Consider the following 115,343-nt stretch of genomic DNA (forward strand, 5'->3'; position numbering starts at 1 on the left):
CTGCTGTTTGCGGCTGGGTATCCGCCTCTGCAGTTGGAACGGCCTCCGATTGCGGTGCTTCAGCTGGAGCGATGCCAGTTTTTGAAGAATCACTTTCCGAAGAACCACTATCCATAGTAGAACTATTCGACGTTACAGCGGAGCTTTGCAGCTCATCCTCCGCCTGAACCGCCGCTGGGGCGGCAAACGCTGAAAGAGTTACCAAACAAACCAACAAGACACTTTTTTTCATCCAAACATTCCTTTCTGAATTTCCTTAAAATAAGATAACGTTTTTTCATTGTACCGATTCTTATATTGTACGTGCTGGCTCTAGTTAAGTCTTCTATTTAGCTTGTTCAGCGATCTATAAAAAAACTCGTTAAGTATTCGCAGAAGTTCACGAACACTTAACGAGCAATGCTTCTTCAATTATTTACTGATCGATACTCGTGTCGGGCTGACCCATGTTCCTGTGCCGAAGCCTAAAATCGTTTTGACTGCTGGAACAAATGTCGTGGCGATCGTCAGAGCATTCATCATCCAATAGATCAGCATGTAAAACGGCGCAAAAATCAGGTATTTGAATTTTCGACCGTCATCGTCAATGATCAAAGCCGCCACCACCTGCAGAAAGCCGGCCAGCATCTCAAAGTTTATGAAGATGAAGGAGAGCGCCAGCATGTGAAAAATGCGTTGGTAGTCCCCAATGAAAACTGATTGGAGCAGCATTCCCACAAAAAAGGCTAAGAACACCCAATAGTACAAACTCCACAAAATACTGAAGGTCTGATCAGCAAACAGCAGCAATTGTTCAAAATACTTGATTGGATGAACCAGTACATTTTTCATGTTCGTCAACCAAACTTCAGTGCCGCCTTTGGCCCAGCGTTTTCGTTGGAGATACAGCATCTTTAACGTATTAGGAACTGCCATAAAGAACATGATGTCCGGTGCAAACGTCGGAATCCAGCCATTTAATTGCTGATCCCATGCGATACTGATGTCTTCAGTCGCACGGTCTTGCCGGAACAAGCCGACATCGATCAACGCATCTTTTCTATACATCGTATTCGCACCGCTGTAGGCGTACATCGTGCCTAACGTCCCCAATTGGCCTCGTTTGATCACACCGACGATACTGGAAAATTCCACAGTTTGCGCCTTCTCAATGATTTTCGAACGATTTTGAACGTCCATATTGCCAGTGACCGCCGCTGTATTCTGATCGGCCTCGGTCATAAAATAGTTCATATATTTCCAAAGAGCATCTGCTTCTGGAATCGTATCCGCATCGTTGCTTAATATGTATTCACCTTTAGCAAACCCAATACCGATATTAAACGCGTGAGCCTTGCCTTTATTTTTTTCAATCCGCAAAACACGTAAGCGCGGATATTTTTCTTGCAGGCGGGTCAAAATTTCTGGTGTTTGATCCGTTGAGCCGTCGTCTGTAACTAGCACCTCGTAATTATGATAGTTCAATTCATTAAGCAGATACTCTAAGGTGTCTTCGATCACGACTTCTTCATTATGAGCAGGCACCATGATCGTTACAAAAGGCTCCTCAGCCTCGGAAATCTTCTCGAAGCTGAGCTTCTTATTATTAAACAAGAAGCGGTAAAACAGCACTTCAATCAACCAAACAAAAGCACCCAAAATGGGGTAGCTAACCAATATAAATAGCAAAACATTCACTACCGCACTTAAAATGGGATAGCCTGTATCAATCGTCATGTTGTTCTGTCTCCTTGTAAAGTTCGCGAATCGTGGCATCATCAAAATTTTTATTTTCCGGCACAGAGTAATAGCGTGTGGCATGGCGCGTTTCTTTTGGCCCAAAACGTTCTGTATAAAATTCGTTCAACGCTGTTTTTCTCGCTTGCAGCCCTTCGCCATCATAAAGTTGCTTTACCTTTTCGTGATGATTGATCCGGTAGTTGTTATGCAGCGTCAAAAAAAGGATACCAACTGAAATAATCGCCAAAGAGACAAGAAACAAAAAACCGGTGTGATAATAGATCGCCTCGCCCGTGCGATCACTCCAAACATGGTAAAACTTTGAATCATTTTTTAACAGCGTGGAAGAAACTGTCCAATAGATCGGGATAAATACGGCAATCCAGCCTACGATCGTCAATAAACCAATATAAAACTTGTTCCACCAATGGCCTTTTTCAAAAAAATGATCACTAACAAAACGCTTCTCTTCTTCATGGCGATTCTCTTGGTCTTTCACAGGTACCCCTTCTTTCCTCCACCATTATGACTCCGTTTTCTGAAAACACAACATTTTTGCTTTCATAAATTAAGCGCCCTTTATTTTTACGGATGCGTAACTAAAGGTAACCATTTCCGTCGCAAATAGTTGGTTCTCATTTTTATTTAAGTACGCTAAAGTGTAATCAAGGAGGATGAAAAGTATGAATAATCAGAATAATCCGATCGCAAACAATTTGCGGTCATTAAGAAATCGAAATAATTGGTCGCTAGAGTATGTGGCAGAACGATTGGAGGTATCACGTCAAGCAGTCGCTAAATGGGAGAATGGGGATTCTCTGCCGGATGTCTTAAAATGTGACGCTTTAGCTAGTCTCTACGATGTTACTTTGACCGATTTGATCCATCACAATCAAGAAGACAACGGCCTGCCCATTGGACCGGCCGGCAAACATATCTTTGGGACCGTTCCAGTCGGAGCCCGCGGGCAAATTGTTTTACCAAAAAAAGCACGGGATACGCTCAATATCCAACCTGGAGATACATTGGTCGTCTTAGGCGATACGAATCCAGCCACAGCCGGTCTGGCTTTGGTGGATAGTGAAAATTTCATGCGGATCACCGGACATATGATGGATCAAATTTTTGAACCAAAGGAGGAATCCGAATGAATCTGCTGGAGGTAAAAGAACTCTCAAAAAACTACCCGACATTTACTTTGAAAAATGTCAGCTTTCAAGTACCTGAAGGGAAAATTATCGGTTTGATCGGCGTTAACGGCGCCGGTAAGACTACTATATTGAAAGCGCTATTAAACTTAATTCCGATTGATCAGGGCAGTGTACTTATGTTTGAAAAGATATTTTTGGAAAATGAACTGTCTTGCAAACAAAAGACGGGTGTCGTTTTAGGCGGGATCGATTTCTATAAAGAAAAGAAAGTCAAAGACATCACCAAAGTTACCAAACGATTCTATGCGGATTGGGATGAAGCAGCTTATCAAAATTTTTTGAAGCTGTTCTCGCTAGACCCTAATAAAAAAATCAAGGAACTTTCGGCTGGGATGCGAGTGAAATATTTGATTGCTTTAGCACTTTCCCATCAGGCCAAATTATTCATTTTTGATGAACCAACCAGCGGGCTTGATCCGGTTTCCCGCGATGAACTGATCGAGATTTTCTTGCAGATCGTTAAAAATGGCGACAAAAGTATTTTATTCTCGACGCACATTACCTCTGATTTAGAAAAGTGTGCAGATTCGATCATTTATATCAAAGAGGGGGAACTGATCAAAGATGCTCCCAAGGACGTTTTTATTGAAGATTTTCAAAGATTGAAACGACCGGATGAAACGGGATCACTTAGTTTAGAAGACATCATGGTCCGAATGGAGGGGAAACAGTATGATTTCTAATTTACTTTACAAAGAGCTTCGCTTAGCCGCACATCCCAATCTGTTTGTTTTTACTTTGATGGGGCCACTAGTTTTGATTCCCGGCTACCCTTATACGATGGTCTTTATCTTTGGACTGATCGGAAACTTTATTAATCTGATGTACACCCGGGAAACGAACGACATTTATTATTCGACCCTGCTGCCGTTAAAAAGATCCGAAGTCGTTTTAAGTAAATGGCTGGTCTTGCTTGTCTCCCAAATGATGACGATCTTGATTTCGATTCCTTTTGCTTTTCTGCGGCTGCACCTTTCTTCTCGACCTAATCCCGTTGGCATCGAAGCCAACGTTGCCTTTTACGGCTTTGGCTTGATCATCTTTGCCTGCTTTAATTTTATCTTTCTAACGACTTATTTTCAGACTGCTTATAAGGTCGGGAGCTCTTTTTTAAAGGCGCTCGTTCCGGCAACTATTGTAGCGATGTTAGTCGAAGTCCTCGTGCATTTTCCGACACTAGCCTGGTTAGACAGTGTTGTCTTTGATCAGCAGATGCAGCAACTTCCTATTTTAGGAGCGGGGCTGCTGATCTATATTATTGCAATGTGGGCTACGTATAAGATCTCTGCCCGTAATTTTAGTCAGGTCAATCTATAATTGCATCAAAAAAAACGTTTTGATCTTCGCGATCAAAACGTTTTTACTTCTCGAAATAACCGGTCCAAGTCAGACCATCCTCATTTGCCTTTGCCCCAACAAATTCTTTCTGAGTAGATTTTCTAACCAATTTACCCTCACCAGTCAGATCATCTGTCAGTTCTTTGTGGCGCGAATATGTCACCTGCTCTAGCTCGTTCAGATCGCGATTCGTAAAAAAATCTTCACGATGTTCGACCTGCTCTGTTTGTGAAAAATCAGGTGTCGCCTTATCCTCGACTGCCACGTCATCTTTTTGATTGAACCAAAAAAATAGAAACGCCGCTCCCAATACCGCCACCAGTGCCACTACTTTTTTCATTGCATCCTCCCCTGAAACATCCTCTTACTTTTCAGTATGCCACAGTTGAAAACGTTTTTGAATGAAAAACTTAATGGTTTATAAAATAATTGTATGCATTTCGGTTATTTTCTAGTTAATGATAAGGACAAAGTTGATAGTAGTCTTAATCGAATTCTTCATACTCGTTTGGATCTTGCCCCTCAATCCGGCCATCCGCTTTTTCCAGCAGATTAATTCGTTCAATTTCTGTTTGGGACAATTCAAAATCAAAGATCGCTAAGTTTTCCCGCTGATGCTGCAAATTGCGTGACTTAGGAATCGGCACAACTCCACGCTGTACATGCCAGCGCAAAATGATTTGAGCAGGATTTTTGCCGTATTTTTCGGCTAATTCAGTAATCACTGATTCCTTCAGTGCATCGCTGCCACGCCCTAAAGGACTCCACGCCTCAGAAATGATTCCGCGTTCTTGATTGGCTTTGACCATCCGCTCTTGAACCCAATAAGGATGCAGTTCAATTTGATTGACGGCTGGTGTCACTCCAGTCGCTTCAATGATTTTATCTAAATGTTCCGGTTCAAAGTTAGAAACACCGATGGAACGGATCAATCCTAATTTTTTAGCTGTGACTAGCGCTTGCCATGCTTCAACGTATAGTTTACGTTTCGGCAGCGGCCAATGAATCAAATACAAATCAAAGTACTCCAAGCCCATGCGGAATAACGATTCCTGAATCATCATCAACGCATCCTCATAATGATGGTATTTGCCCGGTAGCTTCGTCGTCACAAAAAATTCCGAACGAGGAATTCCTGAACGGCGAATCGCTTCACCGACGATCCCTTCACTATCATAATTGGTAGAGGTATCTAACAGACGGTAGCCATCTTGGATCGCCGTCAAAACCTGATCAAGTCCTTCTCCTCCGCGAATCTGATACGTACCTAGGCCTACTGCCGGCAAATGATGACCGTCATTCAATGTAATCAATGGTGCTTTCATCTTCAAATTCCTCCTTATTTTGAGCCTCTCGCTAAGTCGCAAGAACAGCTATTACTTTTCAGCTTAACATCAAAAACTCTCGGCTGTTAAATCCTCTGCTCAGTTCAACAGAAAAAAATTTGAGAATAGGCAGAAAAAAGACAAGGAAAGAGGTATACTACAGATTGAACACGTGAGAAGGAGAAGATTACAATGGATTCGATTATTTGTATAGTTCTGGGCATGCTATTTGCGAATGGGGTCCCCCATTTTGTTAAGGGAATCACCGCCGAAAGATGGGATGTTCCTTGGAAAAAGCCGGCTTCCGCCTCCACGAATGTTTTATGGGGGATAGCGAATTGGCTGATCGTTGTGATCATTTACGCGCTCTTCAAACCAGACATTAATAGTTTCGATGCCGCCTGCTTTATAATTGGTATGGGCATTACTGGCTACTACCTCGCCCTGCATTGGTCGGAGAAAAAAAATGAAAATGACGCTGCATAATCGCAGCGTCATTTTTTTATTCTTCAATTGCAGCTTTTAGTTTCTTTGTTAACTTCTGATACACCAATTGGTAGGAGGTTTCGATCAATTGCTTGATGGCCTCATCCGACAGTTCCTCACTGGCCAGCTTGATCGAATTCCAATGATTTTTATTCGTATAGTAGCCTGGTATCACCGTTCCCGCATAGATTTCCCGCAGCTCCTCGTTTTTCTCCGGCAGATTTTTCAATGTAATGATAGCATCCTCGCTAGCCTGATCACTCATCATCCCAAACATCTTGCCCTGCAAATCAAAATAGAGCACTTCCCAATCTTCGCGAAAATAGACTTTCGCGCCTTTTAACGTTTCACCGAACGCCTTAAACGTTTCGATACGTTTTTGCATTACTGAATTTTCCATAACTCCTCCTTTAATAGTCAAAATGTTGGATTGCTGGCTTGACCACCGACCTCACCAAAACCCGCAATTCTTTTTTTGTAACATCCGCACTTTCAATAATGACCTTGCATCGAATGATCTGAAATAGTGCAAGCTTAGTTTCTTCAGGCGGAAATTTAGTCAGCTCGCCTCGTCTTCGCGCATTTTTTAATACGTGTTCCATTACCGAAATATTGTAGATCCTCGCTTCTTGCATGATTTGTTTGATTCGTTTCGGTTGATTTTGAATCTCTAGCAACATCATCTGATTAAAAGAAGTCGGAACACTGGTCAGCCACGTCAAAAAATTATCACCCACATAGTAAAGATCCTCCTCTAAACTTCCCTGATCAAAGTCCAGATCATGCATATCAAATTCCACTGAACGATTACGATCATGAACTGCCTCAAACACTAAATCAAACGGCGTATCCCAATGACGATATAAGACTGAGCGGCTCGTTTCTGCTTCACGAGCGATTCGTGCAAAAGTCACCGCCTGATAGCCTTCGTTTTCTAACAATTGATATGTCACACGAAAAATCTCCGCATCCAGGCGGTCACCTCGTCTGCGTTGAAGCTTTTTTTTCTCCATTATGTTCGCCTCTATTCCTTTAGAGTCATTATAGGTTAAAACGTGCCTTAAAAAAAGTAAGATACACGTTGTTTTTTATTGAATATTTAAGAGACGAGATGTATGATATTTTCAGTTTAAGATACGCAATGTACTTAAAATCAATTCGATACATTCAAAGAATGAAGGCATCAAATTGAAAAAGGAGAATGTATGATGAAAGTTATCGTTATCGGCGCCTCACATGGCGGTTTAGAAGCAGTCGCGGCTTTAACAGAAAGAACCGATGTTACAGAAATAGTATGGATTGACCAAAGAGATATTCCAGCCTTAGTCGGATCAGAGCTTAAAAACATCCCTGTTGAAAGAATCAAGCTCTTCAGCCATAGTAAAGTAACCAATGTCGACCCGAAAAAACACATGATCGAAGTGCAAGCTGGAGGCAAGAGCTTACAAGAAAGCTATGACAAGTTGATTCTTGGCGTTGGAGCAATGGCTGCGAAATTACCTGTTCCCGGTAATCAATTAGCGAAGATCAAAACATTGCGCAACCGCCAAGATATGAACGGTTTGCGCCAAGCTGCACTTGACCCAGAAATCAACCACGTCGTTGTAATCGGAGCAGGCTACATTGGGATTGGAGCGGTCGAGATTTTTGCCGCTGCTGGGAAGAAAGTCACTGTGATCGATGTTTTCGATCACCCTTTAGCAACCTACTTAGATTCAGAACTGACTGCTGTTTTAGCAAAAGAAATGACTGAGCACGGTGTCACTCTCGCTCTCGGCCAGCGGGTTGAAAAATTTGTCGGTGAAGGAACTGTTAAAGAAGTCGTAACCGACCAAGCAACTTTTTCCGCAGAGCTTGTCGTATTATCGGCAGGGGCTCGTCCTAATACTGCTTGGCTAAAAGATGCAATTACATTGCTACCAAACGGAATGATTAAAACCGACGACTATATGCAAACGAGTGAACCAGATATTTTTGCGATTGGCGATGCCACAACGGTTTATTCCAACGCTGCCAAACAAGAACTGACGATTCAATTAGCGACTAATGCCGTTCGTCAAGGGCGCTTTGCTGTGCGCAATCTAACGGAAAAGCTACATCCCTTTGAAGGGGTACAAGGATCGTCCGGCTTGAAATTATTCGATTACATGTTTGCTTCGACTGGGCTGAACACGCCGGCTAGTGAGCGATTCGGTACCGAGGTAGGATCCGTTTTCCTTAAGCAAAAGATTTTGGACAATCATCTCTCTGCACCAGTCAATGCAGAGGTGCTGTTCAAATTATTTTACGATCCAAAAACATTGAAAATTTTAGGTGCACAGATTCTCTCGAAAAAAGACTTGACCGCCTATATCAATACGGTCTCTTTAGCGATCCAAGCAGGTTTTACCATTGAACAGCTGGCCTACACAGACTTCTTCTTCCAACCGCTGTTCAATACCCCTTGGAATCTGTTGAATCAAGCAGGTCAGCAGGCAATGAAACAAGCAGGAATAGTTTAACTAAAAAAGAGACGTCAAAATTTATTGGCGTCTCTTGCTATTTTGATGTCGAAAACCAATATTACAGATCCTGTTTCTTAAACAACCAATAAGCCGCCACGAAACCAATGATCCCCGTCAAAAAGATACTTCCTAAGGTTAATAGATCCTCTTTGAAGGGCAATTCGACCAAGCTTTGAACGACCACCGCCGACCATGGAATAACTCGGGCAAATTTGAAGGGCATGTTCATCGCGAACATTTCGATCCCAGTAAAGGCCAATGCCACCATGATTGTGGGATAGAATAATTTTCGCTGCATCACACTCACTGTTAATAGCGGCAGCGCAGCCACAAATCCCAACAGACAATACTTAAGCATGGTAACTACTAGGCTTTTCATTCCGGCAAAGCCGAAGGTATCAGGATAGATCAGCCAGCCGCCGATTGCATAAATGATGACGACACCGACTAAGGTTCCGAGATACCAGATAAACCAGATCGCTAATTTTCCTAAAAGAAATCTAATTCGCGAGGTCGGAGCAGTCAAAACATTATTGATTGTGCGGTCTTCATATTCCCGCTGCATCAAAAAAGTAATGATAAAACCGCTCATGATCGAGAGAAGCGCACCGACAATTATGTAAATACTCATCAGCCAAGTCTGATAATTCTCTGGCGGATTCTCTACGATAACTAAATCTTTAAATACTATGAAAGCCGAGGCAAACAGCGTCAGCAACGAGCAGACTGCAAAAATCCGGTTGCGTTTGAGTTTCATCCACTCAGCAGAAATTACATTAAGCAATGCCAACACCTCCTGTAATCGTCCGAAAGTGTTCTTCCAAATTGCCAGAACCGATAAACAGACTGGAAACTTCGATCCCTTTTTGTCCCAATAAATGATTGATCGTTTGCGGCTCAAAGGTAAAATCAAAAATCTTGATCGTGTTCCCTTCGTCTACCGTATAGTTCGTCAGCTTCAGCTCTTCTTCCAGCAAGCGCGTGGCTTGATGCACGTCTGATACAGTGATACTGATATAGCGCTGATTGTGCTGCGCGATCTTTTCCAGATCACATTCCTCCAGCAGCTCGCCATCATGTAAAATGCCAATAATATCCGCGATTTGCTCGATTTCTGACAACTGATGGCTGGAAATCAAAATTGTTTTTCCATGAACCTCCGCCAGCTCTTTTAACAGTTTACGGATTTCGACAATCCCGATCGGGTCCAATCCATTGGTCGGCTCATCTAAGATCAACAATTCCGGATCGTTCATTAAGGCGTTGGCGATCCCTAGCCGCTGTTTCATTCCCAATGAATAATTCGCAAACCGTTTATGCTCAGCATGTGTCAGATCAACCAGTTTCAACGCCTTCTCCACACTATTTCTTTGGGTTTGACCTTTTAATTTAGAGAACACTTTGAGGTTTTCCGGTCCCGATAAATACGGATAAAAACTCGGTGTCTCAATAATATTGCCGATTCGCGAGTATACTGACGGATTCTTTTTAGGCGCTTGACCAAATAATACGATCTCGCCGGAACTGGCTTCCGCTAAGCCTAAAAGCATTTTCATGATCGTCGTTTTTCCCGCACCGTTCCGTCCCAACAGCCCATAAATTTTTCCTTTGGGAATTGTCATTGAAACGTCTTTTACTACAATCTGATCATTGTAGTGCTTCGACAAGGCTGCGGTTTTAATAATCAATTTTTCCATAGCGACCATCCTTTCTATACTTATAGCTTAGCAGTGCCACCTTGCCCTAACCTTGCCGAATCCTTGTTTTTCTCTGGTTTATTTGGGCAGTGTTAGGAAAAATCTAGTCCCCTCGCCAAGTTCGCTGCGAACAGTGATTTCTCCGTGATGGGCCGCTGCTAATTCCTGAACAATCGCTAAACCTAATCCGTTGCCCTTTGTCCCCCGAGCTTCACCTGCTTTATAGAGCCGTTCGAATATATGCGGCAAATTTTGTTCCGCGATTCCTTGACCATTATCCGCGATTTCAAGCTGAAGATGCTCATCTTGTTCCGTCAGTTTGATCGTAATTTTATCGCCATTACTATGTTTCAAACTGTTTTCCAATAAGTTATCAATGATCCTGCGAAATGCCGCTGCATCTGCTTTATAAAAGAGCTCTTTTTCAGGAATCTCAATTTCATAACTAAACTGCGGTTCCATTCGCGGGATCCAGTCGCTAACGCCGGCTCGCAGCAATTCGCAAACATCGATCCTTTCAAAATGATAGCGCCGTTCCCCCGATTCAAGTTTGACCCACTCAAAAAGAGTATCGATATATTTTTCTAATTCGAACGCTTTTTCCTGAGCTGCCTGCAAATAATGCTGCTGCTCATCTTCGGTTACTAACCCATCGTTAATTGCCTCTAAATAACCTATCAATGAAGCTAGCGGCGTACGAACATCATGCGACAAACTCGTAATCAGTTTGCGATATTCATTCTCCGACACCTGCAAGCCACTAAGCTGCTGCTTGATTTCCGCTACGATCGTATTGAGTCTAAAACAAAGCGCCGCAACATCCGAAGTTTCATCCGCGATAATTTTCCGATCAAGATTGCCTTGACCGACATCCTCTATAACAACCAACGCTTGGGCCAGCTGCTGTTTATTTTTGCGAAGTTTTCCAAAAAGGTAGAGACAGATCAAACCCAAAAGCACACAAATACTACTCAACCCGATCATTTCTTACCCCCTAGGATTAAAACGATAGCCGACACCACGGATTGTTTGAATAAAGAAAGGAGCGGGCAACGCTTTCGGCTCGATCTTCTTCCGCAGCTTGCTGATGAACGACATGATATTGTTGTCATCGTAGGCATAGGCTTCACCCCAGACCTGTTGATAGATTTGCCGCTTCGTAAAAATCTGGCCTTTATGAGAAGCTAGAAAATATAAAAGATCAAACTCTTTTACTGTTAATTCTAGGTATATACCATGTAACAAGACTAATCGGTTCTGCACATCAATCGATAAGTGATTTAACGTTAATGTTTTTGCCAAACGATCCGCTTGATTGAACTGGGTATAGCGCCGAACCAAGGAATCGATTCGCGCCATCAGCTCCGCCATACTAAACGGTTTGGTCAAATAATCATCCGCCCCCAATTGCAGTCCGCGAATCTTGTCCGCCTCTTCATTCTTAGCCGTCAGCATCAAGACCGGCACCACACTCTCCTTGCGAATCTCGGTCAAAATACTCAGTCCATCAATCTGCGGCAGCATGATATCCAACACGATCAAATGATAATCGCCTGTCAGCGCCAACTTCAGTCCACCCGCACCCGTATGGGCAAACTCGGCAGCATAATCAGCATTTTTCAAATACTTGTCAATAATCGAACAAAGCTCCTGATCATCATCAATGATCAATACCTTGATTTTCTCTTGCATCGTCCTTCTCCTCGTAAAAAATAATTATTCTCTTCTTAATTCTAGCAAAGTTCACCCCACTTTCGGACGAAACTTCCTTGGTTTAGGAATAAATAAAGACAAAAGAAAAACACCCTCCAGTAAAGGAACGTGCTCTGAAGTGATTGTATTCAACTGTTCATTTCGATTGATTTACTGTTCCGCCACTGTTTTAAAGCGGCCTGCGCATTTGAAAAACAGCGACTTCTCGACGCAAGCCATCCAAAACTTTATCAGAGAAAATATTCGAGGGTACCATAATATGTTTAGCAATTTTATCCATATTTAGCACCTTTCTAAATTGCTCAGGTACTAAATAGATAGTCTCGTCTTCAAATTTTTTTATATTATCCACGAAATCCGACTTCACTAAATAAGGGTCCCCAAAACAAGCCTGCATTCTTTTGACAGGCTCACGGTAATGAGACAAAACATACATCCGGCTCATAGGAGAACTCACTGCCGTTGTCGGTAAAAGATAGACCACTTTTTGCTTTTCAAGATTCTGTTCTTCGCCCATTATTTTCTCCTTTTTAAATCAACAATCCACATATCATATTGTACTCTAGTTTCCTTGTTAATATACCCGTTAAAATGAACCTCAATGATTGTTTCCACCGGCGAAATTACCTAATTGAAAGCCAAATAACCATACACTCACTTTTAAAGAAATGTATGGTCTCTCAACTATTCAAAAATATTCTACCCACAACAAATAAACTCAACTGTCGATGCGGCTTTAACTACTTGTCATACCAAAGAAACTTCTCAACTTATCCTAAATTCGCCCTTACTTTTTCTTCCTTTTTCGTGATCGTGAATCACTTTTGCCCTTCTTGGTTTTTTTCCACAGGCCATCTTCGTATTCCCGCTGCTTTTGCTTCTTACTTTTCGGTTTTTTATAATCTGCATAGGGACTTTTCTCTGTTGCGGAAAGTGCCATCGGTTTCTGTGCAGCGGGTTTCTTGGTTTCGGCTTTTGGCGGTTCTTTGAGAGCGGATGCGGTTGAACCAATGATTGGTTCAGCTTTTTGAGCTGTAGCAGCGATCGACTTTTCTGGTGAATTAATGTCCGAATCATTTACCGATTCTTCTTTTTTGAGTTCTTCCATACGAGTATCGGTCAGAACAATGCCCTCAGGTAGAAGTAATTTTACTATTTCCAGCTTTTCTTCCTCCGTTAAATCATCCAAATCAGCTTCTGGTGATAGTCCCACTTCTGCTTGAAGTTCCTCGACTGGATTCGTGTCCTCCACAATTTTCCCTTTTCTGATCTTGATATCGCGGGTACAGTTGTCGATTTCGGAGTTTTCCAATTTAACGAAACGTCGAACGTCATCCTTTTCGAAAATAGTCAAAGAGGACATCAATTCTAAGACAGAATCGATTTTGGTTGCCGAAGAATTCGGATCGGCATCTCGCAAACTCCACGTATGCACCTTGCCCATCGCATCTTCAAAGGTCGAGAGAATTTTATATTGTTGACCTTCTAATGCTTCAATAGGTGTCGTTTTTTCAAGTAAGTATCTTTTGCTGTCGCCTAAACGGTTGTTGTACCGGTGGATTTGTTTTGAATTTTTGTAGAAACGTTTGAGGACTTGGTCCCATTCCTTTTCGTTTTCAAAAGCATAGCGAAACAGCGGACAAAATTTGCGCAGCACTTCTGTCGGCTCCGCAAATAGAAAGATTTCTCTGATTAAGTCGTTGCAGATTCCTGCAAAGTCACTTACGCACAAACATTGACGAATCAGCACAGCCACAAGGTATTGAATGGTGGTATCTGCATCCGGCGATTCTGTGTGCGCTTTCAAAATACGTTTCTCAAGATTCGTTTTTCCCATGGTAAAAAGTGTGATTTGCGACAATGTTTTTGGCATAAGAGTGCTCTCCTTCTATTTTAAAGTTATTATTTTTTTTGATCTTTGTTTTTAAATCCACTTTTATGATACATCAGAATAAACTAAAAATAGCCTTAGAAATACTCTATCTTTTAATCATAATGAATAAATCTGAGTATATACCGTCTTATCCACCCCATTGAGTCTATAAAAAAACAACCTCAAAAATTTGAGGTCGTTCTCAGCAGTAGTTAGTTTGACATTTTTATTGTTCTTGCATCGCTGGCAATTCGTTCTTATTCAATTTATTCAAATACGGAACCATCATAATTGCGCCAGCCACAAATGCGATTCCTTCTGTAATCGTCATGGACCAGATCAGACCGTTCAGGCCATAGAAATGGTGCAATAACAGCACGACTGGAATAAAGAATGTCCCTTGAATCGTTGACATAACGCCGGTTTGAGCACCGAAACCAGAGGCCTGGAAGATTCCGGTGAAGAGTCCAGAAAATCCGTTAAAGACTGAAGATACTAATTGTGCAGCCAGAATCGTCAATCCCACTTGTATCACGCGCGGATCGCTCGTAAACAGACCCAATACAGGTACGCGGAATAGATAAACAGCGAGCGCAAAGAGAATGGAGATACCGCCGATCCATAAAGAGACTTCTTTCAACGCTTCTTTTAAGCGTTTCGTGTTATGTGCAGAAAAGCTGTAAGCGAATAACGGCATTGCCCCTAAAAACAGCCCCATCGTCAAAAATTCTGGCAATTGTGTGATCCGAACCGCGATCCCAAAGCTGGCAACGACATTGTCGCCGTATTGAACAGAAAAGTTGTTCAATAATAACGTTGTCACGATCATAAAGGCAGATTTAAACAATTCAGAAACACCAATTTTGTAGACTTCTAATTGATCTTTGATGGAAAGTTTGAAGTGTTTTAAAAAGCCTTTTAGCGATTCGCTTTTATTTTCTAAAAACCAAACATAATACGCGGTAGCAGCCAAGTTCGCTACTACCGTCGAAATACCGGCACCAATCACATGCATATTGAAAACTAAGATCAATAGCGCATCCAGCGCGATACTCACTGCGACACTGATGAACATTCCGTACATCGATTCCTTTGAGGCACCTTCTGAACGAACCAGTTGTTCTAACGCAAAGTTCAAGACAAAGGCGAAGCCGCCGGCAAACAAAATCGTCGAATATTGTTTCGTGTAAAGCAGTGTCTGACCATCCGCACCAAGTAAATGTACAAATGGATTCATGAAGATGATCGCTGCGATTCCGATAATCAAACCAAGAATAATGCTAGTATAAAAGGAATAACCAGCGACCTGCTTGCCTTTGTTAGTATCGCCGCTGCCTAACAGACGGGTAATAAATGTTCCGCCGCCGACACCAAACATATTTCCAACCGCCATTAAAATGATCGTGATCGGCATCGCCAAAGTAATAGCGGACATCATATTCGTATCATGGATCAAGCCGATAAAGTAGGCGTTGATCAAATTGTAGATTGTTGTAGCCGAAATCCCCACCATCATGGGAATCGATAGATGGGCAATCGCTTTGCGGATCGGGCTTTCTTTTAAGTAGTAAATATTTGATTCATTGACTTCAAGTTCTTCCATGATAATTCCTTCTTCTATTAGATTTATAAATGTTAGAATTCTAACTATTTAGCTGCAAGCAGGCAATCGCTGCTTGTCGTTTTAGAGGCTGTGATCAATTTTTCTGAGCAGCTCTGTCAATTGTTGGACTTCCTCTTCGCTCAAGGCGTGGACTAATTCCTTCTCCGCCGCATAAAAGGCTTCGTTGGTCTCAGCAACCAAGGCCTTCCCTTTGGGTAATGCGTAAATATTCTTTTGCCGCTCATTGTTCTCTGGGATTCGCCGTTCGATGTAGCCTTTTTTCTCTAAACCTTGTAGCATACTTGTGATGCTGGCTCCGCGACGTTGAAACACTTCCGCCAGATCTTTTTGGATCAAACCTTTATCTTCGTTTTGCGCGATATATGAGATCATCCGTCCTTGCTGCGGGCTGACATCCATATCCTTAACACGCTGCTCCATCGATTCACGAGACTTATTCATGATCGAACGCAATAAATTTGAAACGACCATTCTATCCAAAAGAATTCCCTCCTCGCTAATAATTAGATATCTAACTGTTCGAAAAGAATATACACGTCGCGAAAAAGAATGTCAATCAAAAACATTCGCTACCTAACAATTAGTTATCTAATAGTTTGAGTTTTGAAAAAAATAGCCTACATGAATACGAATTAGACGGTTTTGCGGATGGAACAACCACATCAGTCTTCAGAATTTATTTTCAAATTGGCTTCTTGTCGCTATAAATGTTTAGTAAAGTTACTTTCTTTGTTTATAATCACTTTTTTCGCAAAATATAGTATTATTTAAGTACACACATATTCTTTAATAATTATTTTTTTATAATGGATTGAAAGAAGGAGAGTAAAAAATGAAAAGGAAACTTGGGGTTCAGCTTGGGGTCACGTTCGCGGTATTGGTCAGTTTCTTATTCGCTGCACCGACGCAAAGTTATCAAGTCGAAGCCGCAAAGACGAAAACGGAGAAGAAAGCTACCATCAAACGAACGGCCAACAAAAAAATCACTGTTAAAGTGAAAAAGTATATTGATGGGGATACGACGCGCTTCAAATTGAAAAACGGCAAGAACGTCACCGCACAGTATTTATTGATCGAAACGCCTGAAATAAAAAAAGATTATCCTTACGCACAAGAGGCTAAGGATCGTTCGAGAGAACTGCTTAAAAATGCGAAAAAAATCCAGATCGAGTACGACAAAGGAAGCAAACGCGACAAGCAAAAAAGAGAGCTGGTTTATGTTTGGGCCGATGGCAAGCTAGTTCAAGAAACACTCGCTAATGAAGGGTTGGCAGTAGCCCGAGACACGAAGGGGAAAAATAAAAAGTACCTTGATCAAATTCAAACTGCGGAGAAAAAAGCCAAAGAACAAAAGCAAAATATTTGGAGTATCGAGAATTACGCGCAGGCTGGTAAAGGCTACAGTCAAGCCGTCGTTGATGCTCATAAAAAAGCGCTAAAAGAAGCAGAGGCCGCTAAAAAAGCGGAAGCAGAGCGGCTGAAAAAAGAGCAAGAAGCCAAAGCTGCAGAAGAAAAACGCGCTGCGGAACAGGCCGAGGCTGACAGAAAAGCCGAAGAAAAGCGGGCCGCGGAACAAGCAGAAGCGGCTAGAAAGGCCGAAGAAGCTCGAATCGCCCAAGAAGCTGCCGCTCAGCAAGCAGCTGCAGCACAGGCACAAGCTGAGGCCGAAGCACAGCAGCAAGCAGCCGCCGAGCCTGCTCAAGGGCAGACGGTTTATGTCACACCCACTGGCAGCAAGTACCATACCCACAAATGCGGGAACGGTACGTACACACCAGCTACACTAGAAGAAGCACAAGGGCGCGGATTAGAGCCGTGTTCGAAATGTTTTTAATTTAAAAGAGGAATGCCAAAATTGGCATTCCTCTCTTTTTATTCTTTAACCGGCTCAAAATTCTCGGCTCCGCCAAGATTATCGATCTGGAATTTATCCTCGTCTTCGTTGTAGCGCAGCGTGGCTTTCTTGTAACGAAAGACTTCATTCACACCGTCCGTGTCATCCGAATAGGCCGTGTTGTAATCAATCAAGTATTGAACGGTATAAACATCCTTGCCCGTCATGGTCACTGATTCCACTTCGGCTTTAGCATCAACCCCTGATCTTTTATCACTTGTTCGAAGTTCATTGATAAATTTCTCGAAGTCTTGCTCATCCGGATTTTTCATGCCGTCAACAAAGTACTTCGCCAAATCGTTTCTTCCCCTCGTACCAAAGTCGCTGAATTTACTAGTATAGCTGGATAGGCTTCTGTACAAACTGTCTAAAAAACTTTGAACATCAGCCTTTGATTGAACATTCATAAAATTCAAATGGATCACTGAATCATAACTATCCGATTCATATTCGTCAGCCATAAATTGCGTAGCCGCAATTTGATACGTGTCGCTAGTCAACTGATCGGCCGCTGTTTTATAAGTTAGCTGCACCTTCATCCCTTGGTGCCAGATCACATCTTTGATCTCTGCTTCCTCATTTTTGATCGTTCCAACTTCCTTGTCATTCAGCAAAACTTTCGCGCCGTCGATATTCGACATGACTTTGAAGGAAATCTTATGCAGGTTGATCGTGATGTGACTGTTGGTCTCAAATTCAGGATTATGGTAGCGAACCAAGTCTTGTGTAAATGAAGATACTTCATTGTCTAATTTTCCCGCGACTTGATAGCTGCCCGGTGTCATTGGTCCCCAAGTCGTTTCGTAATTACTGCCTTTAGAGGTCGCTAGTTTTTTATCATCTAAGGTCAGCTGCATGTCTGACTGATCCGTCGTGACTGTCACATAGACCGGCTGAATCACTAATCGGTAACGTGGGAATAAGCCTAAGTATTTTCCTTTTTCATGAATTGAAAAGTCGACTAATTGACTCGGGTTGTGTTTTAAATCCCTTAAAAAGTCAGCGTAGTCCTTTTTATGTCCGTCCGCTTGATAATAGCTGATGAATTTTTTCAGATTCGCGGCGGAAACTTCATAATTAGGATCTTCCGAGATGACGACCTCCGCCATTTTTTCAGGGTCCTGCGTTTTAAACGTCTGTTCCAACCGGCTCAACTGTTGCGGATAACTATAATAGTAACGGCCAAACAGCAGTCCACCTACTAGTAATACCACGATCGCCAAACCTGCTCCGATGCCAATTTTTTGGTTCTTTGATAATGATTTTTTTGGAGGAACTGCCGGTCTCACCGCTGCTTTTAACGGCTGACCGCAATTAGGACAAAATTCGGCATCTGCCGGAAGCACTTCGCCGCAATTGGGACAGAAATGCTGCTCTTTCAGCTCCTTTTTCTTTTCTTCCTCTGCTAAAATTTCTAGTTCTACAGGAATGTCCACTGCGAATGGCTGACCGCATTCTTCGCAAAAATGAGCCTCCGCCAAATTTTCATGACCGCAATTAGGGCAATTTTTCATTGATATCCTCCCGATTCATTCGTTTGATTCTACCTATTGATTGTAGCAAATATAACAATCAAAGAGGCTATTATTTTTTACAAATCAAAAAGGCACTCTCTCCTATTGAGAAAGTGCCTCTGTATATTTGTTTAGACGATCGACATTCCGCCATCAACCACGATGAACTGGCCATTTGTATAGCTTGAAGCATCGCTTGAGAAGTAAAGAATCGTCCCATTCAATTCCCCATGCTTGCCTGGACGGCTCATTGGATTCAGACCTTGATATAGGTTCAAGAAATCATCTGATTTAAACAATGTATCTTCCGTCATCTCAGATTCAAACAGACCTGGTCCGATTGCATTGGTGGTAATATTGTATTTTCCGTAGCTAGCTGCCATACCTTTAGTCAATCCTAAGACTGCTGCTTTGCTGGCATTGTACGAATGGCGGATAAAGACGTCTTCTTTGTCGGCCATGATCGCGTTGATCGATGCCACATTGACGATTCTTCCGTAGTTGTTATCCATCATATGCTTCACAACGTATTTGCTAACTAAGAAGATCCCCTTCACATTCACATCCATTGATTTATCAAAGTCTTCCACAGTCAACGAATCCACGCCGCCGCGCACCGCGATACCTGCATTGTTCAATAGAATATCCAGATGACCAAAATGATCATACGCTGTTTGGATACCGGCCTTGACGTTTTCTTCATCTGTCACGTCCATTTTGATCGCTAAAACATCACGATCCATTTTCTTGATCTCTTCTGCGACTTCTTCTAAACGTTCCAAACGTCTAGCCAACAAGACCACATCTGCTCCGGCTTCCGCATATGCAATCGCCGCATCTCGGCCTAAACCGCTGCTCGCACCTGTTACCACTGCTACTTTTCCATTTAAATCAAACATAGAATCCAACTCCTCCTTTATTGTTAGCGTATTCACTCTTACACTATTAACGGTACCTAAGATGGTAGGGGAATGTCAATAGCTTGTGAAAAAAAGAGTTGCCCTCAGTCGTTTAAGCCTGATTTCTCGTCTCAAAAACCTCTTTAGCGATTGTGATCGCATTTAAGACTTTGGGAAAACCCACATATGGGATACAGTGGGTAAACACTTCAATGATCTCCCGTTCCGTGAGTCCGACATTTAATGACCCGTTGATATGAACAATTAATTGGTTCTTGGTATCGCCCTGCGTCAGCAAGCTGGTGATCGTGACGATTTCCCGCTCTCTAAAGGATAAGACATCATTCTCATAAATATCTCCAAAAGCAAATTCCAAAATATAACGCCCGACATCAGGAGCAATGTCTTGCAGTGCTTGGATCACCCGTTCACCGGCCTCCCCATCAATCATTTGTAAATTCTTACTTCCCTGTTCGAATCTTTTTTCGCTCATAGCAGTTCCTGCCTTCTTTATGGTACAGTACTATAAACTATCAAGTAGACTTTATAGCAAGACAGAAATTTTTAGTGTCTGATATTCATAAACTAATTGAAAAATATTTTGTTAAGGAGAAATGGGATGTATAAAATCAGTGAAGTTGCCGAGTTGATCGGCTTCAGCGTTCCGACATTGCGGTATTATGAAGAATTAGGAATTATTACTCCTGCGAAAGATAAAAACGGCTATCGCGAATATAACGAAGCAGATATCGAGTGGCTGCGTTTCATCCATCGCTTAAAGCAAACGGATATGGACCTAAAGACAATCCAAAAGTATTCCCGACTGAGAAGCCAAGGTGATCAAACAATCGAAAAACGAATGAAGCTATTGGCTACACAAAGAAATCGTTTGTTAGCGGAAAAAAGAAAAATTGACGATCATTTAGCCTTTCTGGAAAGTAAACAGGCGACCTATAAAAAACTGCTCGCCGACAGAGACCGCTGATTCTTCAGAAACTATAGTTTCCAATCCATCAAAAAAATCGAGTAATCTCTGCGCTCGCCGCGATTTGCGAAACAATCATTTCAGTTTGCTCCTTCTCCTGCTGGAACAGCTTATAATCATAGAAAAGGAGGAGTTAATAATGTGGGTTTACAATAGCGAGGTTTTAGAGACATCCGTGAAATGGTTTAAGGATAGCGCCAGTGTGGAGGATATGGAGCGGTTAGATGACTTGATCAACAGTCGTGCGGCCGAGGGTTGGGAATTTGTGACACATTCCTATATGGCTAATGTCATCGCAACGAAAAGCGCGATTCTAGTCACCTTTAGAAAAGAAAAATAAAGCTGTATTCGCTAAAGACTGGGGAAAAATACCCAGTCTTTTTTTGTGGTTTTGATTTCTTCAATTCTTCACAAGTATTTACAATAGCTTCTGTTGCCTGCCTCATTGATATAAACCCTATGAGATTAAGTTAATTGGCTGGTCATCACTTTTATTATTGTCATTTTTAATTAAAAAATTGTTTAAAAATAACTTGCATTTGTTTTGTTTTTCACCTAAACTTTATATTTAGAGAGAATGAGAATCATTATCATTTATTAAGGGGTGAGTCATTGAAAAGAAAAGGACTTTTTCTTGTTTTGCTTTTATTAAGCGCTCTCTCTATTTTTATCGGAGTAAAAGATTTGATGGTGCAAGCTCTGCTCCACGGCGATTCGCAGCAATGGCTGATCGTGGCGACCACTCGTCTTCCGCGAACAATCAGCTTGATCTTAGCTGGTGCGACGATGAGCATTTGTGGACTGATTATGCAGCATCTCACTCAAAATAAATTTGTTTCGCCAACAACTGCCGGGACAATGGATAGTGCTCGTCTGGGTATTTTGCTGGTCATGCTTTTCTTGCCTAACGCCTCCACCGCAGCTCGAACGCTTGCGGCGTTTATTTTTGCCTTTTTCGGGACGATGGTTTTCCTAGGCTTAAGCCGCCTGCTTCCAACGAAGGACCCGATCTTTCTGCCGCTGTTAGGCGTAATGTTCGGCAATATCGTGGGTTCTGTGGCTACCTTTTTTGCCTATCAATTTCAATTGATTCAAAACATGTCTTCTTGGCTGCAGGGAAATTTTTCCTTGGTCGCAAAAGGCAGCTATGAGCTGCTCTATCTGACGATCCCGCTATTTTTTATTATTTATTTTTTTGCCTATTTTTTCACAATCGTTGGTTTAGGCGAAGATGTCGCTGTCAACTTGGGTGTCAATTATCGCCTGACTCAAACATTAGGCATCGGTTTAGTGGCTGCGGCTAGCGGATTAGTCCTAATTATGGTGGGAACGGTTCCCTTTTTAGGCGTGATCGTACCGAATATCGTTTCCCTGATCTATGGCGATCACGTAAAACAAAATCTATGGATTACCGCGCTGTGCGGCAGTCTATTTTTAATGGCCTGTGATATTATCTCGCGGATCGTCATCGCGCCGTATGAGGTGCCGGTCAGCTTGACGGTCGGTATTTTAGGCAGTCTGATCTTTATCTATTTATTGGTTAGGAGGAACCGCGCATGAAGTTCTCTCTGCCAAAAAAAGAGCTACTGCTGATTAGTCTTACGATCCTGGCACTGCTCCTATGCGGACTTTATCTGACTTACAACACCTACGGCAACATCCAATTTGCGTTGATGCTGCGAGGGAAAAAAGTAGCTGCCTTCGTGCTGGTCGCCTTGGCAACGGGGATGGCGACAGTCAGTTTCCAATCCATGACCCAAAACCAATTTTTGACGCCAAACATTCTCGGCTTAGACTCCATGTATGTGCTGATTCAAACGATCTTATTTTTTGTCGTTGGCGGAGTCAACATGCTGTCGCAGGAACAGACTTCGATCTTTTTGCTCAGCATTCTATTGATGGCCTTATCAAGTTTGCTATTAGCCAAGGTTTTACTAAAAAGGCGGCAAAATGATCTATTTATTCTGCTGATGCTGGGAATGATCTTCGGGACCCTATTCAGCAGCACCAGCAACTTTTTGCAAGTCATGATGGACCCGAATGAATATGATTTGCTGCAGGGGCGGCTTTTTGCCAGCTTCAGCAATATCAACACTACCCATTTAGGATTGGCTGCCGGAATTATTTTACTAGGCTCCTTCATTTTATTCGCGGTCAATCGCTATTTAGATGTTTTGCATCTAGGTGGGGATCAAGCGACGAACTTAGGTATTTCGCTGAATACGTTCCAGATCCTTCTGCTTTTTTTAGTCAGTCTGCTGACCGGAACAGCGACCGCACTAGTCGGTCCGATCACCTTCTTAGGATTTATCGTTGCGAATATCAGTTACCAGCTGATGCCGACCTATCGCCACAGCTATTTATTTCCAACCGCGATCTTGCTGGGCATTATCTTTTTAGTCGGCAGTCAATTTTTAGTCGAACAAGTTTTCCATTTAAAGACTACGGTCAGCGTCGTTACTCAGTTTTTCGGTGGTCTGTACTTTATCGGGAAAATTATTTATGAAAGGAGGCGGCAAAGATGATCGATCTCAAAGAGGTCTCAAAAAATTACGGTGCAAAGAAGGTCGTTTCCGAAGTCTGTTTGCCAATCAAGGAGGAGCAGCTGACCGCGTTTATCGGACCAAACGGCGCAGGAAAAAGTACCCTGTTGTCGATGATCAGCCGCTTGATCACAATCGACGCGGGACAGATTTATCTCGATCACAACGAGGTCAAGGCTTGGCGTTCTAATGAACTAGCCAAAAAATTATCGATCTTAAAGCAAAGCAACGGCGTGAATCTGCGAATTACGGTTCGTGAGCTGGTCAGCTTTGGACGTTTTCCATATTCGAAAGGCCGTTTGACCAGCATGGATCAAGACTTGATCGACTATGCGCTAGAGAAGCTTGGATTAGTGGAAATGGCGGAAGATCAAATCGATACCTTATCTGGCGGTCAATTGCAGCGGGCATATATCGCGATGATCTTAGCGCAGGACACCGACTATATCCTATTGGATGAACCGCTGAATAATTTGGATATGAATCATTCGGTACAGCTGATGCAGACTCTGCGCCGCTTGGTCGAAGAAGAACATAAAACGATTCTTCTAGTCATTCACGATATCAATTTCGCGGCAAGCTACGCGGACGAGATCGTTGCGATGAAAGCCGGACAGATTTTCGCTCACGGAACAACGAATGAGATGATCCAGCCGCAGATATTGAACGCGCTATACGAAATGGATATCAAAATTTGCGAACTAGACGGCAAACGATTTTGTATGTATTTCAATTAAAAACAGGTATTTAGCCTCAAAATGAAGGCTTTAATTATAAATTAGGGGGAATTAGGAATGAAAAAATATATAGTAGGCTTATCGCTGGTTTTACTTGGTTTAGGATTGGCCGGCTGCGGTTCAACGACGAATGAAAGCAGCAGTGATTCATCCGGCAAAGCGGCAACAAGCAGCACCGTTAAGGATGAAACACTCGAAGTGAAGGACTCCAACGGCAAGGTGACCGTACCAAAGAATCCGAAGAAGGTCGTCGTTTTCGATAATGGCTCTTTGGATACCTTGGATGCTTTAGGGGTTGGTGATACAATCGTCGGCGCAGCAACGGATAACTTGCCCGCTTATCTAAAAGAATACAAAAAAGTAGACTCCGCTGGCGGAATCAAAGAACCGGATCTAGAAAAGATCAATCAAATGAAACCAGATTTGATCATTATTTCCGGTCGTCAAAGCGATTTTCTAGATCAATTAAAAGAGATCGCACCAACGATGTACCTAGCAGTAGATACTTCAAATACATGGAACTCAATCAAACAAAATGTTGAAACACTAGGCCAAATCTTCGGCAAAGAAAAAGCAGCTAAAAAGCAATTAGCCGAATTAGAGACCAGCATCAAAGAAACCAAAGCAAAAGCGGAAGAAAGCAAAGACAAAGCTTTGACTGTCTTGGTCAATGAGGGACAATTGTCTACGTATGGCAAGGATTCACGCTTCGGAATCGTTTATGATACCTTTGGTTTTGCGGAAGCCGATGATGCCATCAAGGCCTCTACCCATGGTCAAAGTGTTTCTTATGAATATGTTTTAGATAAAAATCCGGATGTTCTCTTCGTCGTCGATCGGACGAAGGCAATCGGCGGAGACGACAGCAACAACAATGTTGCCGACAATGAGTTAGTCGCTCAAACGACCGCCGGCAAAAACAAAAAGGTCATCTCGCTGCAGCCAGATGTTTGGTACCTAAGCGGCGGCGGATTAGAATCCGTTAAAATGATGCTGGATGACGTCAACAAAGCCTTTGAATAATAGAAAAAAGCCTTGATCTCAAATTGATCAAGGCTTTTTCTTTCGTTCGACTAATTTAACGCAAAATACAAAGGCGCAAGTTCTTCCAACGTCTGTCGTATGACTTGTTCCGTATTTGGTATGCTGGTTTCTTTGAAAAATAATTTCCCCAATTGAAAACTGCGACCCTGCATCGCCTTCATCAGCTTTTCTGGCTGTGCACCATCTGCCAGAAATTCAGCCAGCGGAAGATGGTCCGCTAATTCATGTTCGACCTGCGGCCAGATATAGTAATCCTTGATATCTATACCCTTACGCCACTCATTTAGCATGGCCAACAGGGTATTATACTCCGTTAAACTTCCTGCTCGTTCTTCGCTTTTATAATGCTGAAACATCAAATACACTTGAAGCTGCTTCTTGTTCAGCAGCACCGCCAGACAGGCATTTTGATTCTCATGCTGCGGATCACGATAGGCACTCCAAAAATGATTGCGCAAATTCCAGCCGTTGGTCCAGCTTTCAATCTTTGGTTTTTCCATCCGATATTCTTTCGGCAGCGACTTTGCGACCGCTTGCTGCAACGCTTTCCACTTTTGCCAGTGCGCTTGATAGTCGTGCTTAATCTGTTCGATTTCTTCACTGGAATACTGTTCCTTTAATTGCTTAAAGGCAAATGACTTCCGATCAAACAATTGGAAATCATCGCTTGCTACTTCCATAACCTCGCCTCTTCTCATTCACTCGTTCTTATTGTAATCAGCTATTATGATTTATTCAAACGAAGTCCCTCTACAAAAAGACACCTTCTCGTTGGAAGAAGGTGTCTCGAAATCAATTAAATTTCCTATTCGTTGATGGCCTCGATTCCTTGCTGCTTCATCTTTTCGAGATGCTCCAGCATCGTTTGCACCTGTTCCAACGAATGTCCCTTCCAGTTCGGTACTTCACCGACTATTTTCAGTGGCTGCCGCGTTCGATACGACCGCGTAGGATTCCCAGGAAATTTTTTATCCGTCAAGTTAGGATCATTTTCGAAGATTCCTGTCGGTTCGACTTGATAGATTCGCTGCGGCTTGTCTCCCAATGCTAATTCTGCGCCCCAGATCGCTGCCTCCAATGTCGCCGAAAAATAAACAAAATTCGCTTTGGCTTGTTTGCCATAATTGGAATTTTTGCCCGCTTCAAGCAAATCCCCTGCGTTCAACTCAGCTTTTGTCCCATGGTAGAACGGACCCTCATCCAATACTTCCTTCATCGAATCACTCCATTACCGTTTTTCTGTAACTGAGTAGTTTAACAGCAACCATGCTGCATGTAAAATTATTCGGTCGGCTTCACTTCCGACAGCTGCTCCGCAAACTGCCACGTCTCACCATTATCGGAAGAACGATACAGGCAGGCGAACATCTTGCCCTGATCAATGCCAGCAATTTTCACTAGATAGAATTTCGCTTCTAGTTGGCCTGTACCAATCTGAGTAACTTCATTAGGCGATTGGAAAATATCTAACCCCCCAGTTTGATATTCTTTCGGAATTGTTACAACTGCAACTTTCAACGTCTTTCCACCATTATTTGTATAATAAATCTTCTCTCGTGTCGAAACAAAACCCAACATTGGGTCGATGAAGCTAATGTTTTGGACAGGTTGATATACACCAGCACGATTACCGGGATACCAAGTTTTTCCGTAGTCCATAGTCTGATAAACTTCTACTCCTTCAGCAGAATTGACACTTCCTATATTTGAATATACTAAAACCCCACTACCATTAGCAAAAAATTGTGCTTTACGATAACGTATTCCACGAACATTTTCTGATACGAGCGATTTTTGCCACGTTTTTCCATTGTCATGAGAAGCCAAAAAATACAGCTTTACATCATCTTCAGAATAAATGAACCAAGAGAAATCCGGCGAAACATTGTACGTTTTATCCATCCAGTAACCCATCGGTATTTCACCGCTAGTTAATAAATATCTACCTGTACGCATCCATTCAGGCTTCAGCGGGACGAATGACCATGATCCACCACCATCAGTCGTCATATAAAGTTCATGGGTTTCATTATTGAAGTCCAATTGATTGACTTGGTTTATCTGCCTATTCGGTGCTGTCCCCTGCTGAATCAGTAAATCGTCACTAGACAGCATTGTTTCACTGGAGGAGGTCGAAACCGTTCTTCCTGGTGAATCACCATCAAGAAGATGGTGTTGGTTCCTTCTGCTCTGAGCGATGGTTCCTGCTACTCCAGCAAAAAACAAGCAAATGATTAGAACAACCCATTTACGATTGATTTTTGAGTTTTTCGAAGAAGGTAACGTTATTGATATTGGTTCATCAACCAGAACAAATAATTGCAAAGAAGAAAAACCAAAAAATATTTTCTGATTTCCCAAATAAATCTTCTCTTCATCCATTGTAATCAGCAGTTCAACACAGTTTTCCTTCAATAACCGAATCTTCAGCTTTTCTGATTGTTCCGCTAAATAATAAGAATCATCATCTTGATAAATAATTGGATATCTTTCTGTTTTCTGAACACATCGTACTAAAAAGCGTTGGAACGATCTCCGCAGAACAATTCCCTGAATCAAATTAATGCTAAATAAAAACACTGCCAATACTGCGATTAGAATTCCCAAAACCGCTGAACCATGCAACCAATAATTGCTATCGGTCGTTCCGCCCTGCCCATGTAGATGTTGATAAGCAAAACTTCCAATCACAAAAAAAACTACACAGACGGCAACTATGTATAGAAAAGCAGAAATCAGATTTTGGTGACGATTTTTTTGTGCTTGCCGATATATCGGCTCTGCCGCCGAAAGCAATTCGATGATTAATAACTCCTGATCCATAATTTCTCCTGTCAAATAGCCCATTTCACTCATTATCTGCCATAACACAACCAATGAACAGGAATTTTTTGCTAAAAAATTTATAAAAAATGAATAACAAAATCGCATCAATATTAAAGTTTTGTACAAAAGTTAGGTAATTTTCCCCGAAAAAAAAAGCCTAGAGAATTTCTCTAAGACTTTTTCAAATTACCTGAAAATTCGTGCATCCCTTTACGGATATAAGTGAAGCCTGAATAAAGAACCACTGCGATCACGACCCAAGTCAATACGTTCATGTTTAAGCCAGTAACGAAGCGGGTTGCAACGATCACTCCAAGAATCCCGCCGACTGTAATCGCCAAGCTGACTTTCCGAGAATAATCGCCAGATTTAATGAAGTTTGTTCCAGCAACCGGCATCAGACCGGCACATGAAGCCATCATGATGGGAAAAGCGACCAAAGGACTCAGACCTAACATGTAAACCATCGCCATACAAGGTGCATACAGCCCAACACCGATCGTCATCAAAGCACCCAAAATAAAGTTGCCGACGATACCGATGATCAATTTTATTCCAGTCAAACTAGTTAAATGATTGCCCGTTCCCAATAGATCAAGTAAGCCCAATTGTTTCAATGCCATCAGTGCCGCAGTGATGATCAATGCGATCCCCATGTAAAATTGCACTTTTTTCTCAGGCAGTTTGCTGACCGTTTTTGATCCGATGTATGAACCCACGATCGCTGCGAGTACTAATGAGAATAGTGTTAACGGTGCTACTTTTACTACTGTGATAAAAATAAATGCTTCAATAATTACCGGAACCGTGTGTGAAACATTCAACGTTCCTGGCAATTGACGGTCGTTGTCCAATTGTTTAGTCGTTTCTAACAACATCGTCGTCGGCGCAAAGCTCCCGATCCCCAACGTATCCATCGCATCTGTAATAAAACCAATCACACCAGAAATAAGAAAGTTCCCGCCGCCCCAGTTTCCGCGTTCTGCGATCAAATCGCGAACAAAATAAAAAAGATAATAAACCAATAGAACCGCTAGCAGTCCCAACAAAATTTGTACCATACTTTTTCTCCTCTAAATAAATTAATCAATGAAAGCTCTTTTTCCTTTTAAGATAATACAACAATTCACAAGTATTTTGACTTAAATCCACTAACAGTTTGATGATAGCCGTCCAATAATCATTAGAGGATTCTATGAGTTTTCTCCAAAAGCAAAAAAATAACCTTCAATTACTTGAAGGTCATTCACTCAAAACAAAATAATTATTTTCGGGATCCGCGAAATTAAACAGCCGTTTCCCGCCTTGCTCCATAATCGGATTGACTTTAGGACTAAGCTTTTGCAGCTGCCCATGATATTGCTCTAAGTCCGAAACCTTCAATAATAGTGAAGGGAAATTATCCACCACTTCTGGAGAAACACGTTTAATAAAATTACGATCAAACAAAACCATCTGCACTGAATCAAATAACTCAACTGTGACTTGCAGCGATTCATCCGGCATCGTTTGCTGAGAGACGATCTTTCCGCCTAATCCTTCTTGCCAAAAGGCCGCTGAACCGGCGACATCATCGACATACAGCATGATCTCAATCCCTTTAAGCATTTTTCTCCACCACCTCTTTCAGACGAAAACGAACCATCTCTTTGATCAAGTCGACCGGTAGTTCTTTCTTATAAGGAATCTGCAAGGCGCCTTTTGAGGTTTTATACTCTTTCAATTGTTCATGGAAAGCAGTCATCGCACTCGGAGTTGGATAAAAACCTAAATGTTTCTTCATCGCGCCAAAGTGAACTAGATTCTCCGTTAAATAAAATGTCGGCATTCCGTATGAAAGTTTTTCCGTTGTTTCTACCGGGACCATTTCTTTGATGACTTGATAAATTTCTTTCAACATTGGCTGCTGGTCTTTTTCAGCCTCGTTGATATATTGTTCTATCGGTGACATCGCTTCACACCCTTTTTTCTTTTTAGTCTAGCGGAAATCGCTGAAAAGGTATACAAACTTGCTCTACTCATCCTTCAGCATATCGCCTAAAGAAAAACCATCGAAGGTCTCACCATCATAATACTTCAGCAGCTGATCGGCCGTTAATAATGAAGAGGTCATCTCTTCTTCCTTATCTTCCACCTGGTTCAACGCGGCATATTCTTGATACTGCTCCGCCAATTGGCGGTACATCGCTTTTTTCGAGGCCCCTTCTCCGACAAGAAAAGGCAGTTCCTTAATGTGTCCACGATAGAGCGGCAAATCATTCACCCATTCAATTGGCTGTTCCACGACGGTTAGCTGAACCTCGGCAAAAATATCTTCATACATTAGTTTTCTTCCTCTCGCATTTTTCGGTACTGACGCGGCGTAACGCCTTCGATCTGTTTGAACCGCTTATAAAAAAAGGCTTTATCTTTATAGCCTAAGCGCTCCACGATCGCCTGAGCAGTCAGATCCGTCTGTTCCAAATATTGTTTACAACGTTCAATTTTGCGTAATAAGACGATTTCTGTGAAGGAGTGCCCCGTCTTTTCCTTCAACAAACTCGATAAATAATTCGGGTGAAAATGGAATTTCCGCGCAACCTCCTCCAACGTCACCTGCTCCAAACGCGCATCGATATACGCCAACAGCTCTTCTGTCAGTTGTCCATTCGATACAAAATTATCTTTGGCAATCAAGCGTTCCGGCTCCGCCTGACTGATCTCGACAATTAAAAGTACAAACGCCGATTTGGTGACCTTATTGTTAAAGTACGCCATCTTGACAACTTGTTTTAACAGCAGCAGCGTATAAAAATGAACATCCGTCACCGCCGCAAAATCATAAATCAAATAGCGGCTGATTCCCCTGAACTCCTCACTCAACGCCTCCACAAAGAAACGATACAGCTGCGGCTCTTCGAAGAATTGACCCAGCAGCGACTCCGTGAAATAGCCCGGCTTGAAATAGAATGCGATCACTTCAGCTTCGGCATCGCCGTTATAAGAAAGCTTCGTAGCCGCATTCGTTAAAATCAGCCCACCCGCACTCAAACAACTTTCCGAGCCATCGATCGCAACTCTGACAGACCCCTTCATAATATACAGCATTCGAATAAAATCGGACGGGACCTCAATCAGGTCCGTCGTTTCTCTAGTCACAAAAGCGGCGATCTCCCGGCGTGGGTTCTCGGAAAAATGCTGAACCTCGCCAATCATTTGCCCATCATCGCCTAGATAACAATCCAGCGTTTTTAAAAATTGATAGAAGCTGGCATATTGTACTGCTGTAACATCCATTTTCTCACCACCTTAGAATCGAACACTTTATTCTTTATCTACACTATTTTAAATAAGTCTCTATCAGCATATAATTTCTTTATTGATTGTATCACCTTTTGAAAATTAATACATTTGATTCAAACACTTATAAGGAGGATTTACTATGAAAATTGGTTTTATCGGTGCTGGAAATATGGCATCCGCAATCGTTGAAGGAATTGTTCAGAAAGGATTCAGCAACCCGGAGGACATCTATTTATATGATATTTCAACAGAGAAGGTTCAAGCCTTCGCTGAAAAAGTTGGGGCTCACGCGTTGAATGATCCCCAAGAGGTCATCAAAACAGTCGATACATTGATCTTGGCAGTCAAACCAAATGTCATCAAGGGAGTATTGCTGGAAGCCAAAGACGCCATCTTGCAAAATGATCCATTGATCGTCTCGATCGCTGCTGGAACCAGTACAGAAGCCATCTATGACGTCTTTGAAACCGATCAGCCAATTCGAATCGTCCGCGTAATGCCGAACATGAACGCAATGGTCGGCGAAGGTGCTGCCGCCGTATGCGGAAATGTCAGCGCAACGAAGGAAGATCTCGCAACGATCATCGATCTATTTAATGCAGTCGGCAAAGCTTGGCCATTAGAAGAAAAATATTTCTCGATCTTCACAGCGATCGCTGGGAGCTCGCCTGCTTATACATTCTTATTTATCGATTCCATCGCTCGAGCTGCGGTGAAGAACGGCTTACCAAAAGACATCGCTCTGGAAATGGCGACCCAAGCTGTTCTAGGCAGTGCAGAAACATTAGCTCACAGTAAAGAAAATCCGTGGACCTTAATCGATCGTGTAAGTTCACCGGGTGGAACGACCGTCGCCGGAATCGTGGAATTAGAAGACAACGCCTTTATCTCAACCGTGATCAAAGGTATTGATGCAACGATCCGAAAAGACGAAGAGTTAGGAAAGAAATAGCAAAAGAAGGTTATGCCTGATAATCGGCATAACCTTCTTTTTTTACATATGAATCGGCATTCCCAACCCGACTTCACAGGCATCCATCACCATTTCAGATAGTGTTGGATGACCATGGATCGTCAGAGAAATATCTTCCAGCGTCAGATAGGATTCGATCGCCAAAGTGATCTCAGCCACTAAATCACTTGCGTTGACTCCGACAATCTGAGCACCTAAGATTAATTCCGTTTCCGCTTCAAAGACTAAACGAACAAAGCCTTCCGTTGCATTCAAGGATAAGGCACGTCCATTGGCTTGCATCGGGAAATTCGCTGTCTTAGCCTTGATCCCCGCCGCTTTCGCCTCCGCCAACGTATATCCGACTGTCGCCACTTCTGGATCGGTGAAGCAAATTGCTGGAATCGCACGATAATCTTTCGCAACATTCTTGCCGCCGATCACTTCTGCCGCTACTTTCGCTTCATAGCTGGCTTTATGAGCCAATGCTAGACCGGGAACGATATCGCCGATAGCAAAAATAGTTTTCTGTGATGTGCGGTATTGCTCATCCACTTGAATCAAGCCGCGTTCTGCCAGCTTGACGCCCGCTTTTTCCAATCCTAAGTTTTCGGTATTCGGTCTGCGGCCGACTGTTACCATCACGTAATCCGCTTCGATCGTTTGCGTCTTCCCTTTGACTTCAAACTCTACCGCTACCCCATTCGCTGTCTCGGTCGCTTTTTTAGCTTTCGCACTGGTAAAGATCTCTACCCCGTTTTGCTTGAACTTTTTCGCAACCAATTGTTGAATGTCGCTTTCAAAATTCGGAACGATGTTTTCCGCTCCTTCAATGATCGTTACTTCTGATCCTAGATTGCGATACGCGCCGCCCAGCTCAGAGCCAACGATTCCGCCGCCGATAATAATCAGCTTCTTCGGAATTTCCTTCAAATTCAAACCGCCAGTAGAATCTACTACACGGCCGCCAAAGGCAAAACCGGGAATCTCGATTGGACGACTGCCGGTAGCGATAATCGCATGCTTAAACTGCAATTTCTCTTCGCCTTTGCTAGTGGTGATCGTTAGATTTTGCGGACCCGTAAATTGCGCCCGTCCCATAATCACCTCAGCGCCATTCCTCTTCAACAGCATTGCGACACCTGAAGTCAGCGTTTTAACGACCTTTTGATCTTTCCATTGCTGAGTCTTCGTAAAATCCAACTGAGCATCTTTGACACTTAATCCAAGGAAGTCAGAATGCTGCGCCTCTTGGTAACGATGTCCAGCCGTGATCAACGCTTTTGAAGGAATGCAGCCAACATTTAAGCACACTCCGCCGATATGTTCAGCTTCTACTACGGTCACCTTTTGTCCTAATTGTGCGGCACGGATCGCCGCTACATAGCCGCCCGGTCCTGCACCAATTACGACTGTATCTGTCTTTTTCGTCATACTCAGCCTCCTCTACAGCAACAAGCTCATTGGATTTTCTAACAAGTCAACGATCATACTTAAGAATGCCGCCGCTGGAGCGCCGTCAGCAACCCGATGATCAAAAGAAAGACATAGATTCAATGCGGTGATTGTTGTGACTTGTGAGCCTTCCGGTGTATCTGCAACAACCAATTTATCATAGCTTCCGCCGACGCCTAGAATCGCAACTTCCGGTAAGTTGATGATTGGATTGAAGGTTTGAACTTTACTGCGGCCTAACGAACTAATTGTAAAAGTGCCGCCGCTCATTTCGGCTGGCATCAATTGACCATCCCGCGCTTTTTTCGTCACTGCTTTTACAGCTGCGGTCAAATCACTTAAGCCTTTTTGATCTGCTTGCTCTACGACCGGTACGACTAATCCATCAGAAACCGCGACTGCCACACCAAGGTTTACATGATCAAAACGTTTGATTCCTTCAGCATAGGCATTAGCATTGAATTCTGGATAAGCCTTTAGGGCTACCATTGCTGCTTTTGCGATTATTTCCAAGAAGGATAGCCGTTCGTCCGTGCGTTCTTCTACCATCGGCAGCAATTGTTTACGCAGCTCGATTACTTTGGTTAGATCGACTTCGGCATTCATCGTGACATGCGGGATCGTGTGCTTGCTTTCCGACATCTTGTCTGCGATAGCTTTGCGCATACCGCTCCAAGGAATTAGCTCGCCTTCCGCTGCTTTTGGTGCCGCAGCTACTGTCGGCTCTTGATATTCCTTCACGTCCAGTGCTTGAATCCGGCCTTTCGGTCCAGAACCTTGTACTTTCTGCAAATTGATCCCTTTTTCGCGGGCAATGCGGCGAGCCGCTGGTGTTGCGCGAACTTTTGTCGTTGTTACAGTTGTTTCTTCGTTGGATTCTGTTGGTTCCGCGACTTCTGCTACTTCTTCAGCTTCCGTTTCCTCCGCTGCTTCTGCTTCAGCACCCGGCATCTCCGCAGGAACGTCTTCCCCGGCCTCACCAATATAGGCAATCACGGAATTCACCGGTGCACTATCTCCGTCGCCGATATATTTTTTGAGTAAAATTCCTTCATCATAGGCTTCCGCTTCGATCGCGATTTTGTCGGTCATGACTTCAAAAATCGCTTCTCCGACCTCGACGGAATCGCCTTCATTTTTTAGCCAAGTTGTGATCGTTCCGACATCCATCGTCGAACTTAACTTTGGCATCAATACTTCATTCGCCATCTCTATCCCCCCTTATGCCATTAATCCGCGACAAGCGTCAACGATATCCTCTACCTGAGGAACTGCTTTTTTCTCAAGCTCTGGGTGATACGGCATCGGGATTTCTTTACCTGCTAAACGGATGATCGGTGCATCTAAGAAATCAAAGCATTCTTCTTCTGCAATCACACTGGCTAATTCAGCGCTGAAGCCGCTGCGTTTCACTGCTTCCGTCACCACGACTGCTTTCCCCGTTTTAACAACCGAATCAATGATTGTCTGCTTATCCAGTGGTACCAATGTGCGTGGATCGACAACTTCGATTTGAATGCCTTCTTCTGCCAAAATATCGGCGGCTTCCAACGCTTTGTGCACCATGATTCCAGTCGCTACGACAGAAATATCCGAGCCATCTCGTTTGATGTCTGCCACACCAATCGGAATCGTGTATTTTCCTTCCGGCACATCAGAGCTCGTCCGGTAGCAAAGCTTGTGCTCATAAAACATGACAGGATTATTGTCTTCAATCGCCGCATGCAGCAAACCTTTTGCATCATAGGCGGTCGCCGGTTGAATGACTTTCAAGCCAGGTACGTGTGCCGTCCAGTTTTCTAAACTCTGCGAGTGCTGTGCCGCTGCACCGGTTCCCGAACCTCCCGGCGTGCGCATCACCAATGGAATCTTCGCCTTCCCGCCGTACATGTATCTGATTTTTGCTGCTTGGTTAACGATCTGATCCAACGCGATCGTCACAAAATCCGAGAACTGAATCTCAAAAATCGGACGCATCCCTGTCATTGCTGAACCGACAGCCGCTCCAGCGATCACTGATTCAGAGATCGGCGTGGAACGAACCCGTTCTTCACCAAATTCTTCTACCATGCCGCGACTCACACCGAAAGCGCCACCATAAACGCCGATGTCTTCGCCTAACATGAAAATATCTTCATCTTCTCGCATCGCTTCAGACATTGCTTCTCTGACCGCTTCTGCGTATGTGATTTCTCTCATTTTTTTCGCTCCTCCTATTTCGTACTCAAGTATTTATTTTTCAAAAGAAAAATAAGTTCGCCTCTCACCACGCGTACTATCCGCTGACTTGCTCAAGCAGACAGTAAAGCTGGCGGCTATTAATCCGAATAAACATCTTCGTACATACTTTCGGTCGCCGGCATCGGACTTTCTTCCGCAAAAGTAACCGCATCTTCAATCGCTTGTTTAGCAGCTATGCGAAGCTCTTCTGCTTCCTCTTCGGTAAAAATCCCCGCCGCCACAAATTTTTCACGCGCCAATTTGATCGGGTCGCGGTTCTTGCGCCAATCTTCTTCCTCTTCCTTCGTACGGTATTTCTTCGCGTCAGATTTTGAATGACCTTTCCAACGATAAGTCATCGCTTCGATCAATGTCGGACCTTCACCGCGCCGTGCTTTTTCGACGGCATCATAGGTTGTATTGATAACTTCAATAATGTCATTTCCTTCGATTGTAATGCCTTCGATTCCATACGCTTTCGCCCGTTCAGATAAACGTTCAACATTCATCATTGTTTTAAACGGTCCGCTCATCCCGTATTGATTGTTTTCAATAAAGAAGACTACCGGCAAGTCCCAAATAGAAGCCAAATTCAATGATTCATGGAAACTTCCCTCATTTGTAGAACCATCGCCTGCATACGCCAACGCCACTGTATCATTTTTCTTCAATTTTGAAGTCAACGCCGCGCCTGTTGCGATTGGAAATCCGCCGCCGACAATCCCGTTAGCGCCAAGGTTTCCTGTATCTAAATCGGCGATATGCATCGATCCGCCTTTACCATTGTTGGTTCCCGTCGTCCGGCCAAATAATTCCGCCATCATTTCGTTGATATTCGTTCCTTTAGCGATCGTTTGCCCATGCCCGCGGTGCGTCGCAGTGATCCAGTCCGTTTTTCTTAAGACCGCGCCGCTGCCTGCCGCCGTAGACTCTTGTCCTACTGCCAAGTGAGTCGTTCCGTGGATCAGACCCTTTGCAAATAATTGGTCGACTTTTTCATCAAAGTAACGAATTTCCCACATTCTGCGGTAAAGCTCTACCAAGTTTTCATCCGTCAAACCTGCTCGATTTGGAATCGAGATGTTTTTCGTTGCTGCCATCATTTATGCGCCTCCATTTTATTTATCTTCATCTAGTAACGTCTTCGCTGTCTCTTCATCAGTGATCAAAACATTGACTAATTTCCCATTTAACGCTGCCCGTATGCCACTGACTTTTTCTTTGCCGCCAGATACACCGATCCTTTTTGGGATCTGCTTCAACTCTTTCAAACTGATCGCCAAAACTCGATCATTCCATGTACAATCTGTTAGCTCGCCCTCCTCATCAATAAAGTTGTAACAAATATCTCCCGATACATTACCAGCAGATAATTCCTTTCTTAGTGGTACTTCTTCATTTGGCAAATATGCTTTTGTCATGGTGGAATAGGCTGGCAGCCCTCCGATCCCGACTAATGCGATATCTGCTTTTTTCCCTTTATCAAAAACGTTTTTAATAAACGACTGTGCCATAAAAACTTTTTTTGCCTCCGCAGAATCCACTGTAATCGGCGCGTGTAGTTCTAATACTGAGCCGCCGCTCTTGCGGGCAAAAATTTCACAGACCACGTTGGCTTGCAACGCTGTATGTTCTTGACCTAAACCGCCAACCAATGGAATAAATCGGATATTTTCCATTTGATTTTTCGGTAAAAAATTCTGAGCAGCCTCGTGAACTACCATCCCGGCGGAGACACCGATTGTTTCATCGCCTTTTAAAATCCGCGATAAGTATTTTCCAGCAGCGATACCGATACGTTTGTTCAACATTTCGGCTGCCGCAGGTGCGATACAGATCACCTCTGTCAACCCAAATTTCTCGATCAGCTTTTCCTCCAGCAAACGATAAGGATGAACTAAATCATCATGAATAATAATTTCTACTAACCCTAGAGAACGTGCCTTCGCCAAATATTTAGAGACCAGCGAGCGACTGATATTAAACTTTTTTGCGACTTCTGATTGTTTGGCTCCCTCTTCGTAATACATTGAAGCGATTTCTGTCAGTAATCGTGCGTCGTCGGAATAACTCATTTTTATTCCCTCCTAGTTTCTGCGAATGAACTTATTTAGTTCGCTGTTACCATATGTTCCTTTATTTAACATATGTCACACTGTCATCATAAGAGGCATCGCCCTAAGTGTCAACGCTTTCAGCAAATGATTTCATTCACAAGCCCATCTTTACAGAATGTTCCAACCACGCGATTCCCGTAACAAATGTTACGCCGTTTCACATACTCTAAAATATCTCTTTGATTTACCCGCGAAAAAAATATCATAGTAAAAATCATTTATTATTGGGATCTTACTAACAGACCAATAAGGAGGATTTTCACTATGACGTTTCCAAGTTCTATACAATTTCTGTTAGAAGCCGGAGTATATCCAAATTTTATTTTGCGGCAATACTCTTTTTTCTCTACTCTTTAGTAGGACTTATCCTTGTAGAAACTCACAGTCTCTCCCTATTTCTTATACCCATCATAAGCAATTCAAGCCCCTGTTTAAAGGCATCCTTTTTTCATCATTAATCATGAAAGAACGAATCGAGCGATGCCGTTTTTTATATAGAGGATAAAATTTTGAGCAAGCATAAGGCCATTGATTTTTTCCCTCTGCACGAAGCAAAAGCATTCAATCAGTGGCTCTTATGCATTCTTAGATTTTCTCCATTAGCCGTTGGCAGCATGCATCCATGTTGAATTTCGTAATGAAGGGTGTCCCATCGATAATCGGCCGCTCCGTAGTAAATTGGGGCTGCCCAATGGCGACGATCGCTGAGATATCCTCAGCTACTTCCGTTACGTCATAGATACTTTCACCAACCACCGCGACCTCCACGTCATTGTCTCGCATAAAGGTTTCAATATAATTCACCGCAAACTTCCGCTTGTTGTCTGAAGTTCCGGTAACGACTAAAATTTTCTTCATAGCTTCTCCTTTAATAAGTTCGTCCGCCATCCGCTAAAATAATCTGTCCATGAATATAAGAGCTATCCGGTCCTGCTAAAAACAATGCGAGATTCGCTATGTCTTCTGGTTGACCGATTCGCCGCAGCGGAATTTTTTTCAATAATTCCTCACGACTCGCCTCATCTGGGTAAAGGGTATCTAATATATCGGTTTGAATGACCCGTGGAGCAATCGCATTGACATTGATACCCCGCGGTCCAAATTCTTTCGAAGCCGCTCGCATCAATCCGTGCTGCCCAGCTTTCGAAGAAGCATAATGCATACCGCCCCCCGTTCCAGTAATCGCTGAACCGGAAGTAATAAAGATGACCTTTCCTGCATTATCGGCAAAATGATCACAAAAAGCCTTTAACGTATAAAAGGAACCATCCAGGTTGATATGCAATACGCGCTGCCATTCCTCAATCGAAATCTCATCGATAGAATGCAAATAGCTGATTCCCGCGTTGATCACCAGAATATCCACTCGTTGAAACTTTTCTAAAACTTGTTCGCTTGCCCGCTTTAATGACTCCGGATCTGAAACATCTGTTTTGATGAAGACTGATTCTGAGAAATCAGCGGAAAGCTCCGCGGCCGTTTGTTTCCCACTTTTTTCGTCGAAATCTAAAATTACTGTATGAGCTCCTGCGATTGCAAATTTCTTCGCAATCGCTTTGCCGATCCCTTTAGCCGCACCAGTAACTACTGCAACTTTTCCTTTCATGGGTCCGCTCCTTTAACTCAAAATATCAACAATCTTTTGCACATCTTCTTCAATCCCAATTCCCGTCAAAAAAGATAGTGCGCGAATCACGGGAATATCATCACTTTCATACGCCGTTGTGGTCACAACCAAATCGGCACCATGAATTTTTGATGGCAGCTCGGCCACCTTGCACTGTTCCACTGTTGCTGGAATATTATTTTTTTCCAGTTCTTCTTTTACTCGCATGCAAACGACCGTTGATGTCGCCACACCTGTTCCGCAAGCAATCAAAATATGTTTTTTATTCATTCATCTCAGCTCCCTTGATTGTGTTGTCGGAATCACCTTTCCCGGTAGGCAATCCATATTGCTTTTTAATGTCATTCCGCGTCCAGAACCACAATGCGCCGTACATAACTAAAGCAATAGCTCCTGCCATAAAGGCCGGTAGATTCGATGGATCAATCAGTTTGAGCATAATCCATAACGTAATGTGGCTGCTCATGTCGATTCCTGAAATCATCGTTGCCCCTTCAGGAAAGGCGAAACCTACTGCATGAGCCATTGTTGTTGTCAGCGCCCCCAAATTCGTTGCGATGAAGAAAACAATACAAACGGATACAATCGAATTCAGCAAGCCTCTAAAAATATTGCCCTTCGATGCCGCTACTGACCAAATAACTGTAAACGGCAATACGGCTAAATCGGCAAATGGCAACAGACGGTTAAATGGTAGAATTGCTGCCAATAAAATCGTGATTGGTACCATCAGCAACGCTACCGTGATAATCGCTGGATGTGCCGTTACGACCGCCGCATCTAAACCAATGTACACCTCTTTTCCTGGGAAACGTTTTTGGATAAATGCTTTAGCGCCTTCGGCAATCGGAGATAACCCTTCCATCAATAACGCAACCATTCTCGGCATCAAGATCATGACCGCTGAGGTTTGAACCCCTAATTGAATAATTGCCTGAGAATCATAACCGGCCAGCAAGCCCATTCCGACCCCTAATACCAGCCCGATCATCATTGGCTCGCCAAAAATTCCCAATCGTTCCTTTAAATTCTTCGCATTAATATCGATTTTGTTGATACCTGGAACTTTATCCCAGACACGATTCAGCGCATAGGTCAGCGGCGCGAAGTTTACCGTCTCTCCATGCGGCAGCGAAATGCCCGGCAATCCAAAGAAGTGTTCTACTGCTGGCGCTGTCCAATCTGCCAGTTTGAAAATGACGAAGGTGTTGATCAAAGAACAAATGATGGCGATCCAAATCGAATTTGTCGCATAATAGATCATCGCTCCTGGAAAAATCAGATGCCAATAATTCCACAGATCCACGTCCATCGTTTTCGTTAAGTTAAATCGCAGCAAGATCATATTAAAAATAAAAATGACTGGAATCAAAATAACTGCGATCGGTGTTGCGAACGTAATTGCCGCTCCAATCGGCCAACCCACGTCTAAAATATCTAATTGCAAACCTAAGCGTTCAATCATTGCCTGAGAGGATGCCCCAATCGAATCCGAAAGCAAGCCAATCACTAGATTCAAACCAGTAAAACCGATCCCGACAGTTAAACCAGCTCGAAAAGATTTACTTAACTTTTGCCCTAAAACTAAACCAAAGACGGTCAAAATAATTGGCAGCATTGCCGCCGCACCTAGATCCAAGATATAATTTACCCCTGCTTTAAGTATATCTAACATAGTTTTTTCTCCTTTTTTTGTATGAATGAATTTCCCCAAAACGAGAAAATTCTCTTATGTCCATCTGTCTGACCTTCCTTTATGATCCCTAACATTTTTATTGCTGTCTCTCACGTTTTTCTGATCCTAATTTTTGGAACAAGAGGAACCGCCAACCTTTAATGTATGGTTTTCAGCAGCGCCTCCACCTCAACAACCTTCTCTTTTGATTTTAGTAACTGTAAATTTTTTTCATCCTGACACAAGAGCATCAATTTCTGCAGCATGACCAATTGATCCTCCGGCCGTTTAATTGCCAACATAAAAATAAGTTCGACATCAAGGAAAACATCCTTACTGGCCATCATCTCAAACGCAATCGGCCGTTCTAACACCCCCACTAAAAACCCTTCTTTTTTTACATGGATCGAATCCGTATGCGGGATCGCTACATGAATCCCTTGGGTCGGCAATCCCGTCGGAAAGACTCGTTCCCGCTCAATCACCGCATTTTTGTAGCTTTCGTGAACAAAACCCGCTTCAATCAGCACTTCGCTCATCTTAGCCAGCAGTGTTTCTTGCTCCTGTTCATCAAATGCATAATACAGAAATTTTTGATTTTCATTACTCAGTAGTTTATTCATAAGGAAACCCCATCACTTTATCTTCTAATTTTCTTAACTGAACCATTACCGCTTGTTCGGAACGACACTGATCCATTATTTCTAAAAAATTCTCCGTTGCTAAGATTTCAGTAAAATAATATAGACAGGTCCCGATCGAAACACCCTCCGGCAAAGAGAAAGCGATTACATATTTTACTGGATCATTTTTCTGATGATTGAAATTTATCGGCTGGGCTAAACGAACAAAACTAGCCCCGATCTTTTTTGCACCATGCGAAAATTCCGCATGTGGAATCGCCACTCCTGGTGAAATAACGATATACGAATCATTTTCGACGACCATTTGGATCATTCCTTGGATATATTCAGCTGTAATCAAATCATCCATCAGCAATAATTGTCCCGCCTCTTCAATTGCTGCTTGCCAATTCTCACAAGGCTGGTCCAATTTAATTCGTTCGACAGTCAAGATCGACGTCAAACGACTCACTTCTTGTGCCTCGACTGTTAAGCGCTCATTCAAGCGATTAAACGATTCGATATCGCTTAAAAAATTTTGATATTCGCCTTCATCGATATATTTCTGAATGATCGGCAAGAAATTTTCAATCATCGATTCTTCTTTAGTGATCAAGTATTCCTGATCAATGAAGTGGCGCGGCTTGATCTTGTACAACGCTTTTTGAATTCGCACAATATCTTGCTCTGTTAAGATCGGATTTACTAAAACCACCGGCGACTGATCAAACTTCAAAGGAACCGTGCTGACGATTAAATCTTGATCAGCTGGCCGCACCTTTTGCAGCGCGTGAGAGGAGTCAACAGAAATCACCGAGATCTGAGGAAACGCCGATAGTAGTTTCACTTTGATCAGTTGAGCGGTCCCGCTGCCTGAATTGCAAACAATTCGCAAGCGGACCTGACCTTTTGACTGGGTATTGCTTCTGTTTTCCAGAATGGCCATCGCGTACATGACGATAAAGGATAGCTCATTCGGTTGAATCTCAAGTCCCAAGCAGGCTTCGATCTCCCGCAAATTTCGTTTTACTATTTCAAACATTTCCGGATACGACTGATAAATTTCATCAAACAAAACATTGACGACACTGTCGTTTAAAGAAAGACGATAAATCAACAATTTCAAATGATTTTCCAACAGATCAAATAAATCGCTGTTCAAGTAATATTTGATATCCATCTCTTTCGCCAAGTTAAAAATAAACTCATTGATCAAGATTTGAATTTCGATGGAATCGATTTTGCGTCCATTATTTTTGATGTAGCTTTTTCTGCGTAAAATCGAGGTCAAGTAGCCTAATTCTCCTTCGGCGGCCTCAATAGAATAAGCTTCTTCAATTTTTTTGATGATCGTTTTAGCAAAGCTCGATTTTGAACTCTCCAGCATTTTATTTAAACTTTCAGAGAATTCAATATAGTGATTAAATTTGATTCGTTCGATCAAAATGATCAAGTAGCAGATCATCTCTTGATAAGAGAAATCAGATAATTGCAGGTTCTCTTCCTTTTCCGCCTCCATCAGCAGCTGGCTGACCATTTGATAACGATTGTCTGAATCAATAATGTCCAATAAGAGATTTTGAAAAATATTGTTTTCCCAGCCTAGAGCATAATCATAGCCGTAATCAAACAGCCCATTGAAAATGATTAGTTTCGTCATGGCCTTTCGAATCTTTATTTCATCGCCAGCGACTTTGTAGCCTTTTCCAATGTGGGACAACAGAATCAAATCATTTTTGGCAAACCATTTTTTTAATTCCTCGATATCACTGACTAGCGTATTGCGGCTAACTAAGAGGTATTCAGAGAGATAGTACGTTGTCACATAATCATGACTGGTGATCAGAAGCAAAGCTAGTATGGTTCGCCGTTCATCGAGAGTTAAATGATAGTGTTGAAATGATGCGTAGGTTTTGAATAACTCCTTTAAATCAACCTCCTCCGGTATTTGTAAACACCCATCTTCTAAATAGATTCCTCTATTGCCATTACTGCTTTCCAATTGAAAGTTGATTTCTTTGACGTCATTGCGAATCGTTTGTTCGGAGACCTTAAATAATTTTGCATAATTGGCCAATGAATCTTCTTTCTCATGCAAAATATCCAATAAAATTTTATTGATCCTTCTGTTCATCACTATCACCTCTACACATTTAATTGTATCTTGCCCCTATTATTTCACAAGACCAATCCTTTTTGTTCACTTCTCAAAAGAATTGTGCTAGTTAGCGAATAAGCTTCTATGCTACGCTTGGCATACTATAAAAGGTTCATTTTTAATAACACTTACATATATAACATTTGAGGAGGTCATTGCATTGGAAGCATTAAGAAAGATAGCAAGCGGTTTTGGTAACATGGAATTATGTGACATAAACAAGCCATTTCCTAAAAATGATGAAATAATAATTAAAGTAGTCTTCAGCGGGATTTGTGGATCAGACATTCATGCCTTAAAAGGAGAATATAACAAAAAAATACCCTTAACGCTTGGGCATGAGTTCATTGGTATAGTTTATGAGATAGGGGATAAAGTAACAAACTTCACGATCGGAGAGAGGGTTGTCAGTGAGACAACTTATGAAGTTTGTGAAAAATGCGTTCACTGTTTGGCACAAGAATTTAATTTATGCAGTCAGCGAAAAGGACTGGGTACGCAGGTAGATGGAAGCTTTGCGACTTTCGTTGCCGCTAAAGCTGCTCGCTGTCATAAACTACCAGACTCCATATCAAATGAGGTCGCCGCTTTAATCGAACCTCTCGCATGCTGTATTCATGCCGCGATGGAAAAAACTCATATTCAGCCTGATGAGAAAATCGCCGTATTCGGTCCTGGTCCTATCGGTGTCTTACTGGCGTTAGTCGCAAAATCATTAAAGGCAGATGTCACACTTATCGGCATCACTAAAGACGCTCATCGCTTGACCAAAGCAAAGGAACTGGGTATCTCTCAAGTTATTGATAGTCAAACAACTGATTGGTCCGCATTTCTCAGCGAGGCAACCAATCAATTAGGCTTTGATCAAGTCTTTGAATGCTCCGGCAGTCCGCAAGCTTTGCAGCAAGCGCTAGAGATCGTTAGGAAAAAAGGAACAGTCATTCAAGAAGGACTGTTCGCAAAAAATCCTGTGCCCGTCGACATGAGTTTGCTCCTAAACAAAGAGATCCAACTCATCGGCTCGCGAACCCAAAAAACAAGTTCTTGGCTTAAAACAATTGACTGGCTGCAGACCTCCACGATCGATTTAGCTCCCGTGGTTACAAAAATTCTCCCTTTAGCTCAATGGGAGGAAGCCTTCAACTTGGCGATGAACGGCGACGAACTGAAAGTATTGCTGAAACCTGAATAAACACAAAGACCGCCTGCCAAAACTAGCAGACGGTCTTTGTGTAGTACTTCTAGTATTTAAATAAACAACTTACTGTTTAACCTGACCATAATCCTTAAATACTTCAACAGCTGTCCGGATCTGTTCGTCATTTAGTTTAGCGATATCGCCTCCATAGGAATGTGCGACATAAAGTGTTTTAGCGGCTTCTTCTAAATAGACAGCTGCATACAACGCCTCTTTTAAATTTTTGCCTATCGTCACAACCCCATGATTTTTCAACACGACCGCTAACTGATCACCAATATGGTCGACCACTGCATAGCCCATGTCGATACTAGCCGCCGAACTATACGGTGCTACATTGACCGGTCCTTTAGCTGTATTAGCAAGCGTAGTAACATCGCAATCGATCCGATCAACCACTAAGCCAATCCCCGTAGCATAGGGTTGATGCGTATGAATGACTGCATTAACTTCAGGCATCTGCTGAAAAATATAACGTATCGCGATCGTATCAACACTCGGACGACGCGCACCTTCGATGACCTTTCCATCACTATTCATTACGAGAACATCTGCTGGAACCATCTCTTCATACATCATGCCGCTAGGGGTAACCAATAATGTTTCCTGATCCACCCGCACACTGACATTTCCGCCGGATAAGGAAATCAATCCATAACGATCCAATTTGATTCCTGCGGCGATAATCTCTGTCTTTTCTTTTTCTAACATCAGCTGGCCTCTTTTTTCTTTTTGGCACGAGCGTTATACTCGGTATTCACTCTTCTAGCACGAGCCTTCAGTGACTCTGGATGCTTTTCATATTCCATATCCAGCAGTAAGCGAAACAGCTCGTGACCATCATTATAATTTTTCGTGTTCAACCAATAACGTCCTTTAAGCACTCCGCCGCCATTCATACGCAAAAACATTTTTCCTGCACTCGGGAACTCACGAATTTTAAAACTTTTCAGCTGCGTTAGGCTGTAAGCATCTCTACGGTTAAATGAACGTAAAGTCAGTGTGTCCCCATCCACATCGATTTCTTTCGGTGTGACTTTCGCTACAAGCGCGTTCCAAAAGCTGTAAAAAGCGACGATCCCAACAAGAAACATCAACGCTGGTATTCGATTGGTAATAATTGAGACAAGCGCTATGAGGAAAACAATCAATGAGACTACTCCTGTAACAGGGACATCTATAAAATACAATGTTTTATCGTACTCAAACCGTTTCATTTGTTCTTCCCCCTTTTCATACGAAAGAATTAAGCTGCTTCTCCTCCATCATGCAGCTGAGACGCTTCTTTTTTGATTCGATTACGGTTCCAGATCGCCATTGCCGCAGCAACAAACGCACCAACTCCAGTACCAATATATCCGAGGCCATTTAAGCGAACCAATGCCCAAGTCAGCGGGTTCGCACCGTCACAAATAGAAGAAATTTGCGATGCCCCCTCCGGCATTTGGAAATTCACGTTGTTCGCGGCCGTCGTGATCATCGGCGCTAAGTCTGTCGCGATCCATAGTCCGAAAACAAGAACGATCAATCCTACGATCAGGCCTCTAAAGCCATTCTCTTTTACGATTGGCGTGATCAGAACGAACATCCACGGAATAACAGCCAAATCAGCAAATGGCATCACTGTATTTCCCGGCAAGACAACCGCCAAGAAAATCAATAATGGAACTAAAATGAATGAGATTGCTAATGTTACTGGATGTCCAACCCCTACCGCAGAATCTAGGCCAATATATATTTTTCCGCGATTTTGGAATCTTCCTTGAATAAACTCGCTGGCAGCGTCACTAATCGGAATCAACCCTTCCATCAGCAAAGCAGCCATTTTAGGAATTAAGACTAAAACTGCTCCCAGTGAAATCCCTAGAGTCAATACTTCTGTCACGTCATACCCTGCGATAATCCCAATAATTATTCCCAAGAACGTTCCTACTAGAATCGGTTCGCCAAAAACACCAAAACGTCTTTGAACCGTATCCATATTAATATTGATATCTCTTACCCCTGGGATCATATCGATTAATTTATTAATCACCATCGCGATCGGCGCATAAGCTGTTGTAAACCCGTGGGGGAGTGAGACCCCCGGCAGATCCAGTGATTTTTCTACCTCTGGAGCGGTAACGTCTCCCAGAACCATAATGATGACCATGTTAACGACCGCCGCAATAATTCCCAACCATAGAGTATCGGTGATGATAGCTACCAAAGCTCCGGTAAAAGCAAAGTGCCAGTAATCCCAAATATCTACGTCCACTGTTTGCGTCGTATTCGTCAGCAGCATCACGATATTTACCAATAATCCTAACGGAATGATGATCAATCCAACCGTCGAACCCATCGCAATTGCTGCAGAAGCCGGCCATCCCACATCAATCGTTGATAAACTCAATCCATAGCGATCAACCATCGCTTGTACCGCTGGCGAGAGACTGGTTCCCAATAACGAGTTAATGACCAAGTTCAAGCCGATAAAACCGACCCCTACTGTTAACCCTGCTCGAAGACTTTTCCCGACACCTGTTCTGAAGGCACAACCAATGATAAAGATAACAATTGGCATTACAACGGAAACACCTAAACCCTGAATAAATTGAAACACTTTGATAATAGCATCCATGATTATTCCCCCTCATTCCTCGTACTATTTACAGCAGGCTACTTTTCCATCAGCTCTAAAATTCGATCGATCGTAGGCTTCGTGTTAACTCCTGTTAAGAAACATACGCCCGAAACAGACTCGCAATCTAAATCCTTAGGTATCACCGTCGTAGAAATCAAAAAGTCATAGTTCGATGCTTTGTTTGGTGTTTCTGAAATCTTGCATTGCGTAATTTTGTACTTCCCTTTATAACCGTTATCATCTAAAACCTTAGAGATTTTTCCGTTAACCGCCGTTGATGTTGCAATTCCTGAACCACATGCCAATAAAATATTTTTCATTTTTTCCACGTCCCTAGTTTAAATTCTGTTTCATTTTTTGCACGGCCTCCGTTGCCGTTTTCGCTTGAATAATTGCTAAGACCTTTTCGTCTTTTTGAAACATATCGATTAATGCCTGTAGAAAATCCAATTGTTTCTTAGGTTCTTTGATCGCCAGCATAAACATGATTTTTACCGGAACTAAAACTTCCGGCGAGCCCATCATTTCAAACATCACTGGATTCTTTAGAATACCGATCGCCATCGATTGCTTGAAAACGTACTCTGAATCTGTGTGGGGGATCGCAACCCCGATGTGCTCTAGCGGTAAGCCTGTCGCAAATTCTTTTTCTCGTTCTTGAATCGCTTGACTAAACTCTCCATTCACACATTTGTTTTTCTCAAGACAACCGGCTAATGCCGCCAATGCCGAAAAATTGTCCGGTTCATCCATTTCTAAATCTACTAAAAATTCATCTAAATACATATCGTCCCAAAAGTCAGCCACTTAGATTGCACTCCTTTCCCCCATCACTAATTCTAATAGCGTCTGTTTATCCGTTACTTGAATCAACTGCTCAACATTCTCCTCCCTCTCGATAAATTCAAGTAATCCCGTGATCTTACTCTTCGCAGCATCAATGTCCGTATCTGAAATGGCAAAAAATAGAATGACATTCACATTATTGATTCCCCAATTTATCTTCTTATCTAAGGTCATGATCCCGATCGAGGTTTGATTGACCTCGCTGGGATCCGCATGGGGAATAGCAACACTCACAGAAAAACTAGTATCCCCTAACTTTTCACGAACCCAAACTGACTCGCCAAAATTTTCTTTAGCGATCCCCAACGCCTGATATTTTTTGATCATGAAATTCAAACACTCTTGTTTGTTCTCCACATGCTGCTGAAGGAAAATAAGATCTGGATTGATCCATTGGTGTTCAACTTATGATTTTTCTTTTGCTGTTGCGTAATACCGTTTGTAGTAGGTATGGACGATCCGGCTGATTTCTTCATCCTTGATCATCGGAGAAATATAAACGACATTCCGCGCCTTTAAATGCGGATCGGTAGTAACAACAACATCCCGAGAATTTAACGTTACCTGCTCAAATTCTTTGGTCGTTAACTGAATGACCTTATCTGTATGAGGGATGATTCGCCGAATTTTTGTATAGATCAAGTCGCTGGTGATCAACCCTCGAGACAGCACAACATAAATATTGCGGAAACTTACTCCATACTTGCGTTCTAATGAAACTTGGAAATAAATCACTAAAAAAGAAATCTCATCACCAGTAATTTCGATCGAAAAACGCTGCGCTAAACTACTCGTGGCATAACACATCATAGAATATAATAATAAATAGCGGTTTTTGATTTCTTCCATAAATGGATTCTTGATCAAGATATTGCGACGCAGACGATAAATCATCGGCACGATATGGCTCATTAACGAGTCATGTAATTCTTGGTCCCTCGAAAAATCGATATTCAACAGATTCCCTAAGTCAGCCATCAATTCTTCTACTGCCTCTTGATAGCAGCCGCTGTAGCTTTTAGTTGATTTATAATATGGTTTTACATTCATGGCATACAACGTTTCCGATAGATGATAAATGTCAGGATACCAAAGTTCGATCGTACTATTAGCCGAAATAAAGGCACAAATTTCATATGTTTGAGTGTAGAGCGCCAGGTCTTCTAACTCACTTTTCTTCTTTTCTTTGATCGTCATATGACAGCCGTTTTCCGCTCGAGTAAGCAAACATAAAAAGGTAAGAAAAATTGCTGAAAAATATTTATTAGAAATATCGCTGTAAAACATATCCGAAAACCTCTCTAACGTCTCTTTGACTAACTGAATCAGCTTCTTCGGAAAGTAATTACTCAATTGGATAAGCAGCTCTTCATTATTGACGAACAAGGCTTCCGGAAACTTCGTTATCAAAAAATTTTGATAGGACTGCTGCACATCGACTTCGGTTCCTTTAAGAACGACATTTCGCTTGTTCTGACAAATCTTGACATCAAAATGACGGAGATAACGTTGCAGATAATCCAGATCCTTTTTTAGAGTCGAGTCCGAAATAAAAAATTCCTTTTCAAGTTCCTCTTGTAATTGGCCTGCTGGAGACATAAATAATTTACGAAACAACGCTTCTCTTCTGCCTAACACATCATAGGCATCTCCATCGCTCTCCAACGAAAGTTCACCGATTCTGCTAACGTTTTTTTCAGTTCCTACTAGCTTAATGCCATGACGCGGTACTTTGACAATCTCTATCTCTTTTTTGGTCAGTTCCTTATTTAAAAAATTGACGTCATTCAAAATTGTTCTTGTAGAGACCTCTAACTTCTCACTAAAATAATCCGTCGCTTTGTAATCGCTTTCAGAAAGAAGTAGGGACAATAGCTGGTTTCGCCGCCGCATACTTTTTTCCATCTTCACACCTCCTTTTTCAATTCAACATTATGAAGCTAGCTCACAAATGAATGATAGAATTTTTCTAACATAAAAGTTCCAATGATTTTCGTACGCATACCCTTCTACTACTCTTGCTAAAGTAAGATTAGTAGAACTGACAAAGTTGAACTGGCAACTTCACTATCTCTTATACTCATCATAGTAAATTTTCCTGATTGTTTAAAGGCATCCTTTTTTCATCATTAATCATGAAACTACTAATTAATAGTAACTATTCTTTTTTGAAAGTATTTATGAAATTATTCTATCTCAATAAACAAGCCTCCAATACATAAAAAAATTGCTGGTCAATAATGACCAGCAATTTTTCTTATATTCTATTTTTTCCACTGATCAACTTCTTTTTGATGATCTTTGATCCAATCTTTAGCTGCTTGAGAAGGATCGGTACCTTCATTAATAGCCAGCATGACACTTTCCATATCTTTTTGGTTCCAATTAAAGTTATCCAATACTTTGTATGCTTCCGGCTGATCTTTTTTCAACCCTTTGCGTGCCATCGTATGGATAGCTTCCTCTGTTCCCATGGCACCCTTTGGATCTTCCAAATATTTCAATCCATATTTAGCAAACATCCAATGCGGTGACCAACCGGTAATAACGATCGGCTCTTTCTTTTTGATTGCTTGACCAAGTGCTACTGTCATTGCTCCAGAAGATGACGTTGAAACTTTCCAATCTGCTAAGTTCGGATAAGCCTTCAAGGTATTTTCAGCAGCATTGACTACACCGGCACCAGGTTCGATCCCTGTGATCGTTTTGTTGGCTTGATCGGTTAGATCTTCGATGGAATTTACATCCATATAGTCCGGTACGACGATCCCAACTTTTGCGCCTTTCAAATTGACCCCAAGATCATCTACTTGATCTTTGTACTGAGCAAATTGCGACTTATGCGTATTCGGCAGCCAAGCAGCTACCATCGCATCAGACTCGCCTTTTGCAACAGATTCCCACATGATGGCATTGTCTAACGGCGTCATATTGACGTTGTAGCCCATCTCTTTTAGAATTTCACCGACTACGTGTGTTGAAGCGACTTCGGTATCCCATTCCACATAGGAAAGATTGATCGTTCCTTTGTTCTCTTCAGAGCTGCCGCCAAAACCAAATGAAGCGAGTAAAACCACTGCGGCGACAACACCGGCAGCAATCCCGATTTTTTTCTTTTTCGACTTCGGCATTTTTTCAGCCGCTTGTTGTTTCGGCTTGTTAATGTTTTGTGTAAAGCGGTCAATGATGATTGCTAAGATAACGAGCGCCAACCCGTTCACAAAACCATTCCCGACTTGTGCCCGCTGCAAGGCTGACAACACACCACGACCAAGACCAGGTGCACCAATCATTGATGCGATTACGACCATTGATAAGGCCAGCATCGTTGTTTGGTTAATCCCTGCTAAGATCGTACTTTTCGCTAACGGCAATTCCAGTTTAAAGAGTTTTTGCCGACCTGTTCCGCCAAATGAATCAGAGGCTTCCACCAACTCTTTTGGTATTTGGCGAATTCCAAGATTCGTAAAACGAACCGTTGGCGGCAACGCAAAAATTACTGATGCGAAAACACCCGGTACCATCCCGATACCAAAGAAGGCAACCGCAGGAATCAGGTACACGAAACCTGGCATCGTCTGCATAAAGTCCAAGATTGGTGTAATAATTTTCTTTGCTGTCTCGCTTTTTGCCATTAAAATACCTAATGGTACTCCAATGATGATCGAAAGGACACTAGATAAAATTACTAGCGTAACAGTGCTCATTAGATCGAGCCACAATCCTTGATTGTAAATAAACAGTAACCCAATCAAGGTAAAGCTCGTCAATCCCCATTTTTTATTAGAAATGAAAAATGCGGCAACAGTTAAGACAAGAATGAATAATAATGGCGGAATCGATGCCATGAGATTAGTCATCCCATCCATCAAAAATTGGCCGCTGTGCTGCAAGACTGAGAATAATCCTGCAAAGGTTCCGGTCAGCCAATCAGTAAATCCTTCAACCCAATCTGCTACGGGTAATGCTTGCTGTAAAATATTAGACATGTGCTTTCACCTCTTCTGCTTCTGTATCTGCCAACGCCTCTAATACACTGCCGCGAATGACGACGCCGACTAAACGGTCGCCTTCTACTACAGCCAGCGGAGCAGGTGAATCAAAAATCAGATTGAAAATATCGGTGACCAGCATATCTTTAGGAATGCGGCGGACATTTTTATCAATGACTTCTTTCAGTGTTAAATTATTTTTACGAGCCTCTAACGCTTTATCCGCAGTCAGACTCCCTTTCAATTTACGTTTGCGGTCAACAGCTAAAAGCATGCTGACTTCTTCTTTACGCATCCGGTTCAAGGCCACACTCGGGCCATCAACTTCAATATTCGTAGTCAACGCTGGGACCATAATATTTTGTGCGGTCAAGACTTTCGAACGGTCAACGTCTTCGACAAAGTCTCGAACATATTGATTGGCTGGGTGCGTTAGAATCTCTTCACCTGTACCGATCTGCATGATTTGACCATCCTTCATCAAAGCAATCCGATCACCGATCCGCAAGGCTTCATTCAAATCATGAGTGATGAAGATAATCGTTTTTTGTACATTGGACTGCAAATCCAACAGTTCATCTTGCATCTCGCGGCGAATCAATGGATCTAATGCTGAGAATGCCTCATCCATCAATAATATTTCTGGATCATTGGCCAGTGCACGCGCCAAACCGACCCGCTGCTGCATCCCACCGGATAGTTGATTCGGATATTGATCCTTAAAGGTCAGTAATCCTGAGTTGTCTAATGCTTGTTCTGCTTTGGCTTGACGTTCCGCTTTCGGTACACCGCGCACTTCAAGACCATATTCTGTATTCTCTAAAATCGTACGATGAGGAAATAGTCCAAAGTTTTGGAAAACCATATTGATTTTATGGCGGCGCACTTCCCGCAGTGCTTCTTTATCCATTTGGGCAATATTTTCTCCATCAATATAAATCTCACCAGATGTTGGATCAATCAATCGATTTAATAAACGAATCATTGTAGATTTTCCGCTGCCGGAAAGTCCCATGATAACAAAAATTTCTCCTTCATTGACTTCAAAACTTGCATCATATACACCAACAGTTGCACCTGTTTGCTCTACAATTTCATTCTTGTCGCGATTCTCTTGAATCATCGCAAGGGCCTGTTGCTGTTTCTTACCAAATATTTTAGTCAGATGTTCTACCTTAACTTTACTCAAAAAATATCCTCCTCTTAAAAAAAGTGACCATACAACCTTAACATCATGTGGTCACTTTTGTCAAAAAAGATGCTGAAAATTTTTAGTAAACAAAAAAAGAAAAGCCGCAGCTTCTCTTTTTTCGACATTTATTTATCTGGGTAAAACAAATGCTGCATTCGTTGTAATACTAGCTCGTTTCCGACGAAAAACAGAGTATCACCAGCACAAATTTTGGCATACGGTCCAGGAGACAGCAGCAATTCATTTTTTTGTTGAATAGCCACGATCGTTGCACCCGTCTCATGCCAAATATTCAAGTCATTGACCGTACTCTCTAAATGAACCGCCTCTTCGGTCAGCGTCAATTCATAAGGTACAAAAGGCGCAACGTTATGAACACGCTTCGTTTGAGCTAATAGCTGATTCAGCAGTACACTGACATTGTCCAATTCCTGCTTTTGTTTTTCAACACTGGCCTGAATCTCATTTTTGATTTCTTGAACAGTTTGCACATCTTGATATTTTTCAAAATAGACCTGCGCTTTTTCTCGCGAAAGTACATATGCTCCGCTGCCGTGCCGAACCTCCATAATACCTAGATCGACCAAAACATTGATCGCTTTACGGGCCGTCTCAGGGGAAACATTGAAGTTACTCGCTAAAGTAGAGCGTGCATGGATTTTTTCTCCTACCTGATAACGTTTGTCGGCAATTCGTTCAGCAATCTCTACCGCAACTTGCTGATAACGCGGAAGTAAGATCCGCTTCTTGTTTTCCCCTTCCATTTCGATCCCTCTTTTTCTGCAGAATTCTTTTCAAGCATAGCATATTTTTTTTAGAAAAGCTGTAATCATTGCAAGTCGCCGAAAATGAATTTGTTAGTGTTTTCGTGTTTAGAATTTGTTCATAGAGGAAATATTTTAATGGTTATTCTTCGCAAATCCTCCCAAAAAAAGCTACGCTAATTCAGATTATTTTTAAACGGTCATTTCCTTGACTCTGCTTTATCCAATTGTTTATTCACGCACGTTTTTAGGAATGATCGGCTTGATGAAAATCAAAATCAACAATATATAAATTAGGAGTGATTTTTTGCATTTTGTGATAGGTATTATTGGGTTGATAATTGTCTTAGTTTTAGGTTTCTTGATCAGCAGCGACCGGAAACACATTCGGTATTCTCCGATTGTGATCATGCTAGTATTGCAATTTCTATTGGGTTTCATTTTATTGCGTACAACGGTAGGCACAACCATCGTTGGCGGTTTGGCTGGCGTGTTCGACGCATTGTTGCGCTTTGCCGGTTCGGGTGTGGACTTTGTTTTTGGCGGTATTGCTAACAAAGAGAGCTTCCCATTTTTTCTGAACGTCTTGATGCCGATCGTCTTTATTTCCGCGATCATCGGAATCTTGCGTTACGTTAAAATTTTGCCGCTCTTCATGAAAGGTGTTGGTCTAGCTCTTAGCAAGATCAACGGGATGGGCAAGCTGGAGTCTTATAATGGGATTGCTTCAGCGATTCTGGGACAATCAGAAGTATTCATCTCCATTAAAAAGGAGCTGCCTACTTTGTCGGAACAACGTTTGACTTCCATGAGTATTTCAGCAATGTCCACCGTTTCCATGTCGATCGTTGGTTCCTATATGGCTTTGATCCAACCGCGATATGTAATTACTGCACTTGTACTGAACTTATTCGGCGGCTTCATCATTGCCTCAATCGTTAATCCTTACCACTTGGAAAATGATAACTTAGTGATCGAGGAAGATAAAGACCAGACCTTCTTCCAAATGTTGGGAGAGTATATCTTGGACGGGTTCCATGTTGCGGTCACTGTAGCCGCAATGCTGATCGGGTTTGTAGCATTGATTGCCATGATCAATTTTATTTTTGCTAAAATCACCGGTCTGACCTTCCAAGAAATTTTAGGTTATGTTTTCGCACCATTAGCCTTCATCACCGGTATTCCTTGGAAAGAGGCTGTTGATGCTGGAAGCTTGATGGCTACCAAACTAGTAACCAACGAATTTGTTGCTATGACTGAATTGGCTAAAGGCGGCTGGGATTTCTCAGCTCGAACAACAGCGATTCTCTCTGTTTTCTTAGTTTCTTTTGCAAACTTCTCTTCCATTGGAATTATCTCTGGTGCAATGAAAGGTCTAAACGAAGAAAAAGGCAATCTAGTTGCCAAACATGGCTTAAAAATCTTATTAAGCGCGAGTCTAGTCAGCTTTCTAAGTGCAATCATCACAGGTTTGATTTTTTAACATAAAAGGACCGCACAACTGTGCGATCCTTTTTAAATTGATTTCAATCGAATAAAATACCCTTCATTAGACTCATGCACCTGCTCAATTTGATGATAATGAGGGACAAAATCTTGTTCTGATACTTCTAATAGGGTGACTTCTTTTCCATAGCCTGGGACGCCGACAACTAAATTTTTGGTATTTAGATGCAGCTGCATAACTTTGTGCAGCTGTCCCGAAATCTCCAGCAATGTTCGGCTGTCCTTATTTTGATGCCAAGAATGTTCTTGAAACAAACGTAAGCCATTCCGCAAAATAGTATTTTGAACAGTCGTTTGTCGAATAACTTTTTTCCACATAAACTCTATGCGGCCTTTTCATCCACAGTAACAGTGACTCTGACACCTAAAGTACGACCTTCTTCGATCAGCTGTTCAGCGATTTCTGATGAACAATTCAAATAGAACACCAAAGCCGTATAATCTTTTGCGAAATTTTTTAAGAATTGCCGACCTTCTTCTAGCACGGCATCTTCAGTCAGACTTTCATAAAAAATAACCTGCTTGTTGCGTAAAAAAGTTTGCGGAAGCTGCTTTTCCACACCAACAACTGCTATTTTCTCTCCTTGATAATTTCGTTTCATATGTTCCCAAACCCTCTGTGTTGTATTCGCTTTCTTTTCAAGAATAAACAATTTATTATCTTCCTTTCAAATTTAAATTGTCATATGCAGGAAATAGCCCTGCGGCTGGCAAATCATACAAGACCATCACCTCCCATTCTTTCAAAAAAATAACAAATAGTAGAACATCCATCATAACAGCTTACCTATTTTAAAGCAAATAGAAAAAGACTTTCAAGTTTTTAATAACTTGAAAGTCCCTTAGCGCTATAGTTGTTCATCTTCCACAACTTCATATTCATATGGTGAACCTTCATAAAAAAATTGAGTTGAAACGGTCGCCTCATTGTCCATTGCGATCAACTCTTTACGAAACGGGAATCTGACTGCATGCCCTTTAATCGTATCTCCACCGGGTAAAATGTACGATAGTTTATCATCCGGTGTTGGTTTATTCAATTGCTCCATTACTTCATCGATCACTTGCTGCTGATCGATCGTTGCTGCCTTTGCGACTTTTTTATAATCTTCTAAAAATGCTGACTGTCCTTCAAAATAAATCATATCCATTTTCTTCACCCTTTCAACTTAACTGTACCATCTACAGCCATTTTCCAAAAACAACTCGCTTATTCTGTCAGATCCAAGTGTCCAGCTTCTGTTTGAAATACTGGCCAACTCCCAGTGAGTTCTACACGAATCAAAGTCAACTCAGGATATTCTTGAATCGCCATAATTAAAGAATCGAGTAATTTGTTTTGCAGAGCTAAATGCTCCTGCGGCGATAAGATCTTGTCTTGATCCAGTATTTCACGATAGGCTCGATTTTCTTGAACGATTTTGTGAAATGCCGATTTGAAGGCTCGTTCAACTTTTCGTGCGAATTTCATCTCATTATTTGTTGTATAAGCCACTTGTCCTTTTTCTACTGAAAAAGTCGCATAAATCAGCGGCACAGTAGAGACCGGCTTAACTGGCGACACATAATAAAAGGCCTCTTCTAAAATATCCAATGAGATTGTTAGTTTCATTATTTTGCCTTCTTCCTACTAATGAATATATTTTCTCAAAAGTCGAAAACTCCTTCTATGGTTCAATCAGAATTCTCTTTCCATGTTTGATTATAGCATTGACCGACAAAATTTTACTTTGGTTTATCTCAAACAAAAAAAGCTGTCAAAAATCGACAGCTTTAGATCATCACCGTCATCGCAGCCGCTGCTAGAATCAGCAACAAACCAACGATCGTAATGGTCATTTCTTTTTTAGTTTTCTTTTGACCTAAGAACCAGATACCCGTTAAGGTTGCCAAAACTACTGAAGTTTGAGACAGGATAAAACCAGTGGCTAAACCGTTCATATCCGGTTGTGCAGAGATCAAGTAAGTCAACGCAGCAAAAGCGAAAAAGAAACCAGAAAAAATATGTTTATAAGAAACAGGTTCTGCAAGAGCCGATTTCTCTTTATCTTTCACACTTAAAATTACTGAATAAACCAGCGCAACTATAAGCATGCCAATCGCTTGAGGCAGAAATGCGTGCATTCCATCAATGCTGGTTGCCTGCGGTGCAGCTGAATACGCCCAATAACCGATCTCACCAACAGCTAGTAAAAGCACCGCTTTTTTTAGGATACTTGCTTTTTCTTTGGTTTTTTCTTCTGTCCAAACCGTCATCCATGCTCCTAAAATAATTAATACTAAGGCTAAACCACCCAATAATTTGGCATTCATCCCCGGCCAATCACCTAGCGCAAAAACACCCCATAACGAGGCACCCAGCAATTGGAACGCCGTCGTTATCGGCATTGCTCGAGATGAACCAATCAATGTGAATGATTGAAAGGTAATGATTTGAGCAATCGCCCAGCCTACTCCAGAAAGAATCGAAAAGACTAAATCCATTCCTGTTGGAAGACCCATTCCGTTGAACACGGCAAAAACTAATGCAAAGATCAAGGTGCCTAAAGTCGAGCCTAAGATTTGATTTACTGGACGGCCGCCAATTTTTGATGCGATGGTTGGGTATAGTCCCCAACCAAGTAACGGTCCTAATCCAATCAAGATCGCTGTTGTATTCATATTATTTCCTCCTCGTAAAAATGCTTAAAATACGACGCCGCTCTCCAATAAAATATTGGCATAAGGGGTCATTTCGCCTGTCCGGATGAATGCTCGACTATCGTGCAGAGCCGACTTCATCTCGCTATGAGGAAGAAATGTCACTGGGGTTTCAGGTAATCGTTCTTGAATCTTTGTCAGCATTTCAGGGTTTTCCGTGTTGATTTCTTCTGCTAAATAAATCCGTTGAACAGCTAGTTCTTCTAACACATTATTCAAAACATCCATGAAACTCGGAATACCATTATCGACTGCTAAATCAATTTTTTCAGTTGTCATTGGCACTGGCATACCGGCATCGCCAATACTTAATTGATCAAAGTGACCCATTTGTGCGATTACGCGAGAAATATCTGAGTTGATGACTTTACTTTTTTTCATGCTAAAAATCCTTTCATTACTTCAATTCGTTTTTGTATGGAATAGATGGTTGAGCACCAAATCGTTGTACCGTAAGAGAAGACGCTTTGTTTCCATATTCGATGGCTTGTTCTAAGTTGCTGAAATCCTTCGCTAGGATACTGCTCATCGCACCGATAAACGTATCTCCCGCAGCAGTTGTATCCACCGCGTTTACTTTGAATGCCGGTATGATTCCGCTTCGACCGTTCACATCATAGAAGGCCCCTTTACTGCCGATCGTAATGATTACCGCTTCGATTCCTAATTGATGCAGATGATCTGACGCAGTTTTTAGACTTGCTTCATCCGTGACTTTGATCCCAGTTAAAATTTCTGTTTCGGTTTCATTCGGAATAATCATATCCGTAACTTTTAACAAGTCTTCTGGCACTTCTTCTAATGCTGGAGCTGGATTTAAAATCGTTTTTACACCGGCTTGTCGGGCGATGGTAAAAGCTTCGATCGTACTTTCTAAAGTGCTTTCAAATTGCGCAATAACAAAATCGCTGGCTTTGATCAATTCAGCATGCTCTTTTACTTGTTGCGGTGTGAAAGCGTTGTTGGCACCTGAATGAATCATGATGCTGTTTTCGCCTTGATCGTCAACAATGATGTAGGCTTGTCCTGTGGCTTGCTTTTCTAACGTTTGCACACCAGATAAGTCGATGCCTTCTTCTGATAAAAGTTCACGCATCATATCACCAGCGGCATCATTTCCGACTGCTCCAATAAAATTGGTGACTGTTTCAGAACGTTTCGCTGCAACGGCCTGATTCGCACCCTTACCTCCGCCAGCAGAGAAGATCTCCTTCGTGTGCATCGTTTCACCTGGTTTTGGCATTTGCTTCACCCGAATCGTGCGATCAAGGTTGATACTCCCAATGATTGTAATCGTATTCATTTTATTCACTCCATTCATAGTTGTCAGATTCGTTCATTTGATTTAAGTTAAAACGTTTTATTAAAACGTTTTAACTCGACACCAAAAATATAGCACAGCTTGAAAGCTATTTCAAGCGTGCAGTTGAAAATCGTTTGATCAATTGAACCGGCAGAGTCTTTTCTTCCCAATTTTTCTCAGGTTGCTCTACTCTTTCTAATAATAAATTCGCTGTCGTTTGGCCCAATTCATAGATTGGTTGTGCGATCGTCGTCAATTGCGGTGTGACATATTCACACATATCAATATTATCGTAACCAATCACGCTGTAATCCTGCGGAATTCTTTTCTCTACATCCGCTAATCCAAGATACAAACCAAAAGCTAATTCATCATTAATGGCAAAAATCGCAGTTACATCTGCCTTAACTATTTCTTTGGCTGCTTGACGCCCTCCATCTTTGGACAGCTCCGCATGAACCAATACAGCATTGGGATAAATCTTTTGAAAACCAGTCAGACGCGTCTGAATATTCTCTGTCGCATTTTCCGGTAAAACGACCGCTACTTTTTGATGCCCTAATTGATTCAGATGCTCACCAGCCAGTTTCCCGCCCGAAAGGTCATCGGTCAAAACAGCATCGCTATACCCTTCTGCCTTCTTTTGATCCAATACGATATAAGGAAGGTTCTTTTTCCGTAAACTGTCATTGATAGCTTGATTGGAGATCGCAGAACTAGCGATGATATAGCCGTCAACTCCTCGGCGGCTCAACTCTTCTAAATAATCGGTCTCTTTTTTCGTATCCAGATCAGCATTGCATAACATCGTTACAAAATTTTCGCGATACAAAACACCTTCGATTCCACGAACCAACGTGCTAAAAAAGGGATTCGTGATATCAGGTACTAGCACGCCAATCGTCTTGCTTTTTTTCATGACCATCCGGCGGGCAAAATAGTCCGGCTCATAGTTCAATGCAGCCTTAGCCGCCAGCACCTTCTCGACTGTTTTCGGACTGAATTTCTGCTCATTGCCGTTTAAAATTTGGGAGACCGTGGCGATCGAAACCCCAGATTGTTTAGCAACATCCTTAATAGTAATTTTCTTATTTTTCATCTGATCTCTCCTGCTTCAAACTCTGCTACATTTTCTCATGAATGACTTGCCCTGTAAATACACCAGCTGGCGAACTTGCTATGAACTAAATTTTTTTTTATACTGCTTAAGGGTACGTTCGTAGGATAGCGTTTTGCCGGCTAGCCCTTTTCAGTTACCTAATAGGTTTAATTGGAATAGATAGTTAAAGGCATACGGCTTAAAAATAAATTCCTTACTATAAAAAAAGGAGTAACAAAATGAACAAAACAACAAAAATTATTTTAGGAATCGTCCTAGTTTTAGTTATTGTACTGATTGCGGCAGGAAATTATTTCTATTCTTATGCCGTCGTTCCGGCAAAAAAAGATTTTCTGGCAGATGGCTCGGCAAAAAAATCAACCGAATTGATTACTGCCGAAAGCTGGTTCAACAATAAAGACAATCGCAGCGACTGGAAACTTACATCAGACGACGGCTTGAAATTATCAGCTTATTATCTGCCGGCAGAAAAAAATCAACATAAAACGGCTATCCTCGCACATGGCTACATGGGACAGGCTTCTGATATGCCTCAATATGCAAAAATATATCACGACCTTGGCTACAATGTCTTGATGCCGGACGCTCGCGGTCACGGAAAAAGTGAAGGAGACTATATCGGTTTTGGCTGGCCTGAACGAAAAGACTATCTGCAATGGATTGATCGCATCATCGAAAAAGATTCTCAAGCTGAAATCGTCCTTCACGGTGTCAGTATGGGGGGAGCAACCGTTATGATGACTAGCGGTGAAAAATTGCCGGACAATGTCAAAGCCTTTGTCGAAGATTGCGGCTACAGCTCAGCCAAAGGGGAATTGAATTACCAATTAAAAGAAATGTTCAATCTGCCATCATTTCCATTGATTCCTGTCACTAGTCTGGTAACAAAAGTTCGCGCAGGATACTTTTTTGGTGAGGCCGATGCTATCAAACAGCTAAATAAAAACCATCGTCCAATGTTGTTTATTCATGGTGACAAAGATGATTTCGTGCCTTATTCAATGTTGGACGAAGTTTATAACGCAACTAAAGGACCGAAAGAAAAGTATGTGGTCCACGGTGCCAAACATGCCGAAGCACTAAGTAAAGACCCTGACATGTATCAGAAAAAGGTTACTGAATTTGTACAGAAATATGTCCACTAATCTTTTTAGTTAACTACTATACAAAAAACGAGACACTTAAAGTGCCTCGTTTTTTGCTTGTTCTAATAAATACTCAGCTAAGGTATCCGTCACTGTTATATGAGTAAAAATTTTCGTTTTCGTTCCCACGTACAGAACATCTTTTTTACTATCTTCATAGCAGGCAACAGCTACATTGGAAATTTTACGCACATCCTCAACACCTAATCCAATGACATTTTCATTGATCTCACAAGTCACTTCCTGACCCGCCGAATCGATAAATTTCGAGTTGACATCCCCGATCACATTGAGCTTTTCCAGTTCGTCGATATCCTGCTGATCGACATATCCGATCTCGGTCATCGTATTATTTTTAGAAAAAGGACTAGCGATTCCGACTAAAGCGAAATCAACATTTTTCCCCGCCTCTAAGACATCCCGAATCCCTTCATTTTCGACCAGACTTTTCTTGATAAAGGCATTATCCACCAATGCTGGTGCATACAAATACTTACACTTAGCCCGTAATTTTTTTGAAAGATCATAGGCCAGCTGATTGGAATGGACATCGACCATTTCTGATCCTAGTCCGCCAATCAATGGAATAATGGTGGCATCTGCATGATTTTCATAAGGATACTCATCAACGATTCCTCGCAGCATTTTGCCCCAAGAAAGTCCAATCGTTTTAGCCTTAGCAATTTCTTTTTGAAAGGCCGTGATCGCCGTTTGAACCAATAAACGTTCGATTTCATCTTTTCGTAAACTGCTGGTATCTAAAACTGCGGCCTTTTTTAACCCGAATAGCTCTTCTAAGGCCAGTTCTAATTCGATTGAATAAGCGCTCTCACTCTTTATAAAAATATCAACAACGCCTTCATTTTTTGCGTCATTCAAATACTTTGAAACCAGCGAACGAGAGATGCCCAATTGTTTGGCGATCTCCGACTGTTTCAAATTTTTTTTATAATACATCGTAGCTACTTTTACGATGTCGCGATTATGTTTTATAGCCATTATGATCCCATCCCCTGAACAACTTTTGATCTCATTCACTATACGGTTGATTCCAATCTCACGCAAGTAGGAAAAAGTCATGACCGAAGCTGCTTTGTTTATTGTATTCGCAACTCAACGGTCTCCTAACCATCATTAAGCTTAAAAATAATTCAAATCGTCGTATCTTGCAAAAAGTAAAACTCTTAATGAATAATTGTACCTTCGTAGACTTATCCCTCTGCTTAATTAGTAGAATTCATCATACATAAACTCGAGATATAACTATTACTAAGAGCAGAATCGACAAATGAGGATGCACCAAATTCTGGCACATCCTCGACCTTCGGATTAAATAATTTCGATCACGCCGCCGACTTCAAATTCTGGAAAAATACCTGGACTGACAATAATCGCTCCTGGTAAGATTTCTCCAATTGCGTTACGAAAATAAATCGAGATATGGCCTAATTCTTCAAAATTCGCATTTGCCTGTGAGCCGACTTCTTCGATCGTAAACTCCTGATCGCCAAATTTGACTTTTCCACCAACTTTTAAGGCATCACTTGGGCGATCCTCAAACTCATGAATCACACAAATATCTCTCAATTCTGCCGTGGCAGAAGGACCAAACAAAATAATCAATCGTTCTTCTTCAAATGCTGGCACCATGCTGCCGATTTCTATAATTTTAGATTTTACCATCCGTCCATTCGCTCCATTCAAACTATTTTAATACATTCCGAAACTAGCTAACCATGCCAAGATTACAGCCGTGAAACCAGTTAACATCCGGCTGTAAAGAATCGCTGGTACACCGATCGATACCGTTTCTGGTTTTGCTTCTCCTAATGACAAGCCCACAGGAATAAAGTCACATCCGGCATGAGCACTGATAGCAAATAATGCTGGCAATGCATATTGAACCGGAATCGATCCATTAGCAATCTGTGTTCCAATCAATACCCCGATAACCTGAGAGATTACCGCGCCAGGACCAAGAATCGGAGACAATACAGGGATGCTACAAATCAAAGCTAAGACGATCATTCCTGGTAATGAACCGGCTAGAGGAGAAAGCACTTTTGCTAACCAATCACCAATTCCAGTATAATTGATAATCCCTACGATCATACTGATAAAGGCCATAAATGGAATAATATTTTTCAATAGCATGTCCACAGCATCACGTCCAGATTGATAGAAGGTACTCATAACACCACCAATGGCACGAGAGAAGCGGACTAAGAAACTGTCTTTTTTCGCTTGTTCTTCTGCATGATCTTCTTTAATTTTCGAATAGCGTTCTTTAAATTCTTCGTCAGACTCTCTGCCTTCTTGTTTAGTCACGATTTTTTCTGTTGCGGCTGCCGACTCGGCATCTGTCTTATGAGCATGATTGATTGCTGCCATTTGCCGTTCTTCAAGATCTGCATTTTCAACTAGCTCAACATCTTCGGGACGAACACCTGAAACAAAAATATCTTCCGTAATGTGTTTGGACAACGGACCTGAAGGTGATGATGGCAATACATCAACCGTTGGAATTCGTTTCATCGGATAAACACCGATTCGAGCCGTTCCGCCGCAGTCAATTACAGCACATAACGTTTCTTCTTCTGGAATCGAATTTTTAAATCCATCACAAGGAATACAACCAGTCAAATCAGCGATTTGCTGCGCTACGGGGTGAATTCCGCCACCAGTAACAGAAACAACTTTATTTTTTTGCTCAGTAGGCGTTAATGTCAGACCAACACCCCAACCTTTATTTCCAGGTTTTACAAATACTGTTTTGTACATTATGCTTCCTCCTTTACGCGGCTGCTTTCTTCGCTTCTCTAGCCATCATGAATTTCGTCAATTTTTCAGTTACGATCCCACGCATCAAAATCACGACAACCCCTACTAAAAAGTAGCGAACTGCCAAGCTTGATTGACTAAAACCGGCCTTCGTAACACCGTTCGCGATTCCTAGATAAACAAATAATTCACCTGCGTTAGCGTAAGGGAACAAACCTGTTACCGGATGGACAAAAGAGACCGCCGCATCATAAAAAGCTGGTTTTTCTTCTTCTCGTACGAATTTCCCAAAAGTGTAAGCCATGGGGTTCGTTAACATCAGAACTGCCAAAATCGGCATCAATGAATAGCGTAAAATCATATATTTTGAACAATAGCGGATTGCTCTGTCGACACGTTCTTCACCAATAAATGAGATAACTGAATAAGTAAATGTTAAAAGTACAATTAATAATGGGACGATTCCGGTCATGTACCCCATAAACTGTTCGCCGCCGGCTTCAAACATACCAATAAAGTTTTTTCCTGCCCATTCGATATATTTCATTATAAAATTCCTCCTTTTCTAGGTAACCGCTTCCAATTTGCGTGTATAAATTTGCGATAGTGCCTTTTCAATCTGAGGTGCTCTTTTTTGTTGTAATGCTGTACTGTAGTTGACTAATTGCGCCCCCTTGAAGGATGGTTCCTCTTTGAAACGTGCAAAAATCGTCAATCCCTTACAGATATAACATTGAATGATCTTTCCGTCAGCATCGACAACAACTGCGACGATTACTCGCAAAATTTTTCCTTTAACGACTTCGGTATAAAATTCATACTCGCTACCCGCTTGTTCAGTCGTGATTTTCTTGATGAAACTTTGATAGTACTTCACCTGAACAAGACTAAAAAGACTTTGACAAAGCATTAAAATGATCACAACAATAACTAATCCACTCATAAGCTCCATCCTCTCCAAAAGCAGATGAGGAATCCCTCATCTGCTTTACCTTTGCCTTAATCGCCAAACGTTGAATCTTGAAGTTTCCGCAAACGATAGACTGTTGTCGATTCATCGATCTCGATGTCATCATACGTCAAGAATGTTCCATCTTTGATGTCGCGTTTCGCAACGGAAGAACCACCAACTAAACCGATTGGTACATTGTTGTTTTTAACTAAATCAGCGTGCGTTTCTAACACACCGCGGACACAATAGCCGCCGATACCATCGATTTTTTCTCCTGCTTTGATGTCCTTTTTCGCTACCGCAACTGTTTCAGAAATTGGAGCGCCTAATGGAACAATCGCATGATCATGATTTAAGACTGCTTTCGCAATCGTAATCGGTGTTTCTAAGCTAGCTAAGTGATATGGCCGATATAAGATGTGATGGTCACGGTCGCCTTTTTTCATCAAATAGCTTAATTCATGACGAGCCCCATCATTTTGTCCTTTAACAATCACGAAGACCCCTGGCGCTAAACCGTCAACGTATTCCACTACGCCGTACTTATCTAAGACTCCGCCGTTTTCTTTTAAATCTAAATCTTTGACTACTGAATCAACGTCTCCGCTAATCCCGTGCATTCCTACTTTGTCAGGAATAAAACCGATGGCATTTGATAATAAATTCATCTCAGCCATAGTCTTCGTTCCATCTTGGAAAGCCGCCAACATATGACTAGACATTTGTTTAGAGTCCGCTTCTGCTTGGGCTGTATCGGGGTTGGCTCCAACCTTTAACTTATTGTTCTTACCTTTACCTGCAACTAAAACTTCCATACCCATGCTTTTCGCAAACTCAAATAATTCAGTCGTTGCAGCAGGCTCATCACCGTCGGAACCCGTATAAACTAAGTCCGCAGAATCATACATTTTCTTCATCAATGGGCCAATTGTGATATCCACTTCCACGTTCAGCAAAACAATGTGTTTTTTCGCCAACAGTGTCTCTAACGAAATTTGTGCACCAACTTCGGGAACTCCCGTCGCATCAACAATAACTTCTACCTTATCCGAATGAATAATTTCTTTAAAATCTGAGCTAACTAAGATATCCACTTTCTTCTCTGCACTTGCATTGTAAGCATCCGCGGCACGTTGTGCAGCATCCTTATTGATATCACTGATCCCTGTTACTGCCATTCCCGGAATCGTTGAAATCTGAGCAATCATCCCAAAACCCATTTGACCTGCACCAATTACCCCAACTTTGATTGGTGCGCCATTTTTTTCTCTTTCCAAAAGCTTCCCATAAAGTGTCATTATTACCCCTCCATACTTTTTTGACATATGACAATGCTTTTGACATATGCCTTAAGACAACTTTAGTATAACACCGGTCGAAACTATGTCAACGCTTTCTTTTCACAAACTATCATTTTATATTAAATGGAACATATGTTACAAAAGTGATTTGTACCGTAAAAAACGTGATATTTCAACAAACAACCAATATTCCTTACTAAATTAAAATGGTTTTAAAAAAAGAATAGCCTAATTTGCACATTCTTAAAATAACTTAAAAACCAATGCGTTGACATTGTGGTAATCCTGGATTAAAAATGAAAAAAAGGTTTTAATTGATTATCTATTCACAATCATAGAAGTATATACGATCTTATTAAGATAGTAAAAAAATCAAAAAAATATATTAGACCAATTTGAACAGGTCCCATTTACCCTTCAATTGTGAAAAAACACACGATGATATCTTTGCGTAAGATGACTCTGTTCGACAGTAGAGAAAAAACAAAAACGCCGCTTTAACTTTTGTCAAAGCGGCGCTTTTTCTTATTGTTGTCCATAGGTTGCGAATTTCTCCAAAACCTCTTTCATTTGCTCTTGGTTCAATAATTTGGGAGTTCCGATACATCGTGCACGGTAGTCTAGCTTCGCTAAAAATTCAATGTCTTTAGCTACACCGAAAGCGCTGGACAAATCAGGTCCGATTGTAAGAACCCCATGATTCCCTAATAAAATCCCATTGTCTTCGTGGATAAAATTAAAGGCCTCTTCAGCTAGTTCACGGGTTCCAAAAGTTTTATAATCACAACAGCGAACCTTTTCACCGACAGAGCCGATAATGTAATGCAGCGGCTCGATCTCTTGCTGCAGACAAGCAAAGGTTGTCGCATATTCTGAATGCGTATGAACCACTGATCGTACATCTGGACGATTCACATAAAAAATACTATGAAGATCATATTCACTTGAAGGTTTGCGGGCTCCTTCTAAAACTTTACCATGAAGATCCATCAAGACAATATCTTCTGGCTCCGTCTCAAAATAAGGAATTCCACTAGGACTGATCAGCATAGCCTGCTCCTCAGGTAGATAAATACTGATATTACCGCCCGTACCTGTAGTTAATTTTTCGGTGATAAGTTTTTTGCCATATTCAACAATCATTTCACGTTCTTTTTGATGTTTCATTTTCTACTCCAATCAATAAAAATTATTTTCAGGCTGCTCTATTAAATAGCGTTTCAAATCGTAAGGTGAAAAAATTCCGCGATCAGTCACGACTGCGCCGATTAATTCAGGCGGAGTGATATCAAAGGACGGATAGATCGCTTTGACTCCATCTAAAGTATGTTTGATCCCATTTAATTCCATAACTTGTTCCGGATCTCGCATCTCGATCTTGATACTTTCGTGACTGATTTTATCCGTATCAGGAATACCTGTCACAAAATAAGGAACTCCAAAACGCTGAGCTAAGATCGCAATTTGATACGTCCCAACTTTATTAGCAATATAGCCGTCTTGAGCAATCGTATCGGCTGCCGATGTAAATAGATCGATTTTTTCGTGTTCCATCAAATAAGCAATCATATTATCAGAAACAACGGTCGTATCAAATCCCATCTCCGCGCAACAGCTGGCAGTCAAACGTGCACCTTGTAAATACGGACGAGTCTCTGCACAAAAGAAGCGCAGCGTCTTTTTCTGTTCGATTGCTTCCCGCAGCAGCATTCCGATAATCGTTTCTCCAAAGCATTGCGTTAAAACCGTACCGTTATCAGGAATTTTTTCGATCAAATATTTTGCCACTTGATCCATGGTGTAGTAACGTCGATTCAAGGAATCGATCGTGTTTTGTTTAATAGCCTCCGTTGGATCTTGTCCCATTTCCAACGCAAGCTCTGCGACTGCCACACACTTTTCAGTGATTAATGACATTCGATTGGCAGTGGTTGGTCGAGCATTAGCGATCGTGTGGGATGCTTCTTTCAGATACGCGATCTGTTCAACCCGCGCTAAATTCTTGCTTTCTTCCGCCGCTAACGCCATACCCATTCCCGCTGCGGTGTAAGGTCCGGCACTTTGAGTCACCATATCAGTGATCGCTTGTGCCACGGCTTGATGGTTCTCACATTCGACAAATTCCACTCGAGTCGGATATATTCGGCGATCTAGAATGCGAACTTTTCCGTTTTCGTACCAAGCAACATTTTCATATTGCAATAATGTTAGCATCGTATAATCTTGTCTTTCCAACTTATTCACCTTCTAATTTGTTTTAAGATACTTATTTAAATATTCTAATGCTGTTTTGCTTTATTCAATCTATTCATTAGATAAGTCTGAGTGAATATCTAGCTCATTCATGCCATTGACTAGCTGGCTGCCGCTGGTAATATGTTGACGATTGATAATTAATTGGATACCTAGTTTTAGCAGCATTCGTTCAGCCGTAATTTTTTTCTCAGAAGAAATAAGTGACAATTCTTTGACCTTCGAATCACCTACAACTCTACGAATAATCTCTGTTCCGGCATAACCAACAGCATCCGCCAAAATTTCTTGTAGCATGGTCTCTTTAAAGGCGCTGTTGCGATACAATGGAAAGGTTACTGCTTGGTCGTAGTAGGTTTCGAGTTTTTCTTTCACCTGATCGTAAACTGCAGCAATCGTGTCTTTACTCCACTGGTGAAACACTTGATCAACTGTCGAATCAAACAGATTTTTAACCAATGGAAAATATAAATGTGCTAAAACGTTGCCGATGTCATAACCCGCTGGACCATAAAAGGCAAACTCAGGATCAATCACTTTTAATCCGGTTTGATTGACAAAGATAGAACCAGTATGAAGATCCCCATGTAATAACGATTGGGCATTGTTCATAAAATTATTGCGCAGCAGCGCAACTTCTGCTTTTAACGGGGTATTTTCGTATAAATTTTCTTTGACGAACTGTTCATTGCCAGAGGTCAAAATATTTCGCTGTTTGTAATCGTCATAAGGCTCAGTAAAAACCAGATCTTCGCTGATATCGCACATTTCGGGATTAATAAAATCCTTAACTCGCTGTTTTTTCACATCACGATCTAAAACAATATCACTAGTTAAAAGCAATGTGCGAACCAAATATTCCGTGATTTTCTCACTAAAATCAGGAAAAATTTTCTTCTCAATCAATTCGTAACGCATGTTTTGATAGTCCGAGATATCTTCCATCGTCAAAGCATACATCTTTTGATCATAATAATAAACTTTCGGTACAAACTTTGGGGCCAACTCATTTTGTAAACGTAAAATTTCCGCTTCGATTCGATTACGATCAATAGCCAACAATCGACCAGAAGAACGCAGCCTTACATCTGCTTGCTTGATTATCAAACTTTCATGTGTGGCTTCATTCACTACACGAAAAACATAATTGATATTGCCATCACCGATCTCCGTCACTGTTATCGGCGCATTAGCAGGGAAAGCAGCTAACTCCTCCACGATATATTGTTTGACCGTCTGTATATCCATTAAAAAATGTTCCTGATACGCCGGCAATTTCCTCGGTGTAAGTTTCATATTATCGCCTCATTCATTTAAATTCTCAGGACAAAAAAACACTCATCTAAAAGTGTACATTTAAACTAGCTAAATGCAACTCCTAGATGAGCAGTTCTTAATTAATCGCAATTTTTGTTCCAACAGTGATTGTCGGCATTGCTTTGTCCTCCACATAAAGTGTTCCTGGGAGATCCGCCGTTTCCGAACCATCGAAACGCAGGGTAATATGCCCTAGATCATCGAGATTCTTCTTTACTACATCGCCTACTGCTGTAATTTTGTAGGTCTGATCATCAAATGAAAAGTTCATTCCCGCCATAATTTCGGCTGTAGATGGGGTCAAGTGGATGTTATAACAGTAATCTGCTAACGTCTCCGGCGCATCATTGCCGAAAAAAATCAGCATCTTCTCTTGTTGAAACATCTCTGCTTCCGGGCCAATATTGGTAACTTGCGTCTCAAAAATCATCTTTCATCTCTCCAAACATTTTTAACTGTATAATCCAAAACTAGCTAACCATGCAACAATCACCCGAGGAACACCATTCAAGAAACGTGAATATAGCACGGATGGTACACCAACCTCCACCGTTTCTGCTTCAGCCTCTTCTAAACCTAATCCGACCGGGATGAAGTCACAAGCATTTTGTGTATTGATGGCAAATAAAGCCGGTAATGCTAATTGCGGCGGGATATTTCCTTTACCGATTTCTACCCCGATCAAGGTTCCCAAAATCTGACTGATGACTGCCCCAGGTCCCAATAACGGTGATAAGAATGGCAATGAACAGATAAAACCGATAATGATCAATCCGAAAACATTCCCCGCTAATGGTTTCATCAAATTGGCAAAAACGGTTCCGATTCCAGAGCCTTGAATGATTCCGATTAACAATGATACGAAAGCCATAAAAGGGATGACGGTATTGATCATCGTCTGCACACCTTCACGAGCTGATTGATTGAACGTCGCTACGACTTTCCCGGCACCCATCCCTATTTTAGCGATAAAACTTTTTTGTTCCGCTTTTTGTTCAGTGATTTTTTTATCGGTTGAATATTTAAATTCACGCTCCGGCTTTTCTTCAGTAACAAAGGCCGGCTTTCCAGCAGTCTCTTCCGCGTCCGCCAACATAATTTGATTCTCACCTACTGCTGAAACATAGATAGCTTCATGAATGTACTGTGCTAAAGGACCGCTCTTTCCTGTTGGTACAATGTTGACCGTGGGAATATTTTTTTTCGGGTAAATCCCGCAGCGCAATGTCCCGCCGCAGTCAATAATTGCTAAAGCGATTTCATTGTCCGGTATGGAAGTCTTGAACCCATTGACCGATTTCATGCCAGATAACTCTTCGATTTTACCCACAATACTAGGTTTGTCTCCGCCGCCAGTCACATAAACAAATTTATGTTTTTCATCGGTTGGTGTAATGACTAGTGGTCCACCATATCCGCCAGAACCTTTTACGATTTTGATACTATTATAAGCCATTTCTTATTTCCTCCTCAATCCTATTCTGTCACTGCGACTTCATCGACTTCTTTACTCAACTGAATCCCTTGTTGTTTGCAGACAAACGCTGTAGTGAAGTCCGTTGTCCAACCACCGATAAAGTTCATAACTAACCCGACAAACATATAACGAATTGCTAATTCCATCGAATTCAATCCCAACTGAGTGATCCCTTGAGCGATTCCCATCCATACAAATAGTTCACCTGGATTGATGTGAGGAAAAACGCCATTGCTGGTATGACAAAATTGCGCATTAGATGCATAATAACTTGGTTTATAGAACTCCGGTAAAAAACGCGCCATCGTAAATGACATCGGATTGCCTAACATAAATGCAGAAACAAAGGGTAATACTAAGTAACGGGTAAACGGATTTCTTGAGGATACTTTTGCGACTTTCGTTACTCGCTCTTCTCCTAAAAAGGCAATCAGCGTATTCATCGCTACCATCAACATCAAAACAACTGGTACAATACCCGTCATCCAACTAATAAATGTTTCTGCACCTGTTTGGAAAAGGCTCATGAAGCCTTCTGCAAATTTTGTAATATAATCCATTCTTAAACACTCCTTTTTATATTATTGAAGCTTTATATTTCACTTTTCATGATAGGAACTGCGAAATGCGGAGTTCTCATCCTTTTTTGATAGTTTTTCTTGAATCGAAAGTTTCATTAATGACAATTGATTTCCTAAATTGAAAATTGGTGATACTGGTGCCTTATCCTGATGATTGCCTTTTTCTACTTCTAAATAAATCTTTTGTGCATTAGCAGCTGCTTGCCGGGTCAATTTATTTTCATTTGTTAGTATGGAAGAGTCTGTTAATTGGTGAATATCAATACCTGTGAATTGCGGACGCGGTTTGAAGCGAGCCAATATCGATGTTCCTTGCATCATCTCTGCCTCTTGAATAATTCCCGTACTATCAACTCCTAATAATAGAATCGTACCTGAAGCGATTCTGCCCGGACGGCGGCCGATTGCAACTTTCCCTTTGCGTTTCATTCGAATATAGACAGAATTAAAATTCTTGATTTGCTTCATTCCTAAAAAGATTTGGAGAATATAAGCAATAATTGCAATAGCTCCTAAAAAAAAGATATTCATGCGATATTCGCTCCTTTCCAGTACAAAGAGTGATCCTTTGTACAACTGCCTCCTCAGTAACCTTTTACCAACAACCGACGATACTCCTCTTTACTACTGATCTGCTTGACTTGTTCTCGTAATGCTTCATTAGAAGAGATTACAAAAATCGTATCGTAAAAACTCAATAACTCATCCTCCATTGCTAACGTTAGATTTTCTGGAATAGCCACCAGAAAAATCAGTTCAATCTCTTCCAACGACGGTCCCTCTGAATAGATTCCGATCGTTACCAGAATTTCTTCACTTTGATGATTGATTCCGTGAGGAAAAGCAATGCCATTATCGATCACTGCCGATTCTTCCTGTGCTTTGGCCAAAATGTAAGTCTTAAAAGAATCATCAATTAATTGCTTAGCACCTAATTTTTCTAATAAAGCGACTAGATTTTCTTCATAGGCCTGCTGTTTGTCCAGTTGTTCAAAAGAAAATCGAATATGCTCAAACGATGCGGCCTTTGAAGCGACAATCCGCTTCCATTCACTTAAAAGCCAATTCTCATTAAATAGATCCGTTAACTTTATTACCGCGGTAGTTGCCTTCGTATGCTTCAACGGAACCGTCGTAAATACTGCGAAATAGCGATCCAAATCCTTTGTCTCATATTCTTCTTCGGAATAATGTGCAATTCTGATATTAGGACCCAAAACCGTTGCTAGCTGACGCTTAATCATTAGTGCCGTCCCTTTGCCCGTATTACAAACCACGGCAATTTCTTTCATCTTTGGTTGAGCATCCGATTTTAATGCTAATTCAAAATAAATCGCTAAGTAAGATAGCTCTGCTTGTTGATTTGGTTTCTTTAAGAAATCGGCTAATGCAGAGATGCCTATTTCCGCTAGCTCATGTGCAAAAGCATGCTTTTGCTTAAACTCCTCGCGAAAAATATCGTAGGTTTCAACCTGAAAGATGATTCGATTGATCAAAAACATAAAATGGGCTCGAATATTTTGGAACAATCTTTCTTGATCCAAATTAATGATCACCGCTTCGTTGATTTGATCCATCATATAGTTAAACAGGATTTTTACTTCTGCATTATCCGCTTGATCCTCTGAAACCAAATTATTGTTGAAAATATTTAACGGGAAACAAAGAAAGTCAAAATCCAATTTACTAATTGTCAAACTATAATCCGTTGCTAAATTAACAAATAATTCTTCTAATAATTGATCATCCGCAAAATAATTAACATAATAAGGCACTGCTTGTGTTAACGACTTTCCAGCTTGAATTCGTTGGATCGTTAAAATAATCGTCTTTTGTAATAATCCCAACGTCCCAAAATCTAATTTTTTACTTAATGCGATTTCATCAATCCGCTGCAATAACTCATCACTTAAAGTAGGCTGCTCCAGATAATCATAGGTGTGATGCAGATAAAGCAGTCGCAATTGTGATTCTTTCCCAGAGATTTTCAATCCTTTGTTAGGTGTACCAATTAGGGAGATTTGATACCCACTCATTATTTGTTTCAAATTCCGCAAATCTTTATTGACCGTTGAACGACTGACTCCTAGTACTTCCGACAGATCATCGATTACAATATAGCCTTCCTGCTTCATAAAGCAATCGATTAAAACCGCGATTCGCTTTGTACTGGAATTGAAATCTGTTTGTTGTTTTAAACTGCCATTCATAATCTCTGAGAATTGTTGAGAATCCATCACTTTTAACGAATAAATATTTTCCCTTTCTTCAATTACTGCAACGCGTTCCATCTGATCATTCAGCAATTGAATCGCTTTTTTGGTGGTTTGTGCGCTTGTATCGGTTATTTTTTGCAACTCATTCAAACTCAAACGATCATGAGTAATAAAATGCTGCAATAATTGATACCAGCGATTGATCAATGCCATCTTATTACCCCACCTTCTTTATCCTCGTGTCTTTCCTCCAGCAACATTGGTCGTAACACCTGTAATATAACTAGACCGGTCAGATAAATAATAGCATACTAAATCGGCGACTTCACTGAGCTTCCCGCTCCGTCCCAAGGGAATTGTCGTGGTTTTATCATAGTTTTTTCGAAGCTCTTCAACCGAGATTCCTCTTGTATAAGCTAAGGCTGTTTCATACGCTTCAGTTCGTAATCCAGTTTCTTCCATAATTCCTGGTGCAACTCCTACTACCCGAATTCCCTGTTTTCCTAGTTCTTTAGACCATGAACGCGTGAAACTATTGACTGCTGCTTTCGTTGCGGCGTATGGACTTTGTCCTTCCGATCCTTCCAGACCACATTCCGAAGACATGTTGATGATCACACCTTCATGTCTTTTCATCATTGTCCGTGCCACTGCTTGTGTCATTAAAAACAACCCTTTTTGGTTAATCGCCATCATTTTGTCAAAGACAGTATCTGATAACTCAAACTGCCCATGTGGATCTACCTCATCTACTAACAAACGAGGAACATTAATCCCTGCATTGTTTACTAATCCATCGATTTGTCCTAACTCTTCGACAACCTTCGTGATGTTTTCTTCCACTTGCTGTCGGTTTGAAATATCCGTTTGAAAATAATACAGATTCTCGTGAACAACCTTTCCTGGTTGAAGATCGAAATTTGCAACAACTACTCCTTGACCTAGTAATTCATCAATAATACTTGCCCCAATTCCTGAAGAACCTCCTGTTACGATCACTTTTTTTCCTGCAACGTCTAACCAATCTGACATTTCGTGTTCCCTCCTCTTAATTACAGGCCAAGTATAAAGCGCTTTCCACAAATGATTAATACGCTCTTTTTTTTTAGTTTAGAAAAAAAGGTGCACTAATTTGTGAAAAATGAACAAAAAAGCCTAAGTAGACGAATCTACTCAAGCTTTTTGCAATACTCTATTCATTTCTGCTTGTAGCAATTGTGGAGAGCGCTCAATTGCGTCGATCGTATCACCCGCAATATGTGAGGTGATCACAACATTGTCTAATGCCAATAATGGTTCGTTCGGATCAATTGGCTCTTTCCATAGTACATCAATACCGGCACCAGCGATCCGTTTTTGTTGTAAGCACTCAATCAAATCTGATTGATTAACAATATCTGGTCGAGCCGTGTTTATTAAATACGCGCTGGGTTTCATTAATTTTAATAAAGAGTGATTGATCAGATTCTCTGTTTCGGGTACTACTCGCAAATGCAAGGACACTACGTCGGAATGACTAAAAATTTCCTGCAGACTTTTTAACTCGATTTGATAGCCTTCTTGATCTAAAGTAGTCTGATCTGCAAAAGCATCATATGCGCTGACTTCCATTCCTAAAGCAGTTAAACGCTTTGCAACAATTTTTCCGATATGTCCTAGACCGACTAATCCAACTTTTAAATTGGAAAATGAGGTTTTATAGATATCATTAGAAAAGGTTTGGGGCCAGTGACCGCTCTTTACTTGAATAGCTGAGGATGCGATATTACGTACAGTAGCGTACATTAATCCAATTGTAAAATCTGCAACAGGCTCAGCATTACGAATGACATTGATCACTGAAAGTCCAGCTAATTTCTTTACTGCTGCTAAATCAATATGTTCTAATCCGCCGCGGCAAGTCCCAATAACTTTTAAATTTTTCGCATGCGTCAATAACTTCCGAGAAACCGGCGCCAGATGAACCAGTAGATATTCGGCCGTCTCCACTGCCGCCAGTATCTCTGAAGACAGTTCGAATTCATTCGGACCCTCTCGCTCAAGTATTTTGATAATTTCGCGAAATTCTGAACGAGATTTATCTGCATGCCATTCAAATGCTTGAATCGTAATCGGGGATTCGATCTTTAGACCTTTTGCTGCATCCGCCAAATTATCCGCTGGAACAAATGGATCACCAATCACGACTACATTAGACATCCTGTTTGCCCACTTCCGTTAGTACCCCTATTTTAGGTTTCACGTGAAACTTTACAGCCAAATCTAAGAGTTGCTGATCAGTGATTTGCTGCTTAATCTCTTGTCTTGTTGAACAAATTTGTAAATAAATTTGCGCGGCCTTTTCCGCTGTTTCAACTAGACCAAAGGCATCATCCATCGTTTGTCCTGCCCCCATAATCCCATGATGCGGCCAGATTACGATCCTTGTATCACACATTTTTTCTGCTGATGCTGCCCCCAGCTGACTGGTTCCCGCAACCATCCACGGAAGAACTGACACTCCATCTGGAAAGACCACTAAACACTCTGTAATCATTTGCCATAACGTTTTTGTGAACTTCTTTTCATCCAACTCATGTATAAAAGTCATCGCAGATATCGCGGTTGCATGTGTATGCAAAATGACTCGATGTTTTGGGTCTTGGGTCATACGAACTGCATGACATTGCAAATGTGAGGCCAACTCACTGGTCGGCAGAGCACCGCTTTCTAATCCCCATAGAAGTTCATAGGTATTCCCTTCCGCACCAATCCGAATGATAGCCAAACTATCAGCGGGATTCTTTTGAACATTTTTGAAATATTTTCCTGAACCAGATACGAGAAATATCTCACCCGCCAAACTTTCAACGGCAAATTCTAATGCAGCTTTCGTTTTCACTTGATTAATATCGAGATAATACTGTACTTCTTCTTGCGGCAAACGATAACTAATATTGCCGCCATTTCGCTCCGCCCAACCATAAGCCCATAACTGACTGGTCGCCTCGCACATTTCTTGAATAAAAGGAGCTTGACTGATTTCATGAAGTGCCATTTCATCATCCTCCGTTGATTACATGTTTTAAAGGAGGATCGTAATTAGTCGCGCTACGATCATAAAGGCCACACCTAACAAACCATGAATCCAATATGTCTTACTCTTTACTACATCTCCATTGGCTCCAATGACAAGTTTTTTAGCGCCATCAAAAAAGACTTTGATAAAAAAGGCCAGTCCAATCAAAATAAACAATTCGCTAATCATCTTAATCCTCCTAAACTACTAGTTAATTCTGTCCATAATAGGCATTTGCACCATGCTTACGTAAATAATGCTTATCCAACACTCGTTGCGGCAACTCCTCTGCGAAGGTATTCAATTGCCGTGTTAATAGGTTCATTTTACAGACTTCTTCTAACACCACCGCATTCATTACTGCGCTGTGCGCATCTTTCCCCCAAGTAAAGGGACCATGTCCATGAAGTAAGACTCCCGGCACCTCTAAAGGTTTAAGTTCACGCTGCTTGAAAGTTTCGATAATCACATTTCCTGTTTCGTGCTCATAGCCTTCATCAATTTCATATTGTGACAAAAAGCGTGCGCAAGGAACTGATCCATAAAACGTATCGGCATGCGTTGTTCCCATCGCCGGAACATCTAGGCCTGATTGTGCCCAGGCCGCTGCCCATGTCGAATGAGTATGGACGATTCCGCCAATTTCTGGAAATGCTTTGTATAATACTGCATGAGTCGGTGTATCAGATGAAGGGTTCATTTCACCTTCAATTACCTTATTATCCAAATCAACGACGACCATATCATCAGCCTTCATTTCTTCATAGCCAACGCCGCTAGGTTTGATCACAAAATATTTTGTCTCAGGATCATAGGCACTAACATTTCCCCATGTATACTTAATTAAGCCATGTTTAGGTAACGCCAAATTTGCCTGAAATACTTCTTTTTTTAATTTTTCTAACATCGATTCGGTCACCTCTTATTCTGGATTGACTGCAACAACGATTTTGTTGTAAGCAAGCTCCCGCTTAAACATTTTAGGCAGTACATCGGATAGATCTGCTAAAGCAATCTCATCACTCACCATTTCTTTGAATTTGATTCGCTGCTTGGACATTTCCTCCAGTGTCGCCTCCCAAGCACGACCAGGATAAGGAGCGGTATATGAATTCCATGAACCTGTGATCGTCAACTCTGCTCGCATAATGCGCTCTGCCTCATGTTCAGATAACGGCAGATCCTGATGTGAGATTCCTACCAATACCACAGTTCCATGCTTACGAGTAATTAAAAGTGCCTGCTTCTGAGTAAACTTACTGCCGGCGGTTTCAATCACAACGTGTACGCCTAAACCTGTTTCCGCCTTGATTGTTTCTTCTAAATCTTGCTCTTTACTGTTAATGGTTACGTCTGCACCAAGCTGTTTTGCCAAAGCTAATTTTTCATCAAAAATATCGACAGCAATCACTTTTTTCGCACCAAATATTTTTGCGATCTGAATCGCAAATTGTCCGATTGGACCACAGCCAAGTACCGCTACGGTATCGCCGACCTTCATATTTGAGCGTTGCATTGCATGCCAACTGATCGTTGCTGGTTCTACCCCAGCTGCTGACAGCAAATCCAAATCCTCTGGCATCGTTACACAGTGCTCTTCTGGAACCTTCACGTATTCGGCAAAAGCGCCATTACTGCCTGTACCGATTATGTTATAATTATCACTGAGTCCATAAGATCCTTCTTTTGTATATTCAGAATTGGGATCTGGAATCAGTGGTGCGACAGCGATCTTGTCTCCAACATGAACTTTTGTGACTTGGGATCCTACCCGATCCACAGTCCCACTAAATTCATGTCCTAAAATGAGCGGATACATTCTTGCACCATCTTCTAAGTTTGCGCGGGGTACATCTGAGCCGCAGATCCCCGCGTAAGCGACTTTGACTAATACTTCATCTTCACCTATCTCTGGAACATCCACCTCTTGAACTTCCAATACACCAGGTTTTACTAATACACTTGCTTTCATTTTTTTTGTCATGCTATCCTTCATCCTTCTCTATTAAGCTACCTTTGTTTTGGCTTCTGGAATCTCACCATTATTTTTCGCCGCAGCTCGTTCAACATATCCATAAAATGCTTCCTTATTTTTACGGAACAAGAAGTAAATAACAAAGTAAGCGACGATCGTCAGGCCGATCCACAGTGGATTCTGACTCAGAAAGGCTAAGAAAATCAGACCAAAAATTGGTTTTCCTAAAATATTGAAGCTTGTTACCATCAATGCACCAGCTGGCAATGTGACACCCACCGTTTGCGCGATTTCTGTAAACATTGGTGCAGTATATGAACACATATATAGTCCTAAACTGAACCAGATAACACCATTGATTAAAGTTTTTGCGATATTCCCATTTGATAAACATACCAATGCTTGAACCATATATGGGATTGCCAATAAATCAACTACCGGCAGTGTCTGATTTCCAGGTAAGATCATTGCGATAAATACCATGATTGGAATCAAAAGAATTCCTGAGATTAACGTTGCAGGTTCTCCATAACCAGTCGCATCATTTACACCTAGATACCATTCACGTCCTTCATTGTTGCCGCGGACATTTTTACTAGCTGCTTGTGAGATTGGGTTAAATGCTTGTGAGAAAATCCCAGCGACTTTCGGGAAGATCGCCATTACAGCACTCGTTGCGATCGCCACTTCTGTAATTTGCCCCCAAGAAGATAATTCTGCTAAATTACTGATATTTCCTAAAATCCCTAAAAATAGACCTAAGAACAATCCTAATGAAATCGGTTCGCCCAAGAAGCCTAATTTTTTTTGCAACCCTTGAGGATTTAAACGTACTTTATGCAGACCAATCATATTCCAAATCGGATCCATCAATAAGGCAAAAATTCCAGGTTCAATATTGTGCATTGCAATAATCGTACAGTTTGGATAATGATAATAACTAGACCATCTTCTAGCTAGCATTTCCGACAGCAACAGGCTATACATATTTAACAGACACATCAAGACAACCGCTAAAATCATATTTCTTGTAGCTAAGTAAACCATTGAACCCCAAACCATGTAGGAATAGTTATTCCATAAATCCGAAGGCTGAAACACATTCGTCCACTTCACTAAGAAAAGTACCGTTTGTAAAACTAAGGCGATCACTAGGTAGATCATACCGGCTTCTGTTGAATAGGCCACTAACGCGGTTGCTTGCCAACCGACATCAAATGCCGGAAGGTTGATTCCAGTTTGATCAACCATCTGTTGAACGACTTTCGAAATAATCGGGGTATATGAGTTCAAAATCAAGGTGAAGCCCATCAATCCTACACCTGCGTACAATCCAGATAAAAATGCTTTTTGAGTCTTTACTTTTAATACCTTAGCAACTACAAAAATCATCACGGGAACAAAAACAGCCGATCCAAATGTATCAAAAATGCTCTTTAATGTTTCTAACATCTCATTACTCCTTTTTTAGTTTAATGTATTTTATTTTTTAGCTTTACTAAAAATTTCAGCAAAAACCAATCCTTCGCTATTATTCTTTCGCAAGAAACCAAAAACAACCTTTGTTCAAAAAACTATTTTTCCAAAGCTAGCAAAACCCCATCGACTTCTTCCAAAAACTCATCTTCCCCAAAACCAGTTAGAAAACCAATCGCATTCACCACAGGAATCCCGTAGTCACCATCGGGCAATGGACTCGTATACGTAATAAAATCAAACTTGCCTGTTTTCGCTAAAGACAACGCCTCATTTGGATTCGCCTCTGTCGTATCAACGATGTAGCCTTTTTCTTCCAATGTTTCTCTTAATTTTTCTGCTACCATCGATGATGTCACTGTTCCTGATCCGCAAACGGATAACACATTGTATCTTTTCATTACTGTTCCTCCTTATTCTTTGTGCTTTACGCGATTTCTAATTCCATTTTTGCTATGATGTCATACATTTCTTCTGTAGACGATACTCTCTCTAAACGTTTCAATGTCTCAACGTCTTGGAATAGTCCCATCAATTTACTCAGCATCTTGACCTGTCCATCCGGATCTTCCACTGCCATTAAAATGACTAATGAGACATGAACTTTTTCTTCCGGATTAATCATTGAACAAACTTCGATCGGTTCTTTCAAAGTTGCAATGGCTAGAGCCGATTGATGCACATGCACACGATCGGTATGGGGAATCGCAATACCATAGTCTCCCATCTGCAGCCCTGTAGGAAAACCTTTCTCTCTTTCCAAAACGGCTGGAACATAGGTCGGTTTAACATACCCTTGTTCCTCCATTTTTTGCCCCAAAAATGTAATTATCTCTGCATAATCGTGCGGCTTCATTTTGCTAAAAAGCAACTCTCGTTTGATCACTCGATCCCTCCTATTCTGTTTTTTTGCTTCTTGCTTACCAAAAAGATAGCACGGAACCGCTTTCTTTTGAATTTCTTTTGAACTCATTTTTTACTGAACCTATTCCTTAATATTGGTATGACTTGCTGAAAACGTTGATTTCACAAGCGCCTTTTATCTTCACTTGCTCATTAAAAATCAGAAAGGTCATAAAAAGCCCGCTCTTGAAAAGAACGGACTACAGCGCTTATGCTTTTTTGAATTCTTGGATGATAGTTAAAAGAGCTTCCTTGTCTTGTGCCTGATCCAATCGTTGAATCACCTTCGGATCACTAGCGATTTTTAATAGCTGCATCATAGGCTGGATGTGCATTTTTTTATCAATCGCTGAAATGACAACAACATAGCGATACGTTTGATTCTGACTAATGAATCCCTGCTTTACTTTTGCCAAACACATACCTAATTCAAGAGCTCCATTTTCAGGAACAGTATGAGGAATAACGATTTGATTTCCTAGCAAGATACTCGGTGTAACTTCGGGAAACTGTTCTTTTAAGTGCTTTAAATAACTCGGCTCAACGATTTCTCGATCAATCAGATTTTGCGTTGCCGCTTGTAGGACCTCCAACCAATTTAGTTCATTTTCTAAAATAATAATACTTTCTTTCGTAATCAAATCACTCAAGTTCAATTTCGTTTCATTGGTTAAAATCTCTTGATCTTGAATTTGGAATATCGAATTATAAGAAATCATCAGCTCTTTACGAATCTTGCCTTCTGCTTCAGCAGTCATGGGTAGATGCTTTTTAACAATCGATAAAATATGATCCGGTTGCAGCTTATAGCTATCAATTTTATAAATCAGCTGAATCACTTCATTGACGATCAAGGTCTTATTCATAGCAGACAAATCATTTCCAACGACGATAACCGGTAATTCCGTAGTCAATGGATTGGTTGAAAAAATCAATTGGACATCTAACATATCTTCTTTCTCATAAAATTCGCGAATTGAAAATGAACTGACAAAATGGATCATGGGAAACCAATTATCGAGAGTCTTTTCCAAAAGTTTTGAACTAATAATACCATTCGGACAAACGACCGCTGCTTTGACGATTGTATTGTCAAGATTAATCGGTTTTTCTTTATGCATATAGGCACCGATAAACATGGTAATCAGATAAATCTCATCATTGGGAATCCGTTCTTCAAAAAATTCTTCTAGCGGCGCTATAGAAGATTTTACGATAAAGAATAAAGGATCCAATTGGTTTTTGACAATATCTGTAAGAGTATAGTCCGATGTCAATCCATAACGGATCCGATAGTAAGCTGGTGTCAGATGGAGTGTCAAATTCTCGATTAGTTGCGCTTTATCATTTAGCTGAATAATCGTATTTTTTTCTAGCATAGCGATAAATGTTTCGATATGTGTTCGCAACGCGTCTTTGTTGAGAGAAAAAATATTGCTCAGATCCGTTATTTTCAGTGAAAGGATATAAAGACAAAGATACAGATGTTCTGTATACGATTTAGGCAGCATCTCCTGACCCGCTAATACCTTTACGATTGCTCCATACTCGTTAGTATCCATAATCTCTTTTGCCAACAAGCCAAACCGCTGCTCTATAAAGTGTTCGTTTTTAACTCTGCGATTCAAAAGTACCAAGAAATAAGGTGCTGTTTGTATTCGATTATCTGTGTATTGAACTTGTAATTCTTCCTCGGCCAAACGCAGCATTTTCCGTTGAGCATCAATTTCCGCTGGTTGGATCTCTAAGTATTTTTCAAAAATTAATCGATTGTAAATTGAATCCATTACTTGATCTGTTACTACAAGAATCAACCCGCGGATAGCCTCTTCATCCCCGCGGAAATAGTATCCGCCTTTTCTGGAATAATCGATCGTCAATTTATGCTTTTTCAATTGTTTCTTCAATTTCTTGATATCCGAAACGATCGTATTCTTACTAACTTCTAGGCTCTCTGAAAAGTGATAAAGAGAAAGATAGTCTGCTGAAAAGATCACTAATAAAATAACCAGCAGACGATGATCTTCATCTAAAAAACTATTCTCATCTGCCTTCAATTGACTTTCGTTATTCATGATTCCAGAGAATGCATCCACTACCTTTGTATCTACCACAAAACTGCCATTGCGTGATCGAATAATCTTACGATAGTCATTTTCCCCTAGATAGTCATTGATTTTTTTCAATGCGTAATCTAACTGATTGCGGGTCAGATCATATTTTTCCATAATCTCTTTTGAAGAAATTTTTACCGTAGAAGCGACTATCTGTAAAATCTGTACACTCCGATTGTCTAGATCCATCCGATTCCCTCCTGCCTCCATTTTTTACCTTAGTCTAGCTTGAATGAAAAAAATAGTAAACGTTTTCTTTTGTGAAATCAGATAAAAATAACAGAATATCAGAATTTTCAAGATGTTATGATACAGTACAAACGTCTATTCTGAACTGCTTGAATTAACACGCTAAAGTAGTTCTCCCTTACCAAAAATCCAAAAAAAAGTTGTGCCAAAAATTCTGGCACAACTTTCTCAACTTTATTAGAATTCTCCTGGATTAGATTCGATCATCACTTTGATCTCATTACCTTCCATAACTTTTTCAAATGCTTCACGCCATTGAGTTAGTGGATATTTTTTTGTAATCATTTCATCAATATTGATGGCGCCTTTAGCTAATAAATGAATAGCAATTGGCCAATCGTAAGGATTTTGTGACCGACTACCAATATATTGAATTTCACGTTGGATGATTGATTCGGTGTCTAGTTCAACCATCTTATTTGCGAAAAGTCCAACTTGGATAAATTGCCCACGTTTGCGAAGCAATGGTAAACTGGCATTTACAGCTGGCGCAGCGCCTGAAGCGTCGTACACCTTATCAACACCATAACCATCTGTCTCGTCGTTAACGATAGCAGCTAAGTCTTCTTTCATAGTATCTACAACAATATCCGCACCAAGTTTTTTTGCTAAAGCTAAGCGGTGAGCATCTTTTGTGATCCCGGTCATAATAACAAATGCACCAATTTCTTTAGCGATTTGCAATAAGAATAAACCGATTGGACCAGGGCCCATGATAATGATTTTATCTTTTAATTCTAGTTGACTCTTTTGATACATCGCATGAACACAACAAGCTAGCGGTTCACTCATTGCCGCTCCTTCATAGCTTAAATGATCGGGTAAAATATGAATACTTTCTTCGCGCGCTAATACATAATTTGCCATCGAACCATTTTGCTGAGTCCCGATCCCCTTGCGATAAGGGCATAAGTTGTATTGTTTTTCTTTACAGTATTCACATTTGCCACAGACATAAAAAGTTGTTTCGCTTGTTACGCGATCGCCAACTTTGACTTTTGTCACTTTGTCACCAACTTCAACAACTTGACCAGCAAACTCATGACCTAAAACAACTGGTGTTGTAGGATTTTTATACTCCCCTTTAAAGGTATGAATATCTGACCCGCAAATCCCAGTATAAGCTACTTTTATCAGCACTTTATCTTCACTTGCCTCAGGTACTGGCAAGTCAATAAATTCCATTTGATCGTAACCAGGTGCTTGTTTTGAAACACCCTTCATCATTTTACTCATTTCAATAGGCCCCCTACATAATTGAAGCGACAACTTCTGAAAGTTTCAAGAATATCCATTTTAAGAAGTTTCCGCCTGTATCTAAATTAGTGATTTGAGCTGCCCCATCCGGGAATTTCACAATTCCTTGCGCCATTTGAGTAATAACCGGTGCAAAGTTTGTAGCCATCAATAAAGCTGCGGCCATAACCACTGTTAACGAAATAACTGAGTGTAAAATATTTCCTTTACGGCTTGGTACAACTAGTGCTGCAAAGAAAGGTATAGTAGCTAAATCTCCAAAGGGTAATACACGGTTTCCTGGTAAGATTACAGCTAAGAACAATGTGATCGGCACCATCAAAAGACCAGTGGACAAAGCAGCAGGCGAACCTGTAGCTAAGGCCGCATCCATCCCTAGATAGATTTCACGGTCACCATAACGACTTTGCAATAGTTTTTGGGCTCCTTCTTGAATTGGAATTAGCCCTTCCATCAGAATTTTTACCATTCGCGGCATTAAGAACATAACACCACCCATGTTCATTCCGATTTTCAAGATACCAATAAAGTCGTATCCACCAAGTAATCCTAAGAACATCCCAATAATAATCCCCATGATCATGGGCTCTCCGAAAATTCCGAAACGTTTTTGAATCGTTTCTGGTTTTACATCTAATTTGTTAATGCCAGGAATCTTATCCACTAACCAGCCAACCGGTAAGGCCAAAATGGCATATCCTTGGGCCGAGCCCGTAGTAATACTAATTCCTTCTAATCCGTAATACTCTTGTACTTTTGGTGCAGTTTTATCGGCAATAATCTGAATAATAATCGTAAACAAAATTCCACACAGGATGCCAAAGAAAAAACTTTTTGTTACAATATAACCAGTTGCTGCCACAGAACTAACATGCCAGTAGTTCCAGATATCGATGTTCAGTGTTTTGGTTCGATTTAATGCCAACATGATTAAATTTACGATTAAGATCACTGGAATCATTACAGCCGCGATTGGTTGCGCCCATGTCCCGGCTGAGACTGCTGGCCAGCCCGCATCAATGATCGTCAGGTTCAAACCGAACCGTTCAACCATCGCCTGCGCCGCCGGACCAACGTTGGTTGTTAAAACCGTAATCACCAAATTAATTCCGATCATCCCAATACCAACAGTTATTCCTGAAATAATTGCTTTCTTCACTGGAACTCTAAAAATAATTCCAACAATAAAAATGATGATCGGCAACATGACACTTGGCCCGGCACCTAAAATACTTTGTACCACATCCATTAAACCATCCATTGATTCATTCCTCCTATATATAATAAATTATTGAATCCCTTTTGCTGCCTCGATGATTTCATTTTCAACTTTTTCTGTTCCAATCCCTGTTAAAAATGCCATCGCTTTAATTGCCGGAATCTTATACTCTGTCGGCAACATAGTCGTAGTGACTAACATATCCGCTCCATCTTGTTTAGATGCCGCTTCTGAAATTTTAATTTGCGTAATTTCCACCGGCATATTGTTCTTAGCAAACAAATCCTCAACCTTTTTCATAACCACTGTTGATGTTGCAATACCTGCGCCACACGCTACTAATACACGAATTTTTTTCATTTTAATACTCTCCCTTATAAATTATTTTTTTTAATCACACTGACTAATTCAGTTGCTGTATTTGCCAATAAAAGTTCCGATAAAGCAGATTCATTTTGCAGTAATCCCATTAACGATTGCAGCATTTCTAGTTGTGCATGGGGTTGGTTTAAACCTAGGACAAAGACAATCTGTGCTTTAACTTGCTGGTTGTTGTCCTCCATACTTTGAAAAACAACGGAATCTTGCAATGTTATCACCGCGACAAATTCTTCCAAGATACATTCAGCATCCGTATGCGGAATCGCTGCCCCCATACTCATCAGTTGAATCCCTGTTGGAAACGTTTCTTCCCGTGTTCTTATTCGATCCAAAAAATCTTCTCGTACCCAACCAAGATCAGATGCTTTCTGCGCAACTTGTTCAAATAGTTCCTCTCGAGAAGAGAAATTTTCTTGTGCGAAAACTAATGGATCTTTCACATAGGAACTCAGTGTCGTTTCTGTCATCATTTTGCCCTCCAATACTCATCGTTGAAATCTATCAACGTCTCACGTATTTCTTCTTTCGTTGTTGCCTTTTCTAGTCTTGCCAATTGATCCGCCCCTGCTAAACTCATCATTTCGAAGATCAAATCTAGATGTTCTTCTTTGTCGTTTGAAGCTAACAAGATGACCGTATGAATTTTTTTCCCATCTTCTGTAACGATTCCTTTTTTTACAATTCCCAAACTAATTCCTACACCGATTGCCCCCGCTTCTTTGACTGTATGAGGCAACGCGATTTTATGACGTAAAACCGTATACGCTGGTAAGATTGGCATTTCTTTTTTTAGAGCTTTGATATACTCTGGTGTGATAATTTTTTGCCGCTCTAAAGGTTCCCCTAACGCAGTTAATACTTCCGACCAACTGACTTCTTCTTCAAAGATTTGAAGCATTTCTCCTTTTAGTAAATCAACTAAATGCGGCCGTTTTTTTTCTAAAATTCTCGATTCCTTTGGTACGAACAAACCTAATAGCTCTTCATAAAGGCTAGTTTCATCTAGTATTTCCGCATGTTTTTTAACGACAGTTAAGATCTTTTCCGGCGTCACAATCTCTGTTTGGATAATTGCAGTTGCTCGCAGCACTCGCTCCCTTAATTGCCGTTTTTCTTTCTCAGGTAAAAAGCTGTCAACTACGAAAACTTTTTTTTCCGTTTTTAGCGGAACTGCTGAAAAAATAAAGTCTACATCATAATTGGTTCGATAAAACTCCCGTGCGGACATAGTTGTAACAAAATCAATTTCGGGTAATAAATTTCGCAGTGTATTTTCCAACAAGGCTGCTATTGAAATGCCGTTAGGACAAACGATAACTGCTCGTTTCCGATTTTCTGGATGGACGATCTCGGAACTTTCTACAATATGGCTGCCGATGAATAAAGAAATGAAAAACAATTCGGCATCAGGAATCGGCTGTTCAAAATATGTTTCTAATGGGCCACTAGCTTCCTTGACTAAGTAAAACAAAGAGAATAAATTGGCATCCTTATTTTCTTGGTAAAACCGTGTTTGCAGATTTAAATGATATTTGATCCGATAATAAGCTGGTCTCATATGTACCAAAAGTCGATCTAGCAGCTTTTCTTTGTCTTCTAACGTTACACCTGCAATTCGTTCAAAATTGGCAATAACCTTTTCCAAAGCTTCCTTCATTTTAGTCAGCTCTTTAACAGATAAGATATCGCCACGCGAAAGGTTGGTAGTCAATAAAAGCATCGTTAAGTAAACGCGTTCATTTTCACTCAACCCATCAACATCCCAAATTACTCGATCCGCGGCTAAATATTCTTTCGTATCCGCCAATTCTCGATAATTGATCTTGAAACTATACGAAATCAGTTTGCCTTTTTGTGCCCGCCGAATCATTAATATGATTAGTAAAGGTAATGTTTTTAGGCGTTCATCTGTGAATTGAACTTCCAACTCTTCTTCTACCAGTTCTACTCGCGTTCGAAAGGCTTCAATTTGTTTAGGATCGATATTAGCAAAATGTATAATAAAATTAACTCCGTTATGCATCATCGCTAGATTACCCAGTAGGTCAGAAAGTAAATTCCGCTTGTTCCATTCATCGCCTTGGATGAAGTATCCCTTTAATCGGGTATACTTCAGTGACAATTCATTTTGCTGTAACTCGTGATCAACTTCTTTCAGATCTCTTAACACTGTATTCCGACTAACTTTCAGTTCATCAATGAAATGATTTAATGAAAGATAATCTTCTTTACTCAACAACATCAACTCGATTATGGCCGCTCTTTCTTTACCTGAAAAAACGTAACTCTCAGTTGACACTCCGAGTTGGTCATCACCACCCTTATAAGTTGAAAGAATCTCATTTGCAATGAGAAAGTGACCATTTTTTGTTCGTTTAATCTCACCCAGATTTTCATCTAATAAAGAATCATTTATTTTTTTCAAAGCGTAATTCAATTGCCCTCGCGTTAAATCAAATTTTTCACATAGCGCTTTACTAGTGATCTGAGGGTTGTTGACTAACTCAACAAAAATCTGATTGGTTCGCTCTTCTAAATTCATTGTCATCCCTCTTTACATCCTCAATTTAATCTAAAACCGCTTACATTTCCATCTTATTTGTTCCCAAATAGTTCGGTGTTTTTTATGCAACTTGGTGCTTAAAAAATATTTATTTCACAAAAAAATATTTGTAAGAACAAAGAATGCCTAAATATAGGTGGAAATCAATGGTTACGTTTCTGTTTTTTGTTACACATTATGCAACTTGGTACTCTGAATCTTTCCTCATTCTATCAAGAGTCTCATTATTTGTCTGTTTTTTATGTAAGCTAGACTTTGCAGGAATTTGAAGAAAAAAGCCTGGCACATTAATTTGCCAGACTAAATTTTTCTCATTTAGTTGTTCACGCGTACGTTTTTTAGCATATGAAATAATTTCCAACTTCTTTTTCTTACAATTAAACTCCGAAAAAGATCCTCTATTATACAAACATAGTTCTTAACTAACAGTGGAAAGATAAACCAAAAAAATTTCTCCCAATATAAATAGATGGAACCTATTCGCTTTTTTTCTTTTTAAATTAAGTTCTCTCTTCGTCCTCATTATCATCTCTTTGAGCTCGTCAACTCAACTATTTTTCTCTTTATGGTTTCAGCAAATCCTTTTGAATACATTTAACTTTAACAATGGTTTGTTTCGTCTGACCATATCCGATAATGTGTTTTGTTACTTCAAATGCAATGAAAACATACGGAATCTTTTTTCTTTTCAAGATAATCTCATCCCCTGTTTCTGGTGGATTTTCTTGAATTTTTATTTGCACACCCTTCATGGGTGGACCATCTATCGTTTTATAAAAATAGTATTTTACTTTCATTTCAAACTACCTTCTTCACTTTCATGCCATTTAGTATACTCAGTAATCTATGGATGTCTAAAAATAACATCTCACAGACGGATTCATTTATATGCATTATTTAAAGTTATTTTGAGTAAAAATCAATTGTAGCTCAAGCTCTGTTGAAACGTTTTAATAAATATATTTAATAGTTATCCTTTAATCAAATCTCTAGAAAAAAGAACACTAATTTTCAAAAATAAATTTACCAAACACTACTTATTTACATTGTCTTCTTCTATTAAATCATTGCCTAATTAAATAAATTCTTTCCCGGAGAATTTTCACTCGACTCAATTAGCGAAATATCTTTCTAAGAAAAAAAGTGTGTATTTATGCGGATAATTATTTTAAATGAACAACAAAAAAGTGGAGAACATCACAGATCTTATCCGTGTGGCTCTCCACGCCCCTTACTAATTAAATCTTTTAGTTTCTTTCTATCTCATAGGGCTCAATTTCAAAAAGCTGTACCAAAATTTGATTGACCTTATCAAACAATTCGGCCGTATCTTCGAATGTTCGCTTAGTTTGAATTCGCTGGTTATCTCTTTGATAAACTATTTGTTCACCTAAATATTTCGGACTGACAATCTCTAAACCTTTTTTTAAAACAATCTTTTCCTCGCTAATGCCTACCGGAATAGCTGTTTCACGCCAACCATTCTTTTGTGCAATTGTTTGAACAAGTGAAGAAACGTCAAAACTATCTAATATTTCCGAACGTTGATCAGCAAAATGAATTGTAAAAGTCTCGGTACTTTGAAGTCCGCAAGCATTACACCCACCTTCAACCAAAAAAGCTTTACTGGAAATGATCGCTTTAGACACGCTGCTCCCTCACTTCTTGATAAATTTTAGCCAGTGTTTTGGCATCTAAATCAGAAAAAGTGGATACTACGACATCGGCAAATGCCAAATCTTGTTTCGGAAAAGAGGGGTTTGCAAAGCCTATGCCGACCAATCCAGCATTGCGAACCGCACCCGTACCATTCTTTGTATCTTCGATTCCTAAACAATTCTCAGGTTTAACACCTAAACGATTTGCTGCTGCTAAATAGACATCGGGTGCTGGTTTTGAATGTTCCACTTCTTCCGTGCTGACTACTTCTGAAAAATAATCGGACAATCCAATCTCCACTAAATTATCTTTAATTTCTGCCAACGAAGAGGAGGAAGCCACCGCTAGTTTTAACCCTCCCTCGTACAAGCGCTTTACAAACCCCTGTGCATGAGGGATCACTTTAATTCCATCATGTTTGGTCATTTCTTTTCGCAAATCGTTCATCTGTCGAACGTACTCTGGTACCGATAATGGTAATGAAAATTCCTGCTTCATCTGTTCCCACATATAATCGCCTGTAGTTCCCATGAATTGGTAATGGTAGCTCTCCTTAACTTCGTGTCCCGCTTCTTTAAGAATCTGTGATTTACTTTGAAAATAGATATACTCGGAATCAACCAAGACACCATCCATATCAAAAATAACTGCTTCTAACATAGATACCTCCATAAAAACATTTGCTTAAACTCTACCACAGATAATAAAAGGAATATAGTATTTCCTAAAAACTACGAACTCATAATAGTGAATAATCAAGAATAGGATGGATATAAAAACTTGCCGTTTTCAACAACAGTAACAGTTAACAATTTATTACTATAAAAAAAAGCACAGCTCAAGGCTGCGCTTTCTATAACGTCTTTTCGATAGCTTTTTCAGGAATAAACCACATCAATAGAATCAGAACATTAACAATCAATACCGCGATTGGTGCAATTAACTTTCCTAGGATCAAAGCCAATAGTGCAAGTCCAATCGACAAATATGATTTTGGATAATGTTTAAACATTTGTCCGATCTTCGAATCTTTCCCATTAGCTCGTATCAATGCCTGTACTAATAAATAATACGCTAAGTCGGTTCCTAACGTGACCAATCCATATAAAGCTTGCGGCGGCCAGTCAAACGGATAATCCCCTACCCAAGCAGTGACATACGGAAAGAGCGTCATCATCAAAATCAAAAAGTTATTAGCCCATAGAACCCTGCCATCTACTTTCCGCACTAGTTGAAAAAGATGATGGTGATTATTCCAATAGATGGCCAAGCTGATAAAACTGATCAAGTACACAATAAATTTGTGTTCCATTTGTAAAAAGGCAGACCAAGTAGGCGCACCCGGTTCATGTAATTCTAAAACTAAAAGGGTCATGATGATTGCAATGACCGCATCTGTAAAAGCTTCAATTCGTGATTTTGGCATTTTTTCTCCTAACAGTCATTGCTAACTAAAAATAAGATAAATTACTATGGATACTATTAAACAAAAAAAAGCCTAAAATATCAAGAATAATGTCATTCTGCTTCATTAATTTGATCCGCTCGTTATTTCTCGTTATCTTAATCGCTATTTAGATGCTCTTTTTTACAAATATATGGTAATTGGGACCTGTGCTTTTTCTTCATTATTAAATTTAACAGCACAAAAATTCTTACGAGAAATACGTCTTAAGTTGGACGTAAGCAAGAATATAATTTGCTAAACTAGGTTTAAGTTAAAACAAATGGAAAGAAGGAATTCAAAATGATGAAAAATTATCCTATGGTTGTTCGAATTTTAGCTGTTGTCGGCTTTTTCTTAGTTGCTAGTTTGATTTTAAGTATTGTAGGCCCGCTCCTTTCAGGTCTGATCGGTTTATTCTTTAGAATCGCAATCCCATTAGCAATTGCTTATTTCTTAGTCAATTGGTTAACCAAACGTCGTGGACGGACATATTAAAAAAATCGTAGAACAATGGTCGTTTCCTAACCACTGTTTTACGATTTTTTATCCCAACGCCACATCCAAGATCATCATAATAATAAATCCTGCCATCGCGCCAAATACTCCAAAATGATGCTTACTATCCGTCGTTGCTTGGGCTTCTGGGATCAATTCCTCTACTACTACATAAATCATAGCTCCGGCCGCAAAAGATAGGGCGTATGGCAACAGAGGCTGAACACTCGTTACTAGGATCGCTCCTATGACAGCTGCGATCGGTTCTACGAGGCCTGATGCTTGTCCGTAAAGGAATGACTTCGTTCGACTCAGCCCTTCCTGTCGCAAGGGAATCGAGACTGCTGCACCTTCTGGAAAATTTTGAATCCCGATCCCTAATGATACAGAAATTGCAGCTAAAACTGCAGCTGCCGGATTCGCCGCTTCATTGGCTGCTCCAAAAGCAACTCCAACTGCCAAACCTTCCGGAATGTTATGCAAAGTAATCGAAAATACTAGCAAAATTGTCCGCTTTAAATGACTGGGTAATCCTTCTTTTTCTTTATTCGGTCCAAAATGCATATGAGGGATTGTTTTGTCTGCTATATAAAGAAATAGCCCTCCCAGACCAAAACCGAGACTCACTACTAGCCAAGGAATCGATCCGTTCTCCTCTGCAGCCTCTATTGCTGGGTCTAACAGCGACCAAAAACTCGCCGCAATCATTACACCAGAAGCAAATCCCAACATTAGGTTCAATACATTACGATTGATATTTTTGAAGAAAAAAACTAATGCAGCACCTAAAGCTGTCATTCCCCAAGTAAATAGTGTGCCCACTAATGCTTGCTGCCAGGCTGCTAAATTAAGTAGCCATCCAATCATAAGAACCTCCTACTTCCCATTAATATATACTTTTTTCAGAAGATCAGTCGATTATTCGGATATAAACTAATCGAATACTTTGCCCCTACATCCTATTTTAATTGAAATTACTGGGTATAACCGACAAATCTAAACTGGTATCCTGAAAACGTTTGTTTGATATAACCTTATCATGTTTTAGGTGTGCCTGTAAACTTCTTTGGAGACACTTTCTTTGCTGGTTTTTTTAAGACGCGTTATACTTTTTTAGTAGGAAACTTACAAAAAGAAAGTGAGTGAAGAAGATGTCTAAAATTAATGCAGGCGTTGCTATGGTCAATGTTTTAGAGGCTTGGAAAATTGATCATATCTATGGAATTCCCGGCGGTTCATTCAACTCGACGATGGACGCGTTGTACCATGAACGTGAATCAGTAAAATACATCCAAGTTCGACACGAAGAAGCCGGTGCTTTAGCAGCTGCTGCTGATGCAAAATTAACTGGTAAAATCGGTGCTGTTTTTGGTTCTGCCGGTCCTGGAGCTAGTCACTTAATCAACGGTCTCTATGACGCACAAATGGACCATGTTCCTGTTCTAGCTTTGTTAGGACAGGTTGCTTCAACTGCCATGAATTATAATTCTTTCCAAGAATTAAATGAAAATCCCATGTTTGCAGATGTCAGTGTCTACAATCGAACCGTGATGACTCCCGAAAGCTTGCCTCACGTGATAGATGAAGCTATTAAAGCGGCGTATCAACAAAAAGGTGTCGCTGTTGTTACAATCCCTGTAGATTTTGGTTTTGCAGAAATCGAGGAAGAAGAAATCGCAACTGCGAAAAATCATAAAACTGGCGTTTTGCTTCCTGATGAAACTGATCTGAAGGCTGCTTTACCTTTAATTGAAGTAGCGAAACAACCCGTTCTTTATGTTGGGCAAGGTGTACGTGGTGGCTTCGATGCTATTAAAACCTTCGCTGAACATTTCTCAATGCCCGTCGCTGCAGCTGTTTTAGCTAAAGGAATTGTTCCTGATCTATATGAGAACTTCTTAGGCTTTGCCGCTCGTGTGGCAACCAAGCCAGCGAATGAAGCTTTAGCCGATGCTGATTTGATTGTATTTGTCGGTAGCGATTTCCCGTTTGGTCGTTATTTCTTCAATCCGGATGCAAGATTTATTCAAGTTGATATTGACGCAACTAAATTTGGGCGTCGTCATCCTGTAGATCAATCCATTTTAGGTGACGGTGCAACAGCTCTTCGCCGATGGACTGAGCTTGGAAAAGAGCGCCCTGCAGATGCATGGCTGAAAGCTAATCAAGAAAATATTCGTAATTGGCATGCTTGGCGCAAGAGCTTCTACGACGATGATTCCACACCACTCCGCGCAGAACCTGTTTTCAAAGAAGTTAATCGGATTGCGGAACAAGATACCGTTTATGTTGCCGATGTTGGGAATGTTACATTGAATGCGATTCGCCACTTAGAAATGAATGGCGATCAACAATTCACAACTTCTGGTTGGTTCGCAACGATGGGAAATGGTGTACCTGGCGGGATTGCAGCACAATTAACTTATCCCGACAAACAAGTCTTTACTTTCAGTGGCGATGGCGGCTTTGCAATGCAAATGCAAGATATCATCACTCAAGTAAAATATAATTTACCGATCATCAATGTAGTCTTTTCTAATAATGCCTTTGGCTTCATTGAAGCGGAACAAGAAGATACAGAACAACAAAAATTCGGTGTCTTCTTAGAAGGTGCTGACTTCGGCAAAGTTGGAGAAGCGCTCGGTGCTGATGGCTTCACGATTACTGAATACAGTCAATTAGAACCTGCTTTCACAGCAGCGAAAGCCAGCAAACGTCCTGTCGTGATCGATATCAAGATCAAGGACGAACGACCTTTACCAGTCGAAGCGCTAGAATTAGAACCAGAAAAATTCTCAGCGGAACAAATCAATGCCTTCAAAGAAAAATATCAAGTTCATGATATGCCCACCCTACGTGAACTATTGAAATAAAATGAAAAGGTTGTGCCTGATAATTTAGGCACAACCTTTTACATTCTTCGAATCGTCTGTTTTGCTTCTACTTCTAATTGTTTCGTTAATTCATCTGCTGGTATTTCTCGATTCACCAAAGCTTGCAAGACCATCGGTAAGTTTACTCCTGTCACTAAAGATTGGCGTGGATCATTCACTACGCAAAAACTAGCATAGCGAAATGGTGTGCCGCCAAACATATCGACTAACCAAACAAGTTCATCAACTTTCGTCAATAAATCTTTAGCGAAATCATCGATTTTTTCTTGTAGTCCTGTAGCACCTGGTTCTATATTTAGTGTTTCTACACAGTCCTGCTCACCTAAAATGGATTCAGCCGTTTTCAATAGACTATCCGCTAAATGGTCGTGGGTCGCGATAATTATCCCGATCATACTGACACATCCCTTCAGTTCTTCAGTCTATCTTATTTTAATCGGCAAGTAAATTCTTAAAGGTTGACTTGAAACTTCAGATGTTCCTCGATATAATGCAAAGAGGCCTTGCGCCAATACTGATAAAGCGAGGAAAATCATTGATTACAGTAAATGACGTTAGTTTACAATTTCCTGATCGTAAATTATTTGATGACGTAAATATTAAATTCACTCCCGGCAATTGTTACGGGTTGATTGGTGCGAATGGCGCCGGAAAATCAACCTTTCTTAAGATTTTAGCAGGCGATATTCAGCCTTCTACTGGTTCTGTTACTTTAGGTCCTAATGAACGGATGGCTGTTCTAAAACAAAATCATTTTGACTTTGAAGAGTATACTGTTCTTGAGACAGTCATTATGGGACACGAACGCTTATACCAAGTTATGCAAGAAAAAGATGCCGTTTATATGAAGGAAGATTTCACTGATGAAGACGGTATTCGTGCAGCCGAACTGGAGGGTGAATTTGCCGAACTTGACGGCTGGGAAGCCGAACCAGAAGCTGCTGTTTTATTGCAGGGGTTAAATATTCCTGAAAGCTTGCACCAACAAAAAATGAGTGAATTGACAGCCGGACAAAAAATCAAAGTCTTATTGGCTCAATCGCTTTTTGGTAAACCCGATGTTCTATTACTGGACGAACCAACGAATGGATTAGATATCCAATCAATTGACTGGTTAGAAGAATTCTTAATCAACTTTGAGAACACCGTAATCGTCGTATCCCATGACCGTCACTTCTTAAACAAAGTATGTACTCACATGGCTGACCTAGACTTCGGTAAAATCAAATTGTATGTCGGAAACTACGATTTTTGGTTAGAATCAAGCCAGTTAGCAACGAAATTACAATCACAACAAAATGCTAAAAAAGAGGAACAAATCAAAGAGTTACAAGATTTTATTGCTCGTTTCAGCGCCAATGCATCGAAATCAAAACAAGCGACCTCCCGAAAGAAAATGTTGGATAAAATTACGTTAGATGACATTCAACCATCTTCGCGCCGCTATCCATTTGTACAATTCAAACCAGAACGAGAAATCGGTAATGACTTGTTACAACTTGATAATATTAGCGTAACGATCGACGGCAAAAAGATTTTAGATAATATCTCTTTTACTTTGAACCGTGATGATAAAGTCGCTTTCATCGCTGAAAATGACTTAATAACGACCACATTATTCAAAGTTATTATGGGTGATCTTGAACCGGACTCAGGGACTATCCGTTGGGGTGTAACGACTAGTCAGGCTTATTTACCAAAAGATACTACAAAGGAATTTGACAGTTCTATGCCGATTCTTGATTGGTTACGTCAATATGCCAGCAAAGAAGAAGATGACAATACTTTCTTGCGTAGTTTCTTAGGTCGGATGTTATTCTCAGGCGATGAAGTCATGAAGCCTGTCAACGTCTTGTCTGGTGGAGAAAAGGTTCGTTGTATGTTGTCGAAATTAATGTTGTCAAAATCAAACGTTTTGGTTTTAGACGATCCGACCAACCATTTGGATTTAGAATCAATCTCCGCATTGAATGATGGTTTAATTGCGTATAAAGGTTCGCTTCTATTCGCCTCTCATGACCATCAGTTCATCCAAACGATCGCTAACCGTATTATTGCGGTTTCTGAAAATGGCGTCGTTGATCGTGCAGAAACAACTTATGATGAATTTTTAGAAAATCCAGAAGTCCAAAAACAAATGAGTCAATTATCTTAATAAGAAATCGACTAAATATTTGGAAACAGTTTCACAACACAAAAACCATTTGCGATTTTTCGCAAATGGTTTTTGTGTTGTGAAACTAAATAAATTGAACAAGTTCCATCAAGATCGGAACAACGACCACAAATAATATGGTACTGGTTGTTACTAAATTTGTAGCATATTTAACATCACCATGAGCTTCATTTGCTAAAATTGGCAATACAGCCAACATCGGTGTAGCAGATTGTACAATCAACGTTTGTTTCAAAAGAGGTGCTAGACTAGCCCCAAAAGCATTCGACCCAAGAGCGATCAAGGCGATCAATACAGCAGGTGCTAAAACGAAACGTCCCAGTAAAGCTACGACTGTATCACGATCAAATCGTATACTCTTCAAACCTGCATCATGCAAAACAATCCCGATATAAAGTAAAGATAGCGGTGTAACAATGCTGCCTACATAACCAAGCGTTGCATTGATAAAGCTTGGTACAGGAATCCTTACTAATAGGAAAATGATCGCTACGATGAAGCCTAGTAGTGGCGGTGGCAATAGTTTCTTCCAATTCAACTTGGCTTTGTTTTCACCTTTGACTTTGGTTGGATCATCGTTTGAGATCAAGAACACTCCAAAAGCCCAAGTAGACACGGTGTTGGTCACATAATAAACCAAGAAATACGGTAATGCCTTTTCACCGAATAATGCGATATTCAAAGGCAAACCAATAAAGATCGTATTTGCATTTACAATAGCATTCATAAAAATACCGCGACGACCTGGACGAACCTTTAGAAGTTTAACTAACGCATACGCTAAAATATAGGAAATAATAACCGCACCAACTGGATAAATTAAGCTTCCTGATAATTGAAATAAACTTTCTCTTGTTAAATTCTTTAAAACGGAAACAAAGATGGAGGCCGGCAATGCTACACGTGTGATTAAGGACGAAATACTCTTGCCAAAACTTTCGTCAAACCAGCCTTGTCGTTTCAATATATATCCTAAAGCAATCATTATAATGATACTTAAAACACTTTGAATTGATTGAAAGAAAATCATTTTTTTTCCACCTTTCTACCAACTGTTTTTTTCAAACAGTTACTGCTCTGAGATCATTTCATTTGTTTTAACTTCTTCTCTTTTGTAACGACCTCAGCTGATTCCTTCACAAAAATGGTTTCTTTATCTATGAACGCTATTTCTTTCATTTTTTTACGTCTTCGATGAATACAAGTAAGACGATACACGTTCTCACAAACTATAGTCAAAACAAAAGCCTAGGATAAATTTTATTTATATGATAGTCTAATTTCACAAAAAGGAGCTTATTATGAATTTTAAAGATCTAGAATACTTCCAACGTTTAGTTCGAGAAAAAAATTTTACCAAGGTTGCGAATGCCTTTCATGTCAGCCAACCAACTATCACTTATGCTGTTAAAAGACTGGAAGAAGAGTTAGGCACACAGCTCGTCTATCGTGATCAATCTCATAAACAATTGATCATCACACAAGCTGGAATGATTCTTTCTCGCCATATTTCGAATATTTTAAAAGAAGTCACAATTGCTATTACTGAAATTGATCGTTTAAAAGAAGAGACATTAGATTTTGGTCTACCGCCGATTATTGGAAACTTCTATTTTCCAAAACTGTCTTCCTACCTATTCAAAAATAATTTGATGCGCCACATCCATCTGGTAGACGGCGGTTCGCGAGATCTTTATAGTCTATTACGCCGTGGAAAAATTGATCTTGCCCTTCTTGGTTCGACGCAGCCCATCCGTGATGATGAATTGACTAGTGAACTTCTGATTGAAAAAAGATTCATGATCGTAGTAAGCCCAAATCATCCATTGGCTAAAAGGAAAGAATTGGCCTTCTCCGAGCTGAAAGAAGAACCTTTTGTCTTATTGAATGAACACTACGTTCATCCAACAGCATTTAAAAAAATGGCGCAGCAAGCCCATTTTGAACCAGAAATTATTTACCAAAATAGTAATTTGAATATCTTAAAAGGGATGATTCGTGAGCAAATCGGCATTGGTTTTTTAGCCGAACTCGCTGTTTCTCCAGAAGATAATTTGATTAAGATCCCTATTACTGATGAACCTCAACCTACTTTTATGATCTCACTCGTTCAACGAGAACAAATTTTGAATTCAATGATTCGTGGTCAATTGATTGACTTAATTCGCAACTTCAGTCAGCAAAAAGGGCAATAAAAAAAGAAGAAATCAAATAGATTTCCTCTTTTTTGCTCGTTTATTAATCTCTCTTTTCACCACGAGTGAAGACTGCAATACAACCAAGGCCAGTATGACTAGCAATCGTTGTCCCCAATGGGAAAATACGAATTTCCTTCGGATGGATACTTTCTTCCAAATGACGTTTTACTTCTTCCGCACCTACTTGATCAGCACTAGTAGTAATAAAAATCGTTTGATTCACTGGGTCAGTTGTTGCATCAGCAATTTTGTCAGCAACTAACTGTAACGCTTTTTTACGTCCCCGTACTTTTTCAACATTTTGTAATTTGCCTTCAACATCGACTGTAATAATTGGTTTGATATTCATTAAACCACCAATTGCCGCACTCGTCTTAGAGATTCGTCCACCGCGTTGCAAATGGTTTAAATCATCTACTGTTACCCAATGATGGTAAGTCAACTTATTATCTTCCAACCACTGATACAAATCGTTTATTGTCATACCTGCTTGTTGTTTCTTAGCAGCTTCATAAACCATCAGTCCTTCACCGCCACTAGCGGCTAAAGAATCCACCACGTAGACCTCTGCATCTGGTAAGTCTTCTTTTAAGATTTCAACAGCCTGCATCGCACTTTGATAAGATCCACTCATTCCGGATGAAAAACAAATATACAAAATAGGGACATTCTTTTCAGCGTAGCTACGGAAAAATTCCACATAACGACCAACATTAACCTGCGACGTCGTTGGCATCGCTCCGTCTTTGATTTTTTGATAAAAATCATCGATCTTAAAACTGCGCCCCAAGTCATCCGCGAATTCTGTTCCGTCTATTGAGACATACATCGAAATAAAATCAACGTTATTTTCTTCTAGTAATTCATAAGGCACATCGCAACATGAATCTGTCAGAATCTGATACATTCTAAAATCCTCCAAACACCCACTTAATAGTAAATCTATTTTACTCGATAATTGGCTGCTTGTCTCATAATATGTTAGATCTGTGCCCAAACACTCTCCATAATATTTGTTTGAGTCCGATCCGGACCTACAGAGAACGTTGAGATTCTTACACCGACAAGTTCAGAAACGCGCCGAACATAGTTACGCGCATTTTCTGGCAAGTCCGCTAAATCGCGGCATCCTGTGATATCCTCGCTCCATCCCGGCAGTTCTTCATAGACTGGTTTACAACGGTTCAGTTCTTTAAGGCTTGCTGGATAATGATAAATCAGTTCTCCATCCAATTCGTAAGCAGTACAGATTTTAACTGTCTTTAATCCGCTTAAAACATCGATTGAATTCAAAGATAGATTAGTGATCCCTGAAACACGTTTAGAATGACGCATTACAACAGAATCAAACCAGCCAACACGACGTGGGCGACCAGTTGTTGTACCGTATTCACGTCCAACTTCACGTATTTGATTTCCAACTTCATCAAATAACTCCGTTGGGAAAGGACCATCACCGACACGTGAAGTGTATGCCTTACATACGCCAACTACTTTGTCGATCTTCGCCGGTCCTACGCCACTACCAATTGTCACACCACCAGCAACAGGGTTGGATGAAGTAACGAAAGGATATGTACCTTGGTCTATATCCAACATAACACCTTGTGCGCCTTCAAAGAGAACACGTTTCCCTTCATCCAAAGCATCATTCAAGATAACTGATGTATCCGTTACGTATTGTTTGATTTGTTGTCCATATTCATAATATTCTTCAAAGATATCCTCGAAGTCCATCGCCTCATCATCAAACATTTTAACGAATTGACGATTTTTTTCTTCTAAATTGATCTTCAAACGTTCTTCGAAAATTTCTTTATCCAATAAATCTGCCACGCGAATACCTACACGAGCTGCTTTATCCATGTAAGCAGGTCCAATACCTTTGATAGTAGTACCAATTTTATTTTCACCTTTTGCATCTTCTTGCAACTGGTCTAACTTGATATGGTATGGCAAAATTACGTGAGCTCGATCCGAGATACGTAAGTTATCCGTTGTGATCCCACGTTCATGTAAGTAAGCCAATTCCGTAACTAATGATTTTGGATTGACCACTACGCCATTCCCGATGACACTAGTTTTTTCTTTGTAGAAAATACCAGAAGGAATCAAGTGTAATTTATATGTTTCATTGTCAAATTTGATTGTATGACCTGCATTGTCTCCACCTTGGTAACGAGCAATGACTTCCGCATTTTCACTCAAAAAATCCGTGATCTTTCCTTTACCTTCATCGCCCCACTGCGTCCCTACAACTACTACAGATGACATCTGAACACCTCATTTTATTTTATTTAATCCTGAATCATTGTATCAAGAAAAGCGTCACACTTCAATGAAAATTCGAATATTAAAGGATAACGGAGAAAAAAAGAAGGGAAATCACGAACATTATTTTCGAATAACAAAGAAAATACAAAAAAAAGCACAAGTTCAAAACTTGCGCTAAAAATCTTCCCTAGGTGATAATGAAGAAAATTTATTGTATTCCTTGATAAAGAGCAGTTCAACAGTTCCTCGCGCCCCGCTCCGGTTTTTCTCAATGATCACTTCGATCACGTTCCGGTTGGCTAATGATTCTTCCTCTTCTTCACCTTCACGGTCATAATAGTCATCACGATATAAGAAGGCTACGATATCAGCATCTTGCTCAATTGATCCTGATTCACGAATATCGCTTAACACTGGACGTTTATCTTGCCGTTGCTCAACACCACGAGAAAGCTGTGATAAAGCAATAATTGGTACTTTCAATTCTTTGGCAAGTTTCTTTAATTGTCGTGAAATCTCAGAAACTTCTTGTTGACGATTCTCTCGGCCAGTCCCTTCAATCAACTGCAAGTAATCAATCAATATCAAACCAAGGTTGCCCTTTTCTTTTGCCAACTTATGACATTTTGCTCTGATCTCGGAAACTTTAATACCTGGGGTATCATCGACATATATATTTGCCCGCGAGAGACTTCCCATAGCAACGATCAAATTCTGCCATTCTTCCTCAGACAATTGTCCAGTTCTCAAATGACTCGCTTCGATTGACCCTTCTGAACACAACATCCGGTTAACGAGTGATTCTGCCCCCATTTCCAAACTGAAAATGGCCACTGCTTTATCTGTCTTAGTCCCGACATTTTGGGCAATATTAAGAGCAAATGCCGTTTTCCCAACTGCAGGACGTGCTGCTAAGATAATTAATTCTTCGGCTTGTAATCCCGCTGTCATCTTATCCAACGCTGCATATCCTGTTGGTAAACCAGTAATCTCTTCATCATTTCGTGCCAATTGATCAATATTTTCAATAGCGGTATTTAACACCTCGCTAATGGTTAAAAAACCGCTCTTATTACGTCGTTCGGATACTTCCATAATATTACGTTCGGCAGCATCTAAAATCGTCTGAACGTCGTCTCCTTGCTCAAAACCCTGAGTCACAATATTCGTAGCGGTTTGAATCAGATTTCGCAACAAGGATTTTTCTTCCACGATCTTAGCATAATAACCAACGTTAGCAGCAGTTGGAACACTCAAAGCAAGTTCAGATAAATAACTTAATCCACCTGCATCTTCCAACTGATTTTGTTGTTCCAGCAATTCCTTAACCGTCACCACATCAATTGCTTCATTGCGATCATTTAATTGGATCATTCCACGAAAAATCAATTGATGACCGCGACGATAAAAGTCTTCTGGAACTATGTACTCCATGGCTGTGATCAAAGCATCGGTCTCCAAAAAAATGGAACCTAGAGTAGCTTGCTCAGCTTCGATACTTTGGGGTGGCACACGATCTTGTAACATTTCGCTCATGTTTGTTTACGCTCCTCTTGTCCATCTATTTTACAAAATCTATCCGTTAAATACAATAAAGAGTACGGGAAATCCTCTTAATTTCAAGAACTCCCATACTCTCTTGTAATACTTCGTTTAACCTTTATTCTTCCACTACATGAACTTTAATGATTCCTTCAACATCCGTATGAAGCTTAACAGGAACCTTTGTATATCCCAGCGTGCGAATCGGATTTTCTAATTCAATTTTCCGTTTATCTATCTTTAAGTCGTACTGTCTCTTTAATCCTTCAGCGATTTGTTTGGATGGAATTGATCCAAACAAACGTCCATCCTCTCCACCCTTAGCTTTGATCTCTACTACAGTTTCTTCTTTCGCCAAAAAATCAGCTAATTTTTTAGCCTCGGCTAATACTTCTGCCGCTTTCTTAGCTTGTGCTTTCTTTTGACCGCTTAATTCGGAGATGCTACTTTTATTTGCTTCTCTAGCCAAATTATTTTTTAATAAATAATTTTGTGCATAGCCTGTTGGGACTTCCTTAATATCGCCCTTTTTTCCCTTACCTTTAACATCTTGCAAAAAGATTACTTTCATTCTTCGGTCCCCTCCGTTAATTGTTTATTGATAGCATCCAGCAATTGTTCCTTCGCTTGAGCGATTGTACTATTAGACAATTGAGTAGCGGCATTAGTGAAATGCCCCCCTCCGCCCAAAGCTTCCATAACTGTCTGGACGTTAATCGTCCCAGAACTACGAGCACTAATAGCAATTACACCATCAGTTCTTTTAATAATTACAAAAGCTGCATTGATATCTACCATTGACAACAGTGTATCGGCAGTTTTAGCCGCGGTCACACTGTCGTACTCTTGTTTATCGGTTCCAGTAGTAACAACTATATCATCTCTGACATAATCACTTTCACCTACCAATTTACTGATTTCCAGATAAGATTGAATATCCGTACTCAATAAGTATTGTACTAAAGAAGCATCTGCTCCACAAGTCTTTAAATAACTGGCTACATCAAAAGTTCTGGCCGTTGTTCTAACTGCAAAGTTTTTTGTATCAACGGTCATCCCCGCCAATAGGAGCGTCGCTTCCATCTTGCTCATTCGTTGACGTTCGTTACTTTCAAACTGGATCAGTTCGGTCACCAATTCCGAAGCTGATGAAGCAGAGGATTCGATGTAAGTTAACAAAGATTTTTCTGGGAATTCCTCACCCCTTCGATGATGATCAATGATGACTATATTTTCAAACTGATCATACAACTCTTGATCAATAGATAAAGATGGTCGATGGTAATCTACCATTACCAATAAATCCCCTGCTTTACGTTGCTTCTTTGCAGCATCAGGAGAAATCAAAAGACTCTCTAGTTCACCATTCTCGTGTATCTCTTCTAAACACCGTTCAACATCAGGTATGGTCTCATTTTCATTGATCACGACATGAACTCTTTTATCATGAAAACGTGCTAAACAAGCAACTCCAAATGCTGAACCAATAGCATCCATATCTGGAAACCGATGTCCCATTACAAATACATTCCCTGTTTGATTGAAGACGTTTTTTAATGCCGTTGACATCGCTCTTGATCGGACTCTTGTACGTTTAGCTGCACTTGCCGAATTGCCACCATAAAAAACTGGCTTTTGTCCCTCAGTCGCATTTTTGACTACTACTTGATCTCCACCGCGAACCAAAGCAATATCCAGATTATTCTGTGCATCATCACCGATTACTTCTAAATTCTCTTTGCCATAGCTAATTCCCATACTGACAGTAATCAACATATCTTGCTTCTCAGCAGATACACGTATGTGTTCTAATAAATCAAAATTATTTTCAATCATTTTCTCCAAATCATCATATCTAGCAAAGAGAAAGAAACGTTCTGCATTCACTCGTTTATAAAAAATATGATAGGAATCCATCCAATCAGAAATAATTGTTGTAATAAAAGAATTTAAATTTGATATTTCTTTGTCATCACGACGATCAATCACGTCATCATAATTATCGACCGAAAGAATTCCAACAACCGCTTGTTGTTGTCTCTCCTTATTTTCTAACGCATATTCTTTAGTTATATCAATCAAATACACTACACGCTTTTCTCTATCCAAATCAAAATGATAAAGTATATTGTCTATTTTATAAAGACTCTTCCCTTTTTCTGCACGTTGCAATAACTCATTGATCATATCTTGTTGATCTTCTTTTGATAAATCCTGTATTTTTCCTGTTATTGCAGGATTCGTCCAAACAAATGTATTAGAATCATCCCATGTAATAATGCCTACGGGCATGTCATCAGACACATAATCTAAGGCCTCTTGGGCTCGTCGAGAAGCATACTGAATTTTTTGTTGATTGGTAATCTCAATTCGATTACGCAAAATAATTGTATAGCCCCACAACAAAAGATCGATTATTATAACAATGCCTGCCGTTAAAAAAGAAAATGGCAACAAGAATATTGCAGCTAATTGAATCAGTAGTAAACAGAATAGAAAAAAAGACCACTTTAAGCGAGGATTCTTTTTCATCTATGACCTCCTATTTCGTTCTACCGTTTTATTTTACTAAAAGAAAACCCCCAACAAAACAGCACTGGCATCTTCTAACATTGTAATTTTATCACAATCTTCTTTAGCAAGCGACTTTATTGAATGTTTCACGTGAAACAAAAAAAGAAGACCTCAATAATGAAGTCTTCTTTTTAAAATCATCTCTTTATTCTTCAGAAACAAATGCTAATAAGCCCATAATACGTGCTCGTTTGATAGCGATTGTCAATTTACGTTGATTTTTGGCGCTTGTCCCAGTTACACGACGCGGCAAAATTTTTCCGCGTTCGCTAATGAAACGCTTTAGCAATTCGATATCTTTATAATCGATATACTCAATATGATTAGCAGCAATATAGTCTACTTTACGACGTTTGCGACCTCTTCTTTGTTGTGCCATTCTGTTTCCCTCCTATTCGATTGCTAGAATGGTAAATCATCATCTGAAATGTCGATCGAGGATCCACTAAATGGATCTGAATCTCTATCGAAGTCAGGCATAGTGTTCTTAGCTGACTGAGAGGATTGATTATAATTGTTGTTGGAATTATTTGAATCACCTTGGAAATTATCGTTAGAACCTGGGTTCTGTTGACGTTGTTCATTTGCGGAACGAGATTCCAATAACTGGAAGTTTTCAGCAACGACTTCCGTCACATAGACACGTTGACCTTGCTGATTTTCATAATTTCTTGTTTGGATACGCCCAGTCACTCCTAATAGAGTTCCTTTTCGCGCATAATTTGCTAAAGTTTCTGCCGATTTCCGCCAAATAACACAATTGATAAAGTCCGCTTCGCGATTTCCGCTTTGATTCGTAAAATTACGATTCACTGCCAAAGTAAACGTTGCTACACCCGTACCATTTGCTGTATAGCGTAAATCAGGATCCTTCGTTAAACGACCAACTAGTACAACATTATTAATCAAAGTAAAGCCAGCTCCCTTCTCGTCAATTGTTTCACGTGAAACAATTATTCTTCAATCTTAACGATCATGTGACGAATAATATCGTCATTGATTTTTGCAAGACGATCGAATTCGTTAACTGCACTAGCTGTTGTTGGTGCAGTTGCATTGACGATATGGTAGATACCTTCACGGAATCCATTCATTTCGTAAGCAAAACGGCGTTTTTCCCAATCCTTTGAATCGATAATTTCTGCTCCATTATCTTTTAAGATTGTATCGAAACGTTCTACTAAAGCAGTTTTTGCTTCCTCATCAATGTTCGGACGAATGATGTATGTGATTTCATACTTCGTGTTTTGACTCATTGATTTTCACCTCCCTATGGACTATAAGGCTCTTAAATTGTTTTAAGAGCAAGGAGAGCGATCTAAATTTTATCTAGACTACTCACAAATATTCATTATACATAATCATCCTGCAAAAATCAAATGTTTATTTACCTAAAGGTACGAAAAAAAGCCAGGATTGCTCCTAGCCTTTTTAACTTTTTATTCTTCTGAGTTTGTTGTTTCTTCAGAACCTTCAATAATATCTAATACTTCAGTTTCTTCGACTTCTTTTTCAACAATTGCCATTGTAACAACTTTCGTGTTTTCTTCCATCTTCATTAGACGTACGCCTAATGTAGCACGGCCAGTTTGAGAAACACTGGCAACATTAAAACGAATAATCACGCCTTTATCTGTGATCAACAAAATATCTTCATCGCCAGTTACGGCAGATAAACCGGCCAACGGACCGTTCTTATCTTTGACATTGGCAGTCTTAATTCCTTTACCGCCACGTCCTTTGATTGGATATTCAGAGGCTTTTGTACGTTTTCCATATCCCTTTTCAGTGATGACTAAGACTTCTCGATCTTCTTTCAGCACAGCTGAGCCGATCACATAGTCTTCATCTCGTAAACGAATACCGCGAACACCACTTGCTGTTCGACCCATATCACGCACAGCGCCTTCTTTAAAGGTTACAGAATACCCGTTGTGAGTACCAATAATAATGGTCTCATCACCTTCAGTAGACATGACATTCACCAATTCGTCGCCTTCACGCAAGCCAATCGCAATCAAACCATTGGCACGAATATTTGAAAAGGCAGTGACACTTGTTCGCTTAACAGTCCCTTTCTTCGTGACAAAGAATAAGAAATGACCATCTTCCGCTTGACCGTTGACCGAAATCACCGCTTGAATTGTTTCACTTGAATCAATACCTAACAAGTTGATAATAGGGATTCCTTTGGCTGTTCGGCCGTATTCGGGAACTTCATACCCTTTCGCTCGATAAACACGCCCGCTATTAGTAAAGAATAGTAGCGTATCATGTGTCGAACAAGAGATTAATGTCTTCACAAAATCATCATTATGGATTCCCATCCCTTGGACACCGCGTCCACCACGACGTTGTGAACGGAATTCTGTAGACGCAATGCGTTTGATATAACCATTATTAGTAAGAGTTATCACTACGTCCTCTTCTTCAATCAAGTCTTCATCTTCTAAACTCAAGACTTCGCCAACTAGAAGCTCTGTCCGGCGTTCATCTCCAAATTTACCAGCAATTTCTGCTAATTCTGTCCGGATAATTTCTACAACGCGTTCAGGTCGAGCCAGAATATCTTCTAAATCGCCAATTGTTTTCAAGAGTTCTTGATACTCATTTTCAATTTTCTCGCGTTCTAAGCCCGTCAAACGACGCAAACGCATATCTAGGATTGCTTGTGCTTGACGATCAGAGAGTTCAAAACGTTCGATCAAAGTTGCTTTTGCGATATCATCTGAAGCCGAATTCCGGATTGTCGCAATAATTTCGTCAATGTGATCCAGCGCAATGCGTAAACCTTCTAGGATATGTGCACGTGCTTCAGCTTTTTTCTTGTCAAAAATTGTTCGGCGGATAATAACATTTTTTTGATGCTCGATATAGTTCTCCAAGATTTGTTTCAAGTTCAAAATCTTCGGAACACCTTTTTCGATTGCCAACATATTGAAACTGAAAGAAGTCTGTAATGAAGTCATCTTATACAGATTATTCAATATGACAGAAGCACTAACATCGCGACGAACTTCAATAACGATCCGCATGCCCTCACGAGAGGATTCATCCCGTAAATCGGTGATGCCTTCTAAGCGCTTGTCTCGATGCAATTCAGAAATTCGTTCAATCAGTTTTGCTTTATTTACCATATATGGTAATTCGGTAACTAATATCCGTTCTTTACCATTTTTTTGTTCCTCAATTTCGATTTTCGCACGTACAGTGATTGAGCCTTTACCCGTCTCATATGCACGACGAATACCTGATTTTCCCATAACCAAACCACCTGTTGGAAAATCTGGTCCAGGAATTAATTCCATTAATTCTTGAGTTGTAGCATCTGGATTTTCCATCAATAATTCGATGCCTGCTGTCACTTCACGTAGATTATGAGGTGGTATATTTGTCGCCATACCAACCGCAATCCCAGTGGCTCCGTTAACTAATAGATTCGGAAAACGCGCAGGTAATACATCGGGTTCTTGCTCACTATCATCATAGTTTCCATGGAAATCGACAGTATCCTTATTGATATCTCGTAACATTTCCATTGCAATCTTACTTAATCGTGCTTCGGTATAACGCATCGCTGCTGCACCATCGCCATCGACAGAACCAAAGTTCCCATGACCATCCACTAGCATATTACGATAGCTAAAAGACTGCGCCATACGCACCATTGATTCATAGATGGCACTGTCCCCATGAGGATGGTATTTCCCCATAACATCTCCAACGATCCGAGCAGATTTTTTATGAGGTTTATCTGGTGTAACCCCTAGTTCATTCATTCCATACAAAATTCGACGGTGAACAGGTTTCAATCCATCACGCACATCTGGTAAAGCCCTTGCCACAATGACACTCATCGCATAATCAATGAAGGAATCTTTCATTTCACTGGTTAGATTGACGGCTTGTATATTTTCTCTTCTATCTTCCAAATCGATCCTCCTCACTAAATATCCAAGTTCTTAACATAATGCGCATTTTCTTCGATAAACGCTCGACGTGGCTCTACGCGATCCCCCATCAACATTTCAAAAACTTGGTCCGCTTCGATGGCATCGTCAACACTGACTTGCAGCATCAAACGATTTTCTGGATCCATTGTAGTTTCCCACAATTGATGATCGTCCATTTCACCCAGCCCTTTGTAACGTTGGACATTTGGTTTTGGCGAAGCAGGTAGTTCCGCCATTTTTTGCGCCAATTCTTCTTCGGCATTTTTACTTGGTTGAATATACGTAATATTTTTACCTTGCTTAATTCCATACAATGGCGGTTGCGCAATATAAACATATCCAGCTTCCACAATTGGACGCATATAGCGGTAAAATAACGTTAGTAAAAGTGTTCGAATATGGGCTCCATCGACATCGGCATCTGTCATAATAACTAATTTATGGTAACGTGCTTTGGAGACATCAAAGTCTGCACCAAAACCTGTTCCCATTGCTGTAAATAATGACCGTATTTCTTCGTTAGCCAAAATTCTATCCATTGATGCTTTTTCAACGTTTAATATTTTACCACGAATCGGTAAAATCGCTTGAAATTTCCGGCTGCGTCCCTGTTTAGCTGAACCGCCCGCAGAATCCCCTTCGACGATAAATAATTCACATTTTTCCGGATCATTACTTGAACAATCGGCCAATTTACCTGGCAAGTTGCTAATTTCTAATGCGCCTTTGCGTCGTGTTACTTCACGAGCACGCTTAGCTGCTAAACGAGCTTTAGCAGCAAGTATGCCTTTTTCCACGATACGACGGCCTACTGAAGGATTTTCCATCAAAAATTTCAGAAAATTCTCTGAGAACAAACGATCTGTTACTGTACGAACTTCAGAATTACCAAGTTTTGTTTTAGTTTGGCCTTCAAACTGTGGCTCTGGATGCTTAATAGAAATAACAGCAGTTAATCCTTCACGCACATCTTCCCCAGAAAGATTTTCATCATTGTCTTTCATAATTTTTTGTTTACGAGCATAGTCATTAATCACACGTGTCAGAGCAGTTTTAAATCCGAACTCGTGTGTCCCACCCTCATACGTATGAATATTGTTAGCAAAACTCAAGATATTAGTATGATATCCATCTGTATACTGCATTGCGACTTCAACCGTGATATCTTGTTGCTCACCTTCTACATAGACTGGCTCTTCAAAAATGACTGCTTTATTATGATTCAAATGCTCAACGTAACTCTTGATTCCGCCTTCGTAATGGTACTCTCGTAAGACAGGTTGTTCTTCACGCTTGTCTTCAATCGAGATTTTCAATCCACGATTTAAAAAGGCTAATTCCCGAACTCGTGTCGCCAATTTATCAAAATTGAAGGTCGTTGATTCAGTAAAAATCTCTGAATCTGGTATAAAATGAACAGTTGTTCCATGCTTCTCAGTTTCGCCAATCACTTTTAGATCATCTACAACAGCACCGCGACGATACTCTTGGAAATAAACCTTACCATTTTTAAATACACGTACGTCTAGTGAAGCCGATAAAGCATTAACAACAGATGCTCCCACACCGTGAAGTCCACCAGATACTTTATATCCACCGCCACCAAATTTTCCGCCCGCATGTAAGATTGTATAAACTGTCTCAAGTGCAGGTCGTCCGGTCTTCGCCTGGATATCAACCGGTATCCCACGTCCGTCATCACTGACGGTGATACTATTGTCCTCTTCAATCACTACATGGATATGGGACGCAAATCCTGCTAGAGCCTCATCAATAGAGTTGTCCACGATTTCCCAAACAAGGTGATGTAGACCTTCCGTACTAGTGGAACCAATATACATTCCAGGTCGTTTCCGAACAGCTTCTAGTCCTTCTAATACCTGGATCTGACTGGCATCATACTCTTTAGCACGTTCTAGTAAACTCTTTTCCTCTTCTGTCATTCAGTTTCTGTCCTTTCTATCTGCCCTTGATGGACATAAAAAATATCCGGATGGACCGTCATTTTGCCTTTGACGTGATTCAACGTCGTTGTAGTCAAAAACGTTTGAACTTTATTTTCTATCGTCTCTAATAAATGAATCTGACGATTATCGTCAAGCTCGCTCATAACATCATCCAAAAGTAAAATCGGATATTCCCCTGTTTCTTCTTTCATCAAATCGATCTCAGCCAATTTGACACTTAGTGCGGTAGTTCGTTGTTGACCCTGCGATCCATAGGTCTGTACATTTTGTTGATTAACCTGAAAAATTAAATCATCTCGATGAGGTCCTAAAAACGTATTACCTTTAAATATCTCTCGTTTACGATTTTTCTTCAGTTCATTCAGAAAAATGATCCGAATATCCTCAATATCTTCACTTTCCAACGGAATGCTAGCTTCATACTTGATCTCCAGCTCTTCTTTTTGATTTGTAATCTTACGGTGAAGGTCATTGGACCAAAACTCTAATTTTTTAACAAACTTTAGGCGATTAGCTAAAACTTTGCTACCGAAATCAGCCAGTTGCTCTGTTAAAATATCTAAATAAATTTCATCCGTTTGTTTCTTCTCCGATAATTGTTTCAAATACAGATTACGTTGTTTTAAAGTTTGTTGATATTGTGCTAAGTCATATAGATAAACCGGATTAATTTGACCTAATTCCATATCTATAAAGCGTCTTCTGATTTGCGGACTACCTTTCACTAAAGAAAGATCTTCTGGCGCAAACAAAATAACATTCAATTGACCAATATAACTACTTAATTTTTTTTGTTCAATATGATTTATTTTTGATTTACGGCCTTTTTTGGTCAGCAGCAGTTCTAACTCCAATTCACTAGTCCCTCGATCGATCCGACCTTTAATTTGAGCAAAATCATCCTGCCAACCTATTAATTCTTGTTCACTGCTGGTTCGGTGGCTACGGGTCAAAGCTAGTACATAAATACTTTCCAAGAGATTGGTTTTTCCTTGTGCATTCTCTCCTAGAAAAATATTCAAGCGATTAGGAAACTTCAAAATGAGATCCTGATAGTTGCGATAATTTCTTAGCTCAAGCCTATTCAGCCGCATCTTGTTCTTCCTTATTTTTGACCATAAAAAAAGTTCCCACCTCAGGAATTTCAATCATCATTCCCGGGTAGAGCTTTCGGCCTCGGCGATTTTCCAAATCTCCATCTACAAATACTGTTTCTTCGGCTAAAAACCACTTGGCTTGTCCACCGCTAGAGATCACATTAATCTCTTTTAATAACTGACCAAGTGTCATGAACTCTGTTTCTAAAAAAATTTTTTGTTTCACATTCATCCCTCATTTTCATGCTAGAAACACCTCTTCATTATACCCTTTTTTAAGAGATAAAACAAATTAACTCGTTGTATTTTTCGATTTAAGAAGATCTAAGCTCTTTTAATTAATTCACTCAAAAAAAAGAAAAAGGTCTTAAAATCGATTTTAAGACCTTTTTCTGTAATTACGCTTTTTGCATAATTTTTTCATATTTTTCAAAAAATTTGTGAAACTCACTAATTTTTTTAATTCGTACGTACTGGGGTAATAAGTTGAATAAAGGAAACCTCTCCTTCACTTGGCTCTAAAGTAAAGGGACGAATGGCTGAAATAAATTGAACTTTTATGCT

Annotated in this window: 124 protein-coding genes (2 of these 124 running past the window's edge); 20 read left to right on the forward strand and 104 right to left on the reverse strand. The window is 40.6% G+C overall.

Annotation, left to right across the window (positions count from 1 at the left end):
* The 3 genes from PGP85_RS09970 to PGP85_RS09980 form a co-directional block, all read right to left on the reverse strand.
* On the reverse strand, positions 1-232 hold the beginning of the coding sequence (locus PGP85_RS09970; protein WP_270327339.1) for a C39 family peptidase. Its footprint begins 1,097 nt before the window's first position; 232 of the gene's 1,329 nt are visible here — the first part of the coding sequence; it begins with the start codon at positions 230-232; its stop codon lies beyond the left edge, outside the window.
* A gap of 179 nt (positions 233-411) precedes the next feature.
* Entirely contained in the window at positions 412-1,716 is a 1,305-nt protein-coding gene (locus PGP85_RS09975) for a glycosyltransferase family 2 protein (RefSeq protein ID WP_270327341.1), read from the reverse strand.
* Positions 1,706-2,218 (reverse strand): hypothetical protein, encoded by a 513-nt coding sequence (locus tag PGP85_RS09980; RefSeq protein ID WP_270327343.1) that lies wholly within the window; start codon positions 2,216-2,218, stop codon positions 1,706-1,708. Before PGP85_RS09980 ends, PGP85_RS09975 begins: the two co-directional genes overlap by 11 nt.
* A gap of 184 nt (positions 2,219-2,402) precedes the next feature.
* Between PGP85_RS09980 and PGP85_RS09985 the strand changes: the two genes are divergently transcribed.
* The 3 genes from PGP85_RS09985 to PGP85_RS09995 are packed head-to-tail and all read left to right on the forward strand — an operon-like array spanning position 2,403 to position 4,247.
* Entirely contained in the window at positions 2,403-2,870 is a 468-nt protein-coding gene (locus PGP85_RS09985; protein ID WP_010742677.1) for a helix-turn-helix domain-containing protein, read from the forward strand.
* The gene (locus PGP85_RS09990; RefSeq protein WP_270327346.1) at positions 2,867-3,613 is read left to right on the forward strand and encodes an ABC transporter ATP-binding protein; all 747 of its coding nucleotides are present in this window, start codon (positions 2,867-2,869) and stop codon (positions 3,611-3,613) included. The genes PGP85_RS09985 and PGP85_RS09990 overlap by 4 nt, the downstream gene beginning before the upstream one ends.
* On the forward strand, positions 3,603-4,247 hold the full coding sequence (locus PGP85_RS09995; protein ID WP_010742675.1) for an ABC-2 transporter permease: 645 nt from the start codon (positions 3,603-3,605) through the stop codon (positions 4,245-4,247). The genes PGP85_RS09990 and PGP85_RS09995 overlap by 11 nt, the downstream gene beginning before the upstream one ends.
* A gap of 43 nt (positions 4,248-4,290) precedes the next feature.
* Here PGP85_RS09995 and PGP85_RS10000 read toward each other — a convergent pair whose 3' ends face one another.
* Together PGP85_RS10000 and PGP85_RS10005 are read right to left on the reverse strand one after the other, a co-directional pair.
* Entirely contained in the window at positions 4,291-4,608 is a 318-nt protein-coding gene (locus tag PGP85_RS10000) for a hypothetical protein (RefSeq protein ID WP_010742674.1), read from the reverse strand.
* A 145-nt stretch (positions 4,609-4,753) separates the two neighbouring features.
* Entirely contained in the window at positions 4,754-5,593 is an 840-nt protein-coding gene (locus PGP85_RS10005; protein WP_010742673.1) for an aldo/keto reductase, read from the reverse strand.
* Positions 5,594-5,785: 192 nt separating this feature from the next.
* Between PGP85_RS10005 and PGP85_RS10010 the strand changes: the two genes are divergently transcribed.
* Positions 5,786-6,079: a hypothetical protein gene (locus PGP85_RS10010; protein WP_010742672.1), complete on the forward strand. Its 294-nt coding sequence runs from the start codon at positions 5,786-5,788 to the stop codon at positions 6,077-6,079.
* 16 nt (positions 6,080-6,095) lie between these two features.
* Here PGP85_RS10010 and PGP85_RS10015 read toward each other — a convergent pair whose 3' ends face one another.
* Positions 6,096-6,479, reverse strand: a complete 384-nt coding sequence (locus PGP85_RS10015) for an MmcQ/YjbR family DNA-binding protein (RefSeq protein ID WP_010742671.1) — start codon at positions 6,477-6,479, stop codon at positions 6,096-6,098.
* Between the two features lie 10 nt (positions 6,480-6,489).
* Positions 6,490-7,092, reverse strand: coding sequence for a TetR/AcrR family transcriptional regulator (locus PGP85_RS10020; RefSeq protein ID WP_010742670.1), 603 nt, complete (start codon positions 7,090-7,092; stop codon positions 6,490-6,492).
* Between the two features lie 195 nt (positions 7,093-7,287).
* Here PGP85_RS10020 and PGP85_RS10025 point away from each other — a divergent pair, with 195 nt between their 5' ends.
* Entirely contained in the window at positions 7,288-8,580 is a 1,293-nt protein-coding gene (locus PGP85_RS10025) for an FAD-dependent oxidoreductase (protein ID WP_010742669.1), read from the forward strand.
* 61 nt (positions 8,581-8,641) lie between these two features.
* Here PGP85_RS10025 and PGP85_RS10030 read toward each other — a convergent pair whose 3' ends face one another.
* The 8 genes from PGP85_RS10030 to PGP85_RS10065 all read right to left on the reverse strand — a co-directional run bounded on the left by PGP85_RS10030 (position 8,642) and on the right by PGP85_RS10065 (position 15,970).
* Positions 8,642-9,367, reverse strand: a complete 726-nt coding sequence (locus PGP85_RS10030; protein ID WP_010742668.1) for an ABC transporter permease — start codon at positions 9,365-9,367, stop codon at positions 8,642-8,644.
* Positions 9,360-10,280 (reverse strand): ABC transporter ATP-binding protein, encoded by a 921-nt coding sequence (locus tag PGP85_RS10035; protein WP_010742667.1) that lies wholly within the window; start codon positions 10,278-10,280, stop codon positions 9,360-9,362. The genes PGP85_RS10030 and PGP85_RS10035 overlap by 8 nt, the downstream gene beginning before the upstream one ends.
* A gap of 78 nt (positions 10,281-10,358) precedes the next feature.
* The gene (locus PGP85_RS10040; protein WP_270327348.1) at positions 10,359-11,264 is read right to left on the reverse strand and encodes a sensor histidine kinase; all 906 of its coding nucleotides are present in this window, start codon (positions 11,262-11,264) and stop codon (positions 10,359-10,361) included.
* 3 nt (positions 11,265-11,267) lie between these two features.
* Positions 11,268-11,972 carry a response regulator transcription factor gene (locus tag PGP85_RS10045; protein WP_090404161.1) on the reverse strand — a complete coding sequence of 235 codons (705 nt, stop codon included), beginning with the start codon at positions 11,970-11,972 and terminating at the stop codon, positions 11,268-11,270.
* A 190-nt stretch (positions 11,973-12,162) separates the two neighbouring features.
* Complete coding sequence (locus tag PGP85_RS10050; protein WP_270327352.1) at positions 12,163-12,510, reverse strand: hypothetical protein; 348 nt, start codon at positions 12,508-12,510, stop codon at positions 12,163-12,165.
* A 270-nt stretch (positions 12,511-12,780) separates the two neighbouring features.
* Positions 12,781-13,866, reverse strand: coding sequence for a glycosyltransferase family 1 protein (locus PGP85_RS10055; protein ID WP_270327353.1), 1,086 nt, complete (start codon positions 13,864-13,866; stop codon positions 12,781-12,783).
* Between the two features lie 226 nt (positions 13,867-14,092).
* Complete coding sequence (locus PGP85_RS10060) at positions 14,093-15,469, reverse strand: MATE family efflux transporter (protein WP_270327354.1); 1,377 nt, start codon at positions 15,467-15,469, stop codon at positions 14,093-14,095.
* 81 nt (positions 15,470-15,550) lie between these two features.
* Positions 15,551-15,970, reverse strand: coding sequence for a MarR family winged helix-turn-helix transcriptional regulator (locus PGP85_RS10065; protein ID WP_010742661.1), 420 nt, complete (start codon positions 15,968-15,970; stop codon positions 15,551-15,553).
* Between the two features lie 352 nt (positions 15,971-16,322).
* Here PGP85_RS10065 and PGP85_RS10070 point away from each other — a divergent pair, with 352 nt between their 5' ends.
* The gene (locus tag PGP85_RS10070; RefSeq protein ID WP_270327355.1) at positions 16,323-17,324 is read left to right on the forward strand and encodes a thermonuclease family protein; all 1,002 of its coding nucleotides are present in this window, start codon (positions 16,323-16,325) and stop codon (positions 17,322-17,324) included.
* 38 nt (positions 17,325-17,362) lie between these two features.
* Here PGP85_RS10070 and PGP85_RS10075 read toward each other — a convergent pair whose 3' ends face one another.
* The 3 genes from PGP85_RS10075 to PGP85_RS10085 all read right to left on the reverse strand — a co-directional run bounded on the left by PGP85_RS10075 (position 17,363) and on the right by PGP85_RS10085 (position 20,290).
* The gene (locus tag PGP85_RS10075) at positions 17,363-18,898 is read right to left on the reverse strand and encodes a zinc ribbon domain-containing protein (RefSeq protein WP_270327356.1); all 1,536 of its coding nucleotides are present in this window, start codon (positions 18,896-18,898) and stop codon (positions 17,363-17,365) included.
* Between the two features lie 131 nt (positions 18,899-19,029).
* A complete protein-coding gene (locus tag PGP85_RS10080; RefSeq protein ID WP_270327357.1) occupies positions 19,030-19,797 on the reverse strand; it encodes an SDR family NAD(P)-dependent oxidoreductase in 768 nt (255 codons plus the stop codon).
* A gap of 112 nt (positions 19,798-19,909) precedes the next feature.
* Positions 19,910-20,290, reverse strand: a complete 381-nt coding sequence (locus tag PGP85_RS10085) for a carboxymuconolactone decarboxylase family protein (protein WP_090404148.1) — start codon at positions 20,288-20,290, stop codon at positions 19,910-19,912.
* Between the two features lie 126 nt (positions 20,291-20,416).
* Between PGP85_RS10085 and PGP85_RS10090 the strand changes: the two genes are divergently transcribed.
* From PGP85_RS10090 to PGP85_RS10115, 6 genes are all read left to right on the forward strand, one after another.
* Positions 20,417-20,782, forward strand: a complete 366-nt coding sequence (locus tag PGP85_RS10090; RefSeq protein WP_270327359.1) for a MerR family transcriptional regulator — start codon at positions 20,417-20,419, stop codon at positions 20,780-20,782.
* Positions 20,783-20,921: 139 nt separating this feature from the next.
* Positions 20,922-21,122: a DUF4177 domain-containing protein gene (locus PGP85_RS10095; protein ID WP_270327361.1), complete on the forward strand. Its 201-nt coding sequence runs from the start codon at positions 20,922-20,924 to the stop codon at positions 21,120-21,122.
* Between the two features lie 272 nt (positions 21,123-21,394).
* Positions 21,395-22,342 (forward strand): ABC transporter permease, encoded by a 948-nt coding sequence (locus PGP85_RS10100; protein WP_270327362.1) that lies wholly within the window; start codon positions 21,395-21,397, stop codon positions 22,340-22,342.
* Positions 22,339-23,307 carry an iron chelate uptake ABC transporter family permease subunit gene (locus PGP85_RS10105; protein WP_270327364.1) on the forward strand — a complete coding sequence of 323 codons (969 nt, stop codon included), beginning with the start codon at positions 22,339-22,341 and terminating at the stop codon, positions 23,305-23,307. Before PGP85_RS10100 ends, PGP85_RS10105 begins: the two co-directional genes overlap by 4 nt.
* Complete coding sequence (locus tag PGP85_RS10110) at positions 23,304-24,062, forward strand: iron ABC transporter ATP-binding protein (protein WP_090404141.1); 759 nt, start codon at positions 23,304-23,306, stop codon at positions 24,060-24,062. Before PGP85_RS10105 ends, PGP85_RS10110 begins: the two co-directional genes overlap by 4 nt.
* A 57-nt stretch (positions 24,063-24,119) precedes the next feature.
* Positions 24,120-25,085 carry a siderophore ABC transporter substrate-binding protein gene (locus PGP85_RS10115; RefSeq protein ID WP_270327365.1) on the forward strand — a complete coding sequence of 322 codons (966 nt, stop codon included), beginning with the start codon at positions 24,120-24,122 and terminating at the stop codon, positions 25,083-25,085.
* 50 nt (positions 25,086-25,135) lie between these two features.
* Here PGP85_RS10115 and PGP85_RS10120 read toward each other — a convergent pair whose 3' ends face one another.
* The 8 genes from PGP85_RS10120 to PGP85_RS10155 all read right to left on the reverse strand — a co-directional run bounded on the left by PGP85_RS10120 (position 25,136) and on the right by PGP85_RS10155 (position 31,208).
* Positions 25,136-25,786: an HI_0552 family protein gene (locus tag PGP85_RS10120; protein WP_270327366.1), complete on the reverse strand. Its 651-nt coding sequence runs from the start codon at positions 25,784-25,786 to the stop codon at positions 25,136-25,138.
* A 125-nt stretch (positions 25,787-25,911) separates the two neighbouring features.
* Complete coding sequence (arr, locus tag PGP85_RS10125) at positions 25,912-26,322, reverse strand: NAD(+)--rifampin ADP-ribosyltransferase (protein ID WP_270327368.1); 411 nt, start codon at positions 26,320-26,322, stop codon at positions 25,912-25,914.
* 65 nt (positions 26,323-26,387) lie between these two features.
* A complete protein-coding gene (locus tag PGP85_RS10130) occupies positions 26,388-27,929 on the reverse strand; it encodes a WD40/YVTN/BNR-like repeat-containing protein (protein ID WP_270327369.1) in 1,542 nt (513 codons plus the stop codon).
* A 173-nt stretch (positions 27,930-28,102) separates the two neighbouring features.
* Positions 28,103-28,993, reverse strand: a complete 891-nt coding sequence (locus PGP85_RS10135) for a sulfite exporter TauE/SafE family protein (protein WP_270327371.1) — start codon at positions 28,991-28,993, stop codon at positions 28,103-28,105.
* A 181-nt stretch (positions 28,994-29,174) separates the two neighbouring features.
* Positions 29,175-29,540, reverse strand: coding sequence for a VOC family protein (locus PGP85_RS10140; protein WP_251865556.1), 366 nt, complete (start codon positions 29,538-29,540; stop codon positions 29,175-29,177).
* Entirely contained in the window at positions 29,533-29,883 is a 351-nt protein-coding gene (locus tag PGP85_RS10145; protein WP_090404130.1) for an iron chaperone, read from the reverse strand. The genes PGP85_RS10140 and PGP85_RS10145 overlap by 8 nt, the downstream gene beginning before the upstream one ends.
* A 63-nt stretch (positions 29,884-29,946) precedes the next feature.
* Positions 29,947-30,255: a hypothetical protein gene (locus PGP85_RS10150; protein ID WP_270327377.1), complete on the reverse strand. Its 309-nt coding sequence runs from the start codon at positions 30,253-30,255 to the stop codon at positions 29,947-29,949.
* Positions 30,255-31,208, reverse strand: a complete 954-nt coding sequence (locus tag PGP85_RS10155) for a helix-turn-helix domain-containing protein (RefSeq protein ID WP_251865552.1) — start codon at positions 31,206-31,208, stop codon at positions 30,255-30,257. The genes PGP85_RS10150 and PGP85_RS10155 overlap by 1 nt, the downstream gene beginning before the upstream one ends.
* Before the next feature lie 145 nt (positions 31,209-31,353).
* Here PGP85_RS10155 and proC point away from each other — a divergent pair, with 145 nt between their 5' ends.
* Positions 31,354-32,166 (forward strand): pyrroline-5-carboxylate reductase, encoded by an 813-nt coding sequence (gene proC / locus PGP85_RS10160; RefSeq protein WP_270327378.1) that lies wholly within the window; start codon positions 31,354-31,356, stop codon positions 32,164-32,166.
* 42 nt (positions 32,167-32,208) lie between these two features.
* On the opposite strand, the gene lpdA is transcribed toward proC, so the two are convergent.
* The 11 genes from lpdA to PGP85_RS10215 form a co-directional block, all read right to left on the reverse strand.
* A complete protein-coding gene (gene lpdA, locus PGP85_RS10165; protein WP_270327380.1) occupies positions 32,209-33,600 on the reverse strand; it encodes a dihydrolipoyl dehydrogenase in 1,392 nt (463 codons plus the stop codon).
* Positions 33,601-33,612: 12 nt separating this feature from the next.
* On the reverse strand, positions 33,613-34,830 hold the full coding sequence (locus tag PGP85_RS10170; RefSeq protein ID WP_270327381.1) for a dihydrolipoamide acetyltransferase family protein: 1,218 nt from the start codon (positions 34,828-34,830) through the stop codon (positions 33,613-33,615).
* A gap of 12 nt (positions 34,831-34,842) precedes the next feature.
* On the reverse strand, positions 34,843-35,820 hold the full coding sequence (locus tag PGP85_RS10175; RefSeq protein WP_090404122.1) for an alpha-ketoacid dehydrogenase subunit beta: 978 nt from the start codon (positions 35,818-35,820) through the stop codon (positions 34,843-34,845).
* Between the two features lie 119 nt (positions 35,821-35,939).
* Positions 35,940-36,944, reverse strand: coding sequence for a thiamine pyrophosphate-dependent dehydrogenase E1 component subunit alpha (locus PGP85_RS10180; protein ID WP_090404120.1), 1,005 nt, complete (start codon positions 36,942-36,944; stop codon positions 35,940-35,942).
* A 15-nt stretch (positions 36,945-36,959) separates the two neighbouring features.
* Positions 36,960-37,916 (reverse strand): sugar-binding transcriptional regulator, encoded by a 957-nt coding sequence (locus tag PGP85_RS10185; protein ID WP_010742636.1) that lies wholly within the window; start codon positions 37,914-37,916, stop codon positions 36,960-36,962.
* Between the two features lie 627 nt (positions 37,917-38,543).
* Positions 38,544-38,816, reverse strand: a complete 273-nt coding sequence (locus PGP85_RS10190) for a PTS sugar transporter subunit IIB (RefSeq protein ID WP_270327385.1) — start codon at positions 38,814-38,816, stop codon at positions 38,544-38,546.
* Positions 38,817-38,826: 10 nt separating this feature from the next.
* Complete coding sequence (locus PGP85_RS10195; RefSeq protein WP_270327386.1) at positions 38,827-39,564, reverse strand: SDR family NAD(P)-dependent oxidoreductase; 738 nt, start codon at positions 39,562-39,564, stop codon at positions 38,827-38,829.
* Between the two features lie 12 nt (positions 39,565-39,576).
* On the reverse strand, positions 39,577-39,855 hold the full coding sequence (locus PGP85_RS10200) for a PTS sugar transporter subunit IIB (protein WP_010742633.1): 279 nt from the start codon (positions 39,853-39,855) through the stop codon (positions 39,577-39,579).
* A complete protein-coding gene (locus tag PGP85_RS10205; protein ID WP_010742632.1) occupies positions 39,848-41,260 on the reverse strand; it encodes a PTS galactitol transporter subunit IIC in 1,413 nt (470 codons plus the stop codon). The genes PGP85_RS10200 and PGP85_RS10205 overlap by 8 nt, the downstream gene beginning before the upstream one ends.
* A 158-nt stretch (positions 41,261-41,418) precedes the next feature.
* On the reverse strand, positions 41,419-41,883 hold the full coding sequence (locus tag PGP85_RS10210; RefSeq protein ID WP_010742631.1) for a PTS sugar transporter subunit IIA: 465 nt from the start codon (positions 41,881-41,883) through the stop codon (positions 41,419-41,421).
* Complete coding sequence (locus tag PGP85_RS10215; RefSeq protein ID WP_010742630.1) at positions 41,876-44,017, reverse strand: BglG family transcription antiterminator; 2,142 nt, start codon at positions 44,015-44,017, stop codon at positions 41,876-41,878. The genes PGP85_RS10210 and PGP85_RS10215 overlap by 8 nt, the downstream gene beginning before the upstream one ends.
* 184 nt (positions 44,018-44,201) lie before the next feature.
* Here PGP85_RS10215 and PGP85_RS10220 point away from each other — a divergent pair, with 184 nt between their 5' ends.
* Positions 44,202-45,233 (forward strand): zinc-binding dehydrogenase, encoded by a 1,032-nt coding sequence (locus PGP85_RS10220; RefSeq protein WP_010742629.1) that lies wholly within the window; start codon positions 44,202-44,204, stop codon positions 45,231-45,233.
* Positions 45,234-45,302: 69 nt separating this feature from the next.
* On the opposite strand, the gene PGP85_RS10225 is transcribed toward PGP85_RS10220, so the two are convergent.
* The 10 genes from PGP85_RS10225 to PGP85_RS10270 all read right to left on the reverse strand — a co-directional run bounded on the left by PGP85_RS10225 (position 45,303) and on the right by PGP85_RS10270 (position 54,656).
* Positions 45,303-45,950, reverse strand: a complete 648-nt coding sequence (locus tag PGP85_RS10225) for a class II aldolase/adducin family protein (RefSeq protein WP_010742628.1) — start codon at positions 45,948-45,950, stop codon at positions 45,303-45,305.
* Complete coding sequence (locus PGP85_RS10230; RefSeq protein ID WP_010742627.1) at positions 45,950-46,456, reverse strand: hypothetical protein; 507 nt, start codon at positions 46,454-46,456, stop codon at positions 45,950-45,952. The genes PGP85_RS10225 and PGP85_RS10230 overlap by 1 nt, the downstream gene beginning before the upstream one ends.
* 29 nt (positions 46,457-46,485) lie before the next feature.
* A complete protein-coding gene (locus PGP85_RS10235; RefSeq protein WP_010742626.1) occupies positions 46,486-47,859 on the reverse strand; it encodes a PTS galactitol transporter subunit IIC in 1,374 nt (457 codons plus the stop codon).
* Positions 47,860-47,897: 38 nt separating this feature from the next.
* A complete protein-coding gene (locus PGP85_RS10240) occupies positions 47,898-48,182 on the reverse strand; it encodes a PTS sugar transporter subunit IIB (protein ID WP_010742625.1) in 285 nt (94 codons plus the stop codon).
* Between the two features lie 13 nt (positions 48,183-48,195).
* Positions 48,196-48,669 (reverse strand): PTS sugar transporter subunit IIA, encoded by a 474-nt coding sequence (locus tag PGP85_RS10245; RefSeq protein ID WP_010742624.1) that lies wholly within the window; start codon positions 48,667-48,669, stop codon positions 48,196-48,198.
* Positions 48,670-49,098, reverse strand: a complete 429-nt coding sequence (locus PGP85_RS10250) for a PTS sugar transporter subunit IIA (protein ID WP_270327427.1) — start codon at positions 49,096-49,098, stop codon at positions 48,670-48,672.
* Positions 49,099-49,113: 15 nt separating this feature from the next.
* Positions 49,114-50,613, reverse strand: a complete 1,500-nt coding sequence (locus PGP85_RS10255) for a BglG family transcription antiterminator (protein WP_270327390.1) — start codon at positions 50,611-50,613, stop codon at positions 49,114-49,116.
* 359 nt (positions 50,614-50,972) lie between these two features.
* Positions 50,973-52,697 carry an ABC transporter permease/substrate binding protein gene (locus PGP85_RS10260; protein WP_090404108.1) on the reverse strand — a complete coding sequence of 575 codons (1,725 nt, stop codon included), beginning with the start codon at positions 52,695-52,697 and terminating at the stop codon, positions 50,973-50,975.
* On the reverse strand, positions 52,690-53,889 hold the full coding sequence (locus PGP85_RS10265) for a quaternary amine ABC transporter ATP-binding protein (RefSeq protein ID WP_010742621.1): 1,200 nt from the start codon (positions 53,887-53,889) through the stop codon (positions 52,690-52,692). The genes PGP85_RS10260 and PGP85_RS10265 overlap by 8 nt, the downstream gene beginning before the upstream one ends.
* 128 nt (positions 53,890-54,017) lie before the next feature.
* Positions 54,018-54,656, reverse strand: coding sequence for a GntR family transcriptional regulator (locus PGP85_RS10270; protein WP_010742620.1), 639 nt, complete (start codon positions 54,654-54,656; stop codon positions 54,018-54,020).
* 307 nt (positions 54,657-54,963) lie between these two features.
* Here PGP85_RS10270 and PGP85_RS10275 point away from each other — a divergent pair, with 307 nt between their 5' ends.
* Positions 54,964-56,139, forward strand: coding sequence for a NupC/NupG family nucleoside CNT transporter (locus PGP85_RS10275; protein ID WP_010742619.1), 1,176 nt, complete (start codon positions 54,964-54,966; stop codon positions 56,137-56,139).
* A 32-nt stretch (positions 56,140-56,171) separates the two neighbouring features.
* Here the strand turns inward: PGP85_RS10275 and PGP85_RS10280 are convergent, their stop codons facing one another.
* The 8 genes from PGP85_RS10280 to rbsR form a co-directional block, all read right to left on the reverse strand.
* A complete protein-coding gene (locus PGP85_RS10280; protein ID WP_010742618.1) occupies positions 56,172-56,480 on the reverse strand; it encodes a hypothetical protein in 309 nt (102 codons plus the stop codon).
* Between the two features lie 5 nt (positions 56,481-56,485).
* Entirely contained in the window at positions 56,486-56,815 is a 330-nt protein-coding gene (locus tag PGP85_RS10285) for a type 1 periplasmic-binding domain-containing protein (RefSeq protein WP_010742617.1), read from the reverse strand.
* A gap of 195 nt (positions 56,816-57,010) precedes the next feature.
* Complete coding sequence (locus PGP85_RS10290) at positions 57,011-57,313, reverse strand: DUF5960 family protein (RefSeq protein WP_010742615.1); 303 nt, start codon at positions 57,311-57,313, stop codon at positions 57,011-57,013.
* 59 nt (positions 57,314-57,372) lie between these two features.
* On the reverse strand, positions 57,373-57,774 hold the full coding sequence (locus PGP85_RS10295; protein ID WP_010742614.1) for a hypothetical protein: 402 nt from the start codon (positions 57,772-57,774) through the stop codon (positions 57,373-57,375).
* A gap of 161 nt (positions 57,775-57,935) precedes the next feature.
* A complete protein-coding gene (gene rbsU / locus PGP85_RS10300; RefSeq protein WP_010742613.1) occupies positions 57,936-58,823 on the reverse strand; it encodes a ribose/proton symporter RbsU in 888 nt (295 codons plus the stop codon).
* A gap of 24 nt (positions 58,824-58,847) precedes the next feature.
* The gene (rbsD, locus tag PGP85_RS10305; RefSeq protein WP_010742612.1) at positions 58,848-59,243 is read right to left on the reverse strand and encodes a D-ribose pyranase; all 396 of its coding nucleotides are present in this window, start codon (positions 59,241-59,243) and stop codon (positions 58,848-58,850) included.
* Positions 59,244-59,259: 16 nt separating this feature from the next.
* Positions 59,260-60,165, reverse strand: a complete 906-nt coding sequence (gene rbsK / locus PGP85_RS10310; RefSeq protein ID WP_010742611.1) for a ribokinase — start codon at positions 60,163-60,165, stop codon at positions 59,260-59,262.
* A gap of 106 nt (positions 60,166-60,271) precedes the next feature.
* On the reverse strand, positions 60,272-61,264 hold the full coding sequence (gene rbsR / locus PGP85_RS10315; RefSeq protein WP_010742610.1) for a ribose utilization transcriptional repressor RbsR: 993 nt from the start codon (positions 61,262-61,264) through the stop codon (positions 60,272-60,274).
* 239 nt (positions 61,265-61,503) lie between these two features.
* Between rbsR and PGP85_RS10320 the strand changes: the two genes are divergently transcribed.
* The gene (locus PGP85_RS10320) at positions 61,504-62,430 is read left to right on the forward strand and encodes an alpha/beta hydrolase (RefSeq protein ID WP_010742609.1); all 927 of its coding nucleotides are present in this window, start codon (positions 61,504-61,506) and stop codon (positions 62,428-62,430) included.
* Positions 62,431-62,466: 36 nt separating this feature from the next.
* Here PGP85_RS10320 and PGP85_RS10325 read toward each other — a convergent pair whose 3' ends face one another.
* The 33 genes from PGP85_RS10325 to PGP85_RS10485 all read right to left on the reverse strand — a co-directional run bounded on the left by PGP85_RS10325 (position 62,467) and on the right by PGP85_RS10485 (position 93,588).
* The gene (locus PGP85_RS10325; RefSeq protein ID WP_034708740.1) at positions 62,467-63,429 is read right to left on the reverse strand and encodes a sugar-binding transcriptional regulator; all 963 of its coding nucleotides are present in this window, start codon (positions 63,427-63,429) and stop codon (positions 62,467-62,469) included.
* Positions 63,430-63,759: 330 nt separating this feature from the next.
* Complete coding sequence (locus PGP85_RS10330; RefSeq protein ID WP_010742607.1) at positions 63,760-64,113, reverse strand: PTS glucitol/sorbitol transporter subunit IIA; 354 nt, start codon at positions 64,111-64,113, stop codon at positions 63,760-63,762.
* A gap of 27 nt (positions 64,114-64,140) precedes the next feature.
* Positions 64,141-65,211, reverse strand: a complete 1,071-nt coding sequence (gene srlE, locus PGP85_RS10335) for a PTS glucitol/sorbitol transporter subunit IIB (RefSeq protein WP_010742606.1) — start codon at positions 65,209-65,211, stop codon at positions 64,141-64,143.
* Between the two features lie 13 nt (positions 65,212-65,224).
* Positions 65,225-65,758, reverse strand: coding sequence for a PTS glucitol/sorbitol transporter subunit IIC (gene srlA, locus PGP85_RS10340; protein WP_010742605.1), 534 nt, complete (start codon positions 65,756-65,758; stop codon positions 65,225-65,227).
* An 18-nt stretch (positions 65,759-65,776) separates the two neighbouring features.
* Positions 65,777-66,154 (reverse strand): transcriptional regulator GutM, encoded by a 378-nt coding sequence (locus PGP85_RS10345; protein WP_010742604.1) that lies wholly within the window; start codon positions 66,152-66,154, stop codon positions 65,777-65,779.
* Between the two features lie 56 nt (positions 66,155-66,210).
* Positions 66,211-67,461, reverse strand: a complete 1,251-nt coding sequence (locus tag PGP85_RS10350; protein WP_010742603.1) for an NAD(P)H-dependent oxidoreductase — start codon at positions 67,459-67,461, stop codon at positions 66,211-66,213.
* A 528-nt stretch (positions 67,462-67,989) separates the two neighbouring features.
* Positions 67,990-68,631: an L-fuculose-phosphate aldolase gene (locus tag PGP85_RS10355; RefSeq protein WP_010742602.1), complete on the reverse strand. Its 642-nt coding sequence runs from the start codon at positions 68,629-68,631 to the stop codon at positions 67,990-67,992.
* 12 nt (positions 68,632-68,643) lie between these two features.
* Complete coding sequence (locus tag PGP85_RS10360; RefSeq protein WP_270327398.1) at positions 68,644-69,699, reverse strand: s-methyl-5-thioribose-1-phosphate isomerase; 1,056 nt, start codon at positions 69,697-69,699, stop codon at positions 68,644-68,646.
* Between the two features lie 69 nt (positions 69,700-69,768).
* On the reverse strand, positions 69,769-71,013 hold the full coding sequence (mtnK, locus tag PGP85_RS10365) for an S-methyl-5-thioribose kinase (RefSeq protein ID WP_010742600.1): 1,245 nt from the start codon (positions 71,011-71,013) through the stop codon (positions 69,769-69,771).
* 97 nt (positions 71,014-71,110) lie between these two features.
* Positions 71,111-71,464, reverse strand: a complete 354-nt coding sequence (locus PGP85_RS10370) for a PTS glucitol/sorbitol transporter subunit IIA (RefSeq protein WP_010742599.1) — start codon at positions 71,462-71,464, stop codon at positions 71,111-71,113.
* Positions 71,465-71,485: 21 nt separating this feature from the next.
* Positions 71,486-72,490: a PTS glucitol/sorbitol transporter subunit IIB gene (gene srlE, locus PGP85_RS10375; protein ID WP_010742598.1), complete on the reverse strand. Its 1,005-nt coding sequence runs from the start codon at positions 72,488-72,490 to the stop codon at positions 71,486-71,488.
* Positions 72,491-72,510: 20 nt separating this feature from the next.
* A complete protein-coding gene (gene srlA / locus PGP85_RS10380) occupies positions 72,511-73,071 on the reverse strand; it encodes a PTS glucitol/sorbitol transporter subunit IIC (protein ID WP_010742597.1) in 561 nt (186 codons plus the stop codon).
* A gap of 39 nt (positions 73,072-73,110) precedes the next feature.
* The gene (locus tag PGP85_RS10385) at positions 73,111-73,623 is read right to left on the reverse strand and encodes a transcriptional regulator GutM (protein ID WP_251865512.1); all 513 of its coding nucleotides are present in this window, start codon (positions 73,621-73,623) and stop codon (positions 73,111-73,113) included.
* Between the two features lie 53 nt (positions 73,624-73,676).
* Positions 73,677-75,521, reverse strand: a complete 1,845-nt coding sequence (locus tag PGP85_RS10390; protein ID WP_270327401.1) for a BglG family transcription antiterminator — start codon at positions 75,519-75,521, stop codon at positions 73,677-73,679.
* A gap of 18 nt (positions 75,522-75,539) precedes the next feature.
* On the reverse strand, positions 75,540-76,340 hold the full coding sequence (locus PGP85_RS10395; RefSeq protein WP_010742594.1) for an SDR family oxidoreductase: 801 nt from the start codon (positions 76,338-76,340) through the stop codon (positions 75,540-75,542).
* 141 nt (positions 76,341-76,481) lie between these two features.
* Positions 76,482-77,507 (reverse strand): NAD(P)-dependent oxidoreductase, encoded by a 1,026-nt coding sequence (locus tag PGP85_RS10400; protein ID WP_010742593.1) that lies wholly within the window; start codon positions 77,505-77,507, stop codon positions 76,482-76,484.
* Complete coding sequence (gene rhaD, locus PGP85_RS10405) at positions 77,500-78,345, reverse strand: rhamnulose-1-phosphate aldolase (protein WP_270327402.1); 846 nt, start codon at positions 78,343-78,345, stop codon at positions 77,500-77,502. The genes PGP85_RS10400 and rhaD overlap by 8 nt, the downstream gene beginning before the upstream one ends.
* Before the next feature lie 27 nt (positions 78,346-78,372).
* Positions 78,373-78,555: a hypothetical protein gene (locus PGP85_RS10410; RefSeq protein ID WP_010742591.1), complete on the reverse strand. Its 183-nt coding sequence runs from the start codon at positions 78,553-78,555 to the stop codon at positions 78,373-78,375.
* A gap of 22 nt (positions 78,556-78,577) precedes the next feature.
* On the reverse strand, positions 78,578-79,273 hold the full coding sequence (locus tag PGP85_RS10415; RefSeq protein ID WP_270327403.1) for an L-ribulose-5-phosphate 4-epimerase: 696 nt from the start codon (positions 79,271-79,273) through the stop codon (positions 78,578-78,580).
* Positions 79,274-79,288: 15 nt separating this feature from the next.
* Positions 79,289-80,350 (reverse strand): galactitol-1-phosphate 5-dehydrogenase, encoded by a 1,062-nt coding sequence (locus PGP85_RS10420; protein WP_270327404.1) that lies wholly within the window; start codon positions 80,348-80,350, stop codon positions 79,289-79,291.
* 21 nt (positions 80,351-80,371) lie between these two features.
* Entirely contained in the window at positions 80,372-81,793 is a 1,422-nt protein-coding gene (locus PGP85_RS10425; protein WP_270327405.1) for a PTS galactitol transporter subunit IIC, read from the reverse strand.
* A 122-nt stretch (positions 81,794-81,915) separates the two neighbouring features.
* The gene (locus tag PGP85_RS10430; protein ID WP_010742587.1) at positions 81,916-82,218 is read right to left on the reverse strand and encodes a PTS sugar transporter subunit IIB; all 303 of its coding nucleotides are present in this window, start codon (positions 82,216-82,218) and stop codon (positions 81,916-81,918) included.
* 26 nt (positions 82,219-82,244) lie between these two features.
* Entirely contained in the window at positions 82,245-82,703 is a 459-nt protein-coding gene (locus tag PGP85_RS10435) for a PTS sugar transporter subunit IIA (protein WP_010742586.1), read from the reverse strand.
* Between the two features lie 226 nt (positions 82,704-82,929).
* Positions 82,930-85,023, reverse strand: coding sequence for a BglG family transcription antiterminator (locus PGP85_RS10440; protein WP_270327406.1), 2,094 nt, complete (start codon positions 85,021-85,023; stop codon positions 82,930-82,932).
* Positions 85,024-85,260: 237 nt separating this feature from the next.
* Positions 85,261-86,319: a zinc-binding dehydrogenase gene (locus PGP85_RS10445; protein WP_270327407.1), complete on the reverse strand. Its 1,059-nt coding sequence runs from the start codon at positions 86,317-86,319 to the stop codon at positions 85,261-85,263.
* 13 nt (positions 86,320-86,332) lie between these two features.
* Complete coding sequence (locus PGP85_RS10450; RefSeq protein ID WP_010742583.1) at positions 86,333-87,601, reverse strand: PTS galactitol transporter subunit IIC; 1,269 nt, start codon at positions 87,599-87,601, stop codon at positions 86,333-86,335.
* 27 nt (positions 87,602-87,628) lie between these two features.
* A complete protein-coding gene (locus tag PGP85_RS10455; protein ID WP_010742582.1) occupies positions 87,629-87,919 on the reverse strand; it encodes a PTS sugar transporter subunit IIB in 291 nt (96 codons plus the stop codon).
* A gap of 14 nt (positions 87,920-87,933) precedes the next feature.
* Positions 87,934-88,407, reverse strand: a complete 474-nt coding sequence (locus tag PGP85_RS10460; protein ID WP_270327408.1) for a PTS sugar transporter subunit IIA — start codon at positions 88,405-88,407, stop codon at positions 87,934-87,936.
* Complete coding sequence (locus PGP85_RS10465; RefSeq protein ID WP_270327409.1) at positions 88,407-90,482, reverse strand: BglG family transcription antiterminator; 2,076 nt, start codon at positions 90,480-90,482, stop codon at positions 88,407-88,409. Before PGP85_RS10465 ends, PGP85_RS10460 begins: the two co-directional genes overlap by 1 nt.
* Positions 90,483-91,066: 584 nt before the next feature.
* Positions 91,067-91,300, reverse strand: a complete 234-nt coding sequence (locus tag PGP85_RS10470; RefSeq protein WP_010742579.1) for a hypothetical protein — start codon at positions 91,298-91,300, stop codon at positions 91,067-91,069.
* A 450-nt stretch (positions 91,301-91,750) separates the two neighbouring features.
* A complete protein-coding gene (locus tag PGP85_RS10475) occupies positions 91,751-92,152 on the reverse strand; it encodes a DUF4809 family protein (protein WP_010742578.1) in 402 nt (133 codons plus the stop codon).
* On the reverse strand, positions 92,145-92,822 hold the full coding sequence (locus PGP85_RS10480; RefSeq protein WP_010742577.1) for an HAD family hydrolase: 678 nt from the start codon (positions 92,820-92,822) through the stop codon (positions 92,145-92,147). The genes PGP85_RS10475 and PGP85_RS10480 overlap by 8 nt, the downstream gene beginning before the upstream one ends.
* A 193-nt stretch (positions 92,823-93,015) precedes the next feature.
* Positions 93,016-93,588: a TMEM175 family protein gene (locus tag PGP85_RS10485; RefSeq protein ID WP_010742576.1), complete on the reverse strand. Its 573-nt coding sequence runs from the start codon at positions 93,586-93,588 to the stop codon at positions 93,016-93,018.
* A gap of 321 nt (positions 93,589-93,909) precedes the next feature.
* On the opposite strand from PGP85_RS10485, the gene PGP85_RS10490 reads away from it, so the two are divergent.
* Positions 93,910-94,104, forward strand: a complete 195-nt coding sequence (locus PGP85_RS10490) for a hypothetical protein (protein ID WP_010742575.1) — start codon at positions 93,910-93,912, stop codon at positions 94,102-94,104.
* Between the two features lie 48 nt (positions 94,105-94,152).
* Here PGP85_RS10490 and PGP85_RS10495 read toward each other — a convergent pair whose 3' ends face one another.
* A complete protein-coding gene (locus PGP85_RS10495) occupies positions 94,153-94,971 on the reverse strand; it encodes a ZIP family metal transporter (RefSeq protein WP_010742574.1) in 819 nt (272 codons plus the stop codon).
* Positions 94,972-95,255: 284 nt separating this feature from the next.
* Here PGP85_RS10495 and spxB point away from each other — a divergent pair, with 284 nt between their 5' ends.
* Entirely contained in the window at positions 95,256-96,977 is a 1,722-nt protein-coding gene (gene spxB, locus PGP85_RS10500) for a pyruvate oxidase (RefSeq protein ID WP_010742573.1), read from the forward strand.
* Positions 96,978-97,015: 38 nt separating this feature from the next.
* Here the strand turns inward: spxB and PGP85_RS10505 are convergent, their stop codons facing one another.
* Positions 97,016-97,393: a PTS sugar transporter subunit IIA gene (locus PGP85_RS10505; protein WP_010742572.1), complete on the reverse strand. Its 378-nt coding sequence runs from the start codon at positions 97,391-97,393 to the stop codon at positions 97,016-97,018.
* Positions 97,394-97,533: 140 nt separating this feature from the next.
* Between PGP85_RS10505 and PGP85_RS10510 the strand changes: the two genes are divergently transcribed.
* Positions 97,534-99,153: an ABC-F family ATP-binding cassette domain-containing protein gene (locus PGP85_RS10510; RefSeq protein ID WP_010742571.1), complete on the forward strand. Its 1,620-nt coding sequence runs from the start codon at positions 97,534-97,536 to the stop codon at positions 99,151-99,153.
* Positions 99,154-99,238: 85 nt separating this feature from the next.
* Here PGP85_RS10510 and PGP85_RS10515 read toward each other — a convergent pair whose 3' ends face one another.
* A complete protein-coding gene (locus tag PGP85_RS10515; protein ID WP_270327410.1) occupies positions 99,239-100,204 on the reverse strand; it encodes an AEC family transporter in 966 nt (321 codons plus the stop codon).
* A gap of 271 nt (positions 100,205-100,475) precedes the next feature.
* Here PGP85_RS10515 and PGP85_RS10520 point away from each other — a divergent pair, with 271 nt between their 5' ends.
* Positions 100,476-101,369 carry a LysR family transcriptional regulator gene (locus PGP85_RS10520; RefSeq protein ID WP_010742569.1) on the forward strand — a complete coding sequence of 298 codons (894 nt, stop codon included), beginning with the start codon at positions 100,476-100,478 and terminating at the stop codon, positions 101,367-101,369.
* Positions 101,370-101,412: 43 nt separating this feature from the next.
* Here PGP85_RS10520 and PGP85_RS10525 read toward each other — a convergent pair whose 3' ends face one another.
* The 13 genes from PGP85_RS10525 to dnaN form a co-directional block, all read right to left on the reverse strand.
* Entirely contained in the window at positions 101,413-102,279 is an 867-nt protein-coding gene (locus PGP85_RS10525) for a DegV family protein (protein WP_010742568.1), read from the reverse strand.
* A gap of 74 nt (positions 102,280-102,353) precedes the next feature.
* Positions 102,354-103,646, reverse strand: coding sequence for an adenylosuccinate synthase (locus tag PGP85_RS10530; RefSeq protein ID WP_010742567.1), 1,293 nt, complete (start codon positions 103,644-103,646; stop codon positions 102,354-102,356).
* A gap of 174 nt (positions 103,647-103,820) precedes the next feature.
* Entirely contained in the window at positions 103,821-105,182 is a 1,362-nt protein-coding gene (gene dnaB / locus PGP85_RS10535; RefSeq protein WP_090404026.1) for a replicative DNA helicase, read from the reverse strand.
* A gap of 124 nt (positions 105,183-105,306) precedes the next feature.
* The gene (gene rplI, locus PGP85_RS10540; RefSeq protein WP_010742565.1) at positions 105,307-105,759 is read right to left on the reverse strand and encodes a 50S ribosomal protein L9; all 453 of its coding nucleotides are present in this window, start codon (positions 105,757-105,759) and stop codon (positions 105,307-105,309) included.
* Entirely contained in the window at positions 105,756-107,720 is a 1,965-nt protein-coding gene (locus tag PGP85_RS10545; RefSeq protein ID WP_010742564.1) for a DHH family phosphoesterase, read from the reverse strand. Before PGP85_RS10545 ends, rplI begins: the two co-directional genes overlap by 4 nt.
* A 187-nt stretch (positions 107,721-107,907) precedes the next feature.
* Positions 107,908-108,141 carry a 30S ribosomal protein S18 gene (gene rpsR / locus PGP85_RS10550; RefSeq protein ID WP_010742563.1) on the reverse strand — a complete coding sequence of 78 codons (234 nt, stop codon included), beginning with the start codon at positions 108,139-108,141 and terminating at the stop codon, positions 107,908-107,910.
* Positions 108,142-108,164: 23 nt separating this feature from the next.
* Positions 108,165-108,671 (reverse strand): single-stranded DNA-binding protein, encoded by a 507-nt coding sequence (gene ssb, locus PGP85_RS10555; RefSeq protein WP_010742562.1) that lies wholly within the window; start codon positions 108,669-108,671, stop codon positions 108,165-108,167.
* A 44-nt stretch (positions 108,672-108,715) separates the two neighbouring features.
* The gene (gene rpsF / locus PGP85_RS10560) at positions 108,716-109,018 is read right to left on the reverse strand and encodes a 30S ribosomal protein S6 (RefSeq protein ID WP_010742561.1); all 303 of its coding nucleotides are present in this window, start codon (positions 109,016-109,018) and stop codon (positions 108,716-108,718) included.
* A gap of 183 nt (positions 109,019-109,201) precedes the next feature.
* Complete coding sequence (gene gyrA, locus PGP85_RS10565; protein WP_010742560.1) at positions 109,202-111,694, reverse strand: DNA gyrase subunit A; 2,493 nt, start codon at positions 111,692-111,694, stop codon at positions 109,202-109,204.
* Between the two features lie 14 nt (positions 111,695-111,708).
* Positions 111,709-113,658, reverse strand: coding sequence for a DNA topoisomerase (ATP-hydrolyzing) subunit B (gyrB, locus tag PGP85_RS10570; RefSeq protein WP_270327413.1), 1,950 nt, complete (start codon positions 113,656-113,658; stop codon positions 111,709-111,711).
* Positions 113,655-114,776, reverse strand: a complete 1,122-nt coding sequence (recF, locus tag PGP85_RS10575) for a DNA replication/repair protein RecF (protein WP_010742558.1) — start codon at positions 114,774-114,776, stop codon at positions 113,655-113,657. Before recF ends, gyrB begins: the two co-directional genes overlap by 4 nt.
* A complete protein-coding gene (yaaA, locus tag PGP85_RS10580; RefSeq protein ID WP_010742557.1) occupies positions 114,763-115,005 on the reverse strand; it encodes a S4 domain-containing protein YaaA in 243 nt (80 codons plus the stop codon). The genes recF and yaaA overlap by 14 nt, the downstream gene beginning before the upstream one ends.
* Before the next feature lie 233 nt (positions 115,006-115,238).
* Positions 115,239-115,343: the final stretch of a DNA polymerase III subunit beta gene (gene dnaN, locus PGP85_RS10585; RefSeq protein WP_010742556.1), read on the reverse strand. Its footprint extends 1,026 nt past the window's final position; 105 of the gene's 1,131 nt are visible here — the last part of the coding sequence; its start codon lies off the right edge, out of view — the gene reads right to left on this strand; its stop codon occupies positions 115,239-115,241.

This window comes from Enterococcus malodoratus, assembly GCF_027659535.1.
In the GTDB taxonomy this organism is placed as follows: Bacteria; Bacillota; Bacilli; order Lactobacillales; family Enterococcaceae; genus Enterococcus_A; species Enterococcus_A malodoratus.

What these genes read in the sequence shown, in the direction of transcription:
- PGP85_RS10185 (WP_010742636.1), bottom strand. Translation starts at nt 37,916, where the DNA reads ATGAGTTATTCCGACGACGCACGATTACTGACAGAAATCGCTTCAATG.
- PGP85_RS10105 (WP_270327364.1), top strand. Translation starts at nt 22,339, where the DNA reads ATGAAGTTCTCTCTGCCAAAAAAAGAGCTACTGCTGATTAGTCTTACG.
- PGP85_RS10465 (WP_270327409.1), bottom strand. Translation starts at nt 90,482, where the DNA reads ATGAATTTAGAAGAGCGAACCAATCAGATTTTTGTTGAGTTAGTCAAC.
- PGP85_RS10415 (WP_270327403.1), bottom strand. Translation starts at nt 79,273, where the DNA reads ATGTTAGAAAAATTAAAAAAAGAAGTATTTCAGGCAAATTTGGCGTTA.
- PGP85_RS10290 (WP_010742615.1), bottom strand. Translation starts at nt 57,313, where the DNA reads ATGGATATGATTTATTTTGAAGGACAGTCAGCATTTTTAGAAGATTAT.
- proC (WP_270327378.1), top strand. Translation starts at nt 31,354, where the DNA reads ATGAAAATTGGTTTTATCGGTGCTGGAAATATGGCATCCGCAATCGTT.
- rbsK (WP_010742611.1), bottom strand. Translation starts at nt 60,165, where the DNA reads ATGAATACGATTACAATCATTGGGAGTATCAACCTTGATCGCACGATT.
- srlA (WP_010742605.1), bottom strand. Translation starts at nt 65,758, where the DNA reads ATGAAATATATCGAATGGGCAGGAAAAAACTTTATTGGTATGTTTGAA.
- spxB (WP_010742573.1), top strand. Translation starts at nt 95,256, where the DNA reads ATGTCTAAAATTAATGCAGGCGTTGCTATGGTCAATGTTTTAGAGGCT.
- PGP85_RS10480 (WP_010742577.1), bottom strand. Translation starts at nt 92,822, where the DNA reads ATGTTAGAAGCAGTTATTTTTGATATGGATGGTGTCTTGGTTGATTCC.
- rpsF (WP_010742561.1), bottom strand. Translation starts at nt 109,018, where the DNA reads ATGAGTCAAAACACGAAGTATGAAATCACATACATCATTCGTCCGAAC.
- srlA (WP_010742597.1), bottom strand. Translation starts at nt 73,071, where the DNA reads ATGGATTATATTACAAAATTTGCAGAAGGCTTCATGAGCCTTTTCCAA.
- PGP85_RS10320 (WP_010742609.1), top strand. Translation starts at nt 61,504, where the DNA reads ATGAACAAAACAACAAAAATTATTTTAGGAATCGTCCTAGTTTTAGTT.
- PGP85_RS10255 (WP_270327390.1), bottom strand. Translation starts at nt 50,613, where the DNA reads ATGGAAAAAAGTATGCGGCGGCGAAACCAGCTATTGTCCCTACTTCTT.
- PGP85_RS10175 (WP_090404122.1), bottom strand. Translation starts at nt 35,820, where the DNA reads ATGAGAGAAATCACATACGCAGAAGCGGTCAGAGAAGCAATGTCTGAA.
- PGP85_RS10260 (WP_090404108.1), bottom strand. Translation starts at nt 52,697, where the DNA reads ATGTCTAATATTTTACAGCAAGCATTACCCGTAGCAGATTGGGTTGAA.
- PGP85_RS10400 (WP_010742593.1), bottom strand. Translation starts at nt 77,507, where the DNA reads ATGTCTAATGTAGTCGTGATTGGTGATCCATTTGTTCCAGCGGATAAT.
- PGP85_RS10170 (WP_270327381.1), bottom strand. Translation starts at nt 34,830, where the DNA reads ATGGCGAATGAAGTATTGATGCCAAAGTTAAGTTCGACGATGGATGTC.
- PGP85_RS10000 (WP_010742674.1), bottom strand. Translation starts at nt 4,608, where the DNA reads ATGAAAAAAGTAGTGGCACTGGTGGCGGTATTGGGAGCGGCGTTTCTA.
- PGP85_RS10080 (WP_270327357.1), bottom strand. Translation starts at nt 19,797, where the DNA reads ATGTTTGATTTAAATGGAAAAGTAGCAGTGGTAACAGGTGCGAGCAGC.
- PGP85_RS10450 (WP_010742583.1), bottom strand. Translation starts at nt 87,601, where the DNA reads ATGGATGGTTTAATGGATGTGGTACAAAGTATTTTAGGTGCCGGGCCA.
- PGP85_RS10150 (WP_270327377.1), bottom strand. Translation starts at nt 30,255, where the DNA reads ATGTATGAAGATATTTTTGCCGAGGTTCAGCTAACCGTCGTGGAACAG.
- PGP85_RS10445 (WP_270327407.1), bottom strand. Translation starts at nt 86,319, where the DNA reads ATGAGTAAAATGATGAAGGGTGTTTCAAAACAAGCACCTGGTTACGAT.
- PGP85_RS10385 (WP_251865512.1), bottom strand. Translation starts at nt 73,623, where the DNA reads ATGAATATCTTTTTTTTAGGAGCTATTGCAATTATTGCTTATATTCTC.
- PGP85_RS10410 (WP_010742591.1), bottom strand. Translation starts at nt 78,555, where the DNA reads ATGATTAGCGAATTGTTTATTTTGATTGGACTGGCCTTTTTTATCAAA.
- PGP85_RS10155 (WP_251865552.1), bottom strand. Translation starts at nt 31,208, where the DNA reads ATGGATGTTACAGCAGTACAATATGCCAGCTTCTATCAATTTTTAAAA.
- PGP85_RS10325 (WP_034708740.1), bottom strand. Translation starts at nt 63,429, where the DNA reads ATGGCTATAAAACATAATCGCGACATCGTAAAAGTAGCTACGATGTAT.
- PGP85_RS10515 (WP_270327410.1), bottom strand. Translation starts at nt 100,204, where the DNA reads ATGATTTTCTTTCAATCAATTCAAAGTGTTTTAAGTATCATTATAATG.
- PGP85_RS10085 (WP_090404148.1), bottom strand. Translation starts at nt 20,290, where the DNA reads ATGAGCGAAAAAAGATTCGAACAGGGAAGTAAGAATTTACAAATGATT.
- lpdA (WP_270327380.1), bottom strand. Translation starts at nt 33,600, where the DNA reads ATGACGAAAAAGACAGATACAGTCGTAATTGGTGCAGGACCGGGCGGC.
- PGP85_RS10200 (WP_010742633.1), bottom strand. Translation starts at nt 39,855, where the DNA reads ATGAATAAAAAACATATTTTGATTGCTTGCGGAACAGGTGTGGCGACA.
- PGP85_RS10390 (WP_270327401.1), bottom strand. Translation starts at nt 75,521, where the DNA reads ATGGCATTGATCAATCGCTGGTATCAATTATTGCAGCATTTTATTACT.
- PGP85_RS10495 (WP_010742574.1), bottom strand. Translation starts at nt 94,971, where the DNA reads ATGATTGGATGGCTACTTAATTTAGCAGCCTGGCAGCAAGCATTAGTG.
- PGP85_RS10545 (WP_010742564.1), bottom strand. Translation starts at nt 107,720, where the DNA reads ATGAAAAAGAATCCTCGCTTAAAGTGGTCTTTTTTTCTATTCTGTTTA.
- PGP85_RS10025 (WP_010742669.1), top strand. Translation starts at nt 7,288, where the DNA reads ATGAAAGTTATCGTTATCGGCGCCTCACATGGCGGTTTAGAAGCAGTC.
- PGP85_RS10490 (WP_010742575.1), top strand. Translation starts at nt 93,910, where the DNA reads ATGATGAAAAATTATCCTATGGTTGTTCGAATTTTAGCTGTTGTCGGC.
- PGP85_RS10060 (WP_270327354.1), bottom strand. Translation starts at nt 15,469, where the DNA reads ATGGAAGAACTTGAAGTCAATGAATCAAATATTTACTACTTAAAAGAA.
- rbsU (WP_010742613.1), bottom strand. Translation starts at nt 58,823, where the DNA reads ATGAATACAACAGCGATCTTGATTGGATTAGGACCGTTACTTGGTTGG.
- rhaD (WP_270327402.1), bottom strand. Translation starts at nt 78,345, where the DNA reads ATGGCACTTCATGAAATCAGTCAAGCTCCTTTTATTCAAGAAATGTGC.
- PGP85_RS10525 (WP_010742568.1), bottom strand. Translation starts at nt 102,279, where the DNA reads ATGTATCAGATTCTGACAGATTCATGTTGCGATGTGCCTTATGAATTA.
- PGP85_RS10050 (WP_270327352.1), bottom strand. Translation starts at nt 12,510, where the DNA reads ATGGGCGAAGAACAGAATCTTGAAAAGCAAAAAGTGGTCTATCTTTTA.
- dnaB (WP_090404026.1), bottom strand. Translation starts at nt 105,182, where the DNA reads ATGAGCGAAATGTTACAAGATCGTGTGCCACCCCAAAGTATCGAAGCT.
- PGP85_RS10395 (WP_010742594.1), bottom strand. Translation starts at nt 76,340, where the DNA reads ATGTCAGATTGGTTAGACGTTGCAGGAAAAAAAGTGATCGTAACAGGA.
- PGP85_RS10295 (WP_010742614.1), bottom strand. Translation starts at nt 57,774, where the DNA reads ATGAAACTAACAATCTCATTGGATATTTTAGAAGAGGCCTTTTATTAT.
- PGP85_RS10095 (WP_270327361.1), top strand. Translation starts at nt 20,922, where the DNA reads ATGTGGGTTTACAATAGCGAGGTTTTAGAGACATCCGTGAAATGGTTT.
- PGP85_RS10470 (WP_010742579.1), bottom strand. Translation starts at nt 91,300, where the DNA reads ATGAAAGTAAAATACTATTTTTATAAAACGATAGATGGTCCACCCATG.
- PGP85_RS10530 (WP_010742567.1), bottom strand. Translation starts at nt 103,646, where the DNA reads ATGTCATCTGTAGTAGTTGTAGGGACGCAGTGGGGCGATGAAGGTAAA.
- PGP85_RS10010 (WP_010742672.1), top strand. Translation starts at nt 5,786, where the DNA reads ATGGATTCGATTATTTGTATAGTTCTGGGCATGCTATTTGCGAATGGG.
- PGP85_RS10205 (WP_010742632.1), bottom strand. Translation starts at nt 41,260, where the DNA reads ATGTTAGATATACTTAAAGCAGGGGTAAATTATATCTTGGATCTAGGT.
- arr (WP_270327368.1), bottom strand. Translation starts at nt 26,322, where the DNA reads ATGAAGGAAGTATTGGATGAGGGTCCGTTCTACCATGGGACAAAAGCT.
- recF (WP_010742558.1), bottom strand. Translation starts at nt 114,776, where the DNA reads ATGCGGCTGAATAGGCTTGAGCTAAGAAATTATCGCAACTATCAGGAT.
- PGP85_RS10140 (WP_251865556.1), bottom strand. Translation starts at nt 29,540, where the DNA reads ATGCTTAAAGGGATTGAGATCATGCTGTATGTCGATGATGTCGCCGGT.
- rbsR (WP_010742610.1), bottom strand. Translation starts at nt 61,264, where the DNA reads ATGAAAAATAAGAAAATTACTATTAAGGATGTTGCTAAACAATCTGGG.
- PGP85_RS10440 (WP_270327406.1), bottom strand. Translation starts at nt 85,023, where the DNA reads ATGGATCTAGACAATCGGAGTGTACAGATTTTACAGATAGTCGCTTCT.
- rplI (WP_010742565.1), bottom strand. Translation starts at nt 105,759, where the DNA reads ATGAAAGTAATCTTTTTGCAAGATGTTAAAGGTAAGGGAAAAAAGGGC.
- PGP85_RS10330 (WP_010742607.1), bottom strand. Translation starts at nt 64,113, where the DNA reads ATGGTAAAATCTAAAATTATAGAAATCGGCAGCATGGTGCCAGCATTT.
- PGP85_RS10455 (WP_010742582.1), bottom strand. Translation starts at nt 87,919, where the DNA reads ATGAAAAAAATTCGTGTATTAGTAGCGTGTGGCGCAGGTATTGCAACA.
- gyrB (WP_270327413.1), bottom strand. Translation starts at nt 113,658, where the DNA reads ATGACAGAAGAGGAAAAGAGTTTACTAGAACGTGCTAAAGAGTATGAT.
- PGP85_RS10425 (WP_270327405.1), bottom strand. Translation starts at nt 81,793, where the DNA reads ATGTTAGAAACATTAAAGAGCATTTTTGATACATTTGGATCGGCTGTT.
- PGP85_RS10270 (WP_010742620.1), bottom strand. Translation starts at nt 54,656, where the DNA reads ATGGAAGGGGAAAACAAGAAGCGGATCTTACTTCCGCGTTATCAGCAA.
- PGP85_RS10230 (WP_010742627.1), bottom strand. Translation starts at nt 46,456, where the DNA reads ATGAAACGGTTTGAGTACGATAAAACATTGTATTTTATAGATGTCCCT.
- PGP85_RS10015 (WP_010742671.1), bottom strand. Translation starts at nt 6,479, where the DNA reads ATGGAAAATTCAGTAATGCAAAAACGTATCGAAACGTTTAAGGCGTTC.
- mtnK (WP_010742600.1), bottom strand. Translation starts at nt 71,013, where the DNA reads ATGAAACTTACACCGAGGAAATTGCCGGCGTATCAGGAACATTTTTTA.
- rpsR (WP_010742563.1), bottom strand. Translation starts at nt 108,141, where the DNA reads ATGGCACAACAAAGAAGAGGTCGCAAACGTCGTAAAGTAGACTATATT.
- PGP85_RS10120 (WP_270327366.1), bottom strand. Translation starts at nt 25,786, where the DNA reads ATGGAAGTAGCAAGCGATGATTTCCAATTGTTTGATCGGAAGTCATTT.
- PGP85_RS10195 (WP_270327386.1), bottom strand. Translation starts at nt 39,564, where the DNA reads ATGAAAGGAAAAGTTGCAGTAGTTACTGGTGCGGCTAAAGGGATCGGC.
- PGP85_RS09985 (WP_010742677.1), top strand. Translation starts at nt 2,403, where the DNA reads ATGAATAATCAGAATAATCCGATCGCAAACAATTTGCGGTCATTAAGA.
- PGP85_RS10045 (WP_090404161.1), bottom strand. Translation starts at nt 11,972, where the DNA reads ATGCAAGAGAAAATCAAGGTATTGATCATTGATGATGATCAGGAGCTT.
- PGP85_RS10135 (WP_270327371.1), bottom strand. Translation starts at nt 28,993, where the DNA reads ATGGTACAAATTTTGTTGGGACTGCTAGCGGTTCTATTGGTTTATTAT.
- PGP85_RS10070 (WP_270327355.1), top strand. Translation starts at nt 16,323, where the DNA reads ATGAAAAGGAAACTTGGGGTTCAGCTTGGGGTCACGTTCGCGGTATTG.
- PGP85_RS10075 (WP_270327356.1), bottom strand. Translation starts at nt 18,898, where the DNA reads ATGAAAAATTGCCCTAATTGCGGTCATGAAAATTTGGCGGAGGCTCAT.
- PGP85_RS10235 (WP_010742626.1), bottom strand. Translation starts at nt 47,859, where the DNA reads ATGGATGCTATTATCAAAGTGTTTCAATTTATTCAGGGTTTAGGTGTT.
- PGP85_RS10505 (WP_010742572.1), bottom strand. Translation starts at nt 97,393, where the DNA reads ATGATCGGGATAATTATCGCGACCCACGACCATTTAGCGGATAGTCTA.
- PGP85_RS10005 (WP_010742673.1), bottom strand. Translation starts at nt 5,593, where the DNA reads ATGAAAGCACCATTGATTACATTGAATGACGGTCATCATTTGCCGGCA.
- PGP85_RS10110 (WP_090404141.1), top strand. Translation starts at nt 23,304, where the DNA reads ATGATCGATCTCAAAGAGGTCTCAAAAAATTACGGTGCAAAGAAGGTC.
- PGP85_RS10240 (WP_010742625.1), bottom strand. Translation starts at nt 48,182, where the DNA reads ATGAAAAATATTTTATTGGCATGTGGTTCAGGAATTGCAACATCAACG.
- PGP85_RS10280 (WP_010742618.1), bottom strand. Translation starts at nt 56,480, where the DNA reads ATGTGGAAAAAAGTTATTCGACAAACGACTGTTCAAAATACTATTTTG.
- rbsD (WP_010742612.1), bottom strand. Translation starts at nt 59,243, where the DNA reads ATGAAAAAAAGTAAAGTCATCAACTCAGATATTTCTCGCGTAATCGCA.
- PGP85_RS10520 (WP_010742569.1), top strand. Translation starts at nt 100,476, where the DNA reads ATGAATTTTAAAGATCTAGAATACTTCCAACGTTTAGTTCGAGAAAAA.
- PGP85_RS10145 (WP_090404130.1), bottom strand. Translation starts at nt 29,883, where the DNA reads ATGTCACCGATAGAACAATATATCAACGAGGCTGAAAAAGACCAGCAG.
- PGP85_RS10180 (WP_090404120.1), bottom strand. Translation starts at nt 36,944, where the DNA reads ATGATGGCAGCAACGAAAAACATCTCGATTCCAAATCGAGCAGGTTTG.
- PGP85_RS10355 (WP_010742602.1), bottom strand. Translation starts at nt 68,631, where the DNA reads ATGAAACATCAAAAAGAACGTGAAATGATTGTTGAATATGGCAAAAAA.
- PGP85_RS10020 (WP_010742670.1), bottom strand. Translation starts at nt 7,092, where the DNA reads ATGGAGAAAAAAAAGCTTCAACGCAGACGAGGTGACCGCCTGGATGCG.
- PGP85_RS09995 (WP_010742675.1), top strand. Translation starts at nt 3,603, where the DNA reads ATGATTTCTAATTTACTTTACAAAGAGCTTCGCTTAGCCGCACATCCC.
- PGP85_RS10215 (WP_010742630.1), bottom strand. Translation starts at nt 44,017, where the DNA reads ATGAACAGAAGGATCAATAAAATTTTATTGGATATTTTGCATGAGAAA.
- srlE (WP_010742598.1), bottom strand. Translation starts at nt 72,490, where the DNA reads ATGGCTTATAATAGTATCAAAATCGTAAAAGGTTCTGGCGGATATGGT.
- PGP85_RS10370 (WP_010742599.1), bottom strand. Translation starts at nt 71,464, where the DNA reads ATGATTTTTGAGACGCAAGTTACCAATATTGGCCCGGAAGCAGAGATG.
- PGP85_RS10130 (WP_270327369.1), bottom strand. Translation starts at nt 27,929, where the DNA reads ATGGATCAGGAGTTATTAATCATCGAATTGCTTTCGGCGGCAGAGCCG.
- PGP85_RS10035 (WP_010742667.1), bottom strand. Translation starts at nt 10,280, where the DNA reads ATGGAAAAATTGATTATTAAAACCGCAGCCTTGTCGAAGCACTACAAT.
- PGP85_RS10350 (WP_010742603.1), bottom strand. Translation starts at nt 67,461, where the DNA reads ATGACACTTTATGGGAAGCTTTTGGAAAGAGAAAAAAATGGCGCACCA.
- PGP85_RS10485 (WP_010742576.1), bottom strand. Translation starts at nt 93,588, where the DNA reads ATGCCAAAATCACGAATTGAAGCTTTTACAGATGCGGTCATTGCAATC.
- PGP85_RS10420 (WP_270327404.1), bottom strand. Translation starts at nt 80,350, where the DNA reads ATGACAAAAAAAATGAAAGCAAGTGTATTAGTAAAACCTGGTGTATTG.
- PGP85_RS10090 (WP_270327359.1), top strand. Translation starts at nt 20,417, where the DNA reads ATGTATAAAATCAGTGAAGTTGCCGAGTTGATCGGCTTCAGCGTTCCG.
- PGP85_RS09990 (WP_270327346.1), top strand. Translation starts at nt 2,867, where the DNA reads ATGAATCTGCTGGAGGTAAAAGAACTCTCAAAAAACTACCCGACATTT.
- PGP85_RS10430 (WP_010742587.1), bottom strand. Translation starts at nt 82,218, where the DNA reads ATGAAAAGATACAATGTGTTATCCGTTTGCGGATCAGGAACAGTGACA.
- PGP85_RS10345 (WP_010742604.1), bottom strand. Translation starts at nt 66,154, where the DNA reads ATGAGTGGATTAGTTATTGTTGTGATCATTTTAATGCTTTGTCAAAGT.
- srlE (WP_010742606.1), bottom strand. Translation starts at nt 65,211, where the DNA reads ATGTACAAAACAGTATTTGTAAAACCTGGAAATAAAGGTTGGGGTGTT.
- PGP85_RS10460 (WP_270327408.1), bottom strand. Translation starts at nt 88,407, where the DNA reads ATGACAGAAACGACACTGAGTTCCTATGTGAAAGATCCATTAGTTTTC.
- PGP85_RS10225 (WP_010742628.1), bottom strand. Translation starts at nt 45,950, where the DNA reads ATGTTAGAAAAAGAAAAGACAGAGATTATCGCCGCAGGAATCAAATTG.
- PGP85_RS10210 (WP_010742631.1), bottom strand. Translation starts at nt 41,883, where the DNA reads ATGAATAAACTACTGAGTAATGAAAATCAAAAATTTCTGTATTATGCA.
- PGP85_RS10190 (WP_270327385.1), bottom strand. Translation starts at nt 38,816, where the DNA reads ATGAAGAAAATTTTAGTCGTTACCGGAACTTCAGACAACAAGCGGAAG.
- PGP85_RS10115 (WP_270327365.1), top strand. Translation starts at nt 24,120, where the DNA reads ATGAAAAAATATATAGTAGGCTTATCGCTGGTTTTACTTGGTTTAGGA.
- PGP85_RS10055 (WP_270327353.1), bottom strand. Translation starts at nt 13,866, where the DNA reads ATGCCAAAAACATTGTCGCAAATCACACTTTTTACCATGGGAAAAACG.
- PGP85_RS10040 (WP_270327348.1), bottom strand. Translation starts at nt 11,264, where the DNA reads ATGATCGGGTTGAGTAGTATTTGTGTGCTTTTGGGTTTGATCTGTCTC.
- PGP85_RS09975 (WP_270327341.1), bottom strand. Translation starts at nt 1,716, where the DNA reads ATGACGATTGATACAGGCTATCCCATTTTAAGTGCGGTAGTGAATGTT.